Raw genomic sequence first — 112,339 nt, 5'->3', positions numbered from 1 at the left:
AGCTCGTCGTGCCCGAGCTGCGCCGCCGCGGGCGGATGCCCGCCACGCCGCCGACCGGGACGCTGCGCGAGGTCCTGGGCGGCGCGGGCCCCCGCGTCGCGCCGACCCACCCCGCGGCGGCGCACCGGCGCTGACGGGTCAGGGCCCGGAGGCCAGGCCCCGCGCCCGCAGGATCCGCCGCTCGAGCGGTCGGAAGACGAGCAGCTCGATGCCGACGCCCACGACGAGGATCAGGATGATCGCCGCGATGACCGTGGGCATGTCCGAGAGCGACTGGCCCTCGTGCAGGTAGGCGCCGAGGCCGAACCCGAGCGTCGGTGACGTCGCGATGATCTCCGCGGCCATCAGCGAGCGCCACGAGAACGCCCAGCCCTGCTTGAGCCCGGCGAGGTAGCCCGGCAGCGCCGCCGGCAGCAGGATCAGGCCCGCGGACTGCAGCCGCGACGCCCCCATCGCCTTGCCCACCCGCGGGAGCAGCGGCGGGACCTGGTCGATGCCCGAGACGAGCCCGTTCGCGATCGACGGCACGGCGCCGAGGAGCACGACGAAGTAGATCGCCGCGTCGTTGAGGCCGAACCACAGGATCGCCGCGGGTACCCACGCCACCGACGGCAGGGACTGCAGGCCCGACAGGATCGGGCCGATCGCCGAGCGCACGAGCGGCACCATCGCGACGAGCAGGCCCAGGGGCGTGGCGACGAGGACCGCGACGAGGAACCCGAGGATCGCCCGGCTCACCGAGGTCCACAGGATCGTCAGCGCCTGCCCGCTCGCCGCGCGCGCGAGGATCTGGTCGAGGACCGCGCCCGGCGCGGGGAGCTGGTACTCCGGCCAGATCGCCGACGCCCACAGCACCTGCCAGACGACGACGAACAGCACGACGGCCACGATCGGCGGCAGCACCGAGCTCGCCGCCCGGCGCCACCACGGCGTCCGCTGCTCGGTGGGGGTGTCGAGGGCGTCGAGGCCGCGCCCGACGTCGGCCTCCATCGCCTCCAGGGTGTCCCGCTCGGAGGCGCGCTCAGCCGCGGGCATGGGCCGAGATCACCTCCCGCAGCTCGCCGGTGATCGTCTCGTGCAGCCCGTCGCGGTCGGGGGCCTCGCGGGTCTCCCACTCGCGCACGACCCGGCCGGGCCGCGACGAGAGCAGCACCACCCGCTCGGCGAGGCGCACCGACTCCCGCACGTCGTGGGTCACGAACAGCACCGTGGTGCCCGTCGCCTCCCACACGCGCAGCAGCTCGGCCTGGAGCACGTCCCGGGTGATCGCGTCGAGCGCGCCGAAGGGCTCGTCCATGAGCAGCACCCCGGGCTCGCCGCTCTCGTCGACCCCCGTGGCCGCCGCGAGCGCCCGGGCGAGGGCGACGCGCTGGCGCATCCCGCCCGAGAGCTCGTGCGGCCGCTTGTCGGCGAGGCCCTCGAGGCGCACCAGCGCCAGGAGCTCCTCGGCCCGGCGGCGCCGGGCGGCCCGCCCGACGCCGGCGAGGCGCAACGGCAGCTCGACGTTGCGCCCCGCCGACAGCCACGGCAGCAGCGCGGCCTCCTGGAACATGACCGCCGGCCGGGCGACGCTGCGCTCGACCTCGCCCGCCGTCGGCTGGTCGAGCCCGGCGACGACGTTGAGCAGCGTCGTCTTCCCGCAGCCCGACGCGCCCAGCAGGCACACGAACTCCCCGGGCTGCACCCGCAGGTCGACGCCGTCGAGGGCGACGACGGCGTCGGCACCGGAGCCGAACACCTTCGACACGCCGCGGATGTCGACGGACGGCGGGCCGGTGCGCGGTGTGCGGCCGGCCCGGTCGAGGGTGGCGGTCACGGTGTCTCCTCGGTTCGGTGGTCGTGCGTCAGCGCTGGTCGAGCCCGGCGGCGGACACCGGCGGCCGGCCCGCGGCCTGGAGGGCCTGGTTGAGCGGGCCGACGTCGACGAAGCCGTTGAGCTGCGTCGCGGACGGGGCGGTCCCCGCGGTCACGGCGTCCTGCGCGAGCTGCGGGAACGTCGCGGCCAGCGGGTCCGGGTCGAGCGAGACGTTCGCCCACGCCCGGTCGAGCACCGGCGCCGCGAGCGGGCGGCTGTTGGTGGCGCCCAGGGCCTGGTTGGCGACGTTCTTCGCCGTGGCCGGGTCGGTGCGGGCCAGGTCCTCGGCCGCGACGAGCCCGCGCAGGAACGCCGACACGGTCGCCGGGTGCTGCTGCACGTAGTCGGTGCGGGCGATGACGACCGTCGTCGGGAAGCGACCGTCGGGCCACAGCGTGCGCTCGTCGAGCAGCTGGGTCGCGCCGCCCTCGACGACGAACCGCGACGAGAACGGCTCGGGCAGCCACCCGCCGTCGAGCTGGCCGGTGCGGTACGCGTCGAGCGCGCGGGCGTTGTCGATGTTGACGACCTCGACGGCGCCGGGCCCGGTGCCGATCGGCAGGTTGTTCTGCCGGAGCCACTTCTTCAGCGCGATGTCCTGGGTGTTGCCCAGCTGCGGCGTCGCGATCTTGCGGCCGAGCAGCTGCTGCGGCGTGGTGATGCCGGGGCGCACCACCAGCTGCGCGCCGCCGGAGGTCGACCCCGCGATGAGCCGCACGCCGTTCGGGTCCTGCTTGTAGGCGTTGATCGCCGGGCCGGAGCCGATGAACCCGATGTCGAGCGAGTTCCCGAGCAGCGCGCTGACCTCCTCGGGGCCGGCGTTGAACGTCTGCGTCGCCAGCCGCGTCGCGCCGAGCTGCTGGGCGAACAGCCCGTTCTGCACGCCGATGAGCGCGGGAGCGTGCGTGATGTTGGGGAAGAAGCCGAGGCGCAGCTCGGGGGCGGGGCCCTGGTCGGCCTGCGGCGCCGGCGCGCTCTCCTGGGCGCGGGAGCAGCCGGCGAGCACGGTCAGCGCGGCGAGGACGGCCGCGACGACCGCGATCCCGGCGCGCCGGGATGGTCGGGGGGTGGGCACGGAGAGGTCTCCTCGGGGGTGGGGACCGCGTGCCGTGGGCGCGCGCCGGTGGGCCCCGGCGTGCGTCGTCCACGGTCACGCGAGGGGGTGTGACGCCGTGGTGGAGGCGGGGCCGAGGGGCGGCGCCGGGCGGGACCCCGGCGCGTCGCGCCTAGCGGCCCCGGCGGCACATCGCGCTGGAGACGCGTGCGAGATCCACGTGGCGGCGGGCCACGAGTCGCAGGCGCAGCGCGGACATGGACACCGAGCCTGCCACCTCCGGGACGCGACGGCCAGCCGCGCACGACCGGTGTGCCCCTGGCCTCACCGGGTTTCGACCGCCGGCACGGACGTCCCCGTAGCGTCGGCGGGCGATGACGATCCACGCCGGACACTGGGGTGCCTACCGGCCGCGGGTGAGCGACGACGGCCGCCTCGTGGCCGCCGAGCCGTTCGAGGGCGACGCCGACCCCTCGCCCCTGCTGGGCTCCCTGCCGGGCGCGGTGCACGCGCGCAACCGGGTCCTCCGCCCCGCGGTGCGGGCGTCGTGGCTGCGGGGCGAGCGGGGGCGCCGGGGCGCGGACCCGTTCGTCGAGGTGCCGTGGGACCACGCGCTCGACCTCGTTGCCGACGCCCTGGCCCGGACCCACGCGGACCATGGGCCGCAGGCGGTGCTCGGCGGGTCCTACGGCTGGTCGAGCGCGGGGCGCCTGCACCACGCGAAGACCCAGCTCAACCACTTCCTGGCCTGCCTCGGCGGCTACACCGGCCAGGTCTCCAACTACAGCTACGGCGCGGCCGACCGGCTGCTGCCCCACGTCCTCGGCGACACCGCCGCGGTCACCGGACAGCTCCCGACCTGGGACGACGTCGCCGCCGCCACCGACACCCTGCTGATGCTCGGGGGCGCGCCGGCCAAGAACGTGCAGGTGGAGTCGGGCGGGACCGGGGAGCACGCCGCCCGGCTCGGGCTCGCCCGGGTCCTCGACGCCGGGACGCGGGTGGTCAACGTCAACCCGGTCCGCACCGACGCGCCCGATCACCCCGCCGTGACGTGGGTGCCGATCCGCCCGGGGGCCGACACCGCCCTGCTGCTCGCCCTCATGCGGTGGCTCGACGCCCACGACGCCGTCGACGAGGACTTCGTCGCCCGGTGCACGACCGGCGACGACCGGCTGCGCGCCTACCTGCGCGGGCGCTCCGACGGCGTCGACAAGACCCCGGAGTGGGCCGCCGCGCTCACCGGCGTACCCGCCGCGACCATCGCGGCCCTCGCCCGGCGCCTCGCCGCGGGGCGCAGCCTCGTCACCGCGACGTGGGCCCTGCAACGAGCCGAGCACGGCGAGCAGCCCTACTGGGCGGTGATCGCCCTCGCGAGCTACCTCGGGCAGATCGGCCTCCCCGGCGGCGGGTTCGGCTTCGGCTACGGTTGCGTGGCCGGCGTCGGCGGCACGTACCGGCCGTTCGGCACCCCGGCGTTCCACCCGCGGCCCAACCCGTGCCGGTCGCGGGTGCCCGTCGCCCGGCTCGCGGATCTCCTGCTGCACCCCGGCGAGGAGTACGCGTTCGACGGCGCGACCCACCGCTACCCCGACGTGCGGCTCGTGTACTGGGCCGGTGGCAACCCCTTCCACCACCACCAGGACCTCAACCGCCTCGCCCGCGCCTGGCAGCGCCCGGAGACGGTGGTGGTGCACGAGCCGTGGTGGACGCCGACCGCGCGGATGGCCGACGTCGTCCTGCCCGCCACCACCACCCTCGAGCGGGACGACATCGCCGCGAGCTCGCGAGACCCGTGGCTGGTCGCGATGAAGCGCACGCTCGACCCGCCCGGCGAGGCCCGCCACGACCGCGCGATCCTCACCGCGCTCGCCGAGCGCCTGGGCATCGGCGCGGAGTACACCGTGGGCCGGGACGACGCCGCGGCGCTGCGCGCGATGTACGAGCAGGCGCGCCGCTCAGCGGCCGGCCACGGGCACGCGCTGCCGTCCTTCGACGCCTTCTGGGCGGTCGGGCACCACCGCTACGACCTGCCCGCTCCCCCGCCGCCGTTCGCCGACTTCCGCCGGTCCCCGTCGCGGGCGCGCCTGGCCACGCCGTCCGGGCGCATCGAGCTGTTCTCGGCGACCGTCGACGGCTTCGGCTACGACGACTGTCCCGGCCACCCCACCTGGCTGCCGCCGGCGTCGTGGCTCGGGGCCGCCACCGAGCGCCACCCGATCCACCTGCTGTCCCCGCAGCCGGGCACCCGCCTGCACAGCCAGCTCGACATGGGCGCGGTCAGCGCCGCGGCGAAGGTCGCGGGCCGCGAGCCGTGCGTGGTCAGCCGCGCGGACGCCGACGCCCGCGGCATCACCGACGGCGACGTCCTGCGGGTGTGGAACGACCGCGGCGAGACCCACGCCGGCGCCGTCGTCTCCGACGACGTCGTGCCCGGCGTGGCGCTGCTGGCGACCGGCGCCTGGTACACGCCGCTGGATCCGTCCCGCGACGGCAGCCCGGAGCTGCACGGCAACCCGAACGTCCTCACCGCCGACGTCCCCACCTCGCGGCTGGCGCAGGCGACGGCGGCGCAGTCGGTGCTGGTCCAGGTCGAGCGCGTGACGTCGGCACCGCACCGCGACCCGCACGCGCTGCCCGCGTTCGTCGACGGCTGAGCGCCACGGCCGGGGCGCCCGCGGTGTTCCCCGGGACATGAGCCTCGACGACCTGTGCTGGGACGAGATCGCCGACCACCTCGACCGCGACGGGTTCGCGGTGACCGGCCCGCTGCTCGACCCGGCGCAGTGCCGGTCGCTGATCGGGACCTTCGACGACGACGCGGCCTTCCGCTCGACGGTCGACATGGCCCGGCTCTCGTTCGGCGAGGGCCGCTACCGCTACTTCGCCGACCCGCTGCCGCCCCTGGTCGCCGAGCTGCGCACCCGGCTCTACCCGCCGCTCGCGGCGATCGCGAACCGCTGGGCCGGGCTGCTGGGCGAGGACGGCTTCCCGACCGCGCACGAAGGCCTGGTCGGCGCGTGCGCCGCGGCCGGGCAGCGCAAGCCGACGCCGCTGGTGCTGCGCTACGGCCCGGGCGGCTACAACTGCCTGCACCAGGACGTCTACGGCGACCTGACCTTCCCGCTGCAGGTCCTCGTGATGCTGAACGAGCCGGACGTCGACTTCACCGGCGGGGAGAGCGTGTTCGTCGAGCAGCGCCCGCGCCAGCAGTCGCGGCCGATGGTCGCGCGTCCCGGGCTCGGTAGGGCCGTCGTCTTCCCGGTGCGCCACCGCCCGAAGCGGGGCGCCCGGGGCTTCCACCGCGTCCAGATGCGTCACGGCGTCTCGGCCGTGCACGCCGGCGCGCGCCACGTCCTGGGCGTGATCTTCCACAACGCTCGCTGACCCGCCGCGAGCGGCACGGTTCGCATGATCGACAGGCCTCGCGGCCTGCCGGACGTGCCTCTCGCGAGGGTCAGACCCCCGAGAGGCGGCGACGGTTGCCGACGACGCGGCGGTGCACCGGCGCGACGACGGCGCCGACCGCGGCGGCGGTGTCCTTCGGGGGCGTGGTCACCGCCGCCACCGCGGCCCGACCGAAGACGTCGGCCTTCTCCTGCACCATGCGCACGAGCTCGCGGCGCTCCCGCGCCGGCGGGGGCCACCCGCCCGCGAGCATCCGCGCCGTGCGGTAGCCGACGACGACCGGGACCGACACCGCGATCTCGGTGAGCTGCAGCCAGGGCTTCACCCATCGGACGCCGGGCAGGGCCGATCCGCTCGTTGTCATCCGTCCCACGCTACGGGTCGAGCGCCGGCAGGTCGGTGGCCGTGACGCGGCGCAGGGCGTCGAGGCCCGCCGCGATCGTCGGCTGGTGCCCGGACCCGGCGCGGACGGCGGCGAGGATCCGCCGGGTCGGCACGGGCGGGGTGCGGATGGGGATGCGCCGGGTGTCGTGGTGGGCGGGCAGGTCGGCCAGGCGCGGCACGAGGGCCACGCCGAAGCCGCGGGCGACGAGCGCGGCACCGGTGTCCCACTCGTCGGCGAAGTGCGCGATGTCGGGCGCGAACCCGGCGACGGTGCAGGCGAGCGTCACGAGCTGGTGGTAGGCGCGCCCCCGGTTGCCGCAGACCCACGGGTCGTGCGCGAGGTCGGCCAGCGCCACGCCGTCGCGCCCGACCAGCGGGTGCTCGGGGCCGACGAGGACGTCCAGCGGCTCGTCGACCAGCGGGTGCTGGTCGAACGCGGCGTCCGAGGCGGGCGGGATGCTCGGGGTCGCGACCACCACGGCGACGTCGACCTCGTCGGCGGCCAGAAGGTCGAACGAGCGGGCCGGCTCGCTCTCGCGCAGGTGCACGCGCAGGGCCGGGTGCTCCTCGCGCAGCAGGTCGAGCGCCTTCGGCACGACCACCGCCGCGGCGCTGGAGAAGCCGGCGAAGCGCAGCGTGCCGCCGACGTCGCCGCTGCGGTGGGCGGACAGGTCGGCCCGCGCGTGCTCCCACTGCGCGGTCAGCGCCTCCGCGTGGGCGATCAGCGTGTGCGCCGCCGGGGTGAGCCGCACCGTCCGCCCGACGGGCTCCAGGAGCACGACGTCGAGCTCCCGCGCGAGGGCCTGCATCTGGTGCGAGACGGCCGACGGCGTCAGCCGGCAGACCTCCGCCGCGGCCGTCACGGTGCCGTGCCGGGCGATCGCCTGGAGCACCCCGAGGCGCCGGTCGATCATGTACGGATCGTACAAGATCAGAGGTTCAACGTTGCGATGGACGCGAACGGTAGGTGCTCCCGACACTGCTGACATGGCACACCGCGTCGTCGTCGTCGGCCTGGGCGGACTCGGCTCCGCCGCCCTGTTCCGTCTCGCCGCGCGGCTCGGCGCCGGGGTGGTCGGCATCGAGCAGTTCGAGCTCGGGCACCACCGCGGCGCCTCCCAGGACCACTCGCGGATCATCCGCCTCGCCCAGCTCCAGGAGCAGTACGCGGCGCTGGCCGGCCCGGCCTACAAGGCCTGGGAGGAGGTCGAGGCCGAGGCCTGCCAGCAGATCGTCACCCGCACCGGCGGGCTGGTGGTCGAGGACCGCGTCGCCCGCGCCGGCACCGCCACGGGCACCCGCAACATCGAGGGCTACACCGCGGTGTTCGACCGCTACGGCGTCGCCTACGAGCGCCTCGACGCCGACGAGCTGACCGCACGCTGGCCGCAGTTCCGCGCCCGCGACGGCGTGCAGGCGCTCTACCAGGCCGACTCCGGCATCGTCGACGCCGCGCGCGCCAACGCCGTGCACGTCGCCCTGGCCCGCGCCCAAGGCGCCGAGGTCCGCACGAGCACCCCGGTGCGCGCGATCCGCCCCGACGGGGACGGCGTCGCGGTGGTCACCGACGCCGAGACCCTGCGCGCCGACCGCGTCGTCGTGGCCGCCGACGCCTGGACCAACCAGGTGCTCGCCGAGACCGGCACGCGGCTGCCGCTGACCGTCCTGCGCGAGCAGGTCACGTACTACGCCACGCCGCACCTGGCCGAGTTCGCGCCGTCGCGGTTCCCGGTGTTCATGTGGCACGGGCGGCACAACTTCTACGGCTTCCCGGTGTACGGCGAGGTCGCCACCAAGCTCGGCCAGCACATGGGCGGCGAGGAGACCACCGCCGACGGGCGCGGCTTCGAGCCCGACCCCGTGCGCCGCGCCCGGTACGCGGACTTCGTCGCCGCGCACCTCCCCCGCTTCGGCGGGCCGGAGCTGTACTCGAAGACCTGCCTCTACACCGTCCCGCCGGACCAGGGGTTCATCCTCGACACGCTGCCGGAGCACCCGCAGATCACGGTCGCCAACGGGGCCGGCCACGCGTTCAAGTTCGCCGCGCTCATCGGCCGCCTGCTCGCCGACCTGGCCCTCGGCGACGCGCCGTCGTACCCGATCGACGCCTTCTCGATCACCCGCCCCGCCCTGACCGACCCGAGCTTCCCGCGGAGCTTCCATGTCTGAGACGCCGTCCCGGATCCCTGCCACCGACCCCTACGCCGCGCTCCCGGCCCGGCCCGTCGATCCGGCCCAGTTCACCGCGGAGAGCACCTACGCGCCCACCCGGCTGCCCGTCGAGCTCGCCTCGACGCTGCTGCCCGACGCGTACACGAGCCCGGAGTTCTTCGCCCTCGAGCGCGAGCGGCTGTTCGCGACGAGCTGGGTGGCCGTCGGCATCGCCGGCGACGTCGCGCGGCCCGGCGCGTGCGTGGTCGTCGAGGTGGCCGGGCGCTCGGTGTTCGTCACCCGCAACCGCCACGGCGAGCTCCGCGCGTTCCACAACCTGTGCCGCCACCGCGCCACCAAGCTGCTCGACAACGACGCCCGCGAGGTCGGCACCCGCGGGCGCATCCGCTGCCCGTACCACTCCTGGACCTACGACACGGACGGCACGTGCCTCGGCACGCCCTTGTTCGAGGGCTCCGACGTCCCCGCCGGCCAGGAGCCGATCTTCGACACGTCCGTCGCGACCGGCTTCGACCGCGCCGACTACGGCCTGCTGGACGTGGCCGTCGACACCTGGGGCCCCTTCCTGTTCGTCAACCTGTCGCGTGACCCGTCGCCCCTGGCCGAGCAGCTCGGTGACCTGCCCGCGCGCTTCGCCGACCACCGCCTCGACGAGTGGGTCACGCAGCGGTCCACGACCTACGACGTGGCCGCCAACCACAAGCTCGTCGGCGAGAACTTCATGGAGTACTACCACCTGCCCTGGGTGCACCCGGAGCTCGCGCGGGTCTCGAAGTTCTCCGACCACTACCGCTGGCAGGGTCCCGGGATGTACACGGGCATGTGCACCACGCCGGTGTCGCGCAACACCGACGCCGGCGGCTGGGACGGCCTCGCGCCCCTGAGCACGCTCGGACCGGCCGACGCCGACGCCGGGCGGTTCGTCTGGCTCTTCCCCGCCACCGCGCTGGTCGTGCTGCCCAACCACGCGTTCGTGCTGTTCAACCGGCCCGTCGCCCCGAACCGCACGGTGGAGACGGCGGTGCTGCTCGCCCACCCCGAGTCGCTCGCGGGCCCGGACGCCGAGGACGGCGTCGAGCAGCTCGCCAAGTTCTGGGACCTGGTCAACACCCAGGACCTCGAGATCGTCGAGCGCGTCCAGGAGGGCCTGGAGAACCCGGCCTACCGCGGCGGGCGGATGTGCTTCCGCTTCGAGGAGCCGCTGCACCGGTTCCAGAACATGGTGATCGACAAGATGCTCGGGATCGACCGGGTCCCCGGCGGTGACGCGCTGGACGCCGGGGAGACCATGACGCGGATGTTCCCCGACCCGTGACCCCGACCGTCGAGAATCCGGGACCGGCTCCGTCCTCGACGGGTCGGCGGCCACCGGGGCCACGACGGACGGGACGGGATGTGCTCATGGACCGGAACGAGCTCGACGGGGAACTCTCCGCCCCCGGCGCGCAGGAGCTGCTGACGACGACGGCGATGGCCCACCTCGCCTACACGGGCGGGGACGGCACCCCTCGGGTGGTGCCGGTCGGCTTCTTCTGGACCGGCAGCCAGGTGGTCGTCTCCACGGCGGCGACGGCGCCGAAGGTGGCCGTGCTGCAGGCGCACCCCGACGTCGCGGTGTCGATCGACGCCGGCGACACCCCCGGGGGTGCGCGGGCCCTGTCGATCCGGGGCCGGGCCGAGGTCCGGATCGTCGACGGCGTCGTCGAGGAGTACCTCGCCGCGTCGCGGATCAGCATGGAGCCCGCGGCCGCCGCGGAGTTCGAGCAGGCGGTGCGGGGGTTCTACGACCGCATGGCCCGCATCGCGATCACCCCGACCTGGGCGCGCTTCTACGACTACGACGCCGGGCGGGTGCCGCGCTTCCTGCAGGAGCTCGCGGAGCGCCAGCAGTCCTGACGGGCGCGCCCGGCCACCGGTCCCGGCGCGCGGGAGGCGACATGTGACGATGTGTCACCACTCCAGGCGTCGAGACGAGGTGCGTGGTTGGACGAGCAGCCCGAGGTCCCGGACGAGCCGACGGGCATGACCTACGCGGAGCACTTCCACCCCGCGCGACCGCGGGCGCTGCGCCACCGTCCGCGGGTGCGGCAGAGCTTCGTGCGGCAGGGCACGGCGCGTGACGGGGAGCCCGTGGGCACCAACCCGTCGTACGTGGCGTGGCTGCGCTCGGAGTCGATGCTCGCCGACGCCGACGTCATCGCCCGGCAGTTCTCGGGCAACGGCGCGATGTGGCAGAACCCGTACGCCGACCCCGACCCGCGCCTCGCGGTGGAGACGGCGTCGGTGTGGTTCACCGCCTACCCCCTGTCGCTGATCACGCGGCCGGGCCAGTCGTTCCTCGCGGCGCTGGGCGAGGAGGAGCTGTGGGCGGCGTTCGCCGACGTCGGCATCGAGGCCGTCCACACCGGCCCGGTGAAGCGCGCCGGCGGCATCAGCGGCTGGTCGCTCACCCCGAGCGTCGACGGGCACTTCGACCGCATCTCCACGGTGATCGACCCGGCGTTCGGCACCGAGGCGGAGTTCCGCGCGATGTGCGGCATGGCCACGTTCCACGGCGGCACGATCATCGACGACGTCGTGCCCGGGCACACCGGCAAGGGCGCCGACTTCCGGCTCGCCGAGATGGCCTACGCGGACTACCCCGGCATCTACCACATGGTCGAGATCGAGCCCGACGACTGGCACCTGTTGCCGGAGGTGCCGCCCGGCCGCGACTCGGTCAACCTCGACGCCGCCGCCGAGGAGCAGCTGGAGAAGACCGGCTACATCATCGGCCGGCTCCAGCGGGTGATCTTCTACGCGCCCGGGGTCAAGGAGACCAACTGGAGCGCGACGCGCCCGGTGACCGGCGTCGACGGCGCCGTGCGCCGCTGGGTGTACCTGCACTACTTCAAGGAGGGCCAGCCCTCGATCAACTGGCTGGACCCGACGTTCGCCGGCATGCGCCTGACCATCGGTGACGCCCTGCACTCGCTCGCCGACCTCGGCTCCGGCGCGCTGCGCCTCGACGCCAACGGCTTCCTCGGCGTCGAGAAGAGCGCCGCCGAGGGGAACCCGGCGTGGTCGGAGGGCCACCCCCTCTCCGAGGCCGCGAACCACCTCATCGCGAGCATGGTCCGCAAGGTCGGCGGGTTCACCTTCCAGGAGCTGAACCTGACGATGGACGACATCCGTCAGGTCGGCGAGGCCGGCGCGGACCTGTCGTACGACTTCGTCACCCGCCCCGGCTACCACCACGCGCTGGCCACGGGCGACACCGAGTTCCTGCGGCTGTGCGTGCGCACCAGCCTCGACACCGGCATCGACCCCGCCTCGCTGGTGCACGCGCTGCAGAACCACGACGAGATGACCTACGAGCTGGTGCACTGGTCGACCGGGCACCGCGACGACGTCTTCACGTTCCGCGGCGCGGAGACCACCGGCGGCGAGATCGGCGACACCGTGCGGCGCGAGCTCGCGACGCGGTTGGCCGGTGAGAGCGCCCCGTACAACCTGGTGTTCACCACCAACGGCATCGCCTGCACCACCGCGACCGTCATCGCCGCCGCGCTGGGCCTGCGCGACCTCGACGCGCTCGACGCCGACGACGTCGAGTGCATCCGGCAGATCCACCTGCTGCTCGCGATGTTCAACGCGATGCAGCCCGGGGTGTTCGCCCTGTCGGGCTGGGACATCACCGGGATGCTGACGCTGCCGCCCGAGCGCGTCGCGGGCCTGCTCGCCGAGGGCGACACCCGCTGGATCCACCGCGCCGCCCACGACCTCATGGGCGTCGCGCCGGACGCGACGCAGTCGGCCGAGGGCATGCCGCGCGGGCGCAGCCTCTACGGCAGCGTGCCCGACCAGCTCGCCGACGAGGCCAGCTTCCTGCGCCAGCTCGCGGCGATCCTCGGGGTGCGCAAGCACTACGGCATCGCGACGAGCCGCCAGGTCGACGTCCCGGACGTGTCCCACCGCGGGCTGCTGGTGCTCGTCCACGAGCTGGACGGGTCCCGGCCCCGGCACGCCCTCACGGTGCTCAACTTCGCCGCCGAGCCGGTGACGGCGACCGTGCGCTCCGAGGTGCTCGTGCCCGGCAGCAGCGTGGTCGACATGTTCACCCAGGAGACCGTCGGCGTCGTCGACGACCTGCACGCGTTCACCGTCGACCACAACGCCCACCAGGGCCACGCCCTGCTGGTGGAGGCGCCGGCGGCCGACCGACCGGACCTCCGCGAGGAATGAGATCGCCGGGAATGGCGGCGTCGCCCGGGAGGAGCAGCGCCGAATGATCGACCGCCATTCTTCCGCGTGCCTTCCGCGCCGTTCATGACGGCATATCCGTCCCGTTCTCTTCGTCCTCGCCCGATCGGCCCCGGAATGGGTCACACCGAACGCCGATTGCTCGACCGAGGAGTGGCGAGGACCCTCGCCCCCATCTCGTCGTCGAGGGGGGTTCGCGATGACCACCACCATGTCCCTGCGGGCCGTCGCCGCGACTCTGCTGATCGGGGCGGGTCTCGGCCTGGTCGGCTGCTCGTCATCAGCGCCGCCTCCGCCGCCTCCCCCGCCGCTCCCGGCCGGTCACTACACGAACCCGAACACGCCCCACGGCACGGAGACGTTGGACGTCAACGCCCAGGGCGGTTACATCCAGGCCGCCACCGTCGCCGGCGTGCACCACAGCATCAACGGCACCACGGCGCCCGCGTCCGATGGACTCACCTTCACGGAGAGCTTCGGAGGGGCGTGCACCGGTCAGCCCGGGACCTACGTGGTGACCACCGACGCCGGCGGTGTCCATTTCCGTCTGGTCACCGACCCCTGCGCTTCCCGCGCTCAGGACTTCCCGTCGGGCGCGTGGTCGCGAGGGTAGGGAACGCTAGAGCCCGTCGATCATGAGGCCGACGGTGAAGTCGAACCGCTCGTGGCCCTCGCCGGCGGTGAGCTCGGCGGCGTGGCGCCGCACGGTCGGGAACGTCGCCGCCGGGAGCGCCTCGAACCGGCGGACCAGCTCGTCGCGGTCGAGCACCCAGGCGGCGTCCGCGTCGCCCGAGCGCGCGCGGGCGATCGACACCTCGAGGCAGTAGGCCGAGACGTAGAGCAGCAGCGCGTCGCACGCCCAGGCCGCGTCGCGCGGGGCGACGCCGCCGGCGAGCAGGATCGCGAGCATCCCCTCGTTGACCCGCAGGACCTCGAGGTCGGTGGGCACCATCGCGAGCGCCGCCCGCGAGACGCCCGGGTAGCGCAGGTACCGGTCGCGCAGCGCGGCGCAGACGGCCCGGATCTGCTCGCGCCACGTCGCCGGGTCCGGCGCCGGCAGCTCGACCTCGCGGCAGAGCCGCCCGATGAGCAGCTCGTCGAGGTCGGCCTTGTTGACCACGTGCGCGTAGAGCGACGCGGGCCCGGTGTCCAGCGCGGTGGCGAGCCGGCGCATCGTCAGCGCCTCGTACCCCTCGGCCGCGACGACCTCGAGCGCGGTGTCCACCACCTGCTCGACGGTCAGCGGGGACGCCCGCCGCCGGGGGCGCGCGTCGGCGACCTCCGCCCCGGCCCGGTGCCGGGCGGCCCGCCGCTCCCTCGGGTTCACACGGTCACCCTAGCTTGACGCGAACGGCGTTCCCTGACTAGAACGGTGTTCGTGCTGACGAACACCGCTCCTCCTCGCTCACTGCGCGAGGCCTGGATCGCGCTGACGGGGCTGTCCGCCGTCTTCCTGGTCGAGATGCTGGACAACTCGGTCCTCACCGTCGCGCTGCCCACGATCGGGCGCGAGCTGCACGCGTCGACGCTCGCGCTGCAGTGGGTCACCAGCGCGTACGTGCTGGTCTTCGGCGGGCTGATGCTGGTGTTCGGCGCGATCGCCGACCGCGTCGGACGCCGGCGGGTCATGCTGGTCGGGCTGGCGCTGCTCGGGATCGCGAGCCTCGCGACCGCCGTCGTCACCAGCGCCGAGCAGCTCATCGCCGTCCGCGCGCTCATGGGCGTGGCGGCGGCGATGACGACGCCCGGATCGATCGCGCTCGCCTTCCGGCTGTTCGGCGACGAGGGCCTGCGGATGCGGGCCATCACGCTGATCTCGACCGTCGGCCTGGTCGGCCTCGCGGTCGGGCCCGTGGTCGGCGGGTTCGTGCTCGCCGTCGCGCCGTGGCAGGTCCTGCTGCTGGTCAACGTGCCGATCGCCGCGCTCGCGTTCCTCGGCGTGCGGCTCGGGATCGCCCCGGACGACCCCGCCGACCTGCACCGCGTCCCCCTCGACGTCCCCGGCGCGCTGCTGGGCACCGCGACGATCGTGCTCGCCCTCCTCGCGCCCACGCTGTTCGTCGAGCGGGGCAGCGGCGCGTGGGCGCCGTGGGTGGCCACCGCCGCGGCCGTCGTCGCGGGGACGCTGTTCGTCGTGCGTGAGCGCACCGCGCGCCACCCGCTGCTCGACCTCGCGCTGGTCGCGCGCCCGCTGGTGTCCGGCGGACTGGCCCACAAGGCCGCCGCCGGCCTGGCCGTCACCGGCCTCGGCTACGTCGTGACGCTGCAGCTGCAGCTCGAGTGGGGCTGGTCGCCGGGCCTGGCCGCGCTCGGGATGCTGCCCCAGGTCGCCGTGCTCCTCGCGGCGGGGCCGTTCGTCACGCCGTTCGTGGAGCGGGTCGGGTCGGACCGCGCCGCCTGGCTCGGCTCGGCCGCGATCGTCGCCGGGCTCGCCGTCTTCACCACCGCCGGCCGCGCCGGCTACCCCGGCGTCGCCCTGGCCCTCGCGCTCGTGGCGGCCGGCCTGCGCGTCGTGGGCGTCGTCGCCGCCCTGAGCGTCATGCGCGGCCTGCCGCAGAACCGCACCTCGATCGGCGCGGCGCTGGTCGACACCGCCGACGAGGTCACCTCCGGCGTCGGCATCGCCGTCACCGGCACGGTGCTCGCCGCGCTCGTCACCGGCTCGATCGCGACGCCCACCCTGTCCCCGGCACAGACCGCGCAGTTCGGCCACGCCGCGACGGTCTCGGGGCTGGTGCTGACGCTCGCGGCCGCCGCGCTCGCCGGGTGGGCCACCGTCCGGACGCGGAACGCGGTCTAACCGGGGTCGACCATCGCCGGCGGGTCGTCGGGCAGGGCGGGCGTGCGCCGCGGGGTGGGGCGGTGGCCGAGGAACGCGGGCCGGTTCGCGTGGCCGAGCAGCAGCGGGAGCACGTCGCGGGCGGTCACCGCGCCGTACCAGCCGGCGTGCGCCGGGGCCTCCCCGAACGCCGTGACCGCGTCGGGCCGCACGGTCGGGCCTGCGACGACGAGCGGGGTGGGGTCGCCGGTGTGCAGCACCCCGCCCGTCGACGGCGTCGCGTGGTCGCCGGTGACGGCGACGACGGCCTCGCCCGCGAGGTCGAGCAGGTCCGCCAGTCCCGGGTCGGCGGCCTCGAGCACCTCGAGCTTGGCGCGCGGGCGCTTGGTGTGGCCGGCGTCGTCGGTGGCCTTGGTGTGGACGTGGACGAACGCGGCGCCCCCGGCGACGAGCTCGCGGGCCGCGGCCAGGCGCGCGCGGAGGTCGTCGCCGACGTCGGGCACCGGCGGGAGGTCACGGGTGCGCAGGCCGAGCACGGCAGCGAGGCCGCGGTAGAGCCGCGTGCTCGTCACCGCGGCCCCGGGGACGCCGACCTGCTCGGCGAACGACGGCACGTCGCCGAGCGCGCCCGACCACTTGGTGGTGAGCACGTCCAGCGGCGGCACGCCGCGGGCGGTCCGGGCGGCGTTGACGGGGTGCGCGCGCTGCGCCGCGCGGACCTCGTGCAGCAGCGCGGTGAGGGCCGCGGCGGTCGGGGCCGCGCCCGGCGCCTCCGCCAGCGGCAGCACCCGCAGCCAAGGGTGGCGGTCCTCGAAGAACGGGTCGGAGTCGGTGACCGCACCGTCGGCGTGGGCGGGCAGCAGGAGCACCGCCTCGCCGCGCCCACCGAGCGGCTCGAGCCGGTGGCCGTGAGCGCCGGCCAGGAGCGCGAGCTCGGCGAGCAGCGCGGCCGCGTCGTCGGCGTCGTCCCGCCCGGCCCGACCCGTGATCCACACCCGGCCGTCCGGGCCGGTCCACGACGTGCGCACGGCGGCGTGCGTGACGGCCACCCCGGGCGGGACGTCCACCCCGGCGCCGAGGGCCTCGAGCACCGCCCGGCCCGGGAACGGCACGTCGGCGTACCCGAACAGCGCCCAGTGCGCGAGCTCCGAGGACGCCGCGCGGCCCCAGCCGAACGGCAGGTGCCACCCCGACGCGCCCCGCGCGGCGAGGGCGTCGAGGACGGGCGTGCGCGCCGCCTCGGCCGGGGTGCGGCCACCGAGCTCGGGCGCGGGCCGGTCGCCGAGGCCGTCGAGGACGACGAGCACCACCGGCAGGCGGTCGTCGGCGAGGCGCGGCTGCGTCTCGCCGTACCCGGGTGCGGTCACGCCAGCAGCTCGGCGAGGACGGGCACGGTCGCCGGCGGCACCAGCTCGCGCCACGTCCCGTCGGCGAAGCGCGCGCGGATGGCCGCGGCGTCGAGCTTGACCGCGGGATCGCCGTCGACGACCACCACGCGGTAGCCGCCATCGGCGAGCCGGCCGGCCTTGTCGGACTCCCACGCCGAGTAGGCCCGCACGTAGTGCACGGCCTCGCGCGGGACGTACTCGGCCCACACCTGCGGGCGGGTGAGGTCGAACGGCACGACGGTCGTGCGGTCCGCGAGCCCGGCCGCGGCGAGCGCGGCGTCGAGCAGCCGCACGCGCTCGTAGTAGGTGAACGGGTTGGCCTCGTCGGTGTGGCGGTGCGCCGACGTCGCCGCGAGGTGGCGCGCGGCGGTGTCGGGGTTGGTGACGGCGACGACGAGGTGGTCGTGCTCGGCGAGGGCGAGCGCGAACAGCTCGAGGTGCTGGGCGTGGACGGGCTGGAAGCGCCCGGTCACGGCCGCCAGGGTCATCGGGCGGAGCGTCATCGGGCTCCGCGCAGCAGGCCGCGGGCGATGGCGTTGCGCTGGATCTCGACCGTCCCGGCGGGGATCTTGAGGTTGCGGGCGATGCGGTAGAGCTTCTCCTCCGGCGAGCCCTTGCGCAGGCCCGTCCCGCCGTGGACCTGCACGGCGCGGTCGGCCACGCGCAGGAACGCCTCGTCGTTGATCACCTTGACCAGGCTCATCAGCCGCGGCGCCGCGGGGTCCAGCGGCATGCCGAACGCGCCGCCGGGCAGCGCGTCCAGCTCGGCCTGGGCCTGCAGCGACGCCGCCCGGGCGGTGTACACGTCGGCGTCCATGTCGGCGAGCATGTGCTGCACGGCCTGCAGCTCGGCGATCGGCGACCCGCCCGAGGTGCGCCGCTGCGCCCGCTCGAGGGCCCGGTCGAGCAGCCAGCTCCCCCATCCCGCGCACATCCCGCCGCGGCACAACCGCCGCCAGTTGATCCAGGCCATGGCCAGCGCGAACCCGTCGCCCGGCTCGCCGACGACGTCCTCCGCGGGCACCCGCACGCCCTCGAGGTGCAGCTCGCCGGTGAGACCGTCGTCGAGCATGGTCGGGATGTCGCGGCCGCGCGTGAAGCCCGGCGCGCGGGCGTCGACGAGGAACATCGACAGCGAGCGCGTGCCCGCGCCGGGGTCGGTGACGGCGGTGATCTGGACGACGTCGCAGAAGTGCGCGTTGGTGATCCAGGCCTTGGTGCCGTCGAGAATCCAGTCGCTGCCGTCCCGGCGGGCGCGGGTCTCCATGCCCAGCACGTCGGTGCCGACGTGGACCTCGGTGTTGGCGAACGCCGCGGTGATCTCACCGGCCAGCAGCGGGTCGAGCCACTGCTCGCGGGCCGCGTCGGAGCAGTGCTCGATCGCCGGGTTGGGGCCCTCGGTCCACGCCAGCGCCGCGAGCCCCAGCCCCAGGCCGGCGTGCCGGTAGACGTACTCCTCGACGTGCTGCATCTCGGCGCGGGTGAACCCGCCCCCGCTGGGGACGTGGGGCGCGTAGAGGTCGGCAGCGGCCGCGCGGCGCTGCACCTCGCGCCGCGCCTCCCACACCGCGGGGTGCATCCGGCCGGCCTCGTCGAGGCGCGGGTTCCACGCCGTGCCGGCGTCCCGCGCCGCGAGCTCGGCCTCGAGCGGGGCGACCTCGGCGTCGAGGAACGCGGCGAAACGGGTCGCGTAGTCGGTGACGCGGTCGGTGGAGCCAGTGGTCACCCGCAAGCCCTATGGCCTTCGGGACCGTCCCGTCAACGCCTACTGTCACCCGTGTGCCGGTGCTGCGCGCGGACGCCTCCCTGCTGCTCGTCGTCGACCTGCAGGAACGCCTGATGCCGGCCATCGCCGGGGGCGCCGCGGTGGTCGAGAACGCCTGCCGGCTCGTGCGCGGCGCGGAACGCCTCGGCGTCGCCGTGCACGCCACCGAGCAGAACCCCGCCGGTCTGGGCCCGACCGTCGCGGCCGTCGCGGAGCTCCTCCCGACCCCGGCGGCGCCCAAGACGGCGTTCGCGGCCGAGGTGCCGGCGCACCCGGGCACGGTCGTCGTCGCCGGGTGCGAGGCCCACGTCTGCGTGCAGCAGACCGTCCTGGGCATGCGCGCGACCGGCCGCGACGTCGCGGTCGTCGCCGACGCCGTCGGCAGCCGCACCGAGGCCAACCACGCGCGGGCGCTCGACCGCCTCCGCGCGCACGGCGTCGACGTGGTGACCACCGAGATGGTGCTGTTCGAGTGGCTGCACGACAGCGACCACCCGGCCTTCCGGGAGGTACAGAAACTCATCAAGTGAGTGCTAACGTTCGTGGTGACTGACCGAGGTGGGTGGTGACCGTGACCGACGACGACCCCGAGGACGCCGCCCTGCGCGCGCTCGTGGAGCCGCGCCGCCGCGCCATCCTGCGCCTCGTCGCCCACGACGAGCTGTCGGCCGGCGAGATCGCGTCGACGTTCGACGTCACCCGACCCGCGATCAGCCAGCACCTCACCGTGCTCAAGGACGCCGGTCTGCTCGTCGAGCGCCGCGAGGGCACACGCCGGCTCTACCGCGCCCGCTCCGAGGGCCTCGACGGCCTGCGGGCGTTCCTGGAGGACCTCTGGGCGTCCTCGCTCGACACCGCCCGCCGCCTCGTCGAGGCCGACCGAGGGAGACGTGACGATGACGAGCACCACGCCGCGGGCTGAGGTCACGCCGCTGCGCCGCCCGCCGATCCGGCAGGCGACGACGGTGCGCAGCGACCGCGCGCACACGTTCGACGTCTTCGTCGCGACCATCGGGCAGTGGTGGCCCCTGCAGCCGTACTCGGCAGGCAAGGAGCGCGTGCGCGAGGTGCTCGTCGAGCCCCGTCTCGAGGGACGCGTGTTCGAGCGGTGGGACGACGGCACCGAGTGCGACTGGGGCCGGCTGCTCGCCTGGGAGCCCCCGGCACGCCTGGTGATGACCTGGAACATGACCCCGGCGCCCACCGAGGTCGAGCTGACCTTCACCGAGCTGGGCCCGTCCCTGACCCGCGTCGCCGTCGAGCACCGTGGCTGGGAGGCCCTGTCCGACGCCCAGCTCGGCGAGGACTGCGCGCGACCCGGCGGCTACGCGGGCGGGGCGTTCGTGCGGGGCTGGACCGAGGTGCTGGGCGCCCTCACCGCGGCGGCGGAGGCCTGACCGTCAGGCCGCGCCGCGGGTGGCGACGAGGTCCAGCGCCACGTCGACGATCATGTCCTCCTGCCCGCCCACCAGCCCGCGCCGGCCGATCTCCACGAGCAGCTCGCGGGTGTCGACGCCGTACTGCGCGGCGGCGTTCTCGGCGTGGCGCAGGAAGCTGCCGTAGACCCCGGCGTAGCCCAGGGTCAGCGTCTCGCGGTCGACCCGGACGGGCCGGTCCTGCAGCGGGCGCACGAGGTCGTCGGCGGCGTCCTGGAGCGCGAACAGGTCGCAGCCGTGGGTCCACCCGTAGGTGTTCGCGACGGCGACGAACGCCTCGAGCGGGGTGTTGCCGGCCCCTGCGCCCTGCCCGGCCAGGGAGGCGTCGACGCGCACGGCGCCGTGCTCGACCGCGGTCACCGAGTTGGCGACCGACAGCGAGAGGTTCTCGTGGGCGTGGATCCCGATCTGGGTCTCGGGCTGCAGCACCCGGCGGTACGCGTCGAGGCGCGCGGCGACGTCGGGCATCGTCAGGCGGCCGCCGGAGTCGGTGACGTAGACGCAGTGCGCGCCGTAGGACTCCATCAGCGCGGCCTGCCGTGCGAGCTCCTCCGGCGGCGCCATGTGGCTCATCATGAGGAACCCGCTGACGTCCATGCCCAGCTCGCGGGCGGTCGCGATGTGCTGCGCGGCGACGTCGGCCTCGGTGCAGTGGGTGGCGACGCGCACGGAGCGCACACCGAGCTCGTGGGCGCGGCGCAGCTCACCGATCGTGCCGATGCCGGGCAGCAGCAGCGTGGTGAGCACCGGGCTGCGGTCGCTGGCCTCGATCGCCTCGGCGGCCGCGGCGATCCACTCCCAGTCGGTGTTCGAGCCGGGCCCGTAGGTGAGGCTCGCGCCCGCCAGGCCGTCGCCGTGCGAGACCTCGATGGCGTCGACGCCCGCGTCGGCCAGCGCGCGGGTGATGGTGCCGACGGCGTCGGGCGCGAGGCGGTGGCGAATGGCGTGCATGCCGTCCCGCAGGGTCACGTCCTGGACGTAGAGGTTCGTGGTCGTCGGGCTGCTCATCGGGCGCTCCGGGTGGCTGTCCTGGCTGCGAGGTCCTCGCCGACGCGCAGCGCGGCCGAGGTCATGATGTCGAGGTTGCCGGCGTAGGCCGGGAGGTAGTGCGCGGCGCCCTCGACCTCGAGGAACACCGACACCTGGTGACTGGGGCGCGGCCCGTCGCCGATGAGCGTGTGCAGCGGCTGGTCGTCGGGCACGGGCCGCACCTGGACGGCCTGCTTGAGCCGGTAGCCCGGCACGTACTCGGCCACGGTCTTGACCATGGCCTCGACGGCGGTGGTGACCTCCGCGGCGAGGCGCGGCCCGTCCGGCGGGTCGGTCGCGTCGCCGACGAGGCAGAGCACCGTGTCGCGCATGATCAGGGGCGGCTCGGCGGGGTTGAGCACGATGATCGCCTTGCCGCGCCCGGCGCCGCCGACCTGCTCGATCGCCGCCGCCGTCGTCTCGGTGAACTCGTCGATGTTGGCGCGCGTGCCGGGACCGGCCGAGCGCGACGCGATCGAGGCGACGATCTCGGCGTAGGGCACCGGCGTCACCGACGCCACCGCGGCGACGATCGGGATCGTGGCCTGGCCGCCGCAGGTGACCATGTTGACGTCCGGCACGTCGCCGAGCTGCGCGAGGTTCACCGGCGGGACGACGTACGGGCCCAGCGCCGCGGGCGTCAGGTCGACCAGGCGCTTGCCGTGGGGACGCAGCACCTCGGCGTTGGCGACGTGTGCCCTGGCCGACGTCGCGTCGAACACGATGTCGATCTCGTCGAACCCGTCGAGCGCGACGAGACCCTCGACGCCGGTGTCGACCGCGGCGATGCCGAGGCGCCGCGCGCGGGCGAGGCCGTCGGAGTCGGGGTCGATGCCGACCATCGCGGCGACCTCGAGCCTCGAGGACAGCCGCACGATCTTGAGCATGAGGTCGGACCCGATGTTGCCGGACCCGATGATCGCGACCTTGGTCCTCTGGGGGGTGGTCGTCACGTGGTCTCCTCCTCGAAGCGGACCGCGACCTCGCCGAGGCCGGTGATCTGGGCGGTGAAGCGGTCGCCCGGGGCCACGGGGACCATCGGGCCGAGCGCGCCGGAGAGCACGACGTCGCCCGCCCGCAGCGGGTCGCCGAGGTCGCCGGCCGTGCGGGCGAGCCAGGCGAGCGCGGCCAGGGGGTCGCCCAGGCAGGCGGCGCCGGAGCCCTGCGAGACGACCTCGTCGCCGCGCCGCAGCGTCATGGCGACGTCGCGGGGCTCGGCCTCGTCGAGCGTGACCCGCTCCGGGCCGAGGACGTAGAGCCCGCTCGAGCCGTTGTCGGCGACGGTGTCGGCGAACGTGATGTCCCAGCCGGCCACGCGGCTGTCGACGATCTCGAGTGCGGCGCGCTGGTGGTCGACGGCGGCGCGCACCCGGTCGTCGGTCACCTCGCCGTCGAGGTCGGCGCCGAGCACGAACGCGACCTCGGCCTCGATGCGCGGCTGCAGCAGGCGCCCGGCCGCGACGACGCCGGCGTGGTCGACGGGCATGTCGTCGAACAGCACGCCGAAGTCCGGGGTGTCGACGCCGAGCTGCGCCTGCACGGCGGGGTTCGTCAGGCCGACCTTGCGCCCGACCACCCGCGCGCCCCCGGCCACCCGGTGCGCGGTGAGCCGGCGCTGGACGTCGTACGCGTCATCGGGTGCGATGAGGTCGCGGACCGGGGCGCACGGCGTCCCCGTCGTGGCGGCGTCGAGGAGGCGCTCGGTGGCCTGGTCGACGGCGGTGGTGATGGGCACGGGACGACGGTGACGGGTGGCCCGCCCCGGTGACCAGCGCCGAGTTCCGCTCAGCTGAACCCGGGCGGTCGAGTGCCGGGAACGACCGGGGAGTTCGTGCGCAGAGAAGCAGCGAGATACCCGTTCGCTGCGGTCAGGGGGCGGCCGAGGCGCGGCGGGCGAGCATGGCGGCGATGCCGGCGGCGGCCGCGCGGACGGCGTCGGCGTGGCGGTCGGGGCGGAAGCGGTGCACCGGGCCGGTGACGCTGACCGCCGCGCGGACGCCCTGCCCGGGCTCGGGGACCGGGGCGGCGACGCAGGTGATCCCGACCGCCGACTCCTCGTGCTCGTACGCCAGGCCCCGCGCCACGATCTCGTCGAGCTGCGCGCGCAGCACGGGGACGTGGGTGATCGTGCGGGGCGCGCGGCGCCCGAGCGGCGCGGCCAGCACCGCCGACCGCACGTCCGGCGGCGCGTGCGCCAGCAGCACCTTGCCGATCGCGGTGGCGTGCAGCGGCATCCGCCCGCCGAGCCGGGACGGCGAGGGCACCTGCTGGTGCCCGCCCATCTTCGCCGCGTAGACGACCTCGTGGCCCTCGCGCAGGCCGAGGTGCACGGTCTCGTGGGTGCGCTCGTAGAGGTCCTCGAGGAACGGCGTCGCCACCTCGAGCAGCCCGCGCCCCACCGACGCGCGCATCCCGAGCTCGAAGACGAGGGCCGCGAGGCGGTAGCGGCCGTCGACGCGCTCGAGCAGGCCGTGGTCGACGAGCTCGCCGAGGGTGCGGTGCGCCGTGCTCTTGGGCAGGCCGGTGCGCCGCACGACGTCGGCGAAGCCGAGCGTGGCGTCCTCGGCCGTGAACGCCTGCAGCACGGCGAGGGCCTTCCCCAGGACGGTGTCGATACACTGGACCGTACGGCGTTCCACCCGTGCCCAGCAGGACCCAGGAGGACCCGTGCCCCCACGTCGACGCCGCGCGGGCGGGACGGCCACGTCCGGCCCCGGGCTCACGGCCGACCGCATCATCGACGCGGCCCTCGTCATCGCCGACCAGGAGGCCGACCTCGACGCGCTGACGGTCCGGCGCCTGGCCGCGGACCTCGACGTCGGCGTCATGACGCTCTACGGCTACTTCCGCAACAAGGACGAGATCCTCGACGCGATGGGCGACCGCATCCTCGGGTCGATGACGCTGCCCGAGCAGGTCGACACCGAGCCCGCCGCCGCGCTGCGCGCCCTCGGGCGCGCGTTCCTGCGCCTGATGCGCGAGCACCCGAGCGTGGTCCGACTGCTCGCCACCCGCGTCACCGACAGCCCGGGCGCGCTGGTCAACGCCATGGAGGGCGTGCTCGAGCGGCTCGCGCTCGCCGGCATCACCGGCCCGCTCGCGGTGCGCTGCTACGGCTTCCTCATCACCTACGCCCTGGGCTTCTCCGCCTACGAGACCCCGCGCGCGTGGGGCCGGGCGGACGACGCCGCCGAGGCGCGCCGCCAGCGCAGCCACTTCTACGCCGGGCTGTCGCGCGAGCGCTTCCCGCACATCGTCGACCTCGCCGACGAGCTGCCCGCCCTCCCCACGGACGAGCAGTTCGCCGACGGGCTCGAGGCCTGGATCGCGGGGATGGTCACCCGCCTGCCGACGGCGGGACGCGCGGCCCCGGCGTAGCGCCGGGACCGCGCGTCGGTCCGCCGGGTCGGGGTCAACTGCCGCCCGCCGGGACGGCGCGGGGAGCCGCGTCCGCCGGCGCCGCCTCCACCGGCGACGTCGACGCCGGCATCCGCAGCGCGAGTCCGGCGAGCAGCGAGATCACCGCACCGATCGCCATGTAGACGGCGATGCCGATCCAGCCGCTGGACTGCTGCAGCGACGCGGCGATGGCCGGCGCGAACCCGTTGCCGAGGATCGTGCCGATCGTGAAGCCGATGCCCATGCCGCTGAAGCGCAGCGCGGCCGGGAAGACGCCGGAGAAGTAGGCCGGGAACACCGCGTAGTTCGCCGAGTAGGCCAGGAACACGACGACGAAGCCGAGCAGCATGAGGCCGTAGCTGCGGGTGTTGAGCAGGGTGAACCAGAGGAACGGCGTGACGACGAGCGCCGCGCCGCCGGCGAGGAACACCGCGCGGACGCCGAACCGGTCGGCCAGCCGGCCCGCGAGCGGGATCGCGATCAGCAGCACCACGGCGGCCGGCAGGAGGACGCCGAGCATCGCCGTGCTCGACAGGCCCAGGGCGGTGCGGCCGTAGGAGATCGAGTAGACGGTGGTCAGCGTGAAGACCATGCCCGCGGAGATCGTGGCCAGGGCGACCAGGACGACCGCCTTGCCGGAGCCGCGCAGCACCTCGAGCAGGGGCAGGCGACGCACGGCGCCGGCCTGCTTGATCGCGACGAAGTCGGGGCTCTCCTCGAGCGTGAGGCGCACGACGAGCCCGACGACGACGAGCACGGCGCTGACCAGGAACGGGATGCGCCAGCCCCAGGAGAGCAGCGCGGGCTCGGGCAGCGTCAGCACGGCGAGGAAGACGAGGTTGGACAGGATCATGCCGGCCGAGGTCCCCGTGTTGACCAGCGCGCCGCGCAGCCCGCGGCGGGACTCCTCGGAGTGCTCGACGGTCATGAGCACCGCGCCGCTGTACTCGCCGCCCACCGAGACGCCCTGCAGCACGCGCAGGAACACCAGCAGGATCGGCGCCGCGATCCCGATGCTCGCGTAGGTCGGCAGCAGGCCGATGAGGAACGTCGAGCCGCCCATCAGCAGCAGCGTGATGACGAGGATCGTCCGGCGCCCGACGCGGTCGCCGAAGTGGCCGAAGACCAGGGCCCCGAGGGGCCGGGCGACGTAGCCGACACCGAACGTCGACAGGGCGATGAGCGTGCCCGCGAGCGGGTCGAACGTCGGGAAGAAGATCTTGGCGAACACCAGCGACGACGCGAGCCCGTAGATCGCGAAGTCGTAGTACTCGATGGTGGTGCCGATCCAGCTGGCGACCACGGCCTTCGCCGGACTGCGGCGAGGTCCGGTGGTGACGGACATGGGGACTCCCGGTGAGGGGGACGGGGACGTCACCGGCGGGGGCCGGGAGCGCCGAGGGAGCCCGGTCGGGTGCTGGAGCGAGCGGCGTCCGGCCGGGTCCGTGCTTTGTACGGTGTGACGCACGAGCCCGTCAAGCACGGGTCCGGCGACGGCGCGGGGTCGTCACACGACCGCAACAGAAGGACCTCGTGACAAGCACGGGAAGGTGTGCGATGTTTCGTACCGTACTTAGTACGTGGCCGAGCGGCGGAGGTGCCGGTGGACGACGCGGTGATGGACCTCGAGGTCGTCGGGCTGCGCCGCGAGGCGGACGGCGTCCTGTCGGTGGAGCTGCGCGACCACCGTGACCGCCTGCTGCCCGCGTGGGAGCCCGGCGCGCACGTCGACCTCGCGGTCGGCGAGCACGTCCGGCAGTACTCGCTGTGCGGCGACCCGGCGCAGCGGCGCCGCTACCGCGTCGCGGTGCTGCGCGAGCCCGCCTCGCGCGGCGGCTCGGCGCACGTCCACGAGCGGCTGCGCCCCGGCGACGAGGTCGAGGTCGGCGGGCCGCGCAACCACTTCCCGCTCCCCGCCGCACCCCGGTACGTCCTCGTCGCCGGCGGCATCGGGATCACCCCGGTGCTGACGATGGCCGTCGCGCTCGCCGCGCGCGGCGCCGACTGGCACCTCGCCTACCTCGGCCGCTCGCGGGCGGGCATGGCGTTCCTCGACGAGCTCGCCCGCCTGGACCCGAGCCGCGTCACCGTCCACGCCGACGACACCGACGGCGCCCCGGACCTCGGGCGCCTGCTGGAGGAGGTCGACGGCGACACCGCGCTCGCCGTCTGCGGCCCGGCCGGGCTGATCGGCGCCGTCGAGGCCCACGCCGCCGCGCACGCGCTGCCCGCACCGCAGGTGGAGCGCTTCACCGCCGTGGCGCGCGACGAGGCCGACGAGACCCCGTTCGACGTGGTCGTCGCGAGCACGGGGCGGCGGATCGCCGTCCCCGCCGGGCGCTCCGCGCTCGAGGCCCTCGACGCCGCCGGCCACGCGCTGCCGAACGCCTGCCGCGACGGCGTCTGCGGCAGCTGCCTGGTCGGCGTCCTCGCGGGCGAGCCCCAGCACCGCGACGCCCTCACCGCCCCCGACCGCACCGACGTCCTGGCCCCGTGCGTCTCCCGCGCGCGGTCCGCCGAGCTCGTGCTGGACCTGTAGAGACCCAGGAGAACCCGTGACCACCACGCCCGACGAGATCGCCCCGCGCCGCCCGCGCCTGTCGCGGCGCTACGTCCCGCGCGCCGAGCCGACCGAGCCCGGTCCCCCGGTGCAGGCCGGGTCCGACTGGTCGAACTGGAGCACCTACGACCGCGCCGAGCTGGGGTTCCGCGACCACTGGTACCCCGCGGTCTGGGCGCACGAGGTCGGTCGCAAGCCCGTGCCCGTGACCATCTGCGGCGAGAAGATCGTGCTCGTCCGCGACGACCGCACCGGCGCGATCCGGGGCCTCCACGACCGCTGCCCCCACCGCGGCGTGCCGCTGTCGCTGGGCCGGCGGCAGTTCCCGGGCACGATCTCCTGCCCGTACCACGGCTGGACCTACGACCTCGCCGACGGCCGCCTGGCCGCCGTCATCACCGACGGCCCCGACTCCCCCATCTGCGGCAAGGTGTCGGTCGCGACCTACCCCGTCGAGGAGCGCCTCAGGCTGGTCTTCGTGTACATCGGCGAGCTGCGCGCGGACGGCACGCCGCCGCCGGTCGAGGACGACATCCCGGCCGAGCTGACGCAGAACACCCTGGTGCTCGGCGGCCGCAACGAGATCCGCGACGGCAACTGGCGCTTCGCTGCCGAGAACGGCTTCGACGAGGGCCACGCCAAGTACCTGCACAACACGGCGCTGTGGCGGCTGTTCAAGGTCATGCCGACCTGGAACAGGACGCGCATCGTCGAGCGTGACGGCTGGCTCATCCGCGTGCAGGACGAGGTGCACTGGGAGGCCGAGTTCCCCGGCGTCGGGACCTTCAGCAACAGGCGCTGGTGGAAGCGGATGCCGCTGCCCGACCGGCCCGGCAGGAACGGCGACGCCAACCCCGTCATCGCCGCCCTGGACCTGCCGGGCTTCGTCAGCATCCGGCTGCCCGGCATCCTGCGCGTCGCCTACCCGCAGTTCATCCACTACGAGTGGTACGTCCCGGTGGACGCCGACCACGTGCGCTACGTGCAGCTGATGGTCCGCTTCGAGACGGGCTGGAAGGCCGCGCTGTTCGGGGCGAAGTACCTGGCGGCGATCCGGTGGCTCTTCCACGGGCAGTTCACCGCCCAGGACGCCTGGATGGTCGACGTCATGGACTCCCCGCCGGAGCGGCTCTACCGCCCCGACCTGTCGCTGACCGCGTGGCGCAAGCACGTGGAGGACAGCGACGTGGTGGTGCAGACGGTGGCGCGCCGTGGCCACTGAGACCGCCCTGCTCTCCCACGGCCGGCGCGGGGTCGTGGGCGGGCCGGTGACGCTCGTGCTGCACGGGGGCGGACCGGGCTGCCACGCGGCGAGCGACTTCGCCGCGGTCATGGCCGCCCGCCCGGACCGGGCCTGGCTGTGGGCCGACCTGCCCGGCTACGGCCGCTCCGCCGCCGCCCCCGGCCCCCGGCTCACCGCCGCGGCCCGGGCGCTGCTCGCCCTGCTCGACGGCCTCGGCGTCGACCGTGCCGACGTGCTCGCCCAGTCCTACGGCGGATCGGTCGCGCTGCTCGTGGCGAGCGAGGAGCCCGCACGGTTCGGGCGCCTCGTGCTCGTCGGCAGCACGCCGACGGCCACCCCGAACGGCGTGGCCGGTCTGCTCGACACCGGTCTCGGCACCCGGCTACGCGACGCCTACGCCGGCGACGGCCGTCCCGACGCCACGCGGATGCGGCGGCTGATCGCCGGCGCGGAGTGGTGGGACGGCGACCGGGTCCCCGACGCGCTGGTCGAGGCCCGGTTCCGCGCCGACCGCGCGGCGGCCGGCGCGCCGGGTGTCCCCGAGGACCTCGGCGACCGGCTCGCCCACGTCACGGCCCCGGTGCACCTCGTGTGGGGCCGCCACGACCCGTTCGCCGGCCCCGCCTACGCCGCCGCCCTCGCCGACGCGCTCCCGCGCGCCGATCTCACCGTCCTGCACGCCACCGCCCACCACCCGCAGTCCGAGCGCCCCGACGCCGTCGCCGCGCTCGTCGACGCCCACCTGAGGACCTGATGATGCGCACCCTCGCCGCCCTCGGCGCCGTCGCCGCCGCCACGGCCGTGACCGCCACCGCCGCCCGCACCGGCGTGCTCGCGAAGCTCGGCCGCCGCACCACCGTCCGCGTCGTGCACCCGGTCCGATGAGCGCGCCGCCGCTGCCGTCCACCCTCACCGCGCAGCAGCGCGCCTGGGTCGACGACGCCTGCGCCCGTCTCGACGCCGCACGGCTGACCGAGCTGGTCGTCGGCATGGTCGAGCACCCGAGCCCCACCGGCGAGGAGCGCCCGCTGGCCGAGTGGCTCGCCGGCCAGCTCGACGCCGCCGGGCTCGCCGGACGCGCCCAGCCCCTCGACGAGCGCCAGGCCAACGCCCACGGCCGCCTCGCCGGCGACGGCTCCGGCGAGAGCCTGCTGCTCTACGCGCCGATCGACACGTTCACCGTCGGCGACCCGGCCGAGGACGTCCCGTGGATCGGGCCCGAGCTCCGCGCCGACATGCGGCCGCGGGCGCAGGTGCACGGCGACCACGTGCTCGGCCTGGGCGCGAGCAACCCCAAGGGGCACGGCGCCGCCGTGGTCGCCGCGGCCGAGGCGATCGCCGCCGCCGGCGTCCCGCTGCGCGGCGACCTGCTCGTCGGGCTCGGCGCGGGCGGGATGCCCACGAACGGCCGCGACGCGCGGGGCCTGACGCGGCGCAACACCGGTCAGGGCGTCGGCGCCTCGTTCCTGCTCGAGCAGGGCGTGTGGGCCGACCACGCGGTGATCGCCAAGCCGGGCTGGGCGGTCGCGTGGGAGGAGGTCGGCCTGTGCTGGTTCGAGGTGCGGGTGCACGGCGCGTTCTCCTACGTCGGCTCGCGGCACCGCATGCCCTACCGCAACCCGATCGCCCACGCCGCGACCGTCATCGACGCGCTCGAGCGCTGGTTCCCGCAGTACAGCGCGCGGCACACCGACGGGCTGGTGGCGCCGCAGGGCATCGTCGCGTCGGTCGAGGGCGGGTGGCCGCGGCTGGCGTCGGCGACGCCGGCGCTGTGCCGCCTCACCGTCGACCTGCGCACCAGTCCCCGCTCCACCCCGGCCGACGTGCGCCGCGAGTTCGGCGCGGCCATCGCCGCCATCACCGCCGAGCACCCCGAGATCGACGTCGACTGGGAGATGACCCTCGCCATCCCCGGCACCCACACGCCGCAGGACGCGCCCGTGGTGGCCGCGGCGATCGCGGCGTGGGAGGAGCTGGAGGGTCGCCCGCACGCCCCGATCGTCGCGAACAGCGGCGCCACCGACGCCAACATCCTGCGGGCCCGGGGCCTGCCCACGGCGCGGATCGGCATGGACCGCATCGGCCCCGACGCGCCGATCCCGCTGGACTTCCCGGCCGGGATGAACGTCGTCGACATCCGGGAGGCCCTGCGCCTGGCCCGGCACCTCGTGCACACGGCCGTGTCGCTGTGCACGCGAGAGAGGACCACCCCGTGAGCGAGATCGTGCTCGGCATCGGTGCCTCGCACAGCACCCTGATGAACACCCACTGGGCCGAGGTCGACCACCTGCCCGAGGCCCACCGCTTCCGCGACGGCCTCGCCGCCGCCCGCGACGCGCTCGCGGCCGCGCGGCCGGACGCCGTGGTGGTCGTGGGCTCGAACCACTTCCGCGGCATGTTCCTCGACCTCATGCCCGCGGTGACGGTCGGCGTCGGCGAGGTCCTCGGCGCCGGCGAGGCCGGGACGCCCGGCGGGCCGCTGCCCGTCGAGACCGACCTGGCGCGGCGCCTCGTCGACGGCATGGTCGGCGACGGCTTCGACCCCGCGTTCTCGCTGCGCCTGACCGTCGACCACGGCATCACGCACTCGCTGCAGCACCTCGTGCCGTCCCTGGACGTGCCGATCGTGCCGGTGGTGGTCAACATGTTCGCCCCGCCGCTGCCGCCGCTGGCCCGCGTCCACCGGCTCGGCGCGACGATCGGCGACGCGGTCCGCGGCGACGGCCGTGACCTGCGGGTCGCGCTCGTCGCGTCGGGCGGGCTGTCGCACCGGCTGCCGTGGCCCAAGTGGTTCGCCGCGCTGTCGGACGACGACCGCTTCCTCGTCGAGGCCTGGCTCCACGGCCGCACGTCGTGGGGCGAGTACGAGGTGCGGCGCCGGCAGATCATCCGGGCGGCCGAGCCGGACATCAACAGCGAGTTCGATGCCCGGTTCCTGGCGATGCTCGCCGACGGCGACGTGTCGCCGGTCCTCGCGATGACCGACGACGAGCTCGAGCGCGAGGCCGGCAACGGCGCCCACGAGCTGCGCTCCTGGCTCGCCGTGCACGCCGCCCTCACCGGACCCGACGGCCCGCCGCACGCGACGACCGCGGCCTACGCCGCCGTCGGCCCCTGGCTCACCGGCATGGGCGTCAGCATCATGACGCCCGCCGGCACGACTCCCACCCCCCGCAGCACCGGCACCCTGGAGGCCGCGCGATGACCCTCTGGACCGACCTCGCCGAGGTCGACTTCTCGATCACCCACGAGCCCGTCGGCGGCGCCCGCACCCGCGCGCTGCGGGCCGGCTCCGGACCGGAACACGTGGTCATGCTGCACGGCACGAGCGGGCACCTCGAGGCGTTCGTCCGCAACATCCCGGCGTTCGCGCGGCGCTTCACCGTGCACGCGCTGGACATGCTGGGCCACGGCTACACCGACAACCCCGGCGGCGACCTGCGCATCCCGCGCTACGTCGAGCACGTGCTGGCCTACCTCGACGGGCGCGGTGTCGCGCGGGCGCACCTCGTGGGCGAGTCGCTCGGCGGGTGGGTGGCGGGACGCCTGGCCGCCGACCACCCCGAGCGGGTCGGGCGCCTGGTGCTCGTCGCGCCCGGCGGCACCGTCGCCAACCCCGAGGTCATGGAGCGCATCCGCACCAGCACCCGGCGCGCGGTCGAGACCGACGACCGGGCCCTGACGCGCCAGCGCCTCGAGCTGCTCATGCACGACCCGGCGAACGTCACCGACGAGCTCGTCGACGTCCGGCACGCGATCTACCACCGCCCGTCCTTCGTCGCCGGCATCGACCACCTGCTGTGCCTGCAGCAGATGGAGAACCGCACGGAGGACCTGCTGACGGCCGAGCAGATGGCCCGGATCGAGGCCCCGACGCTGATCGTGTGGGGCGCGCAGAACCCCTTCGGCGACGTCCCCGAGGCGCACCGCATGCAGGAGTCGATCCCCGGCGCCAAGCTGGAGATCGTCGGTGAGTGCGGGCACTGGCCGCAGCACGAGCACAGCGCCCGGTTCGACGACCTCGCGCTGACCTTCCTCTCGTGAAGGTGGGCCTGCGCATCCCGCCGTGCGCGCCGATCCCCGACCTCGTGGCGTTCGCCCGCGAGGCCGAGGCGGCGGGGCTCGACCAGCTGTGGTTCCCCGACTCCCAGCTGCTCTGGCGCGACGTCTTCGCCGTGACCGCGGCGGTGGCGGCGGGCACGGAGCGGGTCGGGCTGGGCACGGCCGTCACCAACGTCGCGACGCGGCACCCCGCGGTGGTCGCGTCGGCCGCGCGCACGGTCGGCGAGATCGCGCCGGGCCGGTTCGTGCTCGGCCTCGGCGTGGGCAACAGCTCGGTCGGGCCGGTCGGGATGGCGCCGTCGACGGGCCGGGTGCTGCGCGAGGGCATGGCGACGATCCGGGCGTTGCTGGCGGGGGACGAGGTCGACTTCCACGGCGGGGAGACGGAGCGGAGCGGAGCTCGACCCATCGAGACCGTCAGGTCGCGCCTGCGGGACCCGCTGGACGTGCCGCTGCACCTCGCGGCCAGCGGCCCCCGGAACCTGCGGCTGGCCGGCGAGACGGCCGACGGCGCGATCCTGCTCTCCGGTGTCGCGCCCGGCCCCCTGGCCTTCGCGACGGCCCGGGTCGCCGAGGGCGCGCAGGCCGCGGGCCGGGAGCCGGTGCCGATCACCGTGTCCGCGTTCTGCCGGGTCACCGACGACGTCGAGCACGACGCGCGGGAGCTCAAGCCGATCTGCACGGAGATCGCACGCAACGGCGGCGGCGCGGCGATGGCGGCGGCCGGGATCGAGGTGGCGGCGCCGGAGCGGATCGAGGGCGTCTACCCCGACCTCGTGCACGCCGAGGACTGGGACGCCGCGGTGCGCGTCTGCGACGCGTACGTCAGCGACGAGGCCGTGGTGCGCTTCGCCCGCGAGTTCTGCCTGTTCGGGAGCGCGAAGGAGATCGACGCGCGGCTCGGCGAGCTGGCCGCGGCCGGGGTCGACGGGGTGTTCCTGCAGCACGTCGGGTCGTACGACCTGCCCGAGCGCCTGCTCGCCGACGTCGCCCGCGACGTGCTGCCCGCGGTGCGCGCGCGGTGACGGTGCTGGGCGAGGTCGCCGCCCGAGCGCGGGCGGCGGCGCGCGACGCCGACGCGGCGACCCGTCGCCTCGCCGGCCGGCAGGTCGTCGACGTGCTCGGCTGCGTGGCGTCCGGCGCGACCCACCCGCTGGCGCGGACGTGGCTGCCGCTCGTGCCCACCGACGCGTCGGGGATCGCCGTCCCCGGCGTGCCCGGGACGTACCGGCTCGACGACGCGGTCGAGGTGGCGGCGACGCTCGCCCACCTCGACGAGCTCGACCCGCTGCACGGCCCGGCGGCGCTGGCGGCCGGCGCGGTCGTCGTGCCGACGGCGGTGGCGCTGGGGATCGACCGCGACGCGGGCGGGGAGCTGCTCGCCCGCGCCGTGGTCGCCGGCCACGAGGCGGGCATCGAGGCGAGCCTGCGCGGCGGCGGCCCCGACCTCTACGCCCGCGGGCTGTGGCCCACCGCGGTCTTCGGCCCGCTCGCGGCGGCCGCGACCGCGGCCGTCCTGCTCGGCCTCGACGACGAGGCCACCACCGCGGCCCTCGCGCTGGCGTCCACCGGGCTCGGCGGGTTCCTGTCCGCCGACGTCCTCGGCCACGGCCACTACCTGCTCGCCGGCACTGCCGCCCGCGCCGGACTGCGCGCCGCGCTGTCCGCCCGGGCCGGCCTCACGGTGTCGACGACCCTGCTCGACGGGCCCCTCGCGGCCCTGCTCGGACACGCGCCGCACCCGGCGTCCCCGGCCGGGGCGCCGCACCTCGCCGCCGTCGCCACCAAGACCTGGCCGTGCGCCCGGCCGCTGCAGGCCGCGCTGGCGGCGCTCGCGGGCGTCGAGGTGCGCGACGGCGACGCCGTCACCGTCGCCCTGCCCGCCGCGGCCGGGCACTTCGTCGTCGACGACCCCGCCCCCGCGGACCAGATCGGCACCGCCGCCAGCGCCGTCGTCGCCGCGCGCGGGCACGCGGCCGGGCGCGCGGCCGACCCCGGCTGGTACCGCGACGTCGCGACGGGCCGCGTCACCGCGCCCGCCGTGGCCGTGCGCGTCGGGTCCGCCGCCGACCTCGACGCGGCGTTCCCCGCGCGGTGGGGCGCGCACGTCACCGTCGAGCGCGACGGGCGCACCGTCGCCACCGCGTCGTGCCTCGCGCCCGAGCCCCTCGACGACGACGCCCTGCTCGCCCGGGCCGGCCGGCACCTCGCGGGGTGGTCCGCGCTCGACGACGTCGCGAGCGTCCGTGATCTCACAGCGGCCGGATCTCCCCTCCCGACCGCCCTATCGTCCTGAGCAGGAGGCGAGCCATGACCCACCACACCCTGGTCGTCGACGGCGAGACCGTCACCGTCCCGACGTCCGGCACGCCCCTGCTCGCCGACGTCCTGCGCGACCGCCTCGGCCGCACCGGCACCAAGATCGCGTGCGGGCGCGGCGAGTGCGGCGCGTGCACCGTGCTCGTCGGGGGCCGCCCGACGATGGCGTGCACGACGCCGGCGGTGCTGGTGCGCGAGCCGGTGGAGACCGTCGAGGGCCTGGCGGACGAGAGCGCCGACCTGCGCGCCGCGTTCGCCGACACCGGCGCGTTCCAGTGCGGCTTCTGCACGCCGGGCCAGGTCGTCCACGCGACGGCGCTGCTGCGCGACGGGCTGCCACCGGGCGAGGAGGAGCAGCGGGAGCACGTGCGCCACGAGCTCTCCGGGAACCTGTGCCGCTGCACCGGCTACCAGGCGATCGTCACGTCGGTGTGCGCGGTGGCGTCGGCCCGCGAGGGGGCGTCCTCGTGAGCTGGGTGGGTCGCCGCGTCCGCCCGATCGACTGGGACGACCGCAGCGCCGGGCGCACGCTCTTCACCGCCGACCTCCCGGGCGACCACCTCGTCGGGCGCGTGCTGCGCTCGCCGCACGCCCACGCCCGGGTCGTCGCGGTCGACACCGCGCGGGCGCGCCGGATGCCGGGCGTGCACGCGGTCGTCACGGCCGCCGACTTCGCGCCCGACGCGCTCTACGTGCACCGCGGCGGGCCGCTGTCGGACCGCCCGCCCCTGGCGCGCGACGTGGTGCGCCACGTGGGGCAGGAGGTCGCCGCGGTCGCGGCCGAGACCCCGGAGCAGGCGGCCGCGGCGCTGCGCGCGATCCGGGTGCGCTACCGCCCGCTCCCCGCGCCACTGACCACCGACCGGGCCCGCGCGGCCGGCGCCCCCACCCTGCACGTGCGCACCACCGACGAGCCCAACGTCGCGATGCGGGTGGACACCGTCTGGGGCGACCCGGCGGCCGGGCGCGCGGCGTCCACCGTCACCGTCGAGGGGGCGTTCGCCTACCCGAGCGTGTCGCACGCGGTGATGGAGCCGAACACGACGCTCGCCGCCTACGACGCCGAGCACGGCCGCGTCGAGCTGTGGACCTCGACGCAGGCGCCGTGGTTCATCGCCAAGGAGGTCAGCCAGCTGCTCGGGCTGGCGCACGACGACGTCGTCATCCGGGAGGTGGCGACCGGCGGCGGGTTCGGCAGCAAGTCGAAGGCCTCGGAGCACGAGGTGCTGGCCGCGGCGCTGTCCCGCGCGGCCGGGCGCCCGGTGCTGCTGGCGCTGTCGCGTGAGGAGGAGTTCGCCTCGACCAAGCCCCGGCACCGCTTCGCGACCCGGCTGCTCAGCCACGCCGACGCCGACGGGGTGCTGCGCGCGCTCGACGCCGAGATCGACGTCGACAACGGGTCGTACAACCACATGGGCAGCTCGGTCATGCGCGTCGGCATGATCACGCTCGGGTCGATGTACCGGCCCGACGGCGTCGAGGTCACCGCGCGGCTCGTCGACACCGCGACCCAGCCCGGCGGGCAGTTCCGCGGGTACGGCACGCCGCAGGTGTCGCTGGCGATGGAGTCGCAGCTCGACGAGATCGCCGCGCGCCTCGGGATCGACCCCCTGGAGCTGCGCCTGCGCAACCTCGCGCCCGAGCACGCCGAGACGCTCTGCGGCTACCGGGTGGGCACCAACCGTCTCGGCGACTGCCTCGTCGCGGTGCGGGAGGGGCTGGACTGGCCTGCTCGTGATGCCGCTGGACCGCGGCCGTCGGGCGGTCCGGTGGCGCGGGGCTACGGCGTCGCCGCCGGCGCGCACGGCAGCGGCGCCTACGCCTACGAGCACGCCGACCGCAGCGACGCCGCCGTCGACCTCTTCGGTGACGGGCACGTCCGCGTGCGCCACGGCGGTGCCGACGCCGGGACCGGCCAGAACACCGTCCTCGCGCAGATCGCCGCCGACGAGCTGGGCGTCGACCTCGCCGACGTCGAGGTGCTGTCGATGGACAGCGACCGCACGCCGTTCGAGCTCGGCGCGTGGTCGTCGCGCGGGACGCACATGACGGGGTCGTCGGTGGGCAAGGCCGCCCGCGAGTTCGCCGACCGCCTGCGCCGCCACGCCGCGGACAAGCTCGGTGCCGCCCCCGGGGACGTGGCGCTGTCCGGCGGCCGGGCCCGATCGGACCTCGGGGACGTCGAGCTGGGCGACCTCGTCGACCTCTCCGGCGAGGCCGTCGACGGCGCCCTCACCCACGAGACCACCTACCGCGTCGACGGCACCGAGATGCTCACGCCCGGGAAGGACCGCGCCAACCTCTCCCCCAGCTACGCCTTCGCCGCGCACGGCGCCGTCGTCGACGTCGACCGGCGCACCGGGCAGGTGCGGGTCGTCGACTACCTCGCCGCCCACGACGTCGGCCGCGCCATCAACCCGACCGCGGTCGAGGGCCAGATCGTCGGCGGCGCGGTGATGGGGCTGGGCGCCGCGCTGGGCGAGGACCTCGTGCGCGAGGGCGGGCGCGTCGTCAACTCGACCTACCTGCACTACGCGATGCCGCGCAACGCCGACGTGCCGTCGGTGCGGGCGCACGTCGTGGACAACCACGAGGCGGCCGGCCCGTACGGCGCGAAGTCGGTCGGCGAGATGTCGATCGTGCCGCCGGGCGCGGCGGTGGCCAACGCGGTCGCCGACGCGGTGGGCGTGCGGATCCGCGAGCTGCCGATCACGCCGGACAAGGTGGTGACCGCGCTCGCCGAGCAGGAGGGCCGGCGGCGCCGCCACGGGATCTGGCGGCGGCCGTCGCGGTGGTGGATCGCGGCGGTCCGCGCGGCGTACCCGCGCGGGCTGCACCACGTCCTCGACCGGTGGGGCACGCGGCTCGGTGCCGCCCGCCGGGCGCGGTCCCACGCGCCCGCACCGGCCCCGTCGGTGCACGTCCCGGCCGACCTGCCCGAGGCCCTGGCCGCGCTGGCGTCCCCCGAGGCCGCGGCGCTGGGCGGGGGCACCGACGTGCTCCCCGACCGCCCGCGCCAGGCCCGGCCGGCCCCGGTCCTCGTGGCCGTGGGGACCCTGCCCGAACTGCGGCGCCTCGAGGTCCGCGACGGGACGCTGCACGTCGGCGGCGCCGTCACGCTCGCCGAACTGGCCCGGCACCCGGCGACGCCGCCTGAGTTGGCGACGGCGGTGCGCTCGATCGCGTCGCCGCAGATCCGCAACACCGCGACGGTCGCCGGCAACCTCGTGCAGGCCAAGCGCTGCTGGTTCTTCCGCAACGGGTTCGACTGCTACAAGCGCAACGGCGCCACCAGCCCCTGCTACGCGATCCTCGGCGACCACCGCTTCCAGCACGCCGCCGTGGACGCCCACCGCTGCCAGGCCGTCACGCCGTCCGACGTCGGCAACGTCCTGCCGGCGCTCGACGCGGTGCTGACCCTCGCCCGCGCCGACGGGAGCCGCCGGACCGTGGCGGCGTCGGCGTTCTACACCGGGCCCGGCGAGACGGTGCTGCGCGACGACGAGATCGTCGAGGCGCTCGCCGTGCCGCTGCCGGCCGCCCGCCGGGGTGCGTACACGAAGCTGGGCCTCTACACCGGCGACTTCGCGACGGCCGCGGCCGCGGTGACGGCGTCGGTGGGCGCGGACGGCACGTGGGACGACGTGCGGATCGTGCTCGGCGCCCTCGCACCGACGCCGTGGCGGCTCACCGCGGTCGAGGACGCGCTGCGCGGCACCCGCCCGACCGTCGCCGGCGTGCGGCGGCTCGTCGACCGCGAGCTGGACGCCCACGCCCACCCGCTGCCGCGCAACGGCTGGAAGCTCGACGCGGCCGCCGGGCTGGTCGAGCAGGCCGTCGAGGCGCTGCTCACCGACGCCCACGGGGGTCCGACCACCCCGGGTGCGGGCCCCGCGGGAGCGATGGGGCACCGTGCAGGGCAGGTGAGTGGCGGCGTCGGCGCCCGGTGAAGCGTCGTGGAGTGGGTGAGGCACTGATGTCCGGCACGGGCGACACCGAGCGGGACGAGCCCGCGACCTCGGGCGCAAGCACGCGCGACGACGAGCGCACGGGCACGGCCGTGGACCTCGCCGACTGGGAGGACGGCGCCGAGGAGACCCCGACCGGGTCCGACACGGGGACCGACGCCGGGACCGACCCCGCATCCGACCCCGCGTCCGACCCCGATGAGGAGACGGCCGTCGCGTCGACCGACGACGACCTCGACGACGACGTCGACGACCTGGAGGACGAGGACGAGGACGAGCGCCGCCGGCCGTCGTGGGCGCTGACGATCACCCTCGGGGTGGTGGCCGTCCTCGCGGTGGCGGCGCTGGCGGTGACGACGCTGATCGTGCCCGGCTGGGCGGTGAAGCCCGGGTCGCCCGACGACACCGCGAACGAGGTCACGACCGCGCTCGCGCTGAAGGACGCGGGTGCGATCGAGGCCGCGTCGTGCCGCAACCAGCAGGGCGGGACGGCCAACCCGTTCCCGCCGGACCTGCTCGGGCTCATCACGAACGTCCGCACCGCCGGCCCGGCCCGGATGCAGCTGGACACGCAGGCCACGGCGCCGATCGACCTGTCCGCGAGCGCGGGCGGCCGCACCCAGACCCTGCCCGCCGACCTCATCCTGGCCGTGAACGACGGGCAGTGGTGCCTGGCGGGTATCTCCCAGCGGCAGTAGTCGAGCAGGATCGCCGCCGTGGACACCGTTCTCGTGGAGCGCCGCGGCCCCGTCACGATCGTCGCGCTGAACCGTCCGGAGAAGCGCAACGCCGTCGACCGCGCCACCGCGGAGCGCCTCGCGGACGCGTTCCGGGCGTTCGACACCGACGACGACGCGGCCGTGGCGATCCTGCGTGGCGAGGGCCCGTCGTTCTGCGCGGGCGCCGACCTGGCCGCCGTGAGCAGCGGCGACGGCAACCGCGTCGAGCCCGACGGCGACGGCCCGATGGGCCCGACGCGGCTGCGGCTGGGCAAGCCGGTGATCGCCTCCGTGCACGGGTACGCCGTCGCCGGCGGGCTGGAGCTGGCGCTGTGGGCGGACCTGCGGGTGGCCGACGAGACCGCGGTGTTCGGGGTGTTCTGCCGGCGCTGGGGCGTGCCGCTGATCGACGGCGGCACCGTGCGCCTGCCGCGGCTGATCGGCCGCAGCCGGGCGATGGACCTCGTCCTCACCGGCCGCCCCGTCGCCGCCGACGAGGCCCTGGCGATGGGCCTGGCCAACCGCGTCGTGCCCGCGGGGACGGCCCTGGACGCGAGCCTCGAGCTCGCCGAGGCGCTCGCGGCGTTCCCGCAGACGTGCCTGCGCGAGGACCGGGCCTCGGTGCTCGACCAGGAGGGCCTCGACGAGGACGCGGCCCTGACCCGGGAGTTCGCGCACGGGCAGGTGTCGCTGATGGCCGACACGGTTGCGGGCGCCACCCGCTTCGCCGCCGGCGCCGGCCGCCACGGCGCCTCCTCCTGACCCCTCCTGACGCACGGGGTGTGTCAGCGTGGCGTCCACGCTGACGCTGGGTGTCAGGAAATCCGCCACGATCACCCGCGCGGCAGGGGCACCTCGCGGCCGTCGACGACGAGCCGGCCACCCGCGCGGAGGGCGGCGGCGATCCGGGCGAGCGCGCGCTGCTCGAGCGCCGGGTGCCGCCCGTCGAGCACCCCGACGCGCACGGCGAAGGCGAGGTCGTAGGGCCCCTCACCGGGCTCGAGCGCCAGCTCCTCCACCGCGACCCGGCGCACGCGCAGCCGGCCCGCCGCGATCTCGGTGGCGCCGGCGGCGGTCGCCTGCCGCACCGCCGTGGCGGACCGGTCGATCGCCAGCACGTGGCCGGGGTCGACGCGGACGGCGACGGCGCGGGCCGCGGCGCCGGGCCCGCAGCCGATCTCCAGCACCCGCATCCCGGGCGCCAGCGGCAGGGCGTCCACCATCGCCGCGAGCCGGGGCGAGAGCACGCCGCGACCGTAGACCGCGCGGCGCGGGGGTCCCATGATGTCGGGGTGACCGAGCCGGCAACCCCACCGCCGCCGCAGCATCCGTCGCCCCGCATCGGCACCGCCGAGCGCGAGGCGGCGATGAAGGCCCTCGACGCCCACCTCGAGGCCGGCCGCCTCGACCCCGAGGAGTACGGCGAGCGCAGCGCACGCGTCACCGAGGCCCGTACGGCCGAGGACCTCGACCCGCTCTTCGCCGACCTCCCCGCCCCGCACCCGACGGCCGACAGCGCGGCACCCGACGGCCGCCGCCCGGCCGTGTCGCCCGCGGGCAACCCCGCGCCGCGCGAGCCCGGCTTCCTCGCGCGCTACGGCCCGGCCATCAGCGGCGCGCTCCCGATCATCGCGCTGATCCTGTTCTTCACGGTGCCGATCGCGCACGCCTGGGTCTTCTTCCTGCTCATCCCCCTCGGCGGCGCCCTGTTCGCCCGCTCGCGCCAGCAGCAGGGGGACGACCGGGACCGCTGACGCGCGTGGGGCGAAACGAGACGCAAACGCCACCGACCGGTCGCCCGGGCTCGGGCAGGGTGGCCGCCATGGCGTCGACGGCGGGACCCCTCGGACCGGGTGACGCGCCCACGGTGCGGATCGCCCGCGGTGGGTCGCGCTCCACGATGATCTGGCAGGTCCTCAGCGCCCTCGCCCTGCTCGCGATGGGCGGCATCCACCTCTACCTGGCGCTGACCAGCACCGGCGGCGTGCTCGGCGTGCTGTTCGTCCTCAACGCGATCGGCGGGCTCGTGCTGGCCCTCGCCGTCCTGCTCACCCGCGGGCGCCTGCTCGCCGTGGCGGCCGTCCTCGGGCTGCTGTTCCTCGCCGGCACGCTGCTCTCGCTGGTGCTCGCCCTGACCGTCGGGCTGTTCGGGCTGCGGTCGAGCCTCGACTACGAGCTCGCCCCGACCACCCTCGTCGTCGAGTCGGTGGGCACGATCATCCTGCTCGTGACGACGGTGCTGGTCGTCCGCCGCACGGCCCGCTGACTCTCCCGGCATCGCCCTCGACCGGCCCGTCATTGTCGGGGGTCGGCTCTAGAATCGAACACATGAGCGAACGCGGGGTCGGGGTGGTGGAGCGGGAGCTGCTCGACCGGGCCCGCGACGCCGAGGTCGCCCGGCGCCGCGACTACTACGCGCGTCTGGAGCTGGTGGCCGAGCTGGACCGGGCGGCGGTGGCCGAGGCGACCGGGGACCGCGGCACGGTGCGGTTGTTGCAGGCGCACTGGAACGTCGATCACGCCGAGGCCAAGCGGCTGCTCGACGAGGCGGGCGACCTGGTGGCGCGTCGCTCGTTGCAGGGCGAGCGGCTACCGGCACGGTTCCCGTGCACTTCCGCCGCGGTGGCGGCGGGCGCGATCGGGCCCGGGCATGTCGTGGTCATCCGCCGGACCATGGCGCGCCTCGAACGCATCAGTGACCTCTCGGTCGAGGACGGGGTGGAGGCGGATCGGTTCCTGGCCGAGAAGGCCCGCCTGATGTCCCCGGCCGGGCTCACCGCCCTGGCCAAGGCGCTGGTCGCCCACCTGGATCCGGACGGGGAGGCGCCGCCGGAGGGGGAGGAGCGCTGCGACGAGCTGCACGTGGTGCGCCGCCGCGACGGTCGGCTGGACTTCAAGGGCAGCCTGCACGACCCGGCCGATGCCGAGGTGTTCCTCGGGGCCATCGACCCGCTGGCCGAGGAGCTGGGCCCCGAGGACACCCGCAGCCTGGAACGCCGCCGTGCGGATGCGTTGAAGGAGGTCGTCGAGAACGCCGACCCGAGCCCGGCCGGCGAGCCGGCCGACGACGCCGCGGCCGGTGACGAGCCCGAGCCGGCGCTGATCCCGCAGCCGCGCCGAGCCGAGCCGACCTCACGTCCGTCGGGGCCGTCGGGGCCGGGGCGGGTGTTGCTGACGCTGACGATGGACCACCGGTGGCTACAGCAGGCGGTGGGGCACGGGGTGCTGGACTCGGGGGCGCTGGTGCACCCGCAGACGGTGCGGCGGCTGGCCTGCGACGCCGGGATCATCCCCATGGTGCTGGGGTCACGCTCCGAGCCGCTGGACGTGGGCCGCCAGCAGCGCACCGCCCCCGACGCGATCCGCCGCGCGCTGAACCTGCGCGACGGGGGGTGCGCGTTCCCCGGTTGCACCCGCCCGCCGCGGCGCTGCCAGGCCCACCACGTCGATCACTGGCTCGACGGCGGGGACACGTGCGTGGAGAACATGTGCCTGCTGTGCCGGTTCCACCACCAGCTGGTCCACCACGGCCACTGGACCATCACCATGATCGACGGAAGGCCCTGGTTCACCCCACCGGACTGGATCGACCCCGACCGACAACCAAGGCCCGGCGGCCGACCACGGCCGCCAGAGCTTCCACAGAGCACCCTCAGCGCGGCCTGTCCGCACGGGCCGTGACCGACCACAGACTCACGGTCGTGACGGCACACGACGACAGCACGCGCCGCCTCGACACCGCTGGGACCCCGTCCGGCGTCCGCACCTGGGTGCGCTCACCCGCACGGCGGGTCCTCGACGTCCTGGTCCTGGTCCTCGTCGTCGCGATCTTCTCGTTCGTCGCCTGGCAGCAGGTCCGCGCCGGCGACCGAGGTCACCCGCGGGCGGGCCCGGCTCCGCTAACGTGCTCGGGGGTGTGGACCTGGGTGAGCTGGTCGGGTGGCCAGGACGCGGCGTCCGTACGGGAGATGCCCGCGGCCGAGCGCGACGGCGTCGTCACCGCGGTGCTGAGGACCTGACGTGCCGGCCCGTCTCCGCACCGTCGCCGACGGCGTGCACCTCGGCGCCCTCGTGCCCGGCGAGCTGCTGAACACCGTCGTCATCGACGGCCCGGCGGGCGACGTCGCCGTCGACGCCGGTCTGCCGTGGTCGGGACGGCGGCTGGCCGCGCTGCTGCGGGGCCGCGAGATCGCCGAGCACGCGGTCACCCACGCCCACGGCGACCACGTCGGCGCGAGCGCCTGGCTCTGTCGCCACACCGGCGCCCCGCTGGCAATGGGCGCGGCGGACGCCGAGCTGTTCGAGGGCGGGAGCCGGCTGGACACCCACGCCGGCGCGCTCGGCCGGCTCGTCCTCGCGCCCCTGGCCCGGGAGCGCCGGGCCGTCGAGCGCCGCCTCGCCGAGGGCGACCGCGTCGGCGGCTTCGCCGTGCTCGCCGTGCCGGGCCACAGCCCCGGCACCCTCGCGCTGTGGCGGGAGGACGACGGCGTGCTGATCGTCGGCGACGGCCCGGTCAACGTGTCCGCCGACCCGCGCGCGCCGCGCTGGCTGCCGCTGCCCCGCGGCCTGCACCAGGACCCCGCGGGCGCCGACGCGTCCCGGCGCCGGCTCGCCGCGCTGCGCCCGGCCCTCGTGGTCGGCCTGCACGGCCGCCCGGTCGCCGCACCGGACGCGTGGGCCCGCGCCGTCGGCCTCCCCTGACACCGACCGTGGCGTTACCCGATCGGCGTACCGTCGTCGGGATGGCGAAGGACGGCAAGCAGAAGAAGCACGCGGACGCGCCCGCGGAGCAGCCGGGGGTGCCGGCGGCCGGCCCGCCGGAGCGCCTCACCGCGCCGAGCCGTCCGGTCCCGGCGCCGACCACCGACGACCACGGCCGGGGCGTCACCGACACGGTGGTGGCGGTCGCTGGCGACGCCGCGCGGGTCGTCCAGCGCGTGCTGCCCGCGCGCACGCCCGCCTACCTGGGCGGCGCGGCGCTCCTCGTCCTCGGCGTCGTCGACCTGCCCGCCGCCGCGGGCGGCGCGCTGGTCTACGAGGCGCTGCGGCGCTGGCGACCCGCGGAGTAGGCCCTCACCCCGCCGTCCGCCGCCGCGAGAGGAGCTCGTCGGTCCACTCGGCGGTCTTGGTGCGCTGCCGCGCCGCCGGAGCCAGCCGGTGGGCGGCGAGCAGCAGCGCCGCGGCGCCGGCGACCACCCCCGCCTCGCCCGGAGCGCACCGTGCCGAGAACTCCTCGAGCACCCGGCCCCCGGCGAAGCGGACGCGCTCGTGGCGGGCGTGCGCGAGGTGGCAGCGCGGCCGCGGGACCGAGGCCCGCTCCACGCGCAGCGGCCCGTGCGCGCGCAGCGGGCCGTCGATCCCGCCGGTGCCGACGGCGAGCAGGGCGGCCTGCGCCGCCGTGAGCAGCTCGTGCGGCGCGACGCGGCCGTCGCGGCACGCGACGGCGAGCTCCGCGGGCACCCGCTCGACGATCTGGGTGCTGTGGAACAGCGTGCCGGGCAGGATGTCGAGCTCGACCCGCGCGCCCGGGACGGGCGTCACCTCGCCCGCGGACCCGGCGCCGCGCAGGCGGACCGTGATGTCCCAACGGTCGCGCCCGCGATCGCGCAGGCGCAGGTGCACTCCGGTACGGGCCAGGGCCAGGTCGTCGGTGTCGAGCAGGTACAGCCGCCGGTGCCGCACGCGGGCGGGGCGGGGCCCGGCGAGCAGCGCCGCCGTGTCGGCACCGGGCGCCAGCAGGATCTTGATCTCGACGCTCTCGGCGCCGCCGTCGGCGACCGCCGTCCAGCGCGGGTCGCCGGCGGGCGGGAAGCCGAGGGCGGCCGCGAGGTCGCTGCCGGGGAACAGCGGCGCGTGGTCGAGCAAGGCGTGCTCCCTGCGCGACGGCGGGGTCGCGGGGTCGGGGCCGGTGGGCACACCGCGGCACGCTGCTCGACCACGGCGGGCCGACGGTACCCGTCACGACCCGCGGCGACGACCCGTCCGGACGACGGAACGGGGTCGCTGACCAGGCCGGATGATCAGGAACGGATCGCCGTCGGCTTGGGCTTGCCCTCCCACAGCTCACCGCCGGTGAGCACGTAGACGAAGGGCACGATCGGCACCAGGGCCAGCACCGCCCACACGATCTTCGCCGTGCCGCTGAGCTCGGGGCGCACGATCAGGTTGAGCCAGACCAGCACCACCGCGACGGGGTGCAGGAAGCAGACCAGCAGCTCCGCGAGCTTCTTCATCGAGGTCCCGCCCGTCTCGGGGAGGCCGGCACGGCCGCCCGGGGAGCCCGACGGTAGCGGCCCCGGCGACCCGCGCACCAGGTGCGGATCACCCGGTTCTGGATCACCCGGCGGTCAGCAACGGGCGCAGGACGGCCTCGACGTCGGCGGCGCCCCACGGCACGGGGTCGCACCAGCAGCGCAGGAAGAGCCCGTCGACGGCGGCGCCGACCCCGGCCCGCCGGCGGGCGTCGGGGACGACCGGGGCCAGCAGCGCGTCGAGCGCGCCGGTCCAGCGCGCCCACTCCGCGCGCAGCGCCGGGCGGCGCCCCGCCTGCAGGAACAGCTCGTACTCCGCGTCGACCGCGTGGCCGCGCGCGGAGGTCGCCACGAGCTCGGCGAGCGCGGCCACGGGGTCGGCGGCGCGCGCGCACCGCTCCAGGGCCGCCACGTAGCTGTCGTTGACGCCGGCGAGCGTCGCCGAGAGCAGGTCGTCGACGGTCGGGAAGTGGTAGCTGACGAGGCTGGGCGTGAGCCGGGCCTCGGCGGCGACGGCGCGCTGGGTGACGGCGGCGACCCCACCCCGGGAGATCACGGCGATGGTGGCCTCGCGCAGCTGCCGGCGCCGGGCGTCGCCCTTGCGGCGGCGCCCGTCGCCGGCGGGGACCGGACGCCGCGTCGTGCCGGCCCGCGTCACGCCGCGCTCCGCCCGCCGAGCTCGAGGGCGAGGACACCCGTGATGACCAGGGCGATGCCCCCGACCTGCACCCACGTCAGCGACTCGCCGAGCAGCACGGTGCCGGCGACCGCGACGAGCGCCACGCCGGCCGCGGCCCACAGGCCGTAGGCGACCCCGATGCCGAGCCCGCGGGCCAGCGCCTGCGAGAGCAGGCCGAAGGCGAGGAGGTAGCCGACGACCACGACCACCGACGGCACGAGCCGCGTGAACCCCTCCGACAGCTTGAGCGACACCGTCGCCACCACCTCGCTGAGGATCGCGAGGGCGAGGAGGAGGTAGGCCACGGCGGGACCCTCCCGGGTCGGAAAACAGGGCATCTGACCAAGATTCTACCCTGTGATCGAAAACCTGGCGTCCGACCCCGGGTGACGCCCTCACCGGCGTGGGTCATACTCGGTTGCGCACAACCGAGAGGAGGACGAGGGATGACGGGCGCTGTGGCGACGGAGCCGGTGACGAGGTACCGCTGGTCCACGGGCGACCCCGAGGCCGCCGTGGAGTACCTCCGCGTCACCTACACGGACTTCCGGCCGACCCGCATACCCGCCGACGGCTTCGCGTTCTGGACCCAGCGCGCCTCCAGCGGGCCGCTGTCGATCAGTCGCCTGCGGTACTCCCCGACGTTCGAGACGCGCGTCGAGCCGCCCTCGACCCTGCAGGTCGTCCAGACACTCTCCGGTGGTCCCTACACCGTGCGCGCGGGCGGGCAGGAGGTCGGCGGGTCGCTCAAGCTCTCCCCGACCTGGTCGGCCTACGAGGCGGGCTGGGAGGACAGCACCGCCCAGATCGTCGTTCTCGAGCACGCCGAGGTGGCGCGCGTCGGTGCCGAGCTCTCCGGGCTCGACCCGGCGGCCGTGGCCTTCACCTCGTCGGCGCCCGTCTCGACCGCGCTGGCCGACTACTGGTGCCGCCTGAGCACCCAGGTCCACGACGACGTCCTCGCCTCGGACACCCTCATGGGCGAGGCGCTCGTCCGCGCCAACGCCGTCCGCGGGCTCGCCGTCGCGCTGCTCGCGACGTTCCCCAACACCGCCCTCGACGCGCTGGCCGACGCCGACACCCGGGACGACGGGCAGGCCGAGCCGGCCACGGTGCGCCGCGCGGTCGAGTTCATGGACGGGCACGCCCAGGAGGACATCGGTCTCACCGAGATCGCCGCGGCCGCCCGGATCGGCGCGCGCTCGCTGCAGCTGGCGTTCCGCCGCCACCGCGACACGACGCCGCTCGAGTACCTGCGGCGCGTCCGGCTCGACGGCGCCCACCGCGAGCTCGTCGCCGCCGACCCGACGCGGGGCGACCGGGTGGAGACGATCGCCGCGCGCTGGGGCTTCGGCCACCCGGGACGCTTCTCGGTGATCTACCGCGAGTGCTACGGCCGCTCCCCCAGCGCGACGCTGCGGCGCTGAGGCGCGCCGAGGGGCCTACGACGTGGTCGGCGCCTCGTGCGATCGGTTCGCCACCGTCTCCTCGACGAGCCACCGCGCGACGTCGACCAGCTTCATGTTGGCGTTCTGCGACGACTCGACGAGCATCGCGAACGCGTGGTCGCCGTGGACGCCGAACCGCTCGACGAGGATGCCCTTGGCCTGCCCGATCAGGTCGCGGGAACCGAGGGCGTGCTGGAGGTCGTCGGCGTGGTCGGCGCCGTGCAGCAGGAGGGCCGCCGGCACGCCGAAGAGCAGCGCGGCCACCTGCGCGGTGGCGTCGAAGGCGTGGTGGCGCCGGCCGTAGAGGTTGAGCGAGGAGCGGTGGCGCTCCTCGACCCCGAGGCGCAGCGAGAGGACCGAGCGGCACCCGGCGGCCACGGCGTGCTCGGCGAAGTCGGGCCAGCGGTCGTGGTCGGCGCCCCCGAGGTCGGCGGCCACCACCAGGCCGCACTCCGGCGGGTGGTCGGCGGCCTCGATGCACGGCCCCTGCCCGACGCTGATCTGCACGGCGTCGAGGGCGGCGATCTCGTCGTCGGTGGCGCGGTCGGGCGCGTCGGCGTTGGGGTCGGTGCGGGTCAGGCTCGCTCCGTCGGCCCCGTCGACGGCCTCGACGGCGGCCCGCAGGACGCCGGTGACGAGGTCGTCGCGGTGCCGGGTGGCCCGGTCGGCGGTGAGGGCCTCCACCCGGCGACGCAGGCCGGCCAGGGTGTGGAGGTCGACGTCTCGGTCGAACGACACAGCGCACCTCTGCTGTTCGCGAGGAAGGTCGCGCACGCGCGACCCGGGTCGCAGGCCCCTGGGTGGACCTGCCGGGACTGTACATCCTCATCGTTCTCCGGACATCGACGGAGCGCCACGGCCTCGCTGCAGAAAGGAATCGGCCGGACCCTCAGCCACGACGACAACGGCTTCGCCTGACGTCTACGGCCGGTCCACCGAGAAGATCTGCAGGTCGTCGGGGACACCCTTGAGGCGGGTGTGCCAGCGCTTGCGGCGCACCCGCAGGGCCGACTCGTCGAGGCGCGCGAGCAGGTCGCCGCTGACCAGGACCTCGTCGGCGCCCGCCCGGTCACCGAGGCGGGCGGCGGTGTTGACCGCGACGCCCAGGTAGTCGCCGCCCACGCGGCGCGGGCGCCCGACGTGCAGGCCCGCCCGCATCCGGGGCGTCCAGCCGCCGGCGTGCACGCCGGCCAGCCGGTCCCGCGCCGCGAACACCGCCTCGACCGCGCCGATCGGGTCGGCGAGCGCGGCCATCATCCCGTCGCCGAGACGCTTGACCACGGTGCCGCCGCGGTCGGTCACCGGCTTCTCCCACGCCTCGCTGACGTCGCGCAGGACCCGCTGCACCTCGGCGTCCCCGGCCGCCAGGGCCCAGCGAGAGAACTCCACGAGGTCGGTGAACACCAGCACCACGTCCCGCTCGCCGACGCCGCCGCCGCACCGCTCGAGCAGTGCCTGCCAGAGCTGCAGCCCGCCGAGGCCGACCTCGCGCGTCACGCCCGGGCGGTCCCCGGTGATCTCGACGACCGCGCGGCCCGCGAACTCCGCGTGCCGCGCCCCGCCCAGCGTGAGCGGGTCGCCGAAGTGCGCGTCGCCGGGCAGCGCGCGGCGGACCCGCTGCACCGCCGTCCGCAGCCCGTCCGAGCGGTCCAGCTCGCGCGCCCGGCGCCCCGCGGCACCGAGGGCGGCGCGGAACCGCCGGGCACGGCCACCGGGCTCCTGGTCGTCCACCCGCTGATCATCGCCCACGCCGGGATCAGAGGTCCGCGCGGCGCTCGGCGATCGTGGCGGCGACGTCGCGCAGCTTGACGTTGAGGTCCTGCGACGCCCGCCGCAGGATGTCGAACGCCTGGTCGGCGGAGAGGCCGCGACGCTCCATGAGGATGCCCTTGGCCTGCCCGATGACGTCGCGCGAGTCGAGCGCGGTCTGGAACTGGGTGTCCCGCAGCTCGGACGCCTCGGTGACCGTGACGTAGGCCAGCGCGGTGGACACGTGCGCGGCGAGCAGCACCGCCGCCTCGCGGTCGGCGCGCCCCAGGCCGCCGGTGTCGCGGCGGTAGAAGTTCAGCGCGCCCCGCAACGGACGCTTCTCGCCGACCGGGAAGAGCCCGATCGCGAAGACGCTGCGCGCGCCCTCCTCGGCGGCCCGCGGCCCGAAGCGCGGGAAGCCCGGGTCGTGCGCGAGGTCGTCGCTCTGCGCGACGCCGAGCCCGCCGGCGGCGAGCGCCCGCACGCACGGCCCCTCTTCCTGCGCGTACTGCACCTCGTCGAGCCGGACGGCCAGCGGGTCGGAGTACGCCGGCGTGGAGTAGCCGTCCCGGCCGCCGCGGTCGAGCGTGACGCTGACGACGTCCGCCCCGGCGACGACGCGGGCGCCGATCTCGACGACGTGCTCGAGGACGCCGTTGACCCCGCCCGGCAGGCCGGGGCCGAGCAGGCTGCGCGAGAGCTCGCCGACCGCCTCGGCGAGCAGGCTGATGCGCGGGCCGCCCCGGGGGGCGCTGCCCGCCGTCGGGTAGCCGTCGTCGCCGCGGGCGCGTGCGCTCGCGTCCTCGGCCACGAAGGCCTCGCGCTCGGCGTCCCAGTCGACCTCGCTGCCGACCCCGCTGCCCTGCCCGGTCACCGCTTCTCCCTTCGTCGCCGCTCATCGTGCCCGGCCCGCCGCCGCGGCATCCACCCAGGCCGCCCGACGCGCGTCACGGTCGCGGCCCGGAGAGGGCGGTGGCCACCTCGCCGGCCAGGGCGACGTTGCCGCGGTACACCGCGAGGTTGACCTCGAGACTGCGGCCCTGCGTGGCGCGGTGGACGTGGTCGAGCAGGAACGGCGTCGTGTCGTGCCCGGCGATCCCCTGCTCCGCGGCCCGCGCGAGGGCGGCGTCGAGCACCGCCCGGTGCTCCCCGACGTCGAGCTGGGCCTCCGCGGCGATCGGGTTCGCCAGCAGCACCGCCGACCGCAGCCCGAGCGCGTCACGCGCCCGCACGACGGCCGCGGCACCGGCCGCGTCCTCGACGCGCGCCGGGACCGGCACGCCGGCGTCGCGCACGTAGAAGCCGGGGAACGCGTCGGTGCGGTAGCCGAGCACGGTGACGTTGAGGGTCTCGAGACGCTCGAGGGTCGCGGGCACGTCGAGGATCGACTTGACGCCCGCCGACACCACGAGGATCGGGACGCCGGCGAGCGCGACCAGGTCGGCGGACTCGTCGAACGTCGTCGCCGCGCCGCGGTGCACCCCACCGAGCCCGCCCGTCGCGAACACGCCGATGCCGGCCCGGTGCGCGAGCAGCGCCGTCGCGGCCACCGTCGTGCCGCCGTCGACCCCGCGGGCCACCACGACCGGCAGGTCGCGCACGCTCACCTTCTCGACGCGCTCCCCCGCCGCCAGCCGCTCGAGCTCGGCGCCGGTCAGGCCCACGACCGCCCGCCCGCCCACGACGCCGACGGTCGCCGGCACGACCCCCGCGTCGCGCAGGAGCGCCTCCGCCTCCGCGGCCGCCGCGAGGTTGCGGGGCCGCGGCAGGCCGTGGGTGATGATCGTGGACTCGAGGGCGACGACGGGGCGGCCGTCGGCCACCGCGCGGGCGACCTCCGCGGACACCGACACGGCCGACGACGACGACACGGACGACACAGCTCCCTACCCTCGCACCGTGCCCGATTCTCCGATGAGCGACTACACGGTGGCCGACCACCTCGTCGACCGGTTGGCCGAGCTGGGCGTGGACCGGATCTTCGGCGTCCCCGGCGACTACAGCCTGGCGATGCTCGACCACGTCACCCACCACCCCACCGTGCGGTGGACCGGCACCACCAACGAGCTCAACGCCGGCTACGCCGCGGACGGCTACGGCCGGCTGCGCGGGATCGCCGCGCTGTGCACGACGTTCGGCGTCGGCGAGCTCAGCGCGATCAACGCCATCGCCGGCAGCTACGCCGAGCACGTCCCGGTGGTGCACGTCGTCGGCGCGCCGGCCCTGACCAAGCAGGCCCAGCACCGGCCCCTGCACCACACGCTCGGCGACGGCGTCTTCGGCCACTTCACGGCCATGCACGCCGACATCACCTGCGCCCGCGCGTCGCTGACCCCCGACGACGCGGTCGCCGAGATCGACCGGGTGCTGCGCGAGGTCCGCGACCGCCGCCTGCCCGGCTACCTCGTCGTGCCCGCCGACGTCGCCGCCGCGCCCGCGGAGCGGGCCACCACGCCGCTGCCCCCGCCCGTCGACACCACCGACCCCGAGGCGCTCGCCGGCTTCGTCGACGCCGCGCGCCGGCTGCTCGACACGGCCGCGACGCCCGACGACGTCGCCGTGCTGGCCGGGCTCTCCGTGCACCGTCTCGGGGCGGCCGGGACGCTCGCCGGGCTGCTCGCCGCCGGCCCCCTGCCGCACGCGACCACCCCGTGGGCCAAGAGCCTGGTCGACGAGAGCGCGCCGCGCTTCGCCGGCACCTACACCGGCGCCGCCAGCCCGCCGGCGACCCGCGCCGCGGTGGAGGACGCCGCCGTGCTCGTGGTCGCGGGCGTGACCTTCACCGACCTCGACAGCGGCATGTTCACCCAGCACATCACCCGCAGCCGCACCATCGAGGTGGGGCCGCGCTCGGTCACGGTCGGCGCGGCGTCCTTCGCCCCGGTCGAGCTGCCGACCGCGCTGGCCGCCCTCACCCCGCTCGTCGAGGAGGTCGCCGCGCGGCGCACCGGGCCCGCCCCGTCGGCGCCCCTGGCCGACCCGACGCCGGCCCCCGCGGCCGCGCCCGACGACGAGCCGCTCGGCCAGACCAGCCTCTGGCAGGAGGTCAGCGGCTTCCTGCGCAGCGGCGACATCGTGCTCGCCGACCAGGGCACGAGCTTCTACGGCATGGCCCCGCACCGGCTCCCGCAGGGCGTGACGTTCGTCGGCCAGCCGCTGTGGGCGTCGATCGGCTACACGGTCCCGGCGCTGCTCGGCACGTGCACGGCGCTCCCGGGCCGGCGCGGGGTGCTGCTCGTCGGGGACGGCGCCGCGCAGATGACCGCCACCGAGCTCGCGACGGTGATCCGCGAGCGGATCCCGGCAGTGATCGTCGTCGTCGACAACGACGGCTACACCGTCGAGCGGGCGATCCACGGACCCGACGAGTCCTACAACGACATCACGGCGTGGGACTGGACGCTGCTGGCCCGGGCGATGGGTGGCGGGGACACCGTTGCGGCGTCGCACGCCCGCACGGTCGGCGAGCTGCGCGCCGCACTGGCCGACGCCGACGCCCACCCCGAGCGGGTCACGCTCGTGCAGGCGGTCGTGCCGCGCGACGACGTCCCCGAGCTGCTCGCGGCGCTCACCCGGGTGCTCGGCTCGGCGCCGGCCCCGGCGCACTGAGGTCCCGGCCCTGCGCCCGGCACCGCGCACGCGCTCAGTCGGCGCGCAGCGTCCGGTAGCCGGGGTGGACGCCCGGGCGCAGCCCCCGGTCGGCGGCGACCTTCTCGAGCAGCGCGCGCAGGGTCGCCCGCTCCTCGGGGTCGAGGGCGGCGAGCTCCGCGGCGTCGTGCTCGCGGGCGACCCGACCGATGTCGTCGAGCAGGGCGGTCCCGTCGTCGGTGAGGTGCACGGCGTGCAGCCGCCGGTCCGACGGGTTGCGGCGCCGCTCCACGAGCCCCCGCTGCTCGAGGCCGTCGACGAGCGCGACCAGCCGCGTCGCCGGCGTCCCGAGCGTCTCGGCGAGCGCCTGCTGGCTGCTGCCGGGGGCCGCGGCGACGGCGCGGAGCAGGCCGGTCTGCGGCGGCGTGAGGTCGAGCTCCGCGATCCGCGCGGCGAAGGCCTGGGCGCAGTGCGTGCCCAGCTGCGTGAGCAGGAAGGCCGCGCCGATCGGGGTGGTCACGGGTCGAACGATAGCCCTTGACGAACCATGTCTCCAGCAGGATCGTGACAACTTGTCACGATGACAGGAGGACACCATGGTCACCACTCTCCCCCGCACGGTGCCCGAGCTCGTCGAGCGCTGGTCGGCCGCCGAGGCCGCCCGGGACAGCGGGGCGCTCGCGGCGCTCGCCACCGACGACGTCACGCTCGTGGGCCCCGTCGGCTTCGTGCTCGACCGGGCGGCCTGGCTGCGTCGGTTCGACGACGGCCTGTCCTACGACGCCCTGGCGGTCGAGGACGTGGCGGTCCGCGAGCACGGTGACCACGCCGTGGCCGTCGCGACCCAGACCCAGTCGGCGTCCTACCGCGGCCACACCACGGCCGGCCGGTTCCGCGTGACCGTCGTGGCCAGCCGCGACGGCGAGGGCTGGCGGCTGTTGTCCGCGCACCTGTCCGGGCCGCTGCGCGAGGGCGCCCCGCGGTGACCGCGCCGGCGCCTGCCGCGGTGCGCACGACCTGGTCGTGGCCGCGCGTCCTGGGGGTCACGGGCGCGGTGCTGCTGGTGGCGATGGTCGTGCACGTCGTCGCGCTCGTCCTGCTCGGCGGCCCGGTCGGCGGGCCGGTGTCGCTGCGCAAGCCCGCGACGTTCGCCGAGACCGGCTGGCTGCTGTGCTGGTCGGTGGCGCTGGTGCTGGCCCGGCTCCGGATGCGCCCCTGGCAGCGCCACGTCGTCGGGGTGGCGGTGCTCGCCTTCGCGGTCGTCGAGCCCGTCGTGATGGGGATCCAGGCCTGGCGGGGCGTGCCGAGCCACTACAACTTCTCCACCCCGTTCGACGCCGCCCTCGTGCGCATCGGCGCCGCGGGCACCGCGGCGGTGTTCGTCGTCGGGATGGTGGTGCTGCTCGTCGCCACCCTGCGCTCGCCCGGGACCTCCTCGCACGGCACCCCGCCCGAGCTGCGGCTCGGCGTCGCCGCGGGCGTCGTGGTCACGCTCGTGGCCTGCGCCGTCGGCATGGTCATGATCTCCACGAACAGCGGGGTCTACCGCGGGGGCCTCGGCAGCGGGTTCGGCCGCACCGGGGCCTACTTCGGCCCCGACGCCGCCACCGTCGGCCCGGACTACGCCGGCTTCCGCCCCGCCACCGCCGGCGGCGACCTCGTCCTGCCCCACGCCGTCGGGGTGCACGGCATGCTCCTGCTCGCCGTGCCGGCGGTGCTGCTCGCCGGGACCGCCGCCCACCACCGCCTCGCGCTCGTGGCGACCATGGTCGGCGCGGTGCTCCTCGCCCTCGCCGTCCTGCTCGTCCACGCCTTCCGGATGCTGCCCCTCGACGCTCTGGGCGTCCCGGCCCTGGTCGTGCTGGCGCTCTGCGTCCTGGCCTATCTGGGCGCGCTGGCCTCGGCCGGGCGGTCGCTGCTCGCGAGCCGCTCGACCAGCCGGCGGGTGACGTCCGCGTAGGCCGAGGGGTTCACGGGGTTGAACCACTGCCCGAACCGGGCGCGGCGGGGGATGTCGAGGTCGAGGTCGCCGAGCACCTCGTCGACGTTGTGCAGCGAGAACGGGATGATCTTCGTGCCGTGGCAGTGGTGGCCGTCGGTCGCGGTGTCCATGAACGCGAGCTGCTCGTCGACGCGCCGGCGCAGCTCCGCGCGGTCGGGCAGGGCGACGCGGTCGGCCAGCAGCGACGCGATCCACACCGCTGCCATCTCGGCGTTGAGCGGGCTGAAGAACGACGAGTTGTAGCCCGCGAACGTCAGGTGATCGACGTCGGTCGGCAGGATCTGCCGGTGGAGCAGGAAGTTGCCGCGCTCGTCGACGAGGCGCCCGGCCACATCGGCGGGCAGGAACGGCACGCCCTGGGTGAACCCGGTGGCGCACACGAGCAGGTCCGCGGCCAGCACCGTCCCGTCGTCGAGCTCGACGTGCGGGGCGCCGTCCTTCTCCAGCAGGCGGGTGATCGTGCGGTCGCGCCGCACCCCGATCGTCCCGGCGCGCACGGCTTCGTAGAAGCCGTCGGTGGTCAGGCCGATGGCGCCGCGGACGATGTCCTCGAAGCAGCCGCGCGGCACGAGGTCGAGCTCGCGCAGCCCGAACTGCCGGGTCGTGACCGGGCCGAGCGAGTCCAGGACGCGGCTGCGCACGCCGTTGGCCGGCCCGTGCAGGAACTTCTCGACGCCGCGGAGGTAGCGGTAGCGGAACAGCGACTCGCCGAGCCGGGTCAGCAGCAGGTGCTTGAAGTTGAGGAACCCGCCCACCCAGCGCGGCACCTTCCACACCAGCTGGCGGGCCACGACCGTCGTCGACGCGGCCGCGTCCCCGACGGCGACCGCCAGGTCGCACGCGGTCTTGCCGTAGCCGAGGACGACGACGCGCCGGTCGCGCGCCTGCTCCGGGTCGTGCAGGGCATTCGCCGGCAGCACCTGCCCGCCGGCGGCGGTGAACTCCTCCTGGCCGGGCAGGTCGGGCATCGCCGGCTCGCAGAAGACACCGTTGGCCACGACGAGGTGGTCCACCGCGTCCGTGCCCGCGTGCTGCCCGGACGTCGTCAGCTCCCACCCGCCGTCGCGCGGCACGGCGGCGGTCACCTCGGTCCCCAGGCGCAGCAGGCGGTCGACGCCGGTGTGCTCGGCGTAGGCCGCGAGGTAGGCCTGCACCTGCTCGCCGGAGGGCCACTCGGGGTGGTCCGCGGGCATCGGGAAGTCGGAGAACGCGTACGTGTCGCGCGGGCTCTGCGTCGACAGGCCCGGGTAGCGCCGGGTCGCGCTCCACACCCCGCCGACGTCGGGGGTGCGGTCGTAGACGACGACGTCGTGCCCGACGGCCGTCAGCACCTTCGCCGTGACGAGCCCCGCGACGCCCGCGCCGACGATCCCGACCCTCACGACGGGCTCCCCGCCGGCAGCCGCAGCTCGATCCCGAAGTCGGCCATGATCGCCTGCATCACCGAGATGTCCTTCGGTCCCGGGGGCAGGTCGGCCAGCGCCTGGTAGTACGCCTCGAGCCCGGCCGGCGAGACCACGGAGATCACCCGCGCCTCGTCGTCGTACGGGTTGCGGAAGGTGTGGACGACGTCGCGGGGCAGCAGCAGGTAGTCGCCCGTACCGAGGGTGAAGTCCTCGCCGCCGAGCATCACGTCGAGCTTGCCGGCGAGGCAGATGAACGACTCGTCCTCGCGGGTGTGCACGTGCGGCGGGGGCCCGTTCACGCCGCCCGGGACGGCGTACTCGAACAGCGAGTAGGCGTCCTTGGTGTTCTCGCCGGTCGCCTTCGCCGTGATGCCGATCCCGATCGCCGGGATCTGCCGGCCCTCCCGGGACGAGAGCATGTACCCGCCGCCCAGTGACATCTGCGCCTCCTCGTGTGGGTCGGCTCACAGAGTCCGGCGGGGCCGCGGGCACGTCCAACCCACGGTCCCGGCCAGTGGGACCGATGGTGCTAGCGGCGCGCGGCGTAGGCCCGCGACGCCGCGGCCGCCGCGAGCTGCACCGGCGGGCCGGCGCGCTCGGAGCGCACGGCGGCCGAGGGGCCCGTCACCGACAGGGCGGCGACGACCTCGCCGAGCGGGCCGAAGACCGGGGCGGCGACGCAGGAGACGCCGATGTTGCCCTCCTCGCGCTCGACCGCCCAGCCGCGGTCGGGGATCGCGGCGAGCTCGCGGCGCACGGCGTCCGCGGCGGTGAGCGTGCGCGGGGTGCGGGCCGGCAGCGGACCGGCCAGCGCGGCGTCCACGGCCTCGGCCGGCGACCACGCGAGGATCGCCCGGCCCAGCGCCGAGCAGTAGGCCGGGATGGTGCCGCCCACCTGCGAGAGCATCGGCATCGGCCGGTGCCCCGTGATCTTCTCGACGACCAGCACCTCGGCGCCGTGCAGCACCCCGAGCTGCACGGCGACCTTCACCGCGGCGTGCAGGTCGTGCAGGAACGGCAGCACGGCCTCGCGCAGCTCGTGGCGGATCGGGACCAGCCCGGAGAGCTCGAAGAGGCGCTGGCCGATGCGGTACCGGTCGCCGGGCTTGTCCAGCCAGCCCAGCCGCAGCATCCGGTCGGCCGTCCGGTGCGTGGTGGAGCGCGGCAGCCCGCAGCGGTGCACCAGCGCGGCCAGCGTCAGCTCGCGGTGGGTGGCGTCGAAGGCGTCGAGGATCGCCGCCGCGCGGTCGAGCCCGCCGGCGGCCTCACCGGTCCGCGCCGTCGTGTCCCGATCAGTGGGACTCACCATCGCTGTCTCCTCGACCGGCCCGCCACGCTCGACCCGGATCGAACAGGGAGGGCGTCATCACGGCAAGCACGGCAACGACGGCGCTGGTCGGCGGCGGCGCGAGCGGCATCGGGCGCGCGACCGCCGAACACCTCGCGCACGACGGGTGGGACGTGGTCCTCGTGGGCCGCACCGAGGAGCGGCTCCGGGCGACGGCGTCGGAGCTGACCGCGAAGAACGGCCGCGACGTCCGCTGGGCGGTCGGCGACCTCGGCGACGCGGACGCCGCCGACGACCTGGTCGCCGACGTGGAGGACCGCTTCGGGGAGCTGGCCGTCCTCGTGCTCAACACCGGCGGGCCCCGGCCCGCGCGCATCCTCGACCTCGACGCGGACGACTGGCGCGACGGCGCGGAGCTGCTCCTGGTCGGCCCGCTGGCGGTGGCCCGCAACGTCGTGGTGGGCATGCAGGAGCGCGGGTTCGGCCGCGTGGTCCTGGTGACCGGGACCGCCGTGCGCCAGCCGATGCCCGAGCTGGCGCTGTCGACGGTGCTGCGCTCGGCGGCGACGGCGGCGATGAAGCTGCTCGCGGGCGAGGTGGCCGCCGACGGCGTGACCGTCAACTGCGTGGCGCCCGGCCCGGTCGCCACCGACCGGCGCGCCCAGATCGTCGCCAACCGCGCGGCGACGGCGGGCGTCAGCACCGAGCAGGCCGACGCGGACGACCTCGCGGTGGTCCCGGCCGGCCGCGCCGGCGAGCCCGGCGAGGTCGCCGCGGCGATCGCGTTCCTCGCCTCGCGGGACGCGGGCTACGTGACCGGGACGGTGCTCACCGTCGACGGCGGACGGACGGAGACGACGTGGTGACCTTCGACATGGCGGCGTTCCTCGCCGGCCTGAACCCCGAGGTGCCCCCGAGCGGCGCGCGGCCGCTCGTCGTACACGCCGACGAGCTCCAGCCGCTGCCGGCCGGCGAGGTGCACAACCCGACGTCGCTGTCGGTCGCCGGGAACCTGCCGACGGCGACGTTCGAGCTGTTCCGCCAGACGATCCCGCCCCGGCAGAGCTCGGACATGCAGCGCCACCACCACGAGACGGTCCACTTCGTCATCGCGGGCGACGGCTGGTCGGAGATCGAGGACGAGACCGTCGAGTGGACCGACGGCAGTTTCGTCTACACGCCGCCGTGGACGTGGCACCGCCACCACAACGCCTCGACCGGGCGCCCGGTCGAGTTCCTGACCATCGAGAACTCGCGGCTTCTCGGCGCGCTCGGGGTCAACCGGCGCCAGAGCGCCGGGCTGGTGACCGTGGCCGAGGCCCGGGCCATGTTCAAGGGAGACCCGTCGTGAGCGACCACGTCAGCATCTGGGCCGAGCTCGCCGACGTCGACCACGAGCTGCGGCACGTGACGGTGTCGCTGGCCGATGGGAACGGGGTCCGGACGCGCGTGCTGCGCGCCGGCGCCGGTCCCGACCTCGTCCTGCTGCACGGGACCGGCGGGCACCTCGAGGCGTACGCCCGCGACATCGCCGGGCTCGCGCGGAGCTTCCGCGTCACGGCCTACGACATGGTCGGGCACGGCTGGTCGGACCTGCCCGACGTCCCGTTCACCGTCGACGTCCTCTCCGACCACCTGCTCGGGCTCATGGACGTCCTGGGCATCGCGCGGGCCCACCTGTCGGGCGAGTCGCTCGGCGGCTGGGTCGCCGCGTGGACCGCCGCGCACCACCCCGAGCGCGTCGAGCGGCTCGTGCTCAACACCCCGGGCAACATCGCCAACAAGCCCGAGGTGATGGCACGCCTCAAGGCCAGCACCACCGCCGCCGTCGCCGACCCCTCGGACGCCACGGTCCGGGCCCGGGTGGCCTGGCTGTTCCACGACAAGAGCATGGTCACCGACGAGCTCGTCGACCTGCGCCGCGCCGTCTACACGCGCGACGGGTTCCGCCGGGCGGTCGACAACATCCTCGTGCTGCAGGACCCGGCGACGCGCGCCCGCTACAGCTGGGACGCCGCGTGGGTCGGGCGCATCACCGCGCCGACACTGCTGCTCTGGACCGACCACGACCCCACCGGCGGCCTCGACGAGGCGCAGATGCTGCTCGACTGGCTGCCCGACGCGCGGCTGCACGTCATCACCGGCGCCGGGCACTGGCCGCAGTGGGAGAAGCCCGACGAGTTCGTCGAGCAGCACGAGGCCTTCCTGGGTGCCGAGACGGCGGCGGCGGTGCGGTCGTGAGCGAGGTCGTCGGCTTCGTGGGGATGTCCCACTCCCCCTTCGCGACGCTCCTGCCACCGGCCGCGAGCGACGCCCCCGGTGCGCGGTTCCTCGACGACGCCGCCCGCGTCCGCGACGCCGTCGCGCGCCTGGCGCCGGATGCCGTGGTGGTCGTGGGTCCCGACCACTTCCACGGCAACTTCTACGACGTCATGCCGCCGTTCGTGCTCGGCGTCGAGGAGGTGACGGGGTTCGGCGACTTCGGCAGCACGTCGGGCGCCCTGCCGGTGGCGTCGGAGCTCGCGTGGTCGGTCCACGCCGGGCTGACCGACGCCGGGTTCGACCTCGCGCTGTCGTACGCGCTGACCGTCGACCACGGGATCGTGCAGGGCTTCGAGATGGTCACCGGCGGGACGGTCCCGCTGGTCCCGCTGGTGCTGAACACCGCGGCGCCGCCGCTGCCGACGCTCGCGCGCTGCGTCGCGCTCGGGGAGGCGCTGGGCAAGACGCTGGCGGCCGGGCCGGCCGGGCGCGTGCTGGTGGTGGCCAGCGGCGGGCTCTCCCACTGGCTGCCGTCGAACGATCCGCGCGACCCGTCGGTGGTGGGTGAGAAGCGCGCGTCGCTGATCCACGGCCGGCAGGACGCGCAGGCCTTCGCCGCCGCGCGCGAGCCCAAGGTGCGAGCGATGGGCGGCGACCCGGGGGCGCGCGTCAACGACGCCTGGGACCGCTGGTTCCTCGACCGGCTCACCGCCGGCGACCTCGACGCGATCACCGCCCTCGGGCACGCGGGCCTGGAGGAGGCGGCCGGCACCGGCGGGCACGAGGTGCGGACGTGGCTGGTCGGCGCGGCCGCGGTCGCGGCGCCGCTGGCCTGGACCAGCTACGAGCCGGTGCCGGAGTGGATCACGGGGATGGGCAGCGGGGCGACGTTCCCGGTGGCCTGAGCCGCGTGATCACCCCAGGCGCGCGAGGACGGCCCGGTGGTCGCTGCCGGGCAGGTCGAGCACGCGGGTGGAGCGCACGGCGAGTCCGCCGCCGCCGAGCACGTGGTCGATGCGGAACCCCAGCCACCGGGGCCACCTCGCCGGCCACGTCGCCGGCCCCGCGGGCGCACCACCCTCTCCGAGGGCGGCGAGGCCGCGGTGCTCGACGGTGGTGTTGAGGTCGCCGGCGACGACGGTCGGCCCGGCCGCGGCGGCGCGCCAGGCGGCGACGAGGTCGAGCTCGTCGGCCCACCGGCCGGTCAGCCCGGGCACCGGGGCCACCGGGTGGGCGGCGAGCACCCGCACGTCGCCGAGCGTCCCGCCGCCGACCTCGAGCCAGCCGTAGAGGCCGCCGAGCAGGACCGGCGCAACCTTGACGTCCCCCAGCGACGGCGCGACGAGCACCGCCGTCCACGGCCCGTCCGGGTCGTCGGGCACGTGGCGGTGCGGCCGCGGTGGCGGGGCCGTGTCGGCGCGGTAGCCGAGCCCGGGGTCGAGGTGCCCGGCGAGGCGGGCGAGGAAGGGCTCGCCGGCCTCGGGCAGCACGACGACGTCGGGCCGGTGGGCGGCGAGCAGCCGGGCCAGCGCGCCGGGGTCGGCGCGGCCCTGCCAGACGTTGGCGACGAGGACGGTCAGCCGGCCGGGGCCCGGCCGCTCGCGGTGACGGCGCGGGCGGGCGAGCACGAGCCGGGACACCGCCGCCGCACCCAGGGCGGCCGGGCGGGCGCGGCGCGATACCGCGGCCAGGGTGCCGGCCGCGACGTCGACGCCCGCCGCGAGCGCCGGGCGGGCGGCGAGCGCGATCGGCCACGGGAACGTGCGCTCGAGACCGACCAGCTCGGGCACGAGCAGCACCGCGGCCGCGCCCGCGCCCACCGCGCCCCGCCGGGCCGTCCTCCGCACGGAGCCGATCATGGCTGTGGCGGGGTGGGGTCGCCGTGCGGTGCCCCGATGGGGTCGGGCACCTCGGTCACGGTGGTGTCCCAGAGGCGGGTGGTGCCGGTGGCGAGGTCGTAGGGCGCCCAGCCCGGGTCACCGGTGGTGGCGAACCGGACGATGTCCCGGCGCAGGGCGGCGCCCACCGCCCGCGCCTCGTCCGGCGGCGGCGCACCGAGCATCCGCGCGGCCGGTCGCGTGTCGAGCGTGCCGAACAGGAGCGGGACGTCGAGGCCGTGCGCGGCGCCGAGCAGCGGGCTGCGCCAGGTGAGCTCGGCACTCCAGGTGGGCCCACCCGCCGCGGCGTGGGCCCGGGCGACCCGTCGCGTCGGGTGGCGGTGCAGGGCATCGGAGATCTCCTGGAGCTCCGCGTCCGGGAGGGGAGGCAGCGGGTAGGCGCGCGCCTCCTCGCGGGTACCGGTGACCAGCAACGAGATCTGCGGGCGGGGCCGGAGGGCCAGGCCCTCCCACGGCTGGCCCAGGACGACGTCGCCGTCGACCACCGGGCCGAACGCCGTGATCCCGTCCGCGTGGCCCCGCAGCGGGACGTCCTGCGCGGCGACCAGGCGCTCCGGGGCCACGGCCCGGAACCCGGCCGCGGTCGGCGCGACGTCCAGCGCGGCCGCGAGCCGGGCGGTGACCCCGGCCGCGTCGTCGGGCGTGCGGAAGCCCTCGTGCACGCTCATCACCACGGCGCGCTGGAGCAGGCCGGCCGTCGCCGGGTGCGCGAGCAGCACCGCGACGGACGCCCCACCGCCGGACTGGCCCGCTGCCGTCACGCACCCGGGGTCGCCGCCGAACGCCGCCACGTGCTCGTGCACCCAGGTCAGGGCGGCGAGCTGGTCGCGCAGGCCCCGGTTCTCTGGCGCGCCGGGCAGGGCGAGGAAGCCCTCGGCCCCGAGCCGGAACCCGACCGTCACCACCACGACGCCCTCGGCGGCCAGCGCCGCGGCGTCGTACAGGGGCATGCTCGGCGCGCCCCGGACCCAGGCGCCACCGTGGAACCAGACGAGCACCGGCAGCCCGGAGCCGGCGGCCTCGGGGGTCCAGACGTTGAGCGTCAGCTCCCCGAGCCCGTCGCCCGGCCGCCACGGGGACGGTGCGCCGGGGGCCGGCGGGCCCTGCGGCGCGGCCGGGCCGAAGCGCGTCGCGTCGCGGACACCGTCCCACCCGGCGACCGGCACCGGCGCGGCGAACCGCCGCTCCCCCTCCGGTGCCGCCGCGTACGGCAGGCCGAGGAAGACCGCGAGCCCGCCGCGCTCGACGCCGCGCACCGTGCCGGCCGGGGTGCGGAGCTCCACGGCCCGGAACGCTAGCGCTGACCGATCCGTCCACGACGAGCACGAGGCGGGGCGCCAGGATCGGCAGCATGACGACGGAGAGCCGCCTGGTCAGCACCGTGATCGCCCGCCCCTGGCAGGACGTCTACGCGTACACGGCCGACCCCCACAACCTCGTCGACTGGGCGGCCGGCCTGGCCAGCGCCCAGGTCGAGCCCGCCCCCGACCGCCCCGACACCTACGTCGCGGACTCGCCGCTGGGCCGGGTGGAGATCGTCTGGACGCCGGACAACCCGTTCGGCGTCCTCGACCACGTCGTGCGCCTGGCCGACGGCACCGAGATGGACAACCCGCTGCGCGTCGTCCCGCTCGGGGAGGGCGCCGAGGTCGTGTTCCACGTCCGGCGGCGGGCCGGGATGAGCGACGACGACTTCACCCGCGACGCCGACGCGGTCGCGACCGACCTCGCGACGCTGCGCCGTCTCCTCGAGGGGCAGCTGACGGGCCCCTGAACGCTCCGCGGCGCGACCCACGATCGTCACCTGATCCGGCTACGGTCGGCGTATGGCCGACCGCCCGGACAACCACATCGCGTACCCCGGTCCCGGCTCGCGGCCGTTCCGGCGCGACCTCGACCCGATCGCCCCGCACGTCATTGTACTGTTCGGGTGCACCGGCGACCTCGCCAAGCGCAAGCTCCTGCCCGGCCTGGCGTACCTCGCCGAGTCCGAGCTGGCGCCCTCGATCCGCATCGTCGGCACGGCGATGGAGGACCTCGACACCGACGGGTTCCGCGACCTCGCGCACGACGCGGTGCAGAACCACGGCATGCACAAGCTCGCCGAGAGCGACTGGGACGACTTCGCCACGCGCCTGACCTACGTCCCGCAGGGCGCCGGGCCGGAGGGCCTGAGCTCGGCGGTGAAGGAGGCGCAGTCGCAGCTCGGCGACGACGCCCGGCTGCTGCACTACCTGTCGGTGCCCCCGAAGGCCGCCCAGGCGGTGATCGAGATGCTGCGCGACGCCGACCTCGCCAAGGGCGCCCGCGTGGTGATGGAGAAGCCGTTCGGGCACGACCTCGAGAGCGCGGTGCGTCTCAACGACTTCGTGCACCACGTGTTCGACGAGTCGCAGATCTTTCGGATCGACCATTTCCTGGGCAAGGAGGCCGCCCAGAACGTCCTGGCGTTCCGGTTCGCCAACGGGCTGTTCGAGCCGATCTGGAACCGCAACTTCATCGACCACATCCAGATCGACATCCCGGAGTCCCTCGGGCTCGACCAGCGGGCGTCGTTCTACGAGGCGACCGGCGCGTACAAGGACATGGTCGTCACCCACCTCATGCAGGTGATGGCGTTCGTCGCGATGGAGCCGCCGACGGCGCTGGAGCCGCGCGCGATCAGCGAGGAGAAGAACAAGGTCTTCCGCTCGCTGCTGCCGATCCACCCGCACGACGTCGTGCGCGGCCAGTTCGGCGGCTACCGCGACGACCCCGAGGTGGCCAACGACTCGGACACCGAGACCTTCATCGCGCTGCGGGTGGGCCTGGACAACTGGCGCTGGGCCGGAGTGCCGTTCTACCTGCGCACGGGCAAGCGCCTCGCCGAGGGCCAGCGGATCATCTCGATCGCGTTCAAGGAGGCGCCGCGCACGATGTTCCCGCAGGGTTCGGGTGTCGGCACCCAGGGCCCGGACCACCTGACGTTCGACCTCGCCGACAACTCCAAGGTGTCGCTGTCGTTCTACGGCAAGCGCCCCGGCCCGGGGATGCGCCTGGAGAAGCTCTCGATGCAGTTCTCGACGCACGAGACCGACTCGGCCGGCGACGTCCTCGAGGCCTACGAGCGCCTCATCCTCGACGCGATGCGCGGCGACCACACGCTGTTCACCACCTCCGAGGGCATCGAGTCGCTGTGGGAGCGCTCCGTCCCGCTGCTCGCCGACCCGCCGCCGGTGAAGCCCTACCCCGTCGGCTCGTGGGGCCCCAACGCCATCCACCAGCTGATCGCGCCCAACGCCTGGCGCCTCCCGTTCGAGCGGGCCTGGCGGGAGAAGAAGTAGGGCTCAGCGGTTCGTCAGCGCCTCGTCGATCGTGCGGTACACGTAGCTCGGCGGCGCGGACGGGTATGGGCGCCAGGACGGGAGCGCGTCGGGCGCCTCGGACGGCGCCGTGCTCGCCGGGCCGTACTCGAAGAGCCACCAGATGGTGCCCCACGGGTCCCGCAGGCGGGCCAGGCGCTGGCCGCCGTGGAACGGGGTGGTCTCGGTGACGACCTCGGCCCCGGCGGCCCGCGCGCGGGCGACGACCGCCTCCGCGTCGCGGACGTAGACCTGCAGCAGCGCGGAGGTCGGCGCCCAGTGCGGCTTGGCGTCGCAGAGCATGATCGTGGAGTCGCCGACCCGGACCTCGGCGTGGATGAGCAGGCCGTCCGCGTCGACGGTGTGCGCGGCCCGGGTCTCGTGGCCGTCGAACACCTCGGTCACGAACCGGAGGAAGGCCTCGGCCCCGCCGTCTCCGCGGACGGCGACGAACGGGTTCACGGTGCCGTAGCCGGGCGGGAGGTCGCCGCCGGTCAGGAGGTCCATAGCCACAGCGTCTCGAGAGACCCGGACAGGGACGGTCCGCTACTCCGGCAGCATCGGCATCTCGACGCCCTGGTCGCGGCCGAGGAGCGTCGCGCGCGTGACCGAGGAGAGCCCGTAGCGCTCACGCACGTCGTCGACCACGACGTCGAGCGCGAGCGGGTGGGCGTCGCCCGCGAACGGCAGCTCGAGCTGGGCGCCGCCGGAGTCGTCGAGGTTGCCGACCGCCACGCCGAGCATCGACAGGCCCCGGTCGGCGATCAGGGGCGTCGCGGCCTCGACGAGCAGGCGGACCGCGGCCATGACCGCGTCGGTCTCGGCGGTGGCCGCGGCCAGGGTGTGCGAGCGCGTCGCGCGCGTGAAGTCGGCGAACCGCAGCCGCAGCGTCACCGTGCGCCCGGTGCGGCCGGCCCGGCGCATGCGGCGGGTCACGCGGTCGACGAGGCCCATGAGCACGGCGTCGACGCGCTCGGGCGGCATCGGCTGGCGGCCGAGCGCCCGCTGGGCGCCCACCGACCGGCGCCGGACGCCGACCCGCACCCGGCGCGGGTCGCGGCCGTGGGCCAGGGCGTCGAGGTGGCGGCCGGCGGCCCGCCCGAGCAGGGACTCGAGGGTGGGGCCGCCGATGGCCGCGAGGTCGCCGACGGTGGTGACGCCGTGGCCGCGCAGCTTGCGCGACGTCACCTCCCCCACCCCCCAGAGGACCTCGACGGGCAGCGGGTGCAGGAACGCGAGCTCGCCGCCGGGCTCGACGACCAGCAGCCCGTCGGGCTTGGCGACGCGGCTGGCCACCTTGGCCAGGAACTTCGTGCCGGCCAAGCCCACGGTGATCGGCAGGCCCACGTCGTCGGCGACCGCGCGGCGCAGCCGGGCCGCGATCTCCGGCGGCGGCCCGGCGATCCGCCGCAGGCCGGAGACGTCGAGGAACGCCTCGTCGATCGAGATCGGCTCCACCAGCGGCGTCACCGAGGAGAAGACCGAGAACACCGCCCGGCTGGCGCCGCTGTAGGCCTCCATGCGGGGCGGGACGACGACCGCGTCGGGGCACAGGGCGCGCGCCATCCGCCCGCCCATCGCCGTGCGCACCCCGCAGGCCTTGGCCTCGTAGCTGCAGGCCAGCACGACGCCGCCGCCGACGATCACCGGCCGGCCGCGCAGCGCGGGGTCGTCGCGCTGCTCGACCGAGGCGTAGAAGGCGTCGAGATCCGCGTGCAGGATCGTCGGCTCCCCGGACACGAACACATGTTCGCACGACGTCCCGACGGTGGGGGATCGACGTACAGACTCTTCTTGCACAAACCTGTAGGCCGAGCTATAACTATGTGCACCAGCAAGCAGCAGGTACGCAGTGCGGCGACGGAAGGAGATGACCGATCGTGCTGCTGAACTACGACCCCTTCGACACGTTCCGTGCGCTGGAGCGCCTGACCAGCGGCTCCCGGCAGCAGGCGGTGAGCGGCATGCCGATGGACGTGTACCGCGCCGGTGACCACTTCGTCGCGTCGTTCGACCTGCCCGGCGTGGACCCGGGGTCGATCGACGTGTCGGTGGAGGGCAACGCGCTGACCGTCACGGCGGCGCGCACGGCCCCGAGCGGTGAGGGCGACTACCTCGTGGCCGAGCGTCCCCGCGGGCGCTACAGCCGCCAGCTGATGCTCGGGCGCGACCTGGACACCGAGCGGCTGCACGCGTCGTACACCGACGGCGTGCTGACGCTGACGATCCCCGTCGTCGAGAAGGCCAAGCCGCGGCGCATCGAGATCCAGCACTCGAACGCCACGACCAGCATCGAGGGCACCCAGCACGAGAAGGAGGCGCCGACGTCCTGATCCCCACCGAGCACGACAGCCCGACCTCCACCGAGACGTGAGCACCCGCCGGGCCGGCCCCGGCGGGTGCTCACGCATGGAGGGACACCACCGCGAGAGGAGGACCGCGTGGGCACCGAGCGCCTCGACGACCACGACTACCCGTCGTTGACGATCGGCCAGGCCGCCGAGCTCATCGGCGTCGCGCCGGCCTTCCTGCGCAGCCTCGACGCGGCGGGCCTCCTGCACCCGCACCGCTCCGGCGGCGGCCAGCGCCGTTACTCGCGCCGCCAGGTCGACTTCGCCGCGCGGGTGCGGGCGCTGTCCGACGAGGGCCACACGATCGTGGGTGCCGCCTCGATCCTCGGCCTGCGCGGCGACCTCGCCGAGGCGCAGCGCGACCTGGAGACCGCCCGGTCCGAGCGCGACGAGGCCCGCGCACAGCGGGACGAGGCCCGCGCGGACCTCGACCGGATGCGGCGGGCGGCCGGGGTCGGCGGCGCCGCCGCGGCGACGCGAGGATCATCGGGCGCATGACCAGGAGCACCGCGACGCGGCGGGCGGACCTCGTCCTCGAGGGCGGCGGGGTCAAGGGCATCGGGCTGGCCGGTGCCGTCGCGGCCCTGACCGACCGCGGCTGGACGCCGCACCGCATCTCCGGCACGTCCGCCGGCGCCCTCGTCGGGGCGATGGCCGCCGCCGGGGCGACCGGCGAGCAGCTCGGGGAGATCACGTCGCGGCTCGACTTCCGCCGGGTCGGCGACCGCGGTGGCATCGGCCGGCTCCCGCTCGTCGGGCCCGCGCTGGGCTTCCTCGGCGGCCAGGGTCTCTACCAGGGCGAGTGGCTGCACGCGTGGGTCACCGAGGAGCTGGCCGCGCTCGGCGTCCACACCTTCGGCGACCTGCGGATCGACGACCCGTCGCTGCCGCCCGACCAGCGCTACCGCCTCGTCGTCACGTGCTCTGACCTCACGCTGGGCCAGCTCGTACGCCTGCCCTGGGACTACCGCAGCGTCTACGGGCTCGACCCGGACACCCAGCCCGTCGCCGACGCGGTGCGGGCGTCGATGGCGATCCCGTTCCTGTTCCGCCCCGCGACGCTGACCAACCCGCGCACCGGGGTCGTGTCCACCCTCGTGGACGGCGGGCTGCTGTCGAACTTCCCCATCGACTCGCTCGACCGCACCGACGGCCGCGAACCGCAGTTCCCGACGTTCGGTGTCACGATCACCACGGCGCCCAAGCCGGGCATCGGTGACCGGGTGGCGCTGTTCCACTCCCGCTGGTTCGACATCCCCCAGCCCGCGCCGTTGCGCCTGCTCGAACAGCTGATCACCACGATGATCCTGGGCCGCGACCAGGCGGTGCTCAACCAGCCGTGGGTCGCGGCCCGCACCATCCACGTCGACGCCGGCGCGGTCGGGCTGCTCGACTTCGGCATCTCCCCGGCGCGGTCCCGCGCGCTCTACGACGCGGGCTACCGGGCGGCCTCGGCGTTCCTCGACCGGTTCGATTGGCGCGCCTACAAGCGCCGCTTCCGCCGCGAGGCGGCGTCGCTCAGCGGTGCAGGGTCAGCAGCTGCTCGGTGAACCCGCCGAACCCGCGCTCGCGGTCGACGAGGTGCACCTCGAGGATCCAGTGCGCGGTGCGCCCGGACGGGTCGGTGGTGCGCATCGGGCGATCGTTGGCCGGCGTGATGTAGCTGAGCAGGCGCTCGCCGTCCATCAGCTCGTGGGGGAACTCGCCGACCAGGTGGCCCGCGTGCGAGCCCCCGAACGTCCAGCCCCGCTCCTGCGCGAGGCGGCAGACCTCGGCGTAGAGCTCGGCGCCGGTGACGTCGGGGTGCGCCTCGAAGTACGCGCGTCCGGCGGCCCAGACGGCGTCGAGGTCGTCGCGCAGCCGCAGCTTGTCGGGGTCGTCGCCGAGCACGAACGTGCGCCCGACGTCGGCCTCCCAGTCGCTGAAGATGGGTCCCAGATCGAGGAACACCACGTCGTCGGCGGCGATCACGCGGTCCGGCGGGTTCTCGGCGTAGGGCTGCAGCGTGTTCTCCCCGGCCCGCACGACGCGCTTGTGCCAGTGCCTGTCCGTGCCGAACAGCTCGGCGCCGAGGTCGCGGACCTCGTCGGAGACCTGCTTCTCGCCCTTGCCGGGCGCGACCAGCCCGCGCCGCACGACCTCGTCGAACAGCGCGACGGCCTTCTCCTCGGCCGCGATCAGCTCCCGGGCCCGCGCGTCCTCGTCGGTGGCGGTGGTCATGGCCGTCATCCTGCGCCGTGCCGGGCAGACTGGCCAGCGTGAGCAGCCTCGGCAGCCTGGCGAGGGCGCAGGCGGCGGCGCAGGAACGCCTGGTCACCTCGCTGCTGCGCGAGCTCGCCCCACCGGCCGTGCGCGACGGCGACGTCCTGCGGATCCCGCTACCGGGCGGGGAGCTCGCGGTCGGGGTGCGCACGTGGTCGCCGACGGGTCACCACCGCCTCGCCGACGACGTCACGCTCGACGGGCGGCCGGCCGCCCACGAAGCCGTGGTCGCCGCGGTCCTGGACGCCGTCGGCGCCGGGCCCGGCCACGCCGACCTCGTCGCCGACAGCGTCGCCCGCACCGCCCGCTACCTCGACGCGCCCCCGGTCCGCAGCGGCGACCGCACCCGCGACGCCGAGCAGTCCCTGCGTCTCGGGCACCCGTTCCACCCGACCCCGAAGAGCGCCCAAGGGCTGGACGACGCGGACCTGGGCGCCTGGGCCCCCGAGCTCGGCGCGGCGTTCGTGCTGCACCACCTCGCGCTCGACCCGCGCGTCGTCGTCACCGGCGGCACGCCGCCGGTCCCGCCGGCCGCGGTGGCGGCCCGGCTGACCGCCGGCTGGACCGCGCTCCCCCTGCACCCGTTCCAGGCCCGCGTGCTCGCCGCCGACCCGACCCTCGCCGTCCTCGAGGCCGAGGGCAGCCTGCGGTGGCTCGGCCCGCGGGGCGACCCGGTGTGGCCGACGTCGTCGGTGCGCACGGTGGTCGACACCGTCACCGGCGCCTCGTGGAAGCTCCCGCTGCGCGCCCGGCTGACCCACTTCGTCCGCACGACCCCGCCCGAGCAGGCGTGCCGTGCCGTCGACGCGGCCGCCGTCGTCGAGCGTCTCGGACCGCTGCCGGCGGGCTTCGGCGTGATCGCCGACCGCGGCTTCGCGACCCTCGACCCCGCCGTCGGCGGGGACCGCCTCGCCGCCGACCTCACCGTGATCGCCCGCGCCCCGTTCCCGCCCGGCGGCCCGCGCGTGCTCGCCGGGGTGCTCGAGGAGGGCCCGGACGGCGAGGCGCCGCCGCTGGTGGCCGACGTGCGCGCGGCCGGCGACGTGCACGCGTGGCTGCGCCGCTGGCTCGACGTGTCCCTGGTCCCGCTGCTGGTGCTCTTCGGCCGCGCCGGGCTGGGGTTCGAGGCGCACCCGCAGAACACGCTGGTCACCACGGACGCGGCCGGGTGGCCGACGGCGTGCTGGGTGCGCGACCTGGAGGGCGCCCACGTCCGCGCGGACCGGCTCCCGCCCGGCCTGCCGGCGGACTCCCCGCTGGTCTACCGCCCCGAGGAGGCGTGGCGGCGGCTGCGCTACCACGGCGTCGTCAACCACCTGGCCCTGCTCGTGGCCGTCCTCGGCCGCCACACCGTGGGCGAGGCGGCGCTGTGGGCGACCGTCGCCGACGTCCTGGCCGGGGTCACCGACCGCGACGCCGCGCCCTGGGCGCGGGACCTGCTGGCGAGCCCGACCCTCCCGGCGAAGGCGCACCTGCGCAGCTGGGCCGCCGGACGGGGCGAGGACCCGCTGTACGTGGCCCTGCCCAACCCGATCGCCGCCGCGGCGCGGGGCAGGATGAGCGCATGAGCGTCACCCACGTCGTCCTGTTCACCTGGCACGGCGACGCCGCGGCCGACCCCGCCGTCGTCGAGGGCATCGCGGACGCCCTGCGCCGCTTCGTGCGCGAGTCCGACCTGCCGGGCCTGCAGTCGTGGACGTGCGGGCGCGACGCAGGACTCGCCGCGGGCAACGCGGAGTTCGCCTGCGTCGGGGTGTTCGACGACGTCGACGCCTACACCGTCTACCGCGACCACCCCGAGCACCGCCGGATCATCGACGAGCAGATCAAGCCCTACATCGCCGAGCGCACGGCGGTGCAGTTCACGAGCTAGGGCCACGACCGAGGAGGACGATCAGGGGCATGACGGGCTTCGAGCTCGGGACCGACGGCCCCGGCACCATCCTCACCGCGGTCGACGGGTCGATCACCTCGCTGCGCGCCGGCGCGTACGCCGCGGGGCTCGCACGCCGACAGCACGCGCACCTGCTCGTGGTGACGGTGGTGACGACGCCGTCGCTCGCGGCCATGGCGCCCGGCGCCCTCGCCGTGCTCAGCGACACGGCCGATCAGCTGGCCACCGAGCTGCACGAGGAGGCCAAGCGCTACCTCGACCGGCTGGCGCTCACCGGCGAGCTCATCCGCGTCCAGGGCGACCCGTACACCGAGATCGTGCGGCTGGCCGACGAGCGGCGCGTCGACGGGGTCGTCGTCGGGGCGTCGGCGAAGGCGGGCCACCGCTTCGTCGGCTCGCTGGCGACACGCCTGGTGCGCGCGGGCAAGTGGCCGGTGACCGTCGTTCCCTGACGCATTCACCCGGAAGGACCAGTGATGGGAGCCACTCCGGACCTACAGTGACACGGGTCGCCCTGCTGTCCCTGCTTTCGAGGTCGCCGTGACCACCCACCTCACGCCCGCCAGCCCCGTCCACCTCGCGCCGTCGTACGCGACGCCCGCCTGGCTGGTGCGGGGGCTGACCAACGACCCCGGCGTCCTGAGCCTCTACGCCGGGCGGCTGCGCCTGGTGACCGCCACCGGGGTGGTGTTCGACGCGCCGCTCGGCGCCGTCGAGCGGCTCGCGTTCCCCTGGTACCTGGGCGCGTCGGGGCTGCGCGTGACCGTCGGGGGCCACCGCTACCGGATCGCGCTGCACCGCCCCCACGGCGCCGGTGCCCCGCCGCTGCGCCTGCTCGACGTGGCGACCGGCAGCGCCGAGGACGGCGGCCCCGCCGTGCACTCGGCGCTCGAGGGCCGCCGCGCCGGCCGCGTCTGGCGGACCCTGCTCGGTGTCTGAGCTGGCTGCCTGGGTCAGCCCATGTTCGGCTGACCGTTCGAGGCGCCCAGCCCGCCGTCGACGGGGACGTGCGCGCCGTTGACGAAGCGGGCGTCGTGGCTCGCGAGGAACGCGATGACGTCGGCGACCTCGGCCGGCTCGGCCGGGCGACCCATCGGGATGCGCCGGCGGAAGGCCGCCATCGTGTCGTCGTCGGACCGGATGCCCTCGGACATGTCCGTCGCGGTCAGGCTCGGGTGCACGGCGTTGACGCGCACGCCCTCGCTCGCGTGGTCGAGCGCCATCGCGTTGGTGAGGTTGGTGACCGCGCCCTTGGCGGCGTTGTAGGCCGCCATCCCCCAGTCGCCGCCGAGGCCCGAGACGGAGCCGACGTTGACGATGCTCCCGCCGGTGGCGCGCAGGTGCGGGAGCGCGGCCTTCGAGGCGTAGAACACCCCGTCGACGTCGGTGGCCATGACACGGCGCCAGGCATCGCCGTCGAGGTCGTCGACCGTGCCCGGCTCGGCGACGGCGGCGTTGTTGACCAGCGTGTCCAGGCGCCCGTACTCGTCCACGACCTCCTGCACGAGGGCGGTGACCGCCTGCTCGTCGGAGGTGTCGGCGACGCGGGCGACGAGCGTCGAGCCGCCCGGGGCGTCCGCGACGACCTTGTCGAGCTTCTCCTGCGTGCGGCCGGTGATGACGACCGTCGCGCCCTCGCTGCCGAAGCGGTACGCCGTCGCGGCGCCGATGCCCGATCCGCCGCCGGTGACGACGACGACCTTGCCGGTGGAACGGCCCTGGGTCACGGGATCTCCTCGATGTGGTCGGACGTGGACCGCCCGGGCGTACCCGCCCCGCGGCCGCCGACGCGCGGTGTCGAGCAGATCACCCCAGGTGGCGGGTCAGCGGTACCTAGGTCACGCTGACCTATGTGTGGGTGGACGTCCTGCTGCTGAGCCAGCTCGCCCAGCGGCCGTCGCACGGCTACGAGCTGCGGCGCCGCGTCGAGGCCACGACCGGCATCAAGCTGCACAACAACTCGCTCTACCCGGCGCTGCGCCGCTTCGGCGAGGCCGGCGCCGTCACCCGCACCCTCGAGCCGCAGGAGGGCCGGCCGCCGCGGCACGTCTACACGCTCACCGACGTGGGTCGGGAGCTGCTGCACGACCAGCTGGCCGACCTGCCCGACGAGCTCGCCGGCGACGAGGCCGAGTTCCTCGCCCGCCTCGCCGGGTTCGGGCGGCTCGACGCCACCGAGCGCCGCGGCGTCCTCGCCGCACGGGGCCGGGTGCTGGCCGAGCGCCGCACCCGCCTCGCGGGACTGGCCGAGGCGGCCGCCGCGTCACCCGACGCGCCCGGCGACCCCTGGGCCGCCCTCGTCCTCGACGAGGTGCTGCGCCGCACGCGCGAGGAGCAGGCCTGGCTCGACCGCCTCACGGCCCGGGCCACCAGCACGGACCCGACCGACACCGAGGAGATGCCGTGACCACCATCGCCACCTCGACCGAGCACGACGACGCCCCGGACCTGCCCCGGCTGCCGTTCCCGCGCGCCGGTGTGCTGACGATCTCGCCGCTGTACGCGCGGCTGCGCGAGGCCGGCCCGGTCACACGCGTCCGGACGCCCGCGGGCGACGTGGCGTGGCTGGCGACCCGCTACGAGGAGGCCAAGGCGCTGTTCGCCGACCGCCGGCTCGGGCGCTCCCACCCGCGGCCCGAGGAGGCCCCGCGTGTCTCCGACGCCGGCGTCATGTCCGGGCCCAGCGGCGACCACGAGCACGAGGACGCCGACCACACCGCCATGCGCCGCCTGCTCACGCCGGCGTTCTCGGCCAAGCGCATGCGCCGCCTGCACGACCGCGTCGCCGAGCTCGCCGAGGGCCTCGTCGACGACCTCGTGGCCGGCGGCTCTCCCGCCGACCTGCACGCCGCGTTCTCGGTACCGCTGCCGATCTTCGTGATCTGCGAGCTGCTCGGGGTGCCGGTGGCGGACCGCGCGTACTTCAAGGGCCTCTCCGAGCGCATGGCCACCCTCACGGGCGACGACCCGGCCGTGGCCCGCGCCGAGTTCGAGCGCTACACGGCCTCGCTGGCCGACGCCAAGCGCGCCGAGCCCGGGGAGGACGTCATCTCCGACCTCGTCGCCGCCCAGGCCGACGACCCGCGCCTGACGGACACGCGCGTCGCGGAGCTCACCGCCGGCCTGCTGTTCGCGGGCCACGAGACGACGGTCAACCGGCTCTCCCTCGGGGTCGTCCTGCTGCTGGTGAACCCGGAGGTCCGCGACCGGCTGGTCGCCGACCCGGCGGGCTCGGTCGACGGCGTCGTCGAGGAGGTGCTGCGGCTGGCCGAGCCGGGCGGGATGGGGCTGCTGCGCTACGCCCACGAGGACGTCACCGTCGGCGAGGGCGACGACCGGGTCACCATCCCCCGCGGCGACGCCGTCATGATCGTCACGAGCGCGGCCAACCGCGACGACGGCGCGTTCGACGACGCCGACCGCTTCGACATGGACCGCTCGCCGAACCCGCACCTGTCGTTCGGGCACGGGCCGCACTTCTGCATCGGCGCGAGCCTCGCCCGCACCGAGCTCCGGGTGGGCCTGACGACGCTGTTCAGCCGGCTGCCCGGGCTGCGCCTGGCGGTGGACCCCGAGTCGCTGACCCTGCACACCGAGCGCCTCACCGGCGGGCTGGACCGGCTGCCCGTCACCTGGTGACGGCTCGGCTAGAGCTCCTCGCGCCGGGTCACGAGCGTCTCGGCGACCTCGCGGAGCTTGACGTTGAGGTCCTGCGACGTGCGGCGCAGCACGTCGAAGGCCTCGTCGGAGGTCAGGCCGCGGCGTTCCATGAGGACGCCCTTGGCCTGGCCGATGACGTCGCGGCTCTGCAGGGCCTCCCGGAGCTGCGAGACGCGCAGCTCGGAGGCGGTGCGGGCCTGCACCGCCGAGATCGCGGTGGCGGCGTGGGCGGCGAGCAGGAGCGCGTGGTCGCGGTCGGCCTCGTCGAGCCCGTCGGGCGACCACGAGTAGAAGTTCAGCGCCCCGAAGCGCGGTGGGGAGCCGCCGGGGAACATGCCGGTGGAGAGCACCGCGCCGAGGCCGAGATCGCCGGCGGACCGTGGCCCGAACGTCGGCCAGGTGGCGTCGCCGCCCTCGAGGCGGTCCATGGCCGTGCCGACGCCGGTGCTGTGCATCGCCGTGTGGCTCGGGCCCTCGCCGACCTCGTCCTGCAGGGCGTCGGCCTTCTGGGCGACCGGGTCGCTGGCCGCGACCGTGTCGAGGCGGCCGTCCGGGTTGCGCAGCACCACCGACACGACGTCCGCGCCGGGGACCACCGCCCGGGCGGACTCGACGACCCGCTCGACGACACCGACAACGCCGGTCTCGGGGGGCGCGGCGAACAACGCGTCGGCGAGGTCGACGAACGCTGCGGCGAGCGCCGAGGAGATCTCGCCGGACTCCGACGTGCTGCCGAGGGTCATCGTGGTGGCACCTTCGCGGACGGGCGGGACGGGGACGTGGTCGAGGAGAAAGTATCCGCGACGGCACCGCTCGCGCAGTGACCCGGTCCGCACTCCCCGCCCCGACCCCGCCCCGACCCTGCCCGGGGGGCCCGGACTACCGCGCGATGAGCTGCCCGAGGCGCTTGGTGAGCTTGACGTTCTCGGAGTAGTCGACCGGCACGACGATCACCGACGGCTTGTCGCGGCGGTCGAACGCCTCCTTGAGCGCGGGGCGGAACTCGTCGGCCGACTCGATGCGCCGGGCGTGGCAGCCGAGGCCCTCGGAGATCCCCACGAGGTCGGGCGTCCTGAACTCCGTGCCGAAGTGGTGCCCGAACTCCACCTCCTGCTTCCAGGAGATGAGCCCGTAGTCGTTGTCCTCCCACACCACGTTGACCGGCGCGACGCCCAGGCGCGTGGCCGTGGCGAGCTCGGCCATGTTCATCATGAAGCCGCCGTCGCCGGAGATCGCGACCACGCGGCGGTCCGGCTCCACCAGCGACGCCGACACCCCGCCCGGGACGGCGATGCCCATGGAGCAGAAGCCGTTGGAGATGATGCAGGAGTTCGGCGAGTACGTCGGGTAGTGCCGCGCGACCCACATCTTGTGGGCCCCCACGTCGCTGATGAGGATGTCCTCGTCGTCCATCTCGGCGCGCAGCTCGGCGAGGATGCGCTGCGGCTTCATCGGGAAGTCGCCCGTCTCGGCCTCCGCCGACGCGCCGGCCTCGGTGATCTCGTCGGTGAGCGCCTGCCGGGTGCGCCGGTGCAGCTCGATGTCCGGGTAGCGGTGCGCCTCGGTGAGGCCCTCGTTGATCGCCCACAGCGCGGCCGCCACGTCGCCGACGATCTCGACGGTGGGCCGGTAGGCGTCGTCGACCTCGGCGGGGTCGAAGTCGATGTGCAGCAGACGCTTGGTGCGGCCGATGTTCCAGCGCGCGGGCGGCCACTCGACCATGTCGTAGCCGACGGCGATGACGAGGTCGGCGGCCTCGAACACCTCGGTGACGTAGTCGCGCGAGCCGAGACCGACCGCGTAGAGGCTGCGCTCGTGGCGGTCGGACAGCGCGCCCTTGCCCATGAACGTCATGCCGGCGTAGATGCCGGTGGTCTCGACGAAGCGCTGCAGCTGGCGGCTCACTCGCGTGCGCACGCAGCCCTGGCCGACGAGCAGGACCGGCCGCTCGGCGCGGGCGATGAGGTCGAGCGCCGCCTCGATCGACTTCTCGTCGGGCACCGGCCGGCGCACCTTCTCCGGCGGCACGATCGGCGCGGCGCCCTCGACCTCGTGCTTGGCGATGTCCTCGGGCAGCTCGACGTGGGTCGCGCCCGGCTTCTCCGCGACGGCCAGCTTGAAGGCCTTGCGCAGGACCTCCGGGATCGTGGTCTCGTCACGCAGCGACGTCGTCCACTTGGTGATCGGCGAGAACATGTTGACCACGTTCATCGCCTGGTGCGACTCCTTGTGCAGGCGCGTCGTCGCGCCCTGCCCGGTGACGGCGACGACCGGGGAGTTGTCCATGTTGGCGTTGGCGACGCCGGTGACGAGGTTGGACGCGCCCGGGCCGAGCGTCGACAGGCACACGCCGGGGTGTCCGGTCAGGCGCCCGTAGACATCGGCCATGAACGCGGCGCCGGCCTCGTGGTGCGTCGCGACGAAGCGCACCGAGGAGTCGCGCATCGACATGAGCAGGTCGGCGTTCTCCTCGCCGGGGACGCCGAAGACGTACTCGACGCCCTCGGCCTCGAGGCACTTCATGAACAGGTCGCTGGCCCTCATGTGTCGGTCCCACTCCCGGAGATCGGCGCGCTCGGATCCACGGTCAGGTGCCCAGGGAGCGCGCTCGGCACACTCCGGACCGATCAGGGCCGGGATCCCTCCCCTCACGGCCCGCTCGACGAGGCGGGACGCGTCGGCGCGGTGCGACCGCGCGAGCTCGTGCCCGTGCCGGCACCGGTGTTGGACGCGTCCGTGCCGCCACCGCCCTCGGGGGTGCTCCCGGAGCCCGGCCCGTCGTCGTCGGTCGCGGCGCCGCCGTCGGTGGTGGCCGACTGCGCCGCGCCGGCGAGACCGGACACCGACTCGAGCGTCTCGCCGATCTTGAGGTCGTTGAGGAAGAGCTCCGCGGGACGGGCGTCGCCGGCGGGGTCGCGGTAGATGCCCGTCTTGAGGTAGTCGAACGAGTCGATCATCGTGCCGCGCGGCGGCCGGAAGCCGTTCAGCACCCGCTGGCCCTCGCGGTAGACGGAGACGGCGCCGCCGCCCTCCTCGAACCGGATGTCCATCTGCACGGCCAGGTTGCGGCCCGCCTGCACCGGGCCGAGGTCGCGGACCCGGTCACCGACGTTGGAGAGCCACAGGCGCCCGTCGACGATCTCCAGCGCGACCGGCGGCGAGGTGTTGGTGCCGCCGTCGTGGAGCTGCCAGACGACCTGCCAGCTGCGGGTGTCGACCGGGAAGTCGGCCGGCAGGAAGGCGCTGTAGCCGAAGAACAGGTGCTGGCCCGCGCGGATGTCCTGCGCCTCCTCCGGGCGGACCTCCGAGCGCTTGGCGCCGTCCGGGACCTCGAGCTTGACGACCCGCCGCCCGGGCACGTTGGGGCTGTCGACCTCGGCGGGGTTGCGCCCGCCGTCCTCGACGTTGCCGCCGTTGGAGTCCTGAAACCCGGTCAGCCCGGACGTCAGGGACCACAGCGCGTCCGTGACCTGCCCGGTGGACCCGCCCGCGCCGCCGCCCGCCGTGCCGCCGCCCGACCCGCCCGTGCCCGACCCGCCGCTGCCCGACCCGCCACCGTCCTGGTCCCCGTCGCCGGTCCTGTCAGCGCTGCCGGTGCTGCGGGTGCTGCCGGTGCTGCGGGTGCTGCCGGTGCTGTCTGGTCCGTCGTCCGAGGTCGTCGTCGACCGGGCCGGGGAGGACGAGCCCGGCGCGCGCGTGGACCGCGGCGCGGTGGTCGAGCCGCCCGAGCGTCCGGTGCCGCCACCGTCGCGGCGGGAGGCGGGCCCCTCGGCGGGGGGCGTCGTGGGGCGCGGCTGCCCCGACCCGGCGGTCGAGCCCCCGTCCGACCCGCCGCTCCCCGAACCACCGGCCGTGCCGCTGTCCGAGCCGGCGCTGCCGGGAGCCGAGGTCGGGGTGGCCGTTCCGCTCCCCGTGGCCCCGGGCTGCTCGTCGCCTCCCCCGGCCTTGCCGCCGCTGGTCCCGGGTGCCCGGGTCGAGGTGACCGCGCCGGACCCCGCCCTCCCGGGCTCGTCGTACCCGCCCCCGGCGCCCCCGTCCTCCGGGTAGGCGCCGTCGGTGCCGTCCGGCGCGGTCGACCCCGAAGCAGTCGTCCCGGGTGCGGTCGTCCCCGGCGCGGTCGTCCCGGGTGCGGTCGTCCCCGGTGCGGTCGTCCCCGGCGCGGTCGTCCCGGGTGCGGTCGTCCCGGGTGCGGTCGTCCCCGGCGTGCCGGTGCCCGGTGCGGTCGTCCCCGGCGCGACGGTGCCCGCTCCGGGCAGCCCGGTCGGTGCCGCGGAGCTGGTGCCGGCCGGCGCCGCCCCCGCCGGGGAGGTCTCCGCCGGCGGCAGGGCACTGACGAGCCGGCCCAGGGACTCCGACGCCCAGCGCGTCGCCGGGGTGTCCGCCGCGACCGTGAGCTGCAGGTAGTCGATGTGCGCGGGCGCGGCGACGGCCTGCTCGAGCGGTGGCGGGGTGGTGCCCGCCGGCGTGGCGCACACCGGGTCCTGCGGGGCGCAGACCTCGATGGTGCGGCTGCGCAGCGTCCCGAACCCGCCCGGCCGCGCCGGGAACACGCCCTGCCCCGTGACGCCGTCCGGGACGGTGCGCGCGGCCGCGTCGCGGGCGGGGTCGCCGAAGAGCCCCACGGCCACGACGCGGTCGGCCGGCACGCGCGTCTCCTGGCCGGACCCGATGCGCGAGGCGACGTCGCCCGCGACGTGCGCGCCCTGCGAGTAGCCGAAGAGCATCACGCGGCTGCCCGGGCACCCCGCCGCCTGGGCGGCGACCTGGTCGGCCAGCGCCGTCGCGGCCTGCTGCTCGCTCGCGGCGTAGGACGCGCCGGCCTCGGGGCCGGGGACGGCGACCACCGCGAGCCGTGGCCCGACCTGCTGCACGAGCGGGTCGGTGACGGCGGCGAGCGTGTCGCCACCGGCGGCGCCGGCACCGTTGACCGCGAAGAGCGTGACGTCGCGGCACTCGGCGGGCGCGCCCGGCGCCGCGAGCGTCACCACCCCCGTGCCGACCCCCGTACTGACCACGCCCGCCCCCACCAGCAGCGTCGCCGCCAGGGCCGCCACCGCCGCGAGCAGGCCCACGGGACGGCGACGCGGAGCCGACCTCCGGCCCATCGCCGCCCACGGGTCGCCGCCCGGCACCGACCGCCGCATCCTCGCCCTCCGCCGGCAGGACCCGACCGCGGCCGGGGCGTGGCGGGTCGCCGCGCCCGATCAGCTTCGGCGAGCGTCGTCGGGCGCGGGTGCGGTTCCGCCGAACCCGTCGAAGGTCTTCGCGATCGCAAAGGCCCCTACCCCAGGGCCTCTCGCAGGAACGACACCTGGAGCAGGAGCAGGTTCTCCGCGACGACCTCCTGCGGGGTCATGTGCGTGACCCCGGACAGCGGCAGGACGGTGTGCGGGTAGCCCGCCGCGAGCAGCGACGACGAGAGCTGCAGGGTGTGTGCGGCGACCACGTTGTCGTCGGCCAGCCCGTGGACCAGCATCAACGGCCGCACGGGGCTCGCCGTGGCGGGGTCGCCGAGCAGCGAGGTCCGGGCGTAGGCCTCCGGGTCCTCGTCGGGGTGGCCGAGGTAGCGCTCGGTGTAGTGGGTGTCGTAGAGGCGCCAGTCGGTGACGGGCGCGCCCGCCACCGCCGCGTGGAAGACGTCGGGCCGGCGCAGCACGGCCAGGGCCGCCAGGTACCCGCCGAACGACCAGCCCCGGATGCCGACGCGGTCGAGGTCGAGGTCGCCGACCTGCTCGGCCGCCGCGTGCAGGGCCGCCACCTGGTCGTCGAGCACCGGGCCCGCGACGTCGCCGCGGACCGCGCGCTCGTAGGCCGGGCCGCGCCCGGGCGTCCCGCGCCCGTCGGCGACCACCACCGCGAACCCCTGGTCGGCGAACCACTGGCTGGTCAGGAACGCCCCGCGCGCCGCGAGCACGCGCTGCGAGTGCGGGCCGCCGTACGGGTCGAGCAGCACCGGGAGCTTCGCCGAGCCCGGCACGTGCCCGCGCGGGAGCAGCACGGCCACCGACGGACCGCCCGCCGCCGTCGCCACCCGGCGCACGGCGGGCTCCAGCCCCGGCGACAGCGCGTGCGACGCGACGGGCAGCGTGCTGCCGTCGGCGCGCAGCACGGTCGTGCGCGTGCCGTCGCTGTCGAGGTCGCCACCGGCCAGCACGGTCGTCCCGCCCGCGCGCCGCCCCGACCAGACGCCGTACGCCGGCGAGACGCGCCGGGCGCCCTCCCGGCGCGACCACGCCCACACCGTCACGTCCTCGGGCCGCTCGGAGGCGGTGACGAGCACGGTCTCTCCGTCGACGTCGGCCACCCCGCGCACCTGCAGCCCGGGCGGCGTCACGGGCTCGTCGTCGACGAGCAGGCGGCGGGTGTCGTCCCGGTCGCCGCAGCGCACGAGGGCGCCGTCGGGCAGGTGCGCGGGGACGCCGGCGACCAGGTCCACCCAGTCGTCGTCGACCTCGCCCGCGACGCGCTCGGCGGCGCCGGTGTCGGGGTCGACACGCAGCACGTCGACGCGGCGCTGGTCGCGGGTCGACACGGTGACGAGCAGGTCGTGGGTGTCCCAGCCGACGTCGGCGAGGTACTCGGTGCCCGCGGGCAGCTCGACGGGGACGCGCGTGCCGTCGAGGTCGACGAGGTGCAGCGACACGGCCGCGTTGGGGGTGCCGGCGGCCGGGTAGGGCATCTCGGTGGGGCGCCGCTCGGGGTGGGCGGGGTCGGCGATCCACCAGCGCGTCACCGGCGCGTCGTCGACGCGGGCGACCGCGAGCTGCGAGCCGTCCGGCGACCACCAGTAGCCCCGGTAGCGGTTCATCTCCTCGGCGGCGACGAACTCGGCCAGCCCCCACGTCACCCCGAGCCCGTCCGCCGCCTCCGGCCCCGCGAGGACGTGGGTGGTCGCGGTCGCGCGCTCGTGGACGTGCAGCGTGCCGCCGCGCACGAACGCCACCCGGGCCCCGGTGGGGTCGGGACGCGGGTCGACCACCGGGCCGTCGACGGGGAGCGCCTCGGGGCGCGCCCCCGGGGCGAGGTCGACGGTGAACGCGCGGCCCGAGAGCACGAACACGGCGAGCCGGGCGGCCGCGTCGAGGGCGTACTCCACGACGCCGCCGGACTGCTCGCGCACCCGCTCGCGGCGGGCGCGCTCCTCGGGCGGGAGGTCCTCCTCGCCCGGGACGTCGAGGTCGCGGGGGTCGACCAGGACGTGCTCCTCGCCGGTCGCCACGTCGAGCAGCCACAGGCAGGTCACCGGGTCGTCGCCGGCCCGGCTGCGCAGCAGGACCACGCGGGCGCCGTCCGGGGAGACCGACGGGCGCCGGGGCGCCCCGAGCGTGAAGCGGCGCGTCGCGGCCTGGCGGCGGGGGAAGCTGGCCTGGGGATCGGGCACGGTGAGCAGTCTGCCCTCGACGCGGCAACCCGGTCGCACCCCTTGGCTACCCTCGAGGGGTGGCGGAGACGGAACGACGCAAGATCGCCCTGACCGGGATCAAGCCGAGCGGCGAGCCGCACCTGGGCAACTTCGTCGGGGCCATCCGCCCGGCGCTCGAGCTCGCCCGCACGGCCGACTTCGACTCGCGCTACTTCATCGCCGACCACCACGCCCTCACGGGCACGCCGGCGGCCGGCGACATCGCCGCGTGGACGCGCTCCGTCGCCGCCACCTGGATCGCCGCCGGGCTCGACCCGGAGCGCACGGTCTTCTACAAGCAGTCCGACGTCCCCGAGACCTTCGAGCTGACCTGGATCCTGTCCTGCGTCACCGGCAAGGGCCTGATGAACCGCGCCCACGCCTACAAGGCGGCGCGCGACCGCAACGTCGCCGCGGGCGAGGACCCGGACGCCGGCATCAACATGGGCCTCTACGAGTACCCGGTGCTCATGGCCGCGGACATCCTGATCATGGATGCCGACCTCGTGCCGGTGGGACGCGACCAGCTCCAGCACGTCGAGATCGCCGCCGACGTCGCCGGCAGCTTCAACCACCGCTACGGCGAGGGTCACCGCCTGCGCGTCCCCGAGGCCGTCGTGCCGCCGGAGACGACGGGCCACACGCTGCCCGGTCTCGACGGCCGCAAGATGAGCAAGTCCTACGACAACTACATCCCGCTGTTCCTGCCGGCCGCGAAGCTCAAGAAGCTGGTGCGGCGCATCCCGACCGACTCCACGCCGGTCGAGGCCCCGAAGGACCCGGACTCGTCCGCGGTGTTCCAGATCCTCGCGCAGTTCGCCGAGCCCGACGTCGTGGCTGACACCCGCAAGCGCCTCGAGGCCGGCGGCGTGGGCTGGGGCGACCTGAAGAACCAGCTCGCCGACGTGCTCGAGGTGCAGCTCGGCCCGATGCGGGCACGCTACGACGAGCTCGTCGCCCCCGGCAGCGAGCTGGACGCGATCCTCGCCCGTGGCGGCGAGATCGCCCGCGAGCAGGCCGCACGGACGCTGCGTGGTGTGCGGCGGGCCGTCGGCGTCGAGGTCTAGGGGCGAGCTAGCCGATCGTCTCGCGGTCGGCGACCTCCGCCTGCGGCCGCGGGGCCGGCAGGCCGGCGACGAGACCGTCCCAGCCGCCGCGGCGGCCGAGCTCGGCGGGCGTCTCGGGGACCTCGGGCAGGTCGCCCAGCCACAGGCGCAGCGGCCCGGTGTCGAGGGGACGCAGCGCGCCTCCCGGGTCGGTGGCCTCGGCGCGGCGCCGCAGCCACGTGCCGAGCATCAGCGCGGTGACGAGCGAGGCGGCGCACCAGCCGACCACCAGGACGGCGACCCACACGAGGAGCGGCACGGGGACCTCCGGAACGTCGGCGAGGAGCAAGTGACCCAGCGTGCTCGACGGACCACCGCGTGCGTTCCCGCTGAGGATGACAGGTCCGGGCGACCCGCGGGTAGCTCCTCACTCGATCGGAGGGCTTTCCGGGCGACCGTCCGGCGGCCGTCACGCACCGCTCACGGGCCTCGGCGACCGCCGGGCGTGCGTACGGCCCCGCTCGACGCCTCGTCGGCCCCTCGGGTCAACCGTCGTGTCGGGTCGCATCCAGAGCAGCCGCGATACGCCGAGCAACGTCGGCCGACTCGTCCGGGGAGCCGTACGGGTGGCGCGGTCCCAGGAAGAACCGGAGCCCGTCCTTCGGGCGGCGCGGGATCACGTGCAGGTGCAGGTGGGGCACCGACTGGCTGATCACGTTGTTGATCAGCACCAGCGAGCCCGGCGCCTCCATCGCCGACTCGACGGCGCGCTCGAGCCGCTGGGCGAGGGCCGTGAAGTCCGGGAGCTCGTCGGCAGGCAGGTCGGCGAGGGTCGTGAGGTGGGTCCGCGGCACGAGCAGCACGTGGCCGTGGAACACCGGGGACTTGTCGAGGAAGGCCACCGTCCGCTCGCCGGAGTGCACGACGTCGGCCGCGGCGTCGCCGGCGATGATCGCGCAGAACGCACACGGCTTGGCCACGGCGGAAGCCTCGCACGGGTCGCTGCGTTCACCACGGTATGGGTGTGCCGAGGATGCTGGTGATCGGACACGAGGTCGACCCGGAGACGGTGCTCGTGCAGGCGGGGACGCTCGCGAGCTGGGCCGCCGACCGGGGTGTCGAGATCGTGCCGGGGGTGGCCGGCGGGCCGCTGCCCGATCCCTCGACCGTCGACGCGGTGGCCGTCCTCGGCTCGATCCGCGGCGCGTGGGACGACACCGTGCCGTGGCTGGCCGACGAGATCGCCTACCTGCGGCGGGCAATCGCCGCCGGCGTCCCGCTGCTGGGCATCTGCTTCGGCGGGCAGCTGCTGGCGCGCGTGCTCGGCGGCAGCGCGAACGCCGCCGACGGCCGGCACGAGAACGGCTGGCACGAGATCACCACCCTCGCCCCCGACGTCGTCGCCCCGGGCCCGTGGATGGAGTTCCACTTCGACAGCCTCACCCCACCGCCGCGGGCCGAGGTCCTGGCGGTGTCCGAGCGGTGCACCCAGGCGTTCCGCGACGGCGTCCACCTCGGCGTGCAGTTCCACCCGGAGATCACCCCCGCCGAGTACGAGACGTGGGTGGCGCGCTGGACGGGCACCCCGCTGGAGGACCGGCTGCCCGAGCTGGGCGTGGACACCGACGCCCTGCGCGCCGAGACGGCCGCGCGGGCCGAGCAGTCGCGGGCGGCGAGCTGGGTGCTCTTCGACGCGTTCGGCGACCGCGCCGGGCTCCTGGCCGGGGCGGCCGTGCGATGAGCGCCGCCACCGAGGTGGCCCCGCTCGGGGACGCGACGATGAAGGTCCGGATCGGCATCGGCGCCGGGCCCTCCCGTCGCGACCCGGCGGGGGCGACGCTCGAGCTCGTCGACGGCTGCGAGGAGCGCGGGATCGACTCGGTCTGGTTCCCCGACCGCGTCGCCGCGCCGACCGTCGAGCCGATCGTGGCCATGGCCTGGGCGGCGGCGCGCACGACGTCGCTCAAGGTCGGCAGCGGCGTGGTCGTCCTGCCCGGCCGCAACCCGGCCGTCGTGGCGGCCCAGCTCGCGTCGCTGGCCGCGCTCGCCCCGCGCCGCGTCCTGCCCGTGTTCGGCCTGCGCCCGGCCACCGCCGCGGAGCGCACCGTCTACCCCGTCCCCGGTCCGCGTGTCGCGGTGTTCGAGGAGGCCCTGATGGTGGTGCGCCGCCTGCTCACCGAGGAGTCGGTGACGTTCCACGGCGAGTTCTTCACGCTCGACGACGCCGTCGTCGAGCCGCGTCCCGAGCGCCCGCTGGACCTGTGGCTCGGCGGGCTCGTGCCGGCCGCGCTGCGCCGGGTCGGGCGGCTCGCCGACGGGTGGCTCGCGTCGTTCGTGACCCCGGCCGAGGCCGGCGCCGCCCGGGCGACGATCGCCGCGGCCGCCGACGAGGCCGGGCGCGCCGTCGAGGACGACCACTACGGCACCAACCTGCTCGTGCTCCCGCCCGGCACCTCCGCCGAGGACGCCGACCGGGCGCGGGCGTCGTCCGCGCACCGGCGGCCCGAGGTCGACCCCCGCGACCTCGTCGCCGACGGGTGGGACGCCGCCCGCGACCAGGTGCGGCGGTTCGTCGACGAGGGCATCACGAAGTTCGTCGTGCGTCCCGCGGCGGCGCCCGCGTCGTGGCCGGGGTTCCTCGACGAGTTCGCCGAGCACCTGGTGCCGCTGGAGACCTGACCTCCTACCGGCTGCCCAGCACCCTGGTGAGCGCGATCTCGAGCACGACGCGCGCCGGGTTCTCCCGCGGCGTGCGGTAGCGGCCGGCGTAGCGCTCCTCGGCGTCGGTGACCGAGGCCGGGTCGTCGCGCACCACCGCGAGGCCCTCCAGCGTCGACCACCGGGCCCGGTCGACCTGGCTGACCGCGACCCGGGCCCCGGCCTCCCCCGCCGCGCGGACGTGGCGCGCCTTCGCGCTGCCGCCCGAGGTGATGATCCGTGCCGTGGCCGTGTCGAGGTCGAGCGTCACGCCCACGGGCACGACGTGCGGCGAGCCGTCGCGGCGCAGGGTGGTGAGCGTGCACAGGTGCCGCTCGGTCCAGAACCGCGCGAACTCCTCGCCCCGCGCGTGCAGCTCGGCCGGCGTCACGGTCGGGGTCGGCCCGGGTGCGGAGGTCACGGTGCGATCGTGCCGTCCCGGCGTCGCTCCCGACGTCAGCGGGTCATGGTCGCGGTGAGCCAGGCCCAGAACCGCGGGTCGACCGGCGACGTCGTCGGCATGACCATCTGCGGCTCGACGTCGGCGGCACTCGTCCTCGGCGAGGAGCCGTCGCCGTCGGAGCTGCCACTGCCCTCGTCGGAGCTGCTGTTCGAGCTGCTGTCCGAGCCGCCCCCGGTGTCGCGGTCGCCCGACGAGACGGTGCGCCGCGAGGTCGGGCCGCTGCCCTCGCCGTCGTCGCTGCCGCTCGTGTCGGAGCGGGCGGTGGGCCGCGTGCTCGGGTCGGGCGACGAGTCGCTGGACGACTCCCGCGACCCGTCCGACCCCTCCGACGAGTCGACGGTCGCCCGGGTGCGCGTCGACGCCGTGCCGCCGTCGCTCGACGCCGTGGCGTCGCCGGCCGAGGCGGAGGCCGTGCCGTCGCCGGCCGAGGCGGTCGCCCGCCCCTGCGAGGCGGTGGCCGACCCGTCGCCGCCGCTGGCGCGCCCGGAGCGCTCGTCGGAGCCCGTGGTCGGGCGCACCGAGCCGGACTCGTCGTCCGCCGGCTGCGTGGTGGTGCCGCTGGGGCCGGAGCGGGTGCTGCGGTCCCCGGCGTCGGACCCGCGATCGGACGGCGTCGTCAGCGACGCCCCGGTGGTCGGGTCGACCGTGGTGGTCGTGCCGGTCTCGGGGTCGCGGGTCGTGGTGACGCCCGTCGAGGGGTCGGTGGTGGACTCCGGGCCCCGGTCGGCGTCGTCGCCCGCCGTGTCGCCACCCCGGCGGTCGCCGCCCGGGACGCTCGTCGCGTCGCTCGGCAGCGGCCAGCCCTCGGGGGTCGTCGCGGGCGCCGACCGGCGGTCCGCGTCGCCGTCACCGGCTGAGTCACCGCCGCCCGCGCCCGGCTCGCCGTACGTGGGCCAGCCCTCGGGCGTCGAGACCGGCGCGCCCGCGTCGGTGGGCAGCTCGAGCGTCGGGGCCGCGTCGGTCGTGGTCGCGCCGCCGGTGGTGGTCGGCGGCGTGTCCCCGGTGGGCTCCTGACGCCGCTCGGCGCCGCCGTCACGACCACCGTCACGACCACCGCCCCGACCCTCGCCCCGGCCGCGGTCCCCGTCTCCCCCGCCGTCTCCCCCACCGCCGCCACGACCCTCGCGGGAGCCCGTGGGCTCGTCGCGCGTGGGGTCGGGCAGCAGCGGCAGGTCGAGCACGGGCCCGCGGTCGTCGTCCTCGGTGGCGCGGGGCCTGCTCGCGGGGGGCTGGGTGGGGCCGGCCGCGCCGGTGTCGGGCGCGAGCGTCGGGCCCGGCGAGCTCTGCGCCCCCGGCAGCGGGACGGGGTCGAGCTCGGGGACCAGCTGGTCGAACCCCGGCGGGGGCGTCACGGGCGCCTCGGAGCCGGGCTCGCCCGGCGAGGCCTCCGGCGTGCCGACCGGGCGCGAGCCCGGCAGCGGGATGGGCGTCAGCGGCGGGGCCAGCTCGTCGGGGAGGGAGCCGTCGGGCGGCGCGCCGGACGGGGCCGCGTCGGGCAGCGCCTGCGGGTCGCCGTGCCCGCCGTCGCCGGTCGGAGAGGAGCCCGATCCGGGGTCGGGGGCGTCGGCGTCCGCCGAGGTCGTGGGCGCGTCGGTGGACGAGCCGGTGAGGCCCGCCGCGTCGTCACGGGGGCCGGGTGTCACCGTGCTGCCCACGCCGACCAGCGCCGCGACGAGCGCCACGGCGAACAGCCCGGTGACCACGATGTTCCGCGGTGTGCGGAACGGCCACGGTCGCGGACGCGGTGCCGGGTTCCAACCTCGGGACGAGGTGGACGGCATGACACCCCCCTTCGTGCACGAGCCCGCCCCCGACAGCGGTCCGCAGCCCCCTGTAGCTCCGGAGATCCGTACGGTACGCGCCGGGCGCCGCGAGGGTCAGTCGTTCGGAGATGAATCCGGAGAATCCGTACGGCACCATGGAGGCGTGGGTGTCGGTCGGGTGTCCCCGCACCTCGCGCTCGACCTCGCCGTCGTCCGCCGCGCCCACCGCGCCGTGCGGGAGGCGCTGCACGGGGTGGAGCTCTGCTACGCCGTCAAGGCCAACCCGCACCCGGACGTGCTGGCGCTCCTCGTCGCCGAGGGCGCCTCGTTCGACCTCGCCAGCCCCGGCGAGCTCGACCTCTGCCGGGTCGCCGGCGCCCGCCCGGAGCGGCTGTCCTGGGGCAACCCGGTCAAGAAGGCCGCCGACGTCCGCGCCGCCCGCGCCGCCGGCGTCACCCGCTTCACCACCGACGCCCCCGACGACGTCGACCTGCTGGCCCGCGAGGCCCCGGGCGCCGCGATCGGGGTGCGGCTCGCGGTCGGCGACGAGGGCGCCGCGACCCCGTTCGCGGGGAAGTTCGGCGCCACCCCGGACGAGGCCGTGGCGCTGCTGGAGCGCGCCCGCGCCGGCGGGCTCGACGCGGCCGGCGTCGGCTTCCACGTGGGCTCCCAGCAGCGGGACCCCGCCGCGTGGGCCCGCGCCGTCGATGCTGCCGCCCACGTCGCCGGTCGCCTGGGCGAGCACGCGCCGGCCGAGCTCAACCTCGGTGGCGGGTTCCCCACCGTCCACGCCGGCGGCCCCGTCCCCGACCTCTGCACCGTCGCGTCCGCGGTCCGTGACGCCCTCGCCCGCCACCCGTGGTGGCGCCCCCGGCTGATCGCCGAGCCCGGGCGCGCGCTCGTCGCCGACGCGGGCGTGCTGCACGCCGAGGTGGTGCTCGTGGCGGAGCGGGCCGGACGCCGCTGGGTGTACCTCGACGTCGGCCGCTACCAGGGCCTCGCGGAGACCGAGGCCGAGATGATCGTGTACCGCCTGCGGACGCCGGGGAACACCGGGCCGACGGGCCCGGTCGTCCTGGCCGGGCCGACGTGCGACGGCGACGACGTGCTCTACCGGCACGCCGACGTGCGCCTGCCCCTCGACCTCGCCCCCGGCGACGTCGTCGAGCTCCTCGGCGCCGGCGCCTACACCGCGAGCTACGCCTCGGTGGGCTTCAACGGCCTGCCACCGCTGCCCGTGTACGTCCACGATGCCCCGAAGGAAGGTGGGCGTTGACCCTCCGCACCCCGTCCGGACCCGCGACGTTCGCGGGTCGCCACGTCCTCGCCGAGCTGCGCGGCCTCGAGGCCGGCGTCCTCACCGACGAGCAGCGCCTGACCGTCGCCCTGCGCAACGCGCTCGACGCCGGCGGCGCGACGGTGATCGACGTCGTCGCCCACCGCTTCGAGCCCCAGGGCACGACGGTGCTGGCGCTGCTCGCCGAGTCGCACGCCTCGGTGCACGCCTACCCGGAGGCGTCCGCGGCGTTCGTCGACGTCTTCACCTGCGGCGACCAGGCCGACCCCGAGCGGATCGTCGACGTCCTCGGCCAGGAGCTCGGGGCGGCCGAGGTGCGCGCGCAGGTCGTGGCCCGCGGCGCCGGGCTGGCCCCGGGGGCGGGTGGCCGCGAGGTCGACGAGCCCCTCGCGCCCGGCATGCGGCGGCGCTGGCGCCTCGACGAGGTGCTGTGGCGGGGCCGCACGGCGTGGCAGGACATGGTGGTCGCGCGCACCGCGCAGGGCGTGTCGCTGTTCTGTGACGGGGAGCGCCAGTCCACCGAGGCGACCCAGCTCGTCTACCACGAGGCCCTCGCCGTGCCCCCGATGCTGCTGGCCGACGAGCTGCGCTCGGTGCTCGTCGTCGGCTCCTCCGAGGGCGTCGTGCCCCAGCTCGCCGTGGCCGCCGGCGCGACGCGCGTAGACCACGTCGACATCGACACCGAGTGCGTCCGCCGCTGCGCCGAGCTGCTCCCCTACGGCTACACCTCCGAGGAGCTCGCCGCGGCCGAGGGCGGCGAGGGCCCGGTGCGGGTGCACTACGCCGACGGCTGGCAGTTCCTCGTCGACGCCGCCGCGCGCGGCGACCGCTGGGACGTCGTGGTCGTCGACCTGCCCGACGAGCCCGTCGAGGTCACCGACCCCGCCCAGCACGCCCGGCTCTACGGCGAGGAGTTCCTCCGCCGCGCGGCCTCGGTGCTCACACCCGGCGGGGTCGTGTGCTCCCAGGCCGGCTGCCCCACGCTGTGGCGGAACGACACCCTCGGGCGCATGACCCGCCGCTTCGGCGACGTCTTCGCGACGGTCCTGCCGTACTGCTCCGACGAGCACGAGTGGGCCTACCTGAGCGGGCGCGTCGACCGCGTCGAGGACCCCGTCGCGCTCGCCGTCTCGCGCCTGGACCGCTTCCCGACCCTGACGTCGATCGACGCCGACGCCCTGCGCCGCGGCGCGGTCCTGCCGTTCGCGCTCCGCGCCGGGAGCTGACGACCTCTCCCGTTCGATCTTCCGGGCGTGTCGTCAGCGCACGACGCCGGCGACACCCTCGGGTGATCGAACTGGAGAGCCGTCAGCCGGCGATGCGAGTGCCGTCGGGCGACGGCGGGACGAAGGGCTCCAGGACGAGCGAGTCCGCGGAGTCGCCCGATCGCGCCTCGAAGGCCAGGGCGATCGACTCGCCCGCGGGACGGGCAACGCCGCGCAGTGCCGTACCGCGCGCCGAGAGCGGCCAGGCCTCACCGAGGTGCAGGGCGATCTCGTCCTGCAGGTCGCGCAGGACCTCGTCGACCGCTCCGGCGTCGAGGGTCGATGCCTCCCCAGGGGTGGGGAGCTGATGGGTCGCGGCCACCCGGAGCGGTGCTCCCTCACGCCTCACGACAACGGCGAGCTCCATCCCTGTGGCGATCAGCTCGCGATCCGCGGGCAGCAGCGGCGTGAGGACACGAGCGAGGTGCTCGCCGAGCGCGATCGTCCACATTCGTCCTCAGCCTCCGAGCGCGCGAGCCAGGGGCTCCGGGATGCCCGGGGCCTTGGCCCATGCCTTCGTCTCCGGGTCCTGGGTGACGACGACGTAGACGTTGCGGCCCGTCACGGCGACCTCGTCGGCCGAGCGGTAGACGGTGAACCCCAGCGTGAAGCTCGTGGTCCCCTGTCGCTCGCACGCGACCTCGACGCGCGCGTCGTCGCGCCAGCGCACCGATCCGCCGTAGTCGAGCTCCGAGTGCACGACCATGACGTCGACGCCCGAGGCGATGAGGTCCGGGTACGGGAGCCCGACGTGGTCGAGGAAGCCGGTGAAGGCCTCGTCGAACCAGGTCAGGTAGTGCCCGTTGAACACCACGCCCTGCTGGTCGACCTCCGCGTAGCGGGGGACGACGGGGAAGCTGTAGCTCACTGCCGCAGCTCGGGGAAGTCCTCGTCGCGGTACTCGCTCTCGGGCTCGCCCGCCGAGGGGTCGGACCGCAGGTCGGTCTCGCGGGTCCGCAGCTCCACGCGGCGGATCTTCCCGGAGATCGTCTTGGGCAGCTCGAAGAACTCGAGGCGCCGCACGCGCTTGTAGGCCGGGAGGTTCTCCCGCGCGTGGCGCAGGATCTCCAGGGCCGTCTCGCGGGACGGCTCGTACCGCGCCGAGAGCACGACGTACGCCTTCGGCACGGCCAGGCGCAGCGCGTCGGGCGACGGCACGACGGCGGCCTCGGCGACGGCGTCGTGCTCGATGAGCACGCTCTCGAGCTCGAACGGGCTGATCCGGTAGTCCGACGCCTTGAACACGTCATCGGAGCGCCCGATGTAGGTGATGTATCCGTCCTCGTCGCGGGAGCCCACGTCACCGGTGTGGTAGACGCCGCCGCGGAAGACCTCGTCGTTGCGCTCCTGGTCGTCCTTGTAGCCGACCATGAGGCCGACGGGGCGGTCCGCAGCGTTCGTCCCCAGGTCGATGCAGATCTCGCCCTCGTCGCCGCGCTCGCCGCTGACGGGGTCGACCAGCACGATCGGGTAGCCCGGCAGCGGCCGGCCCATCGACCCGTCCTTGACGCGCTGGCCGGGCGGGTTGCCGATCTGCAGCGTCGACTCGGTCTGGCCGAACCCGTCGCGGATCGTCATGCCCCAGGCGTCGCGGACCTGCTCGATCACCTCGGGGTTCAGCGGCTCGCCGGCCCCGACGAGCTCGCGCACCGGCACCTGCACGCGCGTCAGGTCGGCCTGGATGAGCATGCGCCACACCGTCGGCGGCGCGCAGAAGGTGCTCACGCCCTTCTCGACGATGACGTCGAGCAGCTTGTCGGCGTCGAACTTGGTGTAGTTGTAGATGAAGATCGTCGCCTCGGCGACCCACGGCGCGAAGACGTTCGACCAGGCGTGCTTGGCCCAGCCCGGCGAGGCGACGTTGAGGTGCACGTCGCCGGGCTGCAGGCCGATCCAGTACATCGTCGAGAGGTGCCCGACGGGGTAGCTCGTGTGCGTGTGCTCGACGAGCTTCGGCTTCGACGTCGTCCCGCTCGTGAAGTAGAGCAGCAGTGTCTCGTCGCCGCGGGTCGGGCCGTCGGGGGTGAACTCGGCGGGGGCGTCGTAGGCCGCCGCGTAGTCGAGCCAGGGCTCGGTGATCCGGTCCCCGACGGCGATCCGCGTGTAGTCGCCCGCCACGTCGTCGAACTTGTCGACGTCGACGTCGCGCACCACGACGTGGCGGGCGTTGCCGCGGTCGATGCGGTCGCGGAGGTCGGCCGGGCCGAGCATCGGCGTCGACGGGATGAGGATGGCGCCGAGCTTCATCGCGGCGAGGATCGTCTCCCACAGCTCGACCTGGTTGGCGAGCATGAGGATGATGCGGTCGCCCCGCGCCACGCCCTGCGCCCGCAGCCAGTTGGCGACACGGTTCGAGCGCTCGCTCATGTCGGCGAAGCTGTATTTGGCCTCGCGGCCGTCCTCCTCGACGATCCAGAGCGCGGGGCGCTGGGCCGTGCCGGGGTCGGCCCCGATGGCGTCGAAGTGCTCGAGGGCCCAGTTGAACTCGTCGAGGCGCGGCCAGGTGAAGTCCCGCATGGCGGCGTCGTAGTCGGTGCGCCGCTCGAGCAGCTCGTCCCGCGCCCGGCGGAACTCGGTCGCGGCCTTGCTCAGCTCGGGCACTGCGGGGACCTCCGTCGTCCAGACAGCCGATGGCGAGGCGGTTGTACCACCTCGCCACCGGAGTCGGACCTGGCTACCCGAACAGCTTGCGCAGGATCAGGAGCCCCACGAGCGCGCCGGCGGCGTAGACGGCGTACTTGACCCGCGGGTCGGCCCACTTCTGCGCGGCCATCTCCTTGCCCTGCTCGGAGAGGCGCTGGGGGTTGGCCCGCTCCGACAGCTCGTCCAGGGCCCCGGCGAGCGCCTCGCGGGCCTGCTGGATCTCCTTCTCGATGGCGTCCGTGTCCCGTGCCACGGCACCTCCTCTGGTCGTCGGTCGCCCGTGCGGTCCCTCGCTGGTTGGAGGCGACCGGCGTGTGGTCGGCGGCTATCCTGCCCGCCCGTGACCGCCGATACCCGCCTGGCCCCCGGTCAACCCGCGCCCGACTTCTCGCTGACCTCCGATCGGGGCGAGACGGTGTCGCTGGCCGGCCTGCGTGGCCACCGCGTCCTCGTGTACTTCTACCCCGCCGCCGGCACCCCGGGGTGCACCAAGGAGGCGTGCGACTTCCGGGACAACCTCGCGACGTTCAACGACGCCGACGTCACCGTCCTGGGCATCTCGCCGGACAAGCCCGAGAAGCTCGCGAAGTTCCGCGACAAGGAGGGCCTGACCTTCCCGCTGCTCTCCGACCCGGACAAGGCGGTCATGCAGGCCTGGGGCGCCTGGGGCGAGAAGACGATGTACGGCAAGACCACTACGGGCGTCATCCGCTCGACCTTCCTGGTCGACGCCGAGGGGACGATCGAGGAGGCCCAGTACGGGGTCAAGGCCACCGGCCACGTGGGCCGGTTGCTGCGCGATCTGAAGCTGTAGGGAGTGTCGGCGGCGGGATTCGAACCCGCACTGGACGGCACCTAAAGCCGTTGCCTCCTGCCTTTGGGCTACGCCGACCCGCCGTTCGGACCAACATCACCGACCCGGCTGGTTCCGAGCCTACGAGCCCCGCGGGCTACAGGAACGCCCGGACCGCAGCGGCGACCTCGTTCGCCGCCTCGAGCGGCACGAAGTGCCCGACGTCCTCGAGGTGCTGGACGCCGCGGAGGTCGGCGAACGCCCGGTCGAGGCCCTCGGCGAGGCGGGGCGGGAAGAGCGGGTCCCGGTCGCCCCAGAGCACGGTGGTCGGCACGGTGATCGGCGCCGGCGGGTCCTGGCCCCGCGCCGCCAGCGCGATGGCCACGGTGGCCGAGCCGGAGCGGTACCAGTTGATCGAGGTGGTGAACGCGCCCGGCCGGGCGTAGGCCTCGACCAGGTCCTCGGTCACCGCCGCGATCCCCCGGTGCCCCCAGTGCGACCAGAAGTGCTCCAGGTACGTCCGCACCGCGTCCGCGGACCCGTCGACGAGCCGGGCGGCGAGGGCGAGCTGGTGGAAGTCCTGGTACCAGAACTCGGCGCGATGCTCGTCGTCGAGCGCGGCGGCCGCCGAGCCGGGGTGGATGGCGTTGCCCAGCACCAGGGCCCGCACGCGCTCGGGACGGGTGCGCGCGAGGTGGGACGCGGTGGTCGAGCCGACGTCGTAGCCGACGAGCACGGCGGACCCGAACCCCAGGTGGTCCATGAGCTCGACGACCGCGGTGGCCTGGGCGTCGCGGCCGAAGTCCGACGCCGGCCGGTCGGCGTCCCCGTCCCGGTACGACGCGCCGAACCCCACCAGGTCGGGCACGACGACCTCCGCGTCGCGCTCGAGCAGGGGCAGGAGCGCCCGGTAGTCCGACGCCGCCCCCGGCCAGCCGTGCAGGCAGACGACGGGCACACCGTTGCCCTCGTGGGCGTAGGAGATCACGTGGTGGCCAGTACCCGGAATCCCGCGTGCGACGACAGCCGTCGCGTCGGGTGGCCCTGCTCGTCCAGCCAGCGGGCCAGCGAGTCGGACCCCAGGTTCTTGCTCACCACCAGGTAGGACGCACCGTCGACGCGCGGCAGCCAGCGCAGCAGCAGCTCGTGCAGCGCGGCCTTGCCCGAGCGGATCGGCGGGTTCGACCACAGCTCGGCGAAGCGCACGTCCGCGGGCACCTCGTCGGGTCGGCAGGCCCGGACGTTCGCGAGCCCGGCCGCCGCGGCGTTGGCGCGGACGAGGTCGAGCGCGCGGTCGTTGACGTCGACCGCCCAGACCGTGGAGCCCGGCCGCTGCACCGCGAGCCACAGGGCGATCGGGCCGTAGCCGCAGCCGAGGTCGAGCAGGTCGCCGGTCCCGGCCGGGTCCGGCGCGTTCTCGAGCAGCACCCGGGTGCCCTTGTCGAGCCGGCCGCGGGCGAACACCCCGGAGTCGGTGGTCAGGTCCAGCGCGACGTCACCGATCTCGAGCCGGAACGACACCGGGTCCGACGGCGACGTCGGCTGCTCCGAGAAGTACTGGTCGGTCACGACACCGACGAGCCCAGCTCGGAGAGCCGCGGGATCAGCGCCCGCAGCGCCCGCGACCGGTGGGACACCGCGTCCTTCTCCTCGGGCGCCATCTCCGCGGAGGTGCGCGACTCCCCGTCGGGCACGAACGCGGGGTCGTAGCCGAACCCGTTGGTGCCCCGCGGCAGGCGGATGAGGCGGCCGGGCCAGCGCTCCACGACGACGACCACCCGCCCGTCGGGATGCGCGGCGGCCGCGGCGCAGACGAACGCGGCGCCGCGGCGCTCCTCGGGGACGTCGGCGGTCTGGTCGAGGACGAGCGCGAGGTTGCGGGCGTCGCGCTCCTCGCGCGACCCGCTGCGGCCCGACCAGCGCGCCGAGAGGATGCCCGGCATCCCGTTGAGCGCGTCGACGGTGAGGCCGGAGTCGTCGGCGACGGCGACGTAGCCGGTCGCGGCGGCCGCGTCGCGGGCCTTGGCCAGGGCGTTCTCCTCGAAGGTCGCCCCGACCTCGGGGGCCTCCGGGAACTCCGGGACGTCGGCGAGGCCGATCACCTCGAGCCCCTGCGACGACGTCATGCGCCGCAGCTCCTCGAGCTTGGCGTCGTTGCGGGTGGCCAGGAGGACTCGGGAGACGGAGCGGAGCGGAGCTCGACCCATCGACTCAGTCACGGCAGCTCCCCCGGGTACGGCTCGGCGAGGGCCGCGTTCTGCAGCTCGGTGAGGTGCGCGCAGCCGGCCAGCGCCGAGTCGAGCATCGCGTCGAGCGTGGCGCGGGTGTAGGTCGCGCCCTCGCCCGTGCCCTGCACCTCGACGAGCGTGCCCGTGTCGGTGGCGACGACGTTCATGTCGACCTCGGCCCGCGAGTCCTCCTCGTAGGGCAGGTCGAGTCGCACCCGGCCGTCGACGACGCCGACGGACACCGCCGCGATCGAGCACGACAGCGGCTGCGGGTCGGCGAGGCGCTTGTGGGCGCGCAGCCAGGTGACCGCGTCGGCGAGGGCGACGTAGGCGCCGGTGATCGCGGCGGTGCGGGTGCCGCCGTCGGCCTGCAGGACGTCGCAGTCGAGTTGAATGGTGTTCTCGCCGAGCGCCCGCAGGTCGATCGCGGCGCGCAGCGCCCGCCCGACCAGCCGGCTGATCTCGTGCGTGCGCCCGCCGACGCGCCCCTTCACCGACTCGCGGTCGCTGCGCGTGTGCGTCGCCGAGGGCAGCATCGCGTACTCCGCGGTGAGCCAGCCCAGGCCGCTGCCCTGCCGCCAGCGCGGGACACCCTCGGTGACGCTGGCCGCGCACAGCACCGTCGTCTGCCCGAACGAGACCAGCACCGATCCCGCCGGGTGCTGCTGGAACCCACGGGTGATGCTGATGTCGCGGAGCTCGTCGTCCGCCCTGCCGTCGCTGCGTGCCACGGGCGACCACCCTAGGCTGGCGCCACGTGACGACCGACCGCCGGACCGGGCTGGTGCTGTTCACGAGCTGTCTCGCCCAGTTCATGGTCGTCCTCGACGTGTCGGTCGTGAACGTGGCGCTGCCGGCGATGCGCGACGCCCTCGGGTTCGACGCCGAGGGCCTGGCCTGGGTGGTCAACGCCTACACGCTCGCGTTCGCGGGGTTCCTGCTGCTCGGCGGGCGCGCCGCGGACCTCTTCGGCCGCCGGCGGGTCTTCCTCGTCGGGCTCGCGCTGTTCGGGCTGGCGAGCCTGGTCGGCGGCCTCGCGAACGACCCCGCGCTGCTGCTCGCCGCCCGCGCGGCCCAGGGGCTGGGCGGGGCGGTGCTCTCCCCCGCGTCGCTGGTCATCCTGCAGACCACGTACGCCGAGGGCGCGGCGCGCGCGAAGGCGTTCGGCTGGTGGTCGGCGATGGGGGGCATCGGCGGCGCCGCCGGCGGCCTGGCCGGCGGGCTGCTCGTGGCGCTGCTGAGCTGGCGCTGGATCTTCCTCGTCAACGTGCCCGTGGTGGTCCTGACGGTGCTGCTCACGCTCGCGGTGGTCCGCGAGACGCGCGCGGACGACCGCCCGGGGCTCGACGTCGCCGGCGCCGTGCTGGTCACCGCGGGGCTGGTCGCGCTGGTCTACGGCGTGGTGTCGCTGGAGTCCGAGCCGTGGACGTCGTGGCGGGTGCTCGGCGGGATCGGCGTCGCGGTGGTGCTGCTCGGCGCGTTCCTGCTGGTCCAGCGCCGCAGCCGCCACCCGCTGGTGCCCCTCGACGTGTTCCGCATCCGCTCGGTCAGCACCGCGAACGTCGTCATCCTGCTCATCACGTCGGCGATGTTCTCGATGTGGTTCTTCGTCTCCCTGCACATGCAGAGCGTGCTGGGGTTCGACGCCCTCGCCGCGGGGCTCGCGTTCCTGCCGCAGTCGGCGTCGGTGGTGGTCGGCTCGCAGATCTCGTCGCGCCTGCTCCCGCGGTTCGGGGCCCGCGTGATGATCGTCGGCGGCGGCACGCTGACGGCCGCGGGATTCGCCTGGTTCGCGTTCCTCACCCCCACCACGAGCTGGGCCGCCGGCATCCTCGGGCCCGGCATCGCGGTGTCGCTCGGCATGGGGATCGTGTTCCCCGCGGTCACCACGGCGGCGACGTCGGGCGTGGGCCCGGAGCTGTCCGGCCTGGTCAGCGGGCTGGTGACGACGTCGCGGCAGATCGGCGGGGCGATCGGGCTCTCCGTGCTCTCGACCCTCGCCGCCGCCCACACCGCCGCGCTGCTGGCGGAGGGCGCGACCGCCCCGGTGGCCCAGACCGCCGGCACGACGCGCGCGTTCGCGGTGGCGGCGGTGGTGGTCGCCGCCGCCGCCCTGGTGGCGCTGCTCGTGCCGGCCCCGCGAACGGCGGGCCGGCGGGACCCCGGCGTCACGCGGGCACCGGGGCCGGAGCGCGGCGGCCGAGCCGCGCCAGCAGCACGACCGTGAGCGCGGCCAGCACCAGCAGCCCGACGACGTCGACGCCCGTGCGCGCCCACAGGACGGTGCCCGCCAGGGTGTGCGCGACGAGCAGGCCGCCGAGCAGCCACCGCACGTGGCCGTCGGTCCACGCGGCCCGGGCGGCCCACCGGGACACGGCGACGCCGCCGCCGACCGCGAGGGCGAGCCCCGCGACCATCGGGACGAGCACCGCGAGCCCCTCGGTGCCCGCCGGCTGACCTTCCGCGTGCGCGGGCCACGTCGTCCCCAGCACGGCGCCACAGAGCACCGCCGCACCGGCGCCCAGCACCCACGGCGCCGGCACCGGTCCCGCGGGCGGAGCGGCCTGCCGGCACGGCGGCAGCACGCGCAGCGCCAGGACGGCGAGCAGGGCGGCGAGGACCGCGCACGTCACCGGCACGGCGAGCGGCGCGACGTAGGTCGGGTCCTCGAAGGGCGGGACCGCCAGGCGCAGCAGCGCGACCCCGAGTATCGCGACGACGGCCGTCACCACCGTCCCGGGCGTGCGGAGGAACGGCCGGCCGCGGTGCGACGGGAACGCCAGGTGCACCAGCGCGATCGGCACGAGCACCGAGAAGACCGTGTGGTAGACGGCGTTGGCCTCCCAGTAGGTCAGGTTCACACCGAGCAGGCGGACGCCCCAGTCGGCCGCGTGGTACAGGTTCGGGCTGGTCAGGGCCTGCAGACCGATGCCGTCCTCGACCAGTTCGTAGGCCAGGCCCAGCGGCACGAGCGCGACCCAGGGGCGCCCCGAGCGCACCCACGCCTCGCGGACGAGCAGCACGCCGGCGCCGTAGATCGGCATCCAGAGCAGCGTCAGCCACGCCATGGTGATCGGGGTGCTGCCCCACGCGAGTTCGGCCACGACGGGCGTGAGCACGACGAGGGTCCCTGCGGCGCGGCGGTTCGTCCCGTTCTCGATCACGGCCCGACGGTAGGCAGCGCGGGCGGCGCCGGTCGTCGGTCCGCGGGCCAGGGCGACCCCGACGAAGGTCGGGGGTGGCGGTCAGATGGTGTAGTGCCCGTCGGGGACGACGAGCTCGGTCGGCCCGTCGAACACCTCGCGCGCCTCGGCGAGCAGGGCCGGGCCGTCGGCCCAGGCCGGGACGTGGGTGAGCAGCAGGCGCGCCACCCCGGCGTCACGGGCCGTGCGGCCGGCCTGGCGGCCCGAGAGGTGCACGCCGGGTGGGCGGTCGGGCCCGTCGGACCACGTCGACTCGCAGAGCAGCACGTCGGCGCCCCGCGCGAGCTCGACCAGCTCGCGGCACGGGCCGGTGTCGCCGGAGTAGACCAGCGTGCGGCCCTCGTGCTCGAGGCGGATGCCGTAGGCCTCGCACGGGTGGTCGACGGGGGCGCTGGTCAGGGCCACCGGTCCGATCGCGGCCGGGCCGTCCGCGAAGGGGTGGTAGGTGAAGACGTCGCTGAGGTCGGTGGCGACGCGCTCGTCCGACGACGGCGCGTAGGCCACCGCGAGCCGCACCTCCGACTCGGTGGGCCCGTGCAGCGGGATGACCTTGCCCGGGCCGTCCGGGTGGTAGCGCCGGTGGACGATCATCCCCGACACGTCCGCACAGTGGTCCGGGTGCAGGTGGGACAGGACCAGGGCGTCGACGTCGAACGGGTCCATGTGCCGCTGCAGGACGCCGAACGCGCCGTTGCCGAGATCGAGCACCACGGACGTGTCGCCCGCGCGGACGAGGTAGCCCGACGCTGCGGAGTGCGGGCCGGCGCCGCTGCCGGAACACCCCAGGACGATCAGTTCCACGCGCGCACCCTACGGGCCGGACCTGCCCGAACGCACAGGGCAGGGCGTCCGGGACGGTCACGGATCGGGCACGGTCAGCCCAGGGCGGGTGTCCCCGAGGGAGTGGTGCCCGGGCCGCTGCGGCGACGGTCGGCCACGACGGTGAGCCGCGCGGCGAGGATGCCGCCGATCGCGCCGCAGAGGTGGGCCTGCCACGAGATGCCGGGGGTGCTCGGCAGCACCCCGAACAGCAGCCCGCCGTAGATCAGCAGCAGGACCACCGCGAGCACGATCTGCCCGACCGAGCGGGCGAAGAACCCGCGCACCAGCAGGAAGGCGAACCAGCCGAAGATGATCCCGGACGCCCCGATCGTCGAGCCGGGGCTGCCGATGAGCCAGGTGCCGACGCCGCTGACCAGCCAGATCACGGCGGTGACGGCGAGGAACTGCCCCAGCCCGCCGGCGAGCACGAGGAAGCCGAACACCAGCAGCGGCACGGTGTTGCCCGCCAGGTGCTCGAACCCGCCGTGCAGCAGCGGCGACCACAGGATGCCGCCGAGCCCGTCGACGGTGCGGGGCACGATGCCGTCGTCGTCGAGACCCGACGGCGGGTCGAGGGCGACGAACACCGTGCGGTCGAGGATCTCGATGATCCAGAGCAACGCCACGATGCCGACCATGACGATCGCGGCGCGCACGGGGTGCGCAGGCAGGAGGCGTGGCGCGGGGCGGGCCGGGCTGGTCACGCCATCGAGGCTACGGACGCCGATGCCGGATCCGCGTGGGTTGCGACCCCGGTGTTACCCGGGGTGGTGACCCCTGGACGTCGCGCCGGCAGGCCGCAGATCGAGCGACGCAGGAGCTCGAGGTGCGGAACCGGCTTGCGACGACACTAAGCCCAGAGCTGACCTTCCAATGCCTCGGCGGCTTCCTCGAGCGTCCCCGAGTACGCACCGGTCGACAGGTACTTCCACCCGCCGTCGCACACCACCATGACGATGTCGGCCTCGTCGTCCGCGCCGGCGGCCTTCTCGGCCTGGGCCAGCGCGGCGTGCAGGATCCCGCCGGTGGAGATGCCGGCGAAGATGCCCTCCTGCTCGACGAGCTGGCGGGTGCGGCGCAGGGCGTCGTAGGCGCCGACCGAGTACCGCCCGGTGAGCACGTCGGGGTCGTAGAGCTCGGGCACGAAGCCCTCGGCGATGTTGCGCAGGCCGTAGACGAGCTCGCCGTAGCGGGGCTCGGCGGCGATGATCTGGCAGTCCGGCTTGTGCTCGCGCAGGTAGCGCCCGGTGCCGACGAGCGTGCCGGTGGTGCCCAGGCCCGCCACGAAGTGGGTGATCGTGGGCATGTCGCGCAGGATCTCCGGCCCGGTGCCCTCGTAGTGCGCGAGCGCGTTGGCCGGGTTGCCGTACTGGTAGAGCATCACCCAGTCGGCGTGCTGCGCGGCGATCTCCTTGGCCGTGGCGACGGCCTGGTTCGACCCACCGGCCGCCGGCGAGAAGATGATCTTCGCGCCGTACATCTCGAGGAGCTGACGCCGCTCGGCCGAGGTGTTCTCCGGCATGACGCACACCAGCTCGTAGCCCTTGAGCTTGGCCGCCATGGCCAGCGAGATGCCGGTGTTGCCCGAGGTCGGCTCGAGGATCGTGCAGCCCGGGGTCAGCTTTCCGTCCTTCTCGGCCTGCTCGATCATCCGCAGCGCCGGACGGTCCTTGATCGACCCGGTCGGGTTGCGGTCCTCGAGCTTGGCCCACAGGCGCACGTGCGGCGCCGGGGAGAAGGACGGGAGACCGACCATGGGCGTGTCGCCCAGGGCGTGGATCAGGGACTCGTACCGGGCCATGGGCCTCTCCTCGTCGGTGAGGTCAGCGCTCCCCGCGTCAGCGGGAGCCGCCGGCCACCGCGGGCAGGATGGTGACGGTGCCGCCGTCGGGCACCTGGGCGTCGAGGCCGCCGGCGAAGCGGACGTCCTCGTCGTTGACGTACACGTTGACGAACCGGTGCAGCGCGCCGTCGGTCACCAGCCGGTCCTTGATGCCCGGGTGGTTGGCCTCGAGGTCGGTGATGACCTCCTGCAGCGTCGAGCCCTCGGCCTTGACCTGCTTCTCCCCACCGGTGTGGGTGCGCAGGATGGTCGGGATCGAGACGGTGGCGGACACGGGTTCCCTCCGGTTCGTGGTGGACGTCCTCTGGTGTGTCAGCGTCCCATGCGGGCGCGACATTCCGTGACCCCGCGAGCGGGGGTCGGCGAGCTCAGGCGTCCGGGTCCGGGACGTCGTCCGAGCCGGTGTGCGCGAACATGTAGTTCTCGACGACCTCGACGTCGTCCTCGACGACGTCGCCGGCCTCGTCGAGCAGGAACGAGCGCAGGTCGTACGACGAGTCCGGCCCGGTCAGCGCGACGATCGCGAAGTGCACCCCGGGCTGCAGGCCCATGTACTGGATGTCCTTCTCCGACGGGTACGCCTCGGGCAGGCCCGTGTCGGTGAGCGGGCGGCGCGGCACCCGCGTGTGCGAGTGGAAGACGACGACCGGTTCCTCGCCGCGCTCCTCGCTCTCGCGGTGCACGCGCAGCTGCTCGCGCGAGTCGAACGCGTAGTCGCTCTCGACCGCGTCGGTGTTGGTCATCGGGATGTACCGCTCGGGGCGGTCCGAGCCCTCGGTGCCGGTCAGCTGACCGCACGCCTCGAGCGGGTGGTCCCGGCGGGCGTGCGCGACCATCTGCTCGACGAGGTCGGCACGGATCACCAGCACGCCGTCCAGGATACGGACCGTGCGGCGGCCCGGCCCGCCGTCACCCCGTCAGGGTCGTCACCCCACCAAGGTCGTGACGAGGGAGTCCTGCAGCCAGGTCAGCCAGTGGTAGACGGGCAAGTGGTCCGCCCGCGGGTCGTCGGCGGGCAGCTGCTCGGGCATGTCCTCGGTCACCTCGAGCGCGACGCCCAGCGCGAGGCGCACGTCGTTGACCGCGGCCAGCCACTCCTCCGCCTGCGCGGGCGCCAGCTCGACGCGGCCGCCGCCGGCCGGGCACGTCGCGAGCACCGTGGCGATCGCGGCCTGCTTGGCCTCGATGAGGTCCGGCTCGGTGACCGACCGCAGCGCCGCGGACACCTCGGACGCGTCCTGCTCCGACGACGACGCGAAGTCGGGCAGCAGGCGCGCGAGCACCGGGTCGTCGGGCGGGGTCGAGGGGCCCGTGCGGATGCCGGTGAGCTCGGCGAGCTCGTCGTCCGGCGCGTCGTCGCGGCGGCCGGCGAGCATCTGCTCGACCTGCCCCATCAGCCCGCGCAGCACCGACGCCTCGGGCCGCTCGAGCACCGCGACGTAGCGGACGCGGTCGCCGCGTCCCTGCCGTTTCCAGGCTTTCAACCGGGGTCAGCTCGCCCGCTGCATCGTGGCCCACAGACCCATCGCGTGGAGGCGCGAGACGTCGCCCTCGACCTTCTCGCGGCTGCCCGACGACACCGTCGCACGCCCCTTGTGGTGCACGTCGAGCATGAGGGCGGTGGCCTTCGCCTTGTCGTAGCCGAAGAGCTTCTGGAACACGTAGGTCACGTACGACATGAGGTTCACGGGGTCGTTCCAGACGATCGTCTGCCACGGCGTGTCGGCCAGCGTAGCCTCGTCGACGGCCTCCTCGGTCCGCTCGTCGACGTCCGGCTCGACCGGAGCGGACAGACGCACCTCCATGGCGTCCATCGTGACACGACCGACCCCTGCCGGGTGGGCCGCCTAGGCTGTCGTGGGTGACGCACCCGGGGCACTCGACCGCGTTGATGACCGACCAGTACGAGCTGACGATGCTCGACGCCGCCCTCGCCGACGGCACGGCCGAGCGCCGGTGCACGTTCGAGGTCTTCGCGCGCAGCCTCCCGCACGGGCGGCGTTACGGCGTCGTGGCCGGCGTCGACCGCCTGCTGGAGTCGTTGGCGCGGTTCACCTTCGGGCCCGAGGAGATCCGGGTGCTCTGCGACGCCGGCGTGCGCGACCGGGTCGCCGCGTACCTGGAGGGCCACCGCTTCTCCGGTGACGTCACCGGCTACCCCGAGGGCGAGCTGTACTTCCCGGGCTCGCCGGTGCTGTCGGTGACCGGCACGTTCGCCGAGTGCGTGCTGCTCGAGACGCTGCTGCTCTCGATCCTCAACCACGACTGCGCCGTCGCCTCCGCCGCGGCCCGCATGGCCAGCGCCGCCAACGGCCGGCGGCTGATCGAGATGGGCTCGCGGCGCACCCACGAGGAGGCCGCCGTGGCCTCGGCGCGCGCGGCGTACCTCGCCGGGTTCGCCGCCACGTCGAACCTCGAGGCGCACCGCCGGTACGGCGTCCCCACCACCGGCACCAGTGCCCACGCCTTCACGCTGCTGCACGACACCGAAGCCGACGCGTTCGCCGCGCAGGTGGACGCCCTCGGCGTCGGCACGACCCTGCTGGTCGACACCTACGACATCAGCAGGGGCATCGAGACCGCGATCGAGGTCGCGGGCCCCGGCCTCGGGGCGATCCGCATCGACTCCGGGGACGTCGGCGTGCTGGCCCAGCAGGCCCGCGCCCAGCTCGACCGCCTCGGCGCGACGGGCACGCGCATCGTCATCTCCGGCGACCTCGACGAGCACGCCATCGCCGCCCTGCGCGCCGAGCCCGTCGACGCGTACGGGGTCGGCACGTCGGTGGTCACCGGCTCCGGGGCGCCGGCGGCGGGCATGGTCTACAAGCTCGTCGAGGTCGAGGGCCGCCCGGTCGCCAAGCGCAGCTCGTCGAAGGAGTCCCGCGGCGGCGCGAAGTCGGCGGTGCGCCGGCACCGCCCCACCGGCACGGCGGTCGAGGAGGTCGTGCACCGCCTCGACACGCCGGTCGAGGTCGGGGAGCACGACCGCGTCGTCCCGGTCCCGCTCGTCACCAAGGGCGAGACGGCCACCGACCTCCCGACGCTCGACGAGTCCCGCGAGCACCTGCGCCGCGGCCTCGTCGCCGTGCCGTGGGAGGGGCTCAAGCTCTCCCGCGGCGAACCCGCCATCCCGACGACCTTCGTGCCCTGATCGCGGCTCGTAGGCTCGGCACCATGACGACCGCACTCATCGTCGTGGACGTGCAGCTCGACTTCTGCGAGGGCGGGTCGATGGGCGTCGACGGCGGGGCCGCGACGGCCGCGGCGATCAGCCACTTCCTCGGCGCCGAGGAGGGCCGCTACGGCCACGTCGTCGCCAGCCGGGACTACCACGACGACCCGGGCGACCACTTCTCCTCGACGCCCAACTACGTCGACACCTGGCCGGCGCACTGCCGCGTCGGCCACGCCGGGGCGGCGTTCCACCCCGACCTCGACGTCGCCCCGCTCGAGGAGGTCTTCTCCAAGGGCCAGTTCGTCGCGGCCTACTCGGCGTTCGAGGGGCACAGCACCGACGGCGAGCCGCTCGCCCGCTGGCTGCGCGAGCGGGGTGTCGACGCCGTCGAGGTCGTGGGCATCGCCACCGACCACTGCGTGCGCGCCACCGCCCTCGACGCCGTCCGCGCGGGCTTCGCCACCACCGTGCACCTCGACCTGACCGCGGGCGTGCTGCCGGAGACGACCGCACGGGCCCGCGACGAGATGGCCCACGCGGGGATCACCCTGACGGGTTCACCCCGCTGAATCCCGGCCGGCAGGGAACCGATCGGGCCTCCTCGTAGTCTGAACCGTCGTGGGAGACGCGAGCACGGACACGGTGACCGGGCCGCCCCCGGTGGCCGAGCTGCTCGCGGCGGCGGTCTCCGCGCTGGGCGGCTCGGAGCGCGCGGGCCAGCAGCAGATGGCCGCCGCGGTGGAGCGCGCCCTGCGCACCGGGGAGCACCTGGCGGTGCAGGCGGGCACGGGCACGGGGAAGTCGCTGGCCTACCTGGTGCCGGCGATCCGCCACGCCCTCGACGGCGAGCAGGCGGTGGTCGTGGCGACGGCGACGATCGCGCTGCAGAACCAGCTGGTCGACCGCGACCTGCCGCGGCTGTCGAAGGCCCTCGAGCCCGAGCTGGGCCGGAAGGCGACGTTCGCGATCCTCAAGGGGCGCGCCAACTACCTGTGCCGGCACAAGGTCGAGACGAGCGCGCAGGCCGAGGACCCCGTCGACGAGCAGCTCTTCGACCCGTTCCAGGTCTCCGCGCTGGGCCGGCAGGTGACGCGGCTGCACGAGTGGGCCGAGCAGACGACGACGGGTGACCGCGACGAGCTGGTCCCGGGCGTCCCCGACCGCGCGTGGCGCCAGGTGTCGGTGACCGCGCGGGAGTGCCTCGGCGCCGCGCGCTGCCCCGTCGCCGAGGACTGCTTCTCCGAGCACGCCCGGCACGCCGCCGGCGCCGCCGACGTCGTCGTCACCAACCACGCGATGCTCGCCATCGACGCCATCGAGGGCCGCGCGGTGCTGCCCGACCACGACGTCGTCGTCGTCGACGAGGCGCACAACCTGGTCGACCGCGTGACGTCGGTCGCCACCGGCGAGCTGACCTCGGCGACGGTGACGGCCGCCGCGCGCCGGTGCGGCAAGCTGGTCGACCAGGCGCTGTCGGACGCGCTGCTCGACGCGGGCGAGGGCCTCGGCACGGTGCTGGAGGACGTCGTCCCCGGCCGGTGGGAGCGGATGCCCGAGGGCGTCGGGCGGATGCTCTCGTCGATCCGCGACGCCTCGTGGTCGTGCCGACAGGCCCTGGGCCCGGACCGGGACCGGGCCGGCGGGCGGGACGACGACGCCACGGCGCGCAAGTTCGCCCTGGCGCTCGTCGAGGAGGTGCACGACGTCGCCGGGCGCCTGCTGACGGCGTTCGACCGGGAGGACCCGGCGACGCGGCCGGATGTCGTGTGGTGCTCGGAGACCGAGCGGAACGGGACGACGACGCGCGCCCTGCACGTCGCCCCGCTCTCGGTGGCCGGGCTGCTGGCGTCGCGGCTGTTCGGGCGCTCGACGGTGGTGCTGACGTCGGCGACGCTCGCCCTCGGTGGGTCGTTCGACGCCCTCGCGCGGCAGTGGGGGCTCCCGGCCGGTGGCTCGCGCGAGGTCACCGAGCCGATCCCCGACGACGGCGGCGGGCACGGCAACGACCCGGCGACGAACCTCGTGTGGCACGGCCTCGACGTCGGCTCGCCGTTCGCCCACGCCAAGGCCGGCATCCTCTACGTGGCCCGCCACCTGCCCCCGCCCGGGCGCGACGGCCTCTCCCCGGCGACGCTCGACGAGATCGAGGCGCTCGTCCGGGCCGCGGGCGGGCGGGCCCTGGGGCTGTTCTCGTCGATGCGGGCCGCCAAGCAGGCCGCCGAGGACCTGCGCGGTCGGTGGGACGGCACCGTGCTCTGCCAGGGCGACGACAGCACCGGGACCCTGGTGACGAAGTTCGCCGCCGACGTCGAGAGCGTGCTGTTCGGGACGCTGTCGCTCTGGCAGGGCGTCGACGTGCCGGGCGAGTCGCTGCAGCTCGTCATGATCGACCGCATCCCGTTCCCACGGCCCGACGACCCGCTGGTCTCGGCCCGTCAGCGGGCGGTCGACGCGCGGGGCGGCAACGGCTTCCTCACCGTGTCGGCCACCCACGCCGCCCTGCTGCTCGCCCAGGGCGCGGGGCGGCTGCTGCGCGGCACCGGCGACCGCGGCGTCGTCGCCCTGCTCGACTCGCGCGTCGCCACCAAGCAGTACGGCGGCTTCCTGCGGGGCTCGCTGCCGCCGTTCTGGACGACGCAGGACCCGGCCGTCGTGCGGGGGGCGCTGGAGCGGCTGCGCGGCTCGGGCTGACGCCCGCCCCGGCGTGTCGCCGAGCGAGGATGTGGCGATCCTGGCCTGGGACGCCAGCAATGCCGCGTTGCTCGCATCACCCGAGGGCGGCCAGGAGGGCGTCGGCGAGGCGGGCGGGGGCCGCGGGGGCGCGGCGGAGGAAGAGTTCGGGCTCGATCAGCTCGAGCTCCATGACCACCGGCTCGCCGTCGAGGCGCACGAGGTCGACCCGGGCGGCCACCAGCTCGCCCGCCGGCGCGCACGCGAGCGCCGCCTCGGCCACCGCCACCTCGGCGCCCGTGGGGGTGTGGTCGGTCAGCGCGCCGCCGTGCTTCTCGTGCACCAGGAACCCGCCCGCGGCCGGGACCTTGCGCACGGCGTGCGACCACGTGCCGCCCAGGCGGATCAGCGACACCTCGCCGTCGCGCCCGATGCTCTCCACCGCGGGCTGGACGAGCACGTCGCCGGCCGCGAGCAGGTCGGCGACGGTGTCGCGCAGGTCGGCGCCGCGGCCCCGGTGGGTGCCCCGCCCGCCCGCGGACACCGCGGGCTTGACGACGACGGTCCCGGGCAGGTCGGGCACCGCCCCGCCCGCCGGCACCAGCGTCGTCGGCACCGTCGGGACGTTCGCGGCGGCGAGCTCGGTGAGGTAGCGCTTGTGGCTGTTCCAGGTGACGACGGGCAGCGGGTTCACCAGCCGCGTCACGGCGTCGACCGCCTGTGCCCAGGCCAGGAAGGTCTCGCGACGCTCGGTGTAGTCCCACGTGGTGCGGATCGCCACGAGGTCGGCCCCGTCCCACGCGACCGTCTCGTCGTCCCACGCCGCCCCGGCCGCGTCGACGCCCCGGTCGGCCAGGGCGGCGATCAGGGGGCGCATCTCGGCGTCGGCGCGCCCGGTGCGGGCGCGGGCGCCCGCGACGAGGACGCGGGTCACGGCACCCGGGCCGCGATGCAGGTGACGGTGCCGGGCGCGACCTCGGTGAACCCGGCATCGCGCACCGGCGCGACGCCGTGCTCCTCCCACGCCGCGCGCCCGCTCGGGTCGGCGTCGAGCGCGTCGGTCCACCGGTGCCAGTCCGCCCGCGACGCCGGGCGGACCGCGGCGTCGAGCGCCACGGCCGGGTCGGCGCCGTCCGCGGCGAGGACGGTCGCGAGGATCATGCTCGCGTGCCCCACCTGGGCCGCGGCCTTGCCGACGGTCTGCTCGACCTCCGGGCTGAGCCAGACCACGGGTGCCCCCGCGGGCGGGGGCCCGGGATCGTCGGGCGGCAGGTCGGTGCCACCGATCTGGAGGCGGCGCACCTCGTGGGGCACCTCCTCGACCGGGCCCGGCACCAGTGCGCGCACCAGCTCGCCGACGGTCACGCCGTCGATCTCCTGCACCGCGCGCCAGTGCGACGTGCGCGCCCGGCGGGAGAGCTTGCGGATGCGCCCGGCCCCGGCCCAGGTGGCCACGGCGTCGTACCACTCCCCCGCGGGCCCGGCGCGCTCGTCGAGGCACAGCGCGAGGGCGGCCGCCGCGGCGGCCTCGAGCACCGCGGTGCGGGCCGGCGCCTCACGCTCCAGGCGCAGTACCAGCGTCATGGCGCGCACGACCCCGTCGTCCGGCTCGTCGCGCTCGGGGGCCGCCCCGCCGACCAACCAGGGACACACCCGCGCGGCCAGCGGCTCCAGCGCCGGGGTCAGCCCGAGCCTCACCCGGACCTCACAGGGGGACCCGGCGCAGGAGCCCTTCGGCGGCGTCGGCGTGCTCGATCTCGTCGCGGGTGACGCCGAGGATGAACAGCACGGCGTCCAGGTAGGGGTGGGACAGCGAGGTGTCCGCGGCCGCGGCCACCACCGGCTTCGCGTTGAACGCCACCCCGAGCCCGGCCGCGGCCAGCATGTCGAGGTCGTTGGCGCCGTCGCCGACGGCCACGGTCTGCTCCAGCGGGACGCCGGCCTCCTGCGCGAACCGCCGCAGGGCCTCGGCCTTGCCGGCCCGGTCGACGACGCGCCCGATCACGCGGCCGGTGAGGCGGCCGTCGACGACCTCGAGGTCGTTGGCCGCGGAGAAGTCGAGCCCGAGGTCGTCGACGAGGCGGTCGATGATCGCGGAGAAGCCGCCGGACACGACGCCGCAGCGGTAGCCGAGCCGCTTGAGGGTGCGCACGGTGGTGCGGGCGCCCGGGGTGAGCTCGAGCTCGTCGGCGACCTCGTCGAGGCACGACACGGGGAGCCCGGCCAGCGTCGCCACCCGCCGGTGCAGGGACTCCGCGAACTCGATCTCCCCGCGCATGGCGGCCTCGGTGATCGCGCGCACGTCGTCCTCGGCCCCGGCGCGGGCCGCGAGCATCTCGATGACCTCGCCCTGCACCAGCGTCGAGTCGACGTCGAACACGATGAGCCGCTTCGAGCGCTGCGCCAGCCCGACCCGCTGGACGGCGACGTCGCACCGGGCGCGACGGCCGGCCGCGGCGAGGGCCTGGCGCAGCGCCGCGTCCGACGGCGGGTTCAGCGTGGGCAGCGAGACCCGCAGCTCCAGACCCGTCACCGGGTAGTCCGCGATCCGCCGGACGCGGTCGATGTTGACGCGCAGGGCCGCGAGCCCGCGGGCGACCTCGGCGAAGTTCGCCGCCGTGATCGGCCGGCCGAGCACCAGCACGACGTGCGTTGAGAACGGGTGCACCGCCGACGCGTCACCGCCGGTCTCGACCGTCACCGACAGGCCCAGCGAGGGCATCGTCAGCTGCAGCGCGGACTCGAGCCGCGCCGGGTCGCCGGGCAGCGTGACCAGCGCCGAGAGCGTGATCCGGCGGTGGATCGTCGCCTGCTGGACGTCCAACAGGCCGGCCTCGTGCTCGGCCAGCACCGCGAACAGCGCGGCGTTGACGCCCGGGAAGTCCGGGCCCGTCACCGTCACCAGCACGGGCTCCGACGCCGCACCGACCCCGTCCGGGGTCAGCGCGACGCCGGGGGCCACGACCGCCGGGGCGTCGTCGTCGGGGACGGCCCGGGTCACTTGTTCCGGGGGTCGGAGCCCGGGAGGTGCTCCTGGCCGGTCGCCCCGGCCGCGGCCTCCCCGATGCTCTCCTGCCCGGACCCGACGTGGGCCTCGAGCCGGATGCGCTCGGTGAGGTGCGGGTAGTGCAGCTCGAACGCCGGGCGCTCGGAGCGGATCCGCGGCAG

At 75.4% G+C, this 112,339-nt stretch carries 122 protein-coding genes and 1 tRNA gene (1 of these 123 cut by a window edge); 61 read left to right on the top strand and 62 right to left on the bottom strand.

The window, feature by feature from the left end; all coding sequences use genetic code 11:
- Nucleotides 1–134: the end of an LLM class flavin-dependent oxidoreductase gene (locus ABD994_RS05670; protein WP_345411603.1), read on the top strand. Its footprint begins 1,228 nt before the window's first position; the window shows 134 of its 1,362 coding nt (coding positions 1,229–1,362); the start codon falls outside the window, past its left edge; it ends in the stop codon at nt 132–134.
- 4 nt (nt 135–138) lie between these two features.
- Here the strand turns inward: ABD994_RS05670 and ABD994_RS05665 are convergent, their stop codons facing one another.
- From ABD994_RS05665 to ABD994_RS31645, 4 genes are all read right to left on the bottom strand, one after another.
- Nucleotides 139–1,035, bottom strand: a complete 897-nt coding sequence (locus ABD994_RS05665) for an ABC transporter permease (protein WP_345411601.1) — start codon at nt 1,033–1,035, stop codon at nt 139–141.
- Nucleotides 1,022–1,816: an ABC transporter ATP-binding protein gene (locus tag ABD994_RS05660; protein WP_345411599.1), complete on the bottom strand. Its 795-nt coding sequence runs from the start codon at nt 1,814–1,816 to the stop codon at nt 1,022–1,024. Before ABD994_RS05660 ends, ABD994_RS05665 begins: the two co-directional genes overlap by 14 nt.
- Nucleotides 1,817–1,844: 28 nt before the next feature.
- The gene (locus ABD994_RS05655; protein WP_345411597.1) at nt 1,845–2,930 is read right to left on the bottom strand and encodes an ABC transporter substrate-binding protein; all 1,086 of its coding nucleotides are present in this window, start codon (nt 2,928–2,930) and stop codon (nt 1,845–1,847) included.
- 151 nt (nt 2,931–3,081) lie between these two features.
- Nucleotides 3,082–3,168 carry a putative leader peptide gene (locus ABD994_RS31645; RefSeq protein ID WP_425550028.1) on the bottom strand — a complete coding sequence of 29 codons (87 nt, stop codon included), beginning with the start codon at nt 3,166–3,168 and terminating at the stop codon, nt 3,082–3,084.
- Nucleotides 3,169–3,283: 115 nt separating this feature from the next.
- Between ABD994_RS31645 and ABD994_RS05650 the strand changes: the two genes are divergently transcribed.
- Both ABD994_RS05650 and ABD994_RS05645 read left to right on the top strand, forming a co-directional pair.
- Nucleotides 3,284–5,566, top strand: a complete 2,283-nt coding sequence (locus ABD994_RS05650; protein ID WP_345411595.1) for a molybdopterin-dependent oxidoreductase — start codon at nt 3,284–3,286, stop codon at nt 5,564–5,566.
- 37 nt (nt 5,567–5,603) lie between these two features.
- Nucleotides 5,604–6,296, top strand: coding sequence for a 2OG-Fe(II) oxygenase (locus ABD994_RS05645; protein WP_345411593.1), 693 nt, complete (start codon nt 5,604–5,606; stop codon nt 6,294–6,296).
- A 70-nt stretch (nt 6,297–6,366) separates the two neighbouring features.
- Here the strand turns inward: ABD994_RS05645 and ABD994_RS05640 are convergent, their stop codons facing one another.
- Together ABD994_RS05640 and ABD994_RS05635 are read right to left on the bottom strand one after the other, a co-directional pair.
- Entirely contained in the window at nt 6,367–6,681 is a 315-nt protein-coding gene (locus ABD994_RS05640; RefSeq protein WP_345411591.1) for a hypothetical protein, read from the bottom strand.
- Between the two features lie 10 nt (nt 6,682–6,691).
- Entirely contained in the window at nt 6,692–7,615 is a 924-nt protein-coding gene (locus ABD994_RS05635) for a LysR family transcriptional regulator (protein ID WP_345411589.1), read from the bottom strand.
- 73 nt (nt 7,616–7,688) lie between these two features.
- Here ABD994_RS05635 and solA point away from each other — a divergent pair, with 73 nt between their 5' ends.
- The 5 genes from solA (at nt 7,689) to ABD994_RS05610 (ending at nt 13,728) form a co-directional block, all read left to right on the top strand.
- Complete coding sequence (gene solA / locus ABD994_RS05630) at nt 7,689–8,870, top strand: N-methyl-L-tryptophan oxidase (protein ID WP_345411586.1); 1,182 nt, start codon at nt 7,689–7,691, stop codon at nt 8,868–8,870.
- Nucleotides 8,863–10,188, top strand: a complete 1,326-nt coding sequence (locus tag ABD994_RS05625; protein WP_345411584.1) for an aromatic ring-hydroxylating oxygenase subunit alpha — start codon at nt 8,863–8,865, stop codon at nt 10,186–10,188. Before solA ends, ABD994_RS05625 begins: the two co-directional genes overlap by 8 nt.
- 86 nt (nt 10,189–10,274) lie before the next feature.
- Nucleotides 10,275–10,769, top strand: a complete 495-nt coding sequence (locus ABD994_RS05620; protein ID WP_345411582.1) for a pyridoxamine 5'-phosphate oxidase family protein — start codon at nt 10,275–10,277, stop codon at nt 10,767–10,769.
- An 87-nt stretch (nt 10,770–10,856) separates the two neighbouring features.
- A complete protein-coding gene (gene treS / locus ABD994_RS05615; protein ID WP_345411580.1) occupies nt 10,857–13,097 on the top strand; it encodes a maltose alpha-D-glucosyltransferase in 2,241 nt (746 codons plus the stop codon).
- A 217-nt stretch (nt 13,098–13,314) separates the two neighbouring features.
- The gene (locus ABD994_RS05610; protein WP_345411578.1) at nt 13,315–13,728 is read left to right on the top strand and encodes a hypothetical protein; all 414 of its coding nucleotides are present in this window, start codon (nt 13,315–13,317) and stop codon (nt 13,726–13,728) included.
- Nucleotides 13,729–13,734: 6 nt separating this feature from the next.
- Here the strand turns inward: ABD994_RS05610 and ABD994_RS05605 are convergent, their stop codons facing one another.
- Nucleotides 13,735–14,442: a TetR/AcrR family transcriptional regulator C-terminal domain-containing protein gene (locus ABD994_RS05605; protein ID WP_345411576.1), complete on the bottom strand. Its 708-nt coding sequence runs from the start codon at nt 14,440–14,442 to the stop codon at nt 13,735–13,737.
- A 51-nt stretch (nt 14,443–14,493) separates the two neighbouring features.
- Between ABD994_RS05605 and ABD994_RS05600 the strand changes: the two genes are divergently transcribed.
- On the top strand, nt 14,494–15,915 hold the full coding sequence (locus ABD994_RS05600; protein ID WP_345411574.1) for an MFS transporter: 1,422 nt from the start codon (nt 14,494–14,496) through the stop codon (nt 15,913–15,915).
- Here ABD994_RS05600 and ABD994_RS05595 read toward each other — a convergent pair.
- From ABD994_RS05595 to ABD994_RS05585, 3 genes are read right to left on the bottom strand one after another with little or no spacing between them, the layout of a single operon-like run.
- On the bottom strand, nt 15,912–17,261 hold the full coding sequence (locus ABD994_RS05595; RefSeq protein WP_345411572.1) for an alkaline phosphatase family protein: 1,350 nt from the start codon (nt 17,259–17,261) through the stop codon (nt 15,912–15,914). The genes ABD994_RS05600 and ABD994_RS05595 overlap by 4 nt on opposite strands.
- Complete coding sequence (locus tag ABD994_RS05590) at nt 17,258–17,770, bottom strand: cytidyltransferase (RefSeq protein ID WP_345411570.1); 513 nt, start codon at nt 17,768–17,770, stop codon at nt 17,258–17,260. The genes ABD994_RS05595 and ABD994_RS05590 overlap by 4 nt, the downstream gene beginning before the upstream one ends.
- Before the next feature lie 11 nt (nt 17,771–17,781).
- A complete protein-coding gene (locus ABD994_RS05585) occupies nt 17,782–19,008 on the bottom strand; it encodes an acyl-CoA dehydrogenase family protein (RefSeq protein ID WP_345411568.1) in 1,227 nt (408 codons plus the stop codon).
- Between the two features lie 53 nt (nt 19,009–19,061).
- Between ABD994_RS05585 and ABD994_RS05580 the strand changes: the two genes are divergently transcribed.
- From ABD994_RS05580 to ABD994_RS05570, 3 genes are read left to right on the top strand one after another with little or no spacing between them, the layout of a single operon-like run.
- Nucleotides 19,062–19,577, top strand: coding sequence for an isochorismatase family protein (locus ABD994_RS05580; RefSeq protein WP_345411566.1), 516 nt, complete (start codon nt 19,062–19,064; stop codon nt 19,575–19,577).
- Nucleotides 19,578–19,612: 35 nt separating this feature from the next.
- The gene (locus ABD994_RS05575) at nt 19,613–19,969 is read left to right on the top strand and encodes an ArsR/SmtB family transcription factor (protein ID WP_345411563.1); all 357 of its coding nucleotides are present in this window, start codon (nt 19,613–19,615) and stop codon (nt 19,967–19,969) included.
- Nucleotides 19,944–20,444, top strand: a complete 501-nt coding sequence (locus ABD994_RS05570; RefSeq protein WP_345411561.1) for an SRPBCC domain-containing protein — start codon at nt 19,944–19,946, stop codon at nt 20,442–20,444. The genes ABD994_RS05575 and ABD994_RS05570 overlap by 26 nt, the downstream gene beginning before the upstream one ends.
- A 3-nt stretch (nt 20,445–20,447) precedes the next feature.
- Here ABD994_RS05570 and dmpG read toward each other — a convergent pair whose 3' ends face one another.
- From dmpG to ABD994_RS05550, 4 genes are all read right to left on the bottom strand, one after another.
- Entirely contained in the window at nt 20,448–21,491 is a 1,044-nt protein-coding gene (gene dmpG / locus ABD994_RS05565; RefSeq protein WP_345411559.1) for a 4-hydroxy-2-oxovalerate aldolase, read from the bottom strand.
- Nucleotides 21,488–22,465, bottom strand: a complete 978-nt coding sequence (locus ABD994_RS05560; RefSeq protein WP_345411556.1) for an acetaldehyde dehydrogenase (acetylating) — start codon at nt 22,463–22,465, stop codon at nt 21,488–21,490. The genes dmpG and ABD994_RS05560 overlap by 4 nt, the downstream gene beginning before the upstream one ends.
- Nucleotides 22,462–23,247 carry a 2-keto-4-pentenoate hydratase gene (locus tag ABD994_RS05555; protein WP_345411552.1) on the bottom strand — a complete coding sequence of 262 codons (786 nt, stop codon included), beginning with the start codon at nt 23,245–23,247 and terminating at the stop codon, nt 22,462–22,464. Before ABD994_RS05555 ends, ABD994_RS05560 begins: the two co-directional genes overlap by 4 nt.
- Before the next feature lie 133 nt (nt 23,248–23,380).
- Entirely contained in the window at nt 23,381–24,151 is a 771-nt protein-coding gene (locus ABD994_RS05550) for an IclR family transcriptional regulator (protein ID WP_345411550.1), read from the bottom strand.
- Between the two features lie 28 nt (nt 24,152–24,179).
- Here ABD994_RS05550 and ABD994_RS05545 point away from each other — a divergent pair, with 28 nt between their 5' ends.
- Complete coding sequence (locus ABD994_RS05545) at nt 24,180–24,890, top strand: TetR/AcrR family transcriptional regulator (protein ID WP_345411548.1); 711 nt, start codon at nt 24,180–24,182, stop codon at nt 24,888–24,890.
- A gap of 34 nt (nt 24,891–24,924) precedes the next feature.
- Here the strand turns inward: ABD994_RS05545 and ABD994_RS05540 are convergent, their stop codons facing one another.
- Nucleotides 24,925–26,256 (bottom strand): MFS transporter, encoded by a 1,332-nt coding sequence (locus tag ABD994_RS05540; RefSeq protein ID WP_345411545.1) that lies wholly within the window; start codon nt 26,254–26,256, stop codon nt 24,925–24,927.
- A 258-nt stretch (nt 26,257–26,514) separates the two neighbouring features.
- Here ABD994_RS05540 and ABD994_RS05535 point away from each other — a divergent pair, with 258 nt between their 5' ends.
- Genes ABD994_RS05535 through ABD994_RS05475 form a run of 13 tightly spaced genes read left to right on the top strand, consistent with a single transcriptional unit; the run spans nt 26,515 to nt 40,544 of the window.
- Nucleotides 26,515–27,450, top strand: coding sequence for a PDR/VanB family oxidoreductase (locus ABD994_RS05535; protein WP_345411542.1), 936 nt, complete (start codon nt 26,515–26,517; stop codon nt 27,448–27,450).
- A 16-nt stretch (nt 27,451–27,466) separates the two neighbouring features.
- Entirely contained in the window at nt 27,467–28,693 is a 1,227-nt protein-coding gene (locus ABD994_RS05530; RefSeq protein WP_345411539.1) for a Rieske 2Fe-2S domain-containing protein, read from the top strand.
- The gene (locus ABD994_RS05525; RefSeq protein ID WP_345411537.1) at nt 28,683–29,468 is read left to right on the top strand and encodes an alpha/beta fold hydrolase; all 786 of its coding nucleotides are present in this window, start codon (nt 28,683–28,685) and stop codon (nt 29,466–29,468) included. The genes ABD994_RS05530 and ABD994_RS05525 overlap by 11 nt, the downstream gene beginning before the upstream one ends.
- Nucleotides 29,468–29,599: a hypothetical protein gene (locus tag ABD994_RS05520; protein ID WP_345411535.1), complete on the top strand. Its 132-nt coding sequence runs from the start codon at nt 29,468–29,470 to the stop codon at nt 29,597–29,599. The genes ABD994_RS05525 and ABD994_RS05520 overlap by 1 nt, the downstream gene beginning before the upstream one ends.
- Nucleotides 29,596–30,930 (top strand): M20/M25/M40 family metallo-hydrolase, encoded by a 1,335-nt coding sequence (locus tag ABD994_RS05515; protein ID WP_345411533.1) that lies wholly within the window; start codon nt 29,596–29,598, stop codon nt 30,928–30,930. Before ABD994_RS05520 ends, ABD994_RS05515 begins: the two co-directional genes overlap by 4 nt.
- Nucleotides 30,927–31,919, top strand: coding sequence for a DODA-type extradiol aromatic ring-opening family dioxygenase (locus ABD994_RS05510; RefSeq protein ID WP_345411531.1), 993 nt, complete (start codon nt 30,927–30,929; stop codon nt 31,917–31,919). The genes ABD994_RS05515 and ABD994_RS05510 overlap by 4 nt, the downstream gene beginning before the upstream one ends.
- Nucleotides 31,916–32,758: an alpha/beta fold hydrolase gene (locus ABD994_RS05505; RefSeq protein ID WP_345411529.1), complete on the top strand. Its 843-nt coding sequence runs from the start codon at nt 31,916–31,918 to the stop codon at nt 32,756–32,758. Before ABD994_RS05510 ends, ABD994_RS05505 begins: the two co-directional genes overlap by 4 nt.
- Nucleotides 32,755–33,801 carry an LLM class flavin-dependent oxidoreductase gene (locus tag ABD994_RS05500; RefSeq protein WP_345411527.1) on the top strand — a complete coding sequence of 349 codons (1,047 nt, stop codon included), beginning with the start codon at nt 32,755–32,757 and terminating at the stop codon, nt 33,799–33,801. Before ABD994_RS05505 ends, ABD994_RS05500 begins: the two co-directional genes overlap by 4 nt.
- Nucleotides 33,798–35,072, top strand: a complete 1,275-nt coding sequence (locus tag ABD994_RS05495) for an MmgE/PrpD family protein (protein ID WP_345411525.1) — start codon at nt 33,798–33,800, stop codon at nt 35,070–35,072. The genes ABD994_RS05500 and ABD994_RS05495 overlap by 4 nt, the downstream gene beginning before the upstream one ends.
- A gap of 14 nt (nt 35,073–35,086) precedes the next feature.
- Entirely contained in the window at nt 35,087–35,566 is a 480-nt protein-coding gene (locus tag ABD994_RS05490) for a (2Fe-2S)-binding protein (RefSeq protein WP_345411523.1), read from the top strand.
- Nucleotides 35,563–39,045 (top strand): molybdopterin cofactor-binding domain-containing protein, encoded by a 3,483-nt coding sequence (locus ABD994_RS05485; RefSeq protein WP_345411521.1) that lies wholly within the window; start codon nt 35,563–35,565, stop codon nt 39,043–39,045. Before ABD994_RS05490 ends, ABD994_RS05485 begins: the two co-directional genes overlap by 4 nt.
- Before the next feature lie 11 nt (nt 39,046–39,056).
- Nucleotides 39,057–39,761: a hypothetical protein gene (locus tag ABD994_RS05480; protein ID WP_345411519.1), complete on the top strand. Its 705-nt coding sequence runs from the start codon at nt 39,057–39,059 to the stop codon at nt 39,759–39,761.
- Nucleotides 39,762–39,779: 18 nt separating this feature from the next.
- The gene (locus ABD994_RS05475) at nt 39,780–40,544 is read left to right on the top strand and encodes a crotonase/enoyl-CoA hydratase family protein (RefSeq protein WP_345411517.1); all 765 of its coding nucleotides are present in this window, start codon (nt 39,780–39,782) and stop codon (nt 40,542–40,544) included.
- Between the two features lie 71 nt (nt 40,545–40,615).
- Here ABD994_RS05475 and ABD994_RS05470 read toward each other — a convergent pair whose 3' ends face one another.
- A complete protein-coding gene (locus ABD994_RS05470) occupies nt 40,616–41,029 on the bottom strand; it encodes an SAM-dependent methyltransferase (protein WP_345411515.1) in 414 nt (137 codons plus the stop codon).
- 45 nt (nt 41,030–41,074) lie between these two features.
- Between ABD994_RS05470 and ABD994_RS05465 the strand changes: the two genes are divergently transcribed.
- The 6 genes from ABD994_RS05465 to ABD994_RS05440 all read left to right on the top strand — a co-directional run bounded on the left by ABD994_RS05465 (nt 41,075) and on the right by ABD994_RS05440 (nt 44,851).
- The gene (locus ABD994_RS05465; protein ID WP_345411513.1) at nt 41,075–41,536 is read left to right on the top strand and encodes a DUF1707 SHOCT-like domain-containing protein; all 462 of its coding nucleotides are present in this window, start codon (nt 41,075–41,077) and stop codon (nt 41,534–41,536) included.
- A 68-nt stretch (nt 41,537–41,604) separates the two neighbouring features.
- Entirely contained in the window at nt 41,605–42,048 is a 444-nt protein-coding gene (locus tag ABD994_RS05460; protein ID WP_345411511.1) for a hypothetical protein, read from the top strand.
- Between the two features lie 62 nt (nt 42,049–42,110).
- Nucleotides 42,111–43,463: an HNH endonuclease signature motif containing protein gene (locus tag ABD994_RS05455; RefSeq protein ID WP_345411509.1), complete on the top strand. Its 1,353-nt coding sequence runs from the start codon at nt 42,111–42,113 to the stop codon at nt 43,461–43,463.
- A 20-nt stretch (nt 43,464–43,483) separates the two neighbouring features.
- A complete protein-coding gene (locus ABD994_RS05450; protein WP_345411507.1) occupies nt 43,484–43,801 on the top strand; it encodes a hypothetical protein in 318 nt (105 codons plus the stop codon).
- Between the two features lies 1 nt (nt 43,802).
- A complete protein-coding gene (locus ABD994_RS05445; RefSeq protein WP_345411505.1) occupies nt 43,803–44,483 on the top strand; it encodes an MBL fold metallo-hydrolase in 681 nt (226 codons plus the stop codon).
- A gap of 41 nt (nt 44,484–44,524) precedes the next feature.
- Nucleotides 44,525–44,851: a hypothetical protein gene (locus tag ABD994_RS05440; RefSeq protein ID WP_345411503.1), complete on the top strand. Its 327-nt coding sequence runs from the start codon at nt 44,525–44,527 to the stop codon at nt 44,849–44,851.
- Between the two features lie 4 nt (nt 44,852–44,855).
- On the opposite strand, the gene ABD994_RS05435 is transcribed toward ABD994_RS05440, so the two are convergent.
- The 4 genes from ABD994_RS05435 to ABD994_RS05420 form a co-directional block, all read right to left on the bottom strand.
- Entirely contained in the window at nt 44,856–45,698 is an 843-nt protein-coding gene (locus ABD994_RS05435; RefSeq protein ID WP_345411501.1) for a hypothetical protein, read from the bottom strand.
- Nucleotides 45,699–45,802: 104 nt separating this feature from the next.
- Entirely contained in the window at nt 45,803–46,015 is a 213-nt protein-coding gene (locus ABD994_RS05430) for a hypothetical protein (protein ID WP_345411499.1), read from the bottom strand.
- A 103-nt stretch (nt 46,016–46,118) separates the two neighbouring features.
- Complete coding sequence (locus ABD994_RS05425; protein ID WP_345411497.1) at nt 46,119–46,691, bottom strand: TetR/AcrR family transcriptional regulator; 573 nt, start codon at nt 46,689–46,691, stop codon at nt 46,119–46,121.
- On the bottom strand, nt 46,688–47,017 hold the full coding sequence (locus ABD994_RS05420) for a DMT family transporter (protein ID WP_345411495.1): 330 nt from the start codon (nt 47,015–47,017) through the stop codon (nt 46,688–46,690). Before ABD994_RS05420 ends, ABD994_RS05425 begins: the two co-directional genes overlap by 4 nt.
- A 141-nt stretch (nt 47,018–47,158) precedes the next feature.
- Between ABD994_RS05420 and ABD994_RS05415 the strand changes: the two genes are divergently transcribed.
- Nucleotides 47,159–48,139: an AraC family transcriptional regulator gene (locus tag ABD994_RS05415; protein WP_345411493.1), complete on the top strand. Its 981-nt coding sequence runs from the start codon at nt 47,159–47,161 to the stop codon at nt 48,137–48,139.
- A 15-nt stretch (nt 48,140–48,154) separates the two neighbouring features.
- On the opposite strand, the gene ABD994_RS05410 is transcribed toward ABD994_RS05415, so the two are convergent.
- The 4 genes from ABD994_RS05410 to ABD994_RS05395 form a co-directional block, all read right to left on the bottom strand.
- Nucleotides 48,155–48,898 carry an ANTAR domain-containing protein gene (locus tag ABD994_RS05410; RefSeq protein ID WP_345411491.1) on the bottom strand — a complete coding sequence of 248 codons (744 nt, stop codon included), beginning with the start codon at nt 48,896–48,898 and terminating at the stop codon, nt 48,155–48,157.
- A 183-nt stretch (nt 48,899–49,081) separates the two neighbouring features.
- Entirely contained in the window at nt 49,082–49,891 is an 810-nt protein-coding gene (locus ABD994_RS05405) for an adenylate/guanylate cyclase domain-containing protein (RefSeq protein WP_345411490.1), read from the bottom strand.
- Between the two features lie 25 nt (nt 49,892–49,916).
- The gene (locus ABD994_RS05400) at nt 49,917–50,783 is read right to left on the bottom strand and encodes a GAF and ANTAR domain-containing protein (RefSeq protein ID WP_345411488.1); all 867 of its coding nucleotides are present in this window, start codon (nt 50,781–50,783) and stop codon (nt 49,917–49,919) included.
- Between the two features lie 73 nt (nt 50,784–50,856).
- A complete protein-coding gene (locus tag ABD994_RS05395; protein ID WP_345411486.1) occupies nt 50,857–51,780 on the bottom strand; it encodes a pseudouridine-5'-phosphate glycosidase in 924 nt (307 codons plus the stop codon).
- Nucleotides 51,781–51,808: 28 nt separating this feature from the next.
- Here ABD994_RS05395 and ABD994_RS05390 point away from each other — a divergent pair, with 28 nt between their 5' ends.
- Nucleotides 51,809–53,518, top strand: a complete 1,710-nt coding sequence (locus tag ABD994_RS05390) for an alpha-keto acid decarboxylase family protein (RefSeq protein ID WP_345411484.1) — start codon at nt 51,809–51,811, stop codon at nt 53,516–53,518.
- A 34-nt stretch (nt 53,519–53,552) separates the two neighbouring features.
- Here the strand turns inward: ABD994_RS05390 and ABD994_RS05385 are convergent, their stop codons facing one another.
- On the bottom strand, nt 53,553–54,017 hold the full coding sequence (locus ABD994_RS05385) for a MarR family winged helix-turn-helix transcriptional regulator (RefSeq protein ID WP_345411482.1): 465 nt from the start codon (nt 54,015–54,017) through the stop codon (nt 53,553–53,555).
- Between the two features lie 76 nt (nt 54,018–54,093).
- Here ABD994_RS05385 and ABD994_RS05380 point away from each other — a divergent pair, with 76 nt between their 5' ends.
- Nucleotides 54,094–54,483 carry a nuclear transport factor 2 family protein gene (locus ABD994_RS05380; protein ID WP_345411480.1) on the top strand — a complete coding sequence of 130 codons (390 nt, stop codon included), beginning with the start codon at nt 54,094–54,096 and terminating at the stop codon, nt 54,481–54,483.
- The gene (locus ABD994_RS05375) at nt 54,480–55,457 is read left to right on the top strand and encodes a hypothetical protein (protein WP_345411478.1); all 978 of its coding nucleotides are present in this window, start codon (nt 54,480–54,482) and stop codon (nt 55,455–55,457) included. The genes ABD994_RS05380 and ABD994_RS05375 overlap by 4 nt, the downstream gene beginning before the upstream one ends.
- On the opposite strand, the gene ABD994_RS05370 is transcribed toward ABD994_RS05375, so the two are convergent.
- From ABD994_RS05370 to ABD994_RS05360, 3 genes are all read right to left on the bottom strand, one after another.
- Nucleotides 55,379–56,881 (bottom strand): flavin-containing monooxygenase, encoded by a 1,503-nt coding sequence (locus tag ABD994_RS05370; RefSeq protein WP_345411476.1) that lies wholly within the window; start codon nt 56,879–56,881, stop codon nt 55,379–55,381. The genes ABD994_RS05375 and ABD994_RS05370 overlap by 79 nt on opposite strands.
- A complete protein-coding gene (locus ABD994_RS05365) occupies nt 56,878–57,345 on the bottom strand; it encodes a cupin domain-containing protein (RefSeq protein ID WP_345411474.1) in 468 nt (155 codons plus the stop codon). The genes ABD994_RS05370 and ABD994_RS05365 overlap by 4 nt, the downstream gene beginning before the upstream one ends.
- Before the next feature lie 89 nt (nt 57,346–57,434).
- Nucleotides 57,435–58,214 carry an IclR family transcriptional regulator gene (locus ABD994_RS05360; protein ID WP_345411472.1) on the bottom strand — a complete coding sequence of 260 codons (780 nt, stop codon included), beginning with the start codon at nt 58,212–58,214 and terminating at the stop codon, nt 57,435–57,437.
- 2 nt (nt 58,215–58,216) lie between these two features.
- On the opposite strand from ABD994_RS05360, the gene ABD994_RS05355 reads away from it, so the two are divergent.
- Genes ABD994_RS05355 through ABD994_RS05340 form a run of 4 tightly spaced genes read left to right on the top strand, consistent with a single transcriptional unit; the run spans nt 58,217 to nt 61,360 of the window.
- Complete coding sequence (locus tag ABD994_RS05355) at nt 58,217–59,059, top strand: SDR family oxidoreductase (RefSeq protein WP_425550027.1); 843 nt, start codon at nt 58,217–58,219, stop codon at nt 59,057–59,059.
- Entirely contained in the window at nt 59,053–59,544 is a 492-nt protein-coding gene (locus ABD994_RS05350; RefSeq protein WP_345411470.1) for a cupin domain-containing protein, read from the top strand. Before ABD994_RS05355 ends, ABD994_RS05350 begins: the two co-directional genes overlap by 7 nt.
- A complete protein-coding gene (locus ABD994_RS05345; protein WP_345411468.1) occupies nt 59,541–60,434 on the top strand; it encodes an alpha/beta fold hydrolase in 894 nt (297 codons plus the stop codon). The genes ABD994_RS05350 and ABD994_RS05345 overlap by 4 nt, the downstream gene beginning before the upstream one ends.
- Nucleotides 60,431–61,360, top strand: coding sequence for a DODA-type extradiol aromatic ring-opening family dioxygenase (locus ABD994_RS05340; RefSeq protein WP_345411466.1), 930 nt, complete (start codon nt 60,431–60,433; stop codon nt 61,358–61,360). The genes ABD994_RS05345 and ABD994_RS05340 overlap by 4 nt, the downstream gene beginning before the upstream one ends.
- 9 nt (nt 61,361–61,369) lie before the next feature.
- Here the strand turns inward: ABD994_RS05340 and ABD994_RS05335 are convergent, their stop codons facing one another.
- Entirely contained in the window at nt 61,370–62,302 is a 933-nt protein-coding gene (locus ABD994_RS05335) for an endonuclease/exonuclease/phosphatase family protein (protein WP_345411464.1), read from the bottom strand.
- A gap of 8 nt (nt 62,303–62,310) precedes the next feature.
- Nucleotides 62,311–63,636, bottom strand: coding sequence for a carboxylesterase/lipase family protein (locus tag ABD994_RS05330; RefSeq protein ID WP_345411462.1), 1,326 nt, complete (start codon nt 63,634–63,636; stop codon nt 62,311–62,313).
- Nucleotides 63,637–63,704: 68 nt separating this feature from the next.
- On the opposite strand from ABD994_RS05330, the gene ABD994_RS05325 reads away from it, so the two are divergent.
- Both ABD994_RS05325 and zwf read left to right on the top strand, forming a co-directional pair.
- On the top strand, nt 63,705–64,127 hold the full coding sequence (locus ABD994_RS05325; protein ID WP_345411460.1) for an SRPBCC family protein: 423 nt from the start codon (nt 63,705–63,707) through the stop codon (nt 64,125–64,127).
- A gap of 52 nt (nt 64,128–64,179) precedes the next feature.
- On the top strand, nt 64,180–65,676 hold the full coding sequence (gene zwf, locus ABD994_RS05320) for a glucose-6-phosphate dehydrogenase (RefSeq protein WP_345411458.1): 1,497 nt from the start codon (nt 64,180–64,182) through the stop codon (nt 65,674–65,676).
- A 3-nt stretch (nt 65,677–65,679) separates the two neighbouring features.
- Here zwf and ABD994_RS05315 read toward each other — a convergent pair whose 3' ends face one another.
- Entirely contained in the window at nt 65,680–66,201 is a 522-nt protein-coding gene (locus ABD994_RS05315; protein WP_345411456.1) for a VOC family protein, read from the bottom strand.
- Nucleotides 66,202–66,240: 39 nt separating this feature from the next.
- On the bottom strand, nt 66,241–67,440 hold the full coding sequence (gene dinB / locus ABD994_RS05310) for a DNA polymerase IV (RefSeq protein ID WP_345411453.1): 1,200 nt from the start codon (nt 67,438–67,440) through the stop codon (nt 66,241–66,243).
- Nucleotides 67,441–67,574: 134 nt separating this feature from the next.
- Here dinB and ABD994_RS05305 point away from each other — a divergent pair, with 134 nt between their 5' ends.
- The 3 genes from ABD994_RS05305 (at nt 67,575) to ABD994_RS05295 (ending at nt 69,595) form a co-directional block, all read left to right on the top strand.
- Entirely contained in the window at nt 67,575–68,027 is a 453-nt protein-coding gene (locus ABD994_RS05305; protein ID WP_345411451.1) for an Hsp20/alpha crystallin family protein, read from the top strand.
- A 108-nt stretch (nt 68,028–68,135) separates the two neighbouring features.
- Nucleotides 68,136–68,543, top strand: coding sequence for a MerR family transcriptional regulator (locus ABD994_RS05300; RefSeq protein WP_345411449.1), 408 nt, complete (start codon nt 68,136–68,138; stop codon nt 68,541–68,543).
- The gene (locus ABD994_RS05295; RefSeq protein WP_345411447.1) at nt 68,540–69,595 is read left to right on the top strand and encodes a patatin-like phospholipase family protein; all 1,056 of its coding nucleotides are present in this window, start codon (nt 68,540–68,542) and stop codon (nt 69,593–69,595) included. Before ABD994_RS05300 ends, ABD994_RS05295 begins: the two co-directional genes overlap by 4 nt.
- On the opposite strand, the gene ABD994_RS05290 is transcribed toward ABD994_RS05295, so the two are convergent.
- On the bottom strand, nt 69,564–70,265 hold the full coding sequence (locus tag ABD994_RS05290; RefSeq protein ID WP_345411445.1) for a M24 family metallopeptidase: 702 nt from the start codon (nt 70,263–70,265) through the stop codon (nt 69,564–69,566). The genes ABD994_RS05295 and ABD994_RS05290 overlap by 32 nt on opposite strands.
- A 38-nt stretch (nt 70,266–70,303) precedes the next feature.
- On the opposite strand from ABD994_RS05290, the gene ABD994_RS05285 reads away from it, so the two are divergent.
- From ABD994_RS05285 to ABD994_RS05270, 4 genes are all read left to right on the top strand, one after another.
- A complete protein-coding gene (locus ABD994_RS05285) occupies nt 70,304–71,875 on the top strand; it encodes an IucA/IucC family protein (RefSeq protein ID WP_345411443.1) in 1,572 nt (523 codons plus the stop codon).
- Nucleotides 71,872–72,180, top strand: a complete 309-nt coding sequence (locus ABD994_RS05280) for a Dabb family protein (protein WP_345411441.1) — start codon at nt 71,872–71,874, stop codon at nt 72,178–72,180. Before ABD994_RS05285 ends, ABD994_RS05280 begins: the two co-directional genes overlap by 4 nt.
- A gap of 29 nt (nt 72,181–72,209) precedes the next feature.
- Nucleotides 72,210–72,653 (top strand): universal stress protein, encoded by a 444-nt coding sequence (locus tag ABD994_RS05275; protein WP_345411439.1) that lies wholly within the window; start codon nt 72,210–72,212, stop codon nt 72,651–72,653.
- Nucleotides 72,654–72,741: 88 nt separating this feature from the next.
- On the top strand, nt 72,742–73,140 hold the full coding sequence (locus ABD994_RS05270) for a hypothetical protein (protein WP_345411437.1): 399 nt from the start codon (nt 72,742–72,744) through the stop codon (nt 73,138–73,140).
- Between the two features lie 14 nt (nt 73,141–73,154).
- Here the strand turns inward: ABD994_RS05270 and budC are convergent, their stop codons facing one another.
- The gene (gene budC, locus ABD994_RS05265) at nt 73,155–73,928 is read right to left on the bottom strand and encodes a meso-2,3-butanediol dehydrogenase (RefSeq protein WP_345411435.1); all 774 of its coding nucleotides are present in this window, start codon (nt 73,926–73,928) and stop codon (nt 73,155–73,157) included.
- A gap of 125 nt (nt 73,929–74,053) precedes the next feature.
- Here budC and ABD994_RS05260 point away from each other — a divergent pair, with 125 nt between their 5' ends.
- Complete coding sequence (locus ABD994_RS05260) at nt 74,054–74,608, top strand: PadR family transcriptional regulator (RefSeq protein WP_345411433.1); 555 nt, start codon at nt 74,054–74,056, stop codon at nt 74,606–74,608.
- On the top strand, nt 74,605–75,840 hold the full coding sequence (locus ABD994_RS05255) for a cytochrome P450 (protein WP_345411431.1): 1,236 nt from the start codon (nt 74,605–74,607) through the stop codon (nt 75,838–75,840). Before ABD994_RS05260 ends, ABD994_RS05255 begins: the two co-directional genes overlap by 4 nt.
- Nucleotides 75,841–75,848: 8 nt before the next feature.
- On the opposite strand, the gene ABD994_RS05250 is transcribed toward ABD994_RS05255, so the two are convergent.
- The 4 genes from ABD994_RS05250 to ABD994_RS05235 all read right to left on the bottom strand — a co-directional run bounded on the left by ABD994_RS05250 (nt 75,849) and on the right by ABD994_RS05235 (nt 83,242).
- Nucleotides 75,849–76,604, bottom strand: a complete 756-nt coding sequence (locus ABD994_RS05250; RefSeq protein WP_345411429.1) for an ANTAR domain-containing protein — start codon at nt 76,602–76,604, stop codon at nt 75,849–75,851.
- 136 nt (nt 76,605–76,740) lie between these two features.
- Complete coding sequence (locus ABD994_RS05245) at nt 76,741–78,405, bottom strand: acetolactate synthase large subunit (RefSeq protein ID WP_345411427.1); 1,665 nt, start codon at nt 78,403–78,405, stop codon at nt 76,741–76,743.
- 104 nt (nt 78,406–78,509) lie between these two features.
- Entirely contained in the window at nt 78,510–81,005 is a 2,496-nt protein-coding gene (locus ABD994_RS05240; protein WP_345411425.1) for a cutinase family protein, read from the bottom strand.
- A 137-nt stretch (nt 81,006–81,142) separates the two neighbouring features.
- A complete protein-coding gene (locus tag ABD994_RS05235) occupies nt 81,143–83,242 on the bottom strand; it encodes a S9 family peptidase (RefSeq protein WP_345411423.1) in 2,100 nt (699 codons plus the stop codon).
- 59 nt (nt 83,243–83,301) lie between these two features.
- Here ABD994_RS05235 and ABD994_RS05230 point away from each other — a divergent pair, with 59 nt between their 5' ends.
- Nucleotides 83,302–84,330, top strand: a complete 1,029-nt coding sequence (locus tag ABD994_RS05230; RefSeq protein ID WP_345411421.1) for a tryptophan--tRNA ligase — start codon at nt 83,302–83,304, stop codon at nt 84,328–84,330.
- A 7-nt stretch (nt 84,331–84,337) separates the two neighbouring features.
- Here the strand turns inward: ABD994_RS05230 and ABD994_RS05225 are convergent, their stop codons facing one another.
- The gene (locus ABD994_RS05225) at nt 84,338–84,628 is read right to left on the bottom strand and encodes a hypothetical protein (RefSeq protein WP_345411419.1); all 291 of its coding nucleotides are present in this window, start codon (nt 84,626–84,628) and stop codon (nt 84,338–84,340) included.
- A 226-nt stretch (nt 84,629–84,854) separates the two neighbouring features.
- The gene (locus tag ABD994_RS05220; RefSeq protein ID WP_345411417.1) at nt 84,855–85,289 is read right to left on the bottom strand and encodes an HIT family protein; all 435 of its coding nucleotides are present in this window, start codon (nt 85,287–85,289) and stop codon (nt 84,855–84,857) included.
- A gap of 59 nt (nt 85,290–85,348) precedes the next feature.
- On the opposite strand from ABD994_RS05220, the gene ABD994_RS05215 reads away from it, so the two are divergent.
- Both ABD994_RS05215 and ABD994_RS05210 read left to right on the top strand, forming a co-directional pair.
- A complete protein-coding gene (locus ABD994_RS05215; RefSeq protein WP_345411413.1) occupies nt 85,349–86,050 on the top strand; it encodes a type 1 glutamine amidotransferase in 702 nt (233 codons plus the stop codon).
- On the top strand, nt 86,047–86,988 hold the full coding sequence (locus ABD994_RS05210; protein ID WP_345411411.1) for a TIGR03854 family LLM class F420-dependent oxidoreductase: 942 nt from the start codon (nt 86,047–86,049) through the stop codon (nt 86,986–86,988). Before ABD994_RS05215 ends, ABD994_RS05210 begins: the two co-directional genes overlap by 4 nt.
- A 4-nt stretch (nt 86,989–86,992) precedes the next feature.
- On the opposite strand, the gene ABD994_RS05205 is transcribed toward ABD994_RS05210, so the two are convergent.
- Complete coding sequence (locus tag ABD994_RS05205) at nt 86,993–87,427, bottom strand: pyridoxamine 5'-phosphate oxidase family protein (RefSeq protein ID WP_425550021.1); 435 nt, start codon at nt 87,425–87,427, stop codon at nt 86,993–86,995.
- 35 nt (nt 87,428–87,462) lie between these two features.
- A complete protein-coding gene (locus tag ABD994_RS05200; RefSeq protein ID WP_345411409.1) occupies nt 87,463–89,172 on the bottom strand; it encodes a hypothetical protein in 1,710 nt (569 codons plus the stop codon).
- Nucleotides 89,173–89,395: 223 nt separating this feature from the next.
- On the opposite strand from ABD994_RS05200, the gene ABD994_RS05195 reads away from it, so the two are divergent.
- Nucleotides 89,396–90,508 carry a type III PLP-dependent enzyme gene (locus ABD994_RS05195; protein ID WP_345411407.1) on the top strand — a complete coding sequence of 371 codons (1,113 nt, stop codon included), beginning with the start codon at nt 89,396–89,398 and terminating at the stop codon, nt 90,506–90,508.
- Nucleotides 90,505–91,755: an adenosylmethionine decarboxylase gene (gene speD / locus ABD994_RS05185; RefSeq protein WP_425550020.1), complete on the top strand. Its 1,251-nt coding sequence runs from the start codon at nt 90,505–90,507 to the stop codon at nt 91,753–91,755. The genes ABD994_RS05195 and speD overlap by 4 nt, the downstream gene beginning before the upstream one ends.
- 82 nt (nt 91,756–91,837) lie before the next feature.
- Here speD and ABD994_RS05180 read toward each other — a convergent pair whose 3' ends face one another.
- The 4 genes from ABD994_RS05180 to ABD994_RS05165 all read right to left on the bottom strand — a co-directional run bounded on the left by ABD994_RS05180 (nt 91,838) and on the right by ABD994_RS05165 (nt 94,690).
- Nucleotides 91,838–92,116: a hypothetical protein gene (locus tag ABD994_RS05180; protein ID WP_345411406.1), complete on the bottom strand. Its 279-nt coding sequence runs from the start codon at nt 92,114–92,116 to the stop codon at nt 91,838–91,840.
- Nucleotides 92,117–92,251: 135 nt separating this feature from the next.
- A complete protein-coding gene (locus ABD994_RS05175) occupies nt 92,252–92,662 on the bottom strand; it encodes an acyl-CoA thioesterase (protein WP_345411405.1) in 411 nt (136 codons plus the stop codon).
- Nucleotides 92,659–94,386 carry an AMP-binding protein gene (locus ABD994_RS05170; RefSeq protein WP_425550026.1) on the bottom strand — a complete coding sequence of 576 codons (1,728 nt, stop codon included), beginning with the start codon at nt 94,384–94,386 and terminating at the stop codon, nt 92,659–92,661. Before ABD994_RS05170 ends, ABD994_RS05175 begins: the two co-directional genes overlap by 4 nt.
- Nucleotides 94,387–94,468: 82 nt before the next feature.
- The gene (locus tag ABD994_RS05165; RefSeq protein ID WP_345411403.1) at nt 94,469–94,690 is read right to left on the bottom strand and encodes a DUF3618 domain-containing protein; all 222 of its coding nucleotides are present in this window, start codon (nt 94,688–94,690) and stop codon (nt 94,469–94,471) included.
- An 87-nt stretch (nt 94,691–94,777) separates the two neighbouring features.
- Here ABD994_RS05165 and bcp point away from each other — a divergent pair, with 87 nt between their 5' ends.
- Entirely contained in the window at nt 94,778–95,251 is a 474-nt protein-coding gene (bcp, locus tag ABD994_RS05160) for a thioredoxin-dependent thiol peroxidase (RefSeq protein WP_345411400.1), read from the top strand.
- A 4-nt stretch (nt 95,252–95,255) separates the two neighbouring features.
- Here the strand turns inward: bcp and ABD994_RS05155 are convergent.
- The 5 genes from ABD994_RS05155 to rph all read right to left on the bottom strand — a co-directional run bounded on the left by ABD994_RS05155 (nt 95,256) and on the right by rph (nt 98,189).
- Nucleotides 95,256–95,329 (bottom strand) — tRNA-Leu (locus tag ABD994_RS05155).
- Nucleotides 95,330–95,387: 58 nt separating this feature from the next.
- Nucleotides 95,388–96,218: an alpha/beta fold hydrolase gene (locus ABD994_RS05150; RefSeq protein ID WP_345411398.1), complete on the bottom strand. Its 831-nt coding sequence runs from the start codon at nt 96,216–96,218 to the stop codon at nt 95,388–95,390.
- On the bottom strand, nt 96,215–96,799 hold the full coding sequence (locus tag ABD994_RS05145) for a class I SAM-dependent methyltransferase (protein WP_345411396.1): 585 nt from the start codon (nt 96,797–96,799) through the stop codon (nt 96,215–96,217). The genes ABD994_RS05150 and ABD994_RS05145 overlap by 4 nt, the downstream gene beginning before the upstream one ends.
- Complete coding sequence (gene rdgB, locus ABD994_RS05140) at nt 96,796–97,437, bottom strand: RdgB/HAM1 family non-canonical purine NTP pyrophosphatase (RefSeq protein WP_345411735.1); 642 nt, start codon at nt 97,435–97,437, stop codon at nt 96,796–96,798. Before rdgB ends, ABD994_RS05145 begins: the two co-directional genes overlap by 4 nt.
- A gap of 8 nt (nt 97,438–97,445) precedes the next feature.
- On the bottom strand, nt 97,446–98,189 hold the full coding sequence (rph, locus tag ABD994_RS05135; RefSeq protein ID WP_345411394.1) for a ribonuclease PH: 744 nt from the start codon (nt 98,187–98,189) through the stop codon (nt 97,446–97,448).
- A 26-nt stretch (nt 98,190–98,215) separates the two neighbouring features.
- Here rph and ABD994_RS05130 point away from each other — a divergent pair, with 26 nt between their 5' ends.
- Complete coding sequence (locus ABD994_RS05130; RefSeq protein ID WP_345411392.1) at nt 98,216–99,685, top strand: MFS transporter; 1,470 nt, start codon at nt 98,216–98,218, stop codon at nt 99,683–99,685.
- Here the strand turns inward: ABD994_RS05130 and ABD994_RS05125 are convergent.
- The 8 genes from ABD994_RS05125 to clpS all read right to left on the bottom strand — a co-directional run bounded on the left by ABD994_RS05125 (nt 99,627) and on the right by clpS (nt 105,119).
- Nucleotides 99,627–100,622 (bottom strand): hypothetical protein, encoded by a 996-nt coding sequence (locus ABD994_RS05125; RefSeq protein WP_345411390.1) that lies wholly within the window; start codon nt 100,620–100,622, stop codon nt 99,627–99,629. The two genes, ABD994_RS05130 and ABD994_RS05125, sit on opposite strands and share 59 nt — an antisense overlap.
- Before the next feature lie 81 nt (nt 100,623–100,703).
- Nucleotides 100,704–101,462, bottom strand: a complete 759-nt coding sequence (locus tag ABD994_RS05120; RefSeq protein WP_345411388.1) for an MBL fold metallo-hydrolase — start codon at nt 101,460–101,462, stop codon at nt 100,704–100,706.
- Between the two features lie 74 nt (nt 101,463–101,536).
- Nucleotides 101,537–102,187: a rhomboid family intramembrane serine protease gene (locus ABD994_RS05115; RefSeq protein WP_345411386.1), complete on the bottom strand. Its 651-nt coding sequence runs from the start codon at nt 102,185–102,187 to the stop codon at nt 101,537–101,539.
- 146 nt (nt 102,188–102,333) lie between these two features.
- A complete protein-coding gene (locus ABD994_RS05110) occupies nt 102,334–103,284 on the bottom strand; it encodes a PLP-dependent cysteine synthase family protein (protein ID WP_345411384.1) in 951 nt (316 codons plus the stop codon).
- 37 nt (nt 103,285–103,321) lie between these two features.
- A complete protein-coding gene (locus ABD994_RS05105; RefSeq protein ID WP_345411381.1) occupies nt 103,322–103,600 on the bottom strand; it encodes a MoaD/ThiS family protein in 279 nt (92 codons plus the stop codon).
- A gap of 94 nt (nt 103,601–103,694) precedes the next feature.
- Complete coding sequence (locus tag ABD994_RS05100) at nt 103,695–104,195, bottom strand: M67 family metallopeptidase (protein WP_345411379.1); 501 nt, start codon at nt 104,193–104,195, stop codon at nt 103,695–103,697.
- A 57-nt stretch (nt 104,196–104,252) separates the two neighbouring features.
- Nucleotides 104,253–104,810 (bottom strand): DUF2017 domain-containing protein, encoded by a 558-nt coding sequence (locus ABD994_RS05095; RefSeq protein WP_345411377.1) that lies wholly within the window; start codon nt 104,808–104,810, stop codon nt 104,253–104,255.
- A gap of 6 nt (nt 104,811–104,816) precedes the next feature.
- Nucleotides 104,817–105,119: an ATP-dependent Clp protease adapter ClpS gene (gene clpS, locus ABD994_RS05090; RefSeq protein WP_345411731.1), complete on the bottom strand. Its 303-nt coding sequence runs from the start codon at nt 105,117–105,119 to the stop codon at nt 104,817–104,819.
- A 98-nt stretch (nt 105,120–105,217) separates the two neighbouring features.
- Here clpS and ABD994_RS05085 point away from each other — a divergent pair, with 98 nt between their 5' ends.
- The 3 genes from ABD994_RS05085 (at nt 105,218) to ABD994_RS05075 (ending at nt 109,192) form a co-directional block, all read left to right on the top strand.
- The gene (locus ABD994_RS05085; RefSeq protein ID WP_425550025.1) at nt 105,218–106,477 is read left to right on the top strand and encodes a nicotinate phosphoribosyltransferase; all 1,260 of its coding nucleotides are present in this window, start codon (nt 105,218–105,220) and stop codon (nt 106,475–106,477) included.
- A gap of 23 nt (nt 106,478–106,500) precedes the next feature.
- A complete protein-coding gene (locus tag ABD994_RS05080; RefSeq protein WP_345411373.1) occupies nt 106,501–107,070 on the top strand; it encodes an isochorismatase family protein in 570 nt (189 codons plus the stop codon).
- Between the two features lie 73 nt (nt 107,071–107,143).
- A complete protein-coding gene (locus ABD994_RS05075) occupies nt 107,144–109,192 on the top strand; it encodes an ATP-dependent DNA helicase (protein ID WP_345411370.1) in 2,049 nt (682 codons plus the stop codon).
- A 76-nt stretch (nt 109,193–109,268) separates the two neighbouring features.
- Here the strand turns inward: ABD994_RS05075 and ABD994_RS05070 are convergent, their stop codons facing one another.
- Genes ABD994_RS05070 through serB form a run of 3 tightly spaced genes read right to left on the bottom strand, consistent with a single transcriptional unit; the run spans nt 109,269 to nt 112,115 of the window.
- Nucleotides 109,269–110,105 carry an ATP-grasp domain-containing protein gene (locus tag ABD994_RS05070; RefSeq protein ID WP_345411367.1) on the bottom strand — a complete coding sequence of 279 codons (837 nt, stop codon included), beginning with the start codon at nt 110,103–110,105 and terminating at the stop codon, nt 109,269–109,271.
- Nucleotides 110,102–110,869, bottom strand: coding sequence for a peptidyl-tRNA hydrolase (locus tag ABD994_RS05065; protein ID WP_345411365.1), 768 nt, complete (start codon nt 110,867–110,869; stop codon nt 110,102–110,104). Before ABD994_RS05065 ends, ABD994_RS05070 begins: the two co-directional genes overlap by 4 nt.
- A gap of 7 nt (nt 110,870–110,876) precedes the next feature.
- Nucleotides 110,877–112,115 (bottom strand): phosphoserine phosphatase SerB, encoded by a 1,239-nt coding sequence (gene serB, locus ABD994_RS05060; protein WP_425550024.1) that lies wholly within the window; start codon nt 112,113–112,115, stop codon nt 110,877–110,879.
- Nucleotides 112,116–112,339 lie beyond the last annotated feature (224 nt).

The organism is Actinomycetospora chlora (genome assembly GCF_039542135.1).
Classification (GTDB): domain Bacteria; phylum Actinomycetota; class Actinomycetes; order Mycobacteriales; family Pseudonocardiaceae; genus Actinomycetospora; species Actinomycetospora chlora.
Note: the sequence above shows the minus strand (reverse complement) of the source record. Positions and strands in the feature narration are given on the sequence as shown.

Coding starts and splice junctions, on each gene's coding strand:
- ABD994_RS05665 (WP_345411601.1), bottom strand. CDS start 1,035: ATGCCCGCGGCTGAGCGCGCCTCCGAGCGGGACACCCTGGAGGCGATG.
- ABD994_RS31645 (WP_425550028.1), bottom strand. CDS start 3,168: ATGTCCGCGCTGCGCCTGCGACTCGTGGCCCGCCGCCACGTGGATCTC.
- ABD994_RS05650 (WP_345411595.1), top strand. CDS start 3,284: ATGACGATCCACGCCGGACACTGGGGTGCCTACCGGCCGCGGGTGAGC.
- ABD994_RS05645 (WP_345411593.1), top strand. CDS start 5,604: ATGAGCCTCGACGACCTGTGCTGGGACGAGATCGCCGACCACCTCGAC.
- ABD994_RS05640 (WP_345411591.1), bottom strand. CDS start 6,681: ATGACAACGAGCGGATCGGCCCTGCCCGGCGTCCGATGGGTGAAGCCC.
- ABD994_RS05635 (WP_345411589.1), bottom strand. CDS start 7,615: ATGATCGACCGGCGCCTCGGGGTGCTCCAGGCGATCGCCCGGCACGGC.
- solA (WP_345411586.1), top strand. CDS start 7,689: ATGGCACACCGCGTCGTCGTCGTCGGCCTGGGCGGACTCGGCTCCGCC.
- ABD994_RS05625 (WP_345411584.1), top strand. CDS start 8,863: ATGTCTGAGACGCCGTCCCGGATCCCTGCCACCGACCCCTACGCCGCG.
- ABD994_RS05620 (WP_345411582.1), top strand. CDS start 10,275: ATGGACCGGAACGAGCTCGACGGGGAACTCTCCGCCCCCGGCGCGCAG.
- ABD994_RS05610 (WP_345411578.1), top strand. CDS start 13,315: ATGACCACCACCATGTCCCTGCGGGCCGTCGCCGCGACTCTGCTGATC.
- ABD994_RS05590 (WP_345411570.1), bottom strand. CDS start 17,770: ATGACCCTGGCGGCCGTGACCGGGCGCTTCCAGCCCGTCCACGCCCAG.
- ABD994_RS05570 (WP_345411561.1), top strand. CDS start 19,944: ATGACGAGCACCACGCCGCGGGCTGAGGTCACGCCGCTGCGCCGCCCG.
- dmpG (WP_345411559.1), bottom strand. CDS start 21,491: ATGAGCAGCCCGACGACCACGAACCTCTACGTCCAGGACGTGACCCTG.
- ABD994_RS05540 (WP_345411545.1), bottom strand. CDS start 26,256: ATGTCCGTCACCACCGGACCTCGCCGCAGTCCGGCGAAGGCCGTGGTC.
- ABD994_RS05520 (WP_345411535.1), top strand. CDS start 29,468: ATGATGCGCACCCTCGCCGCCCTCGGCGCCGTCGCCGCCGCCACGGCC.
- ABD994_RS05515 (WP_345411533.1), top strand. CDS start 29,596: ATGAGCGCGCCGCCGCTGCCGTCCACCCTCACCGCGCAGCAGCGCGCC.
- ABD994_RS05505 (WP_345411529.1), top strand. CDS start 31,916: ATGACCCTCTGGACCGACCTCGCCGAGGTCGACTTCTCGATCACCCAC.
- ABD994_RS05490 (WP_345411523.1), top strand. CDS start 35,087: ATGACCCACCACACCCTGGTCGTCGACGGCGAGACCGTCACCGTCCCG.
- ABD994_RS05460 (WP_345411511.1), top strand. CDS start 41,605: ATGGCGTCGACGGCGGGACCCCTCGGACCGGGTGACGCGCCCACGGTG.
- ABD994_RS05455 (WP_345411509.1), top strand. CDS start 42,111: ATGAGCGAACGCGGGGTCGGGGTGGTGGAGCGGGAGCTGCTCGACCGG.
- ABD994_RS05440 (WP_345411503.1), top strand. CDS start 44,525: ATGGCGAAGGACGGCAAGCAGAAGAAGCACGCGGACGCGCCCGCGGAG.
- ABD994_RS05430 (WP_345411499.1), bottom strand. CDS start 46,015: ATGAAGAAGCTCGCGGAGCTGCTGGTCTGCTTCCTGCACCCCGTCGCG.
- ABD994_RS05415 (WP_345411493.1), top strand. CDS start 47,159: ATGACGGGCGCTGTGGCGACGGAGCCGGTGACGAGGTACCGCTGGTCC.
- ABD994_RS05380 (WP_345411480.1), top strand. CDS start 54,094: ATGGTCACCACTCTCCCCCGCACGGTGCCCGAGCTCGTCGAGCGCTGG.
- ABD994_RS05365 (WP_345411474.1), bottom strand. CDS start 57,345: ATGTCACTGGGCGGCGGGTACATGCTCTCGTCCCGGGAGGGCCGGCAG.
- ABD994_RS05360 (WP_345411472.1), bottom strand. CDS start 58,214: ATGGTGAGTCCCACTGATCGGGACACGACGGCGCGGACCGGTGAGGCC.
- ABD994_RS05325 (WP_345411460.1), top strand. CDS start 63,705: ATGACGACGGAGAGCCGCCTGGTCAGCACCGTGATCGCCCGCCCCTGG.
- zwf (WP_345411458.1), top strand. CDS start 64,180: ATGGCCGACCGCCCGGACAACCACATCGCGTACCCCGGTCCCGGCTCG.
- ABD994_RS05315 (WP_345411456.1), bottom strand. CDS start 66,201: ATGGACCTCCTGACCGGCGGCGACCTCCCGCCCGGCTACGGCACCGTG.
- ABD994_RS05295 (WP_345411447.1), top strand. CDS start 68,540: ATGACCAGGAGCACCGCGACGCGGCGGGCGGACCTCGTCCTCGAGGGC.
- ABD994_RS05290 (WP_345411445.1), bottom strand. CDS start 70,265: ATGACCACCGCCACCGACGAGGACGCGCGGGCCCGGGAGCTGATCGCG.
- ABD994_RS05280 (WP_345411441.1), top strand. CDS start 71,872: ATGAGCGTCACCCACGTCGTCCTGTTCACCTGGCACGGCGACGCCGCG.
- ABD994_RS05275 (WP_345411439.1), top strand. CDS start 72,210: ATGACGGGCTTCGAGCTCGGGACCGACGGCCCCGGCACCATCCTCACC.
- ABD994_RS05250 (WP_345411429.1), bottom strand. CDS start 76,604: ATGACCCTCGGCAGCACGTCGGAGTCCGGCGAGATCTCCTCGGCGCTC.
- ABD994_RS05245 (WP_345411427.1), bottom strand. CDS start 78,405: ATGAGGGCCAGCGACCTGTTCATGAAGTGCCTCGAGGCCGAGGGCGTC.
- ABD994_RS05240 (WP_345411425.1), bottom strand. CDS start 81,005: ATGCGGCGGTCGGTGCCGGGCGGCGACCCGTGGGCGGCGATGGGCCGG.
- ABD994_RS05210 (WP_345411411.1), top strand. CDS start 86,047: ATGAGCGCCGCCACCGAGGTGGCCCCGCTCGGGGACGCGACGATGAAG.
- rdgB (WP_345411735.1), bottom strand. CDS start 97,437: ATGGGTCGAGCTCCGCTCCGCTCCGTCTCCCGAGTCCTCCTGGCCACC.
- ABD994_RS05110 (WP_345411384.1), bottom strand. CDS start 103,284: ATGGCCCGGTACGAGTCCCTGATCCACGCCCTGGGCGACACGCCCATG.
- ABD994_RS05085 (WP_425550025.1), top strand. CDS start 105,218: ATGACCGACCAGTACGAGCTGACGATGCTCGACGCCGCCCTCGCCGAC.
- ABD994_RS05080 (WP_345411373.1), top strand. CDS start 106,501: ATGACGACCGCACTCATCGTCGTGGACGTGCAGCTCGACTTCTGCGAG.